Source organism: Salinisphaera sp. PC39 (assembly GCF_040361335.1).
GTDB lineage: Bacteria > Pseudomonadota > Gammaproteobacteria > Nevskiales > Salinisphaeraceae > APNM01.
In genome coordinates, this window is the sequence record NZ_APNM01000012.1 from 1 (window position 1) to 111,472 (window position 111,472).

The window sequence follows — 111,472 nt, forward strand, 5'->3', positions numbered from 1 at the left end:
TCAAGGAACGCGGCCCGGATGAACAATCTACTGAGAGGTCACATCTAGCTGATCAAGTTTTTCCATCCTAGCTGTGAGAGTGTCAGCGATTTTCCTTTGTTCCTCACGTGGTGGCGCCGGGAATTTAAAATTGACTGCATCAGATATGTTGAACTGTTTCTGTGCTGCACCGTATTGCACAGCCTCTACCTGACAGATTCCGATAGAACTATTTAATACGAAGCAAAGCCATTGAGAACAAAACTTTCCGGAACGAATCACCATCATTGACGCGCAGTTTGCCCCCTCTAATGTTTCTGGCACGACCGCTGTAACGCCGGGATAACCAACGCGCACACAAACTAAATCTCCAGACCGAAGTAGTGACTGACTGAGGAGCCTGCTATTTTCAGCACTGATCCGTCGAACTTTCGATAGCTCGAATCCGAATGGCTTAACGTTTCCACCAAACAAGAAAGGAAGCCCGTTGTCAGTCACGTAGCTTGAGGGATTAACTACTACGCCAACTCCAATATGCGGCGATAAATGTTTTAATCGAACTATAGTCCAATGCGCGGGTATATTCCCTAACCACTGAATGCCACTGTCCTTCATCGGCGCATCGGGATTGAGCCCCTTCGTCACGGTATGGGAAATAACCGCCTGCCGCTTTTCCTGCAGCAGCTCGATGAGCCGCTGCTGCTTTTTGATCAGCCGGTCGATGCGGGCGGTTTCGTGGTCGAGGAAAGAGGCGATAGTACGTTGTTCCCAGATAGGAGGTATAGGAACAATAGTGTTCATGACTGCCTCGTGGTCAAGGCTTTCAACAGTTGCGCCCTGCTTGCGCCATAACGTCAATAGTTGCGGTTGATGACCCTCAATCAAAAATCTTAAATAGGAAGGAACGCAACTATGCTGTGGCAAAAAGGCCCATAAATCTTGGTTTAGTGTTACCGGAATCTCATTTAATGCCACCGGGATCTTGTGCTTAAGTATCCCGGATCTGGCTACGATCAACAAAGCGCCGGTCGAGATAGTCTGAATGCCCTGTTCATCGAGAGCTAAAGATGTAATTCGATGATGGGTGTCTCGAATTACCCTTGTGCCCATATCCCGTGGAGAGGCCCAGGCAAAATCGCCATCCCAATAACTAAGATTGTCCTTAGATGGGGTGGAGCCACTGACGGAGCGCACTAAATACTTGAGGCGCGCTTCTTTCCATTCCGGCGGTAGCTGTTCCAACCATCCAGATTTCGATTCAGTAAGTTGGCGTAGAGAGGGCCTCATCACACTACGACTTCTTGCAGTAGTTGTTGTATTTCGTGGCTGAGTTGCTTCAGGTTTAGGTCAATCTCTTCTAAGGGCCGCGGCGGCACGTACTTGTAGAAGTGCCGATTGAACGGGATCTCGTAGCCCACGATGCCGACTTCCTTGTCCCTGTGGTCCCGCTTGGACTCGTCGATCCAGGCATCCGGCACATGCGGCTTCACTTCCCGCTCGAAATAGTCGTGGATCGACTCGTTCAACGGCACGTTCTCGTAATCGCGAAGATCCGGATCGGGCTCCGGGTTGCCCTTCTTGTCCCGGCAAATGTCGGCTTCTTCGTCGTGCTCCGACAGGGCGTTGAGCACTGCCTTGCGCTGGGTGGCCGTGAGCTTGATGCCGCTCGTCTTGAGCGCCTTGTTCAGTTCCTTCGTGAACGCCTCGCGATTGCGGTGGAGAACGTCGGCGTCGAGATTGCCCAAGGCGGCCAGTAGCCGATTCCGCTCGTCCTCGCCGAGCTTCTGGAACTGCTTTTCCTCGCGCAGCCGTTCGATACGTTCCGGGCTGGCCTGGAAATTGAGTTGCAGCGGGCGCTCGACGGTGATGCGGCGATAGCCGAAGTCGGTGGTATTGAAAGTCTTGCAGGTGTCGGAGTCATCGAAGGCGCCGTACAGCCGCACGATGTCGTCCGCGGTGGCGTCCGGTATCCAGTTGCGCTTGCTGCCCAGCGAGCGGCGCATCTTCTCGTAGCGGTCCGTGGCGTTGATGAGCTGGACCTTGCCCTTGCGCTCGGCTGGCTTGTGGTTGTTCAGCAGCCAGATGTAGGTGGCGATGCCGGTGTTGTGGAACATGTCCGTGGGCAGGGCCACGATGGCTTCCAGCAGGTCGTGCTCCAGTATGTGCCGGCGGATCTCGGACTCGCCGCTGCCGGCTCCGCCCGTGAACAGCGGCGAGCCGTTGAGAATGATGCCGAGCCGGGAGCCGCCGGCCTTGGCGTCCTTCATCTTGCTCATCAGGTGCATCAGGAACAGCAGCGCGCCGTCGGAGACGCGCGGCAGACCGGGGCCGAAGCGGCCGTTGAAGCCCTTGTGCTTGTGCTCGTCGGTGACTTGGCGTTGGACCTTCTTCCAGTCCACGCCGAAGGGCGGGTTGGAGACCAGGAAGTCGAAGCGTTCGCCAGGCAACTGGTCGTCGGACAGGGTGTTGCCGAGCTTGATGTTGTCGATTTTCTGGCCCTTGACGAGCATGTCGCCCTGGCAGATGGCGTAGGACTCGGGGTTCAGTTCCTGGCCGTAGAGCGTGACGGTGGCGCCGGAGTTGATCTTCTGGACGTACTCGTCGCCTTCCGACAGGAAACCGCCCGTGCCGGCGGCGGGATCGTAAATCGTGACGATCTTGCCGGGCTTGAGTTTGTCTTCCTGGCCGGTGAACAGCAGCGAGGTCACCAAGTGGACTACGTCGCGGGGCGTGAAGTGCTCGCCGGCGGTCTCGTTGGAGGACTCGGCGAACTTGCGGATCAGTTCCTCGAAGACCAGCCCCATCTCGTAGTTGCTGTAAGTCTTCGGGTTCAGGTCCATGGCGGCGAACTTCTGGACCACCTGGTAGAGCAGGTTTGCGTTGTTGAGTTGGTCGACGAAGTCGTCGAAGTTGAAGTGGTCGAAGATCTCGCGGGCCTTGGGGCTGAAGGCCTGCACGTAGTTCTGCAGGTCGTCCATGGCCTGGGTGTCGGAGAGGGTGCCCAGGGTCAGCGGCGATGTGTTGTAGAACTGCAGACCGGAAGCCTTCAGCAACAGGGCGTCGCGAACGCCTTCCGGCTTATTCCGGTTTTCTTCCGCGATATTCAGAACGACCGGCTTGGTCGGCTCCAGGACGCATTCCAAACGCCGGAGCAGCGTGAACGGCAGGATCACCCGGCCGAACTGTGAGCGCTTGAAATCGCCCCGCAGCAGATCGGCTACGCCCCAGATGAAATCCGCGAGCGTGCGAAAGTTGTCGACCATCGATCTCCCTCGGTCCGGGACCCGACCCGGGTCGTTTCGTGGTTATACGTTGAAATTGGGCTGGGGATGAGCGTCCCGATGCCCGTGGTCAGCAATGTAACACTTGGCGATGATCGGACCACGTGTCCATGGGATGGGCAGAGGCCCTGACTGGTTCTACTGGACTCGCGGAGGCGCGCGCCGGCTTCAGTAAATCACCGATATCACGTTCGTTGCAGGATGCACGGCGCGGGCTTATGGCCTACCTTGGCTGCCTGAATCCACCTTGGATGTAGCGCACCCATGCTCAAGCTGTATCACCTGGAACAGTCCCGTTCCCTGCGCATTCTCTGGTTGCTGGAGGAGCTTGGTCTCGACTACGAGCTGGAGACCTACAGCCGCGATCCCGAGACGCTGCGTGCGCCGGCGAGTCTCGGGGAGAGGGCGCCGATGCCGAAGTCGCCCATCATCGAGGACGATGGCCGGGCCCTCGTCGAGTCCGGCGCCATCATCGATTATCTCACGGAGGTGAAGGCGAACGGCGAGTTGGCTTACGGCCCGGAGTCGTCCCATTACCCGGAATACCGGCAGTGGCTGCATTTCACTGAGGGCTCGCTGATGTGCCCGCTGGTGTATCACCTGATCGCCTCGGCCATGGGCTGCGAGCATGAGGGGTTGCAGTCGTTCACCGACGGTGAGATCGCCACCTATCTCGGCTTTCTGACGCGGCAGCTCGAGCGCCACGACTATCTCGTGGCCGATGCGTTCAGCGCCGCCGATGTGCAGATGTCGTTCCCGCTGGAGTTCGCCGAGGCGCGGGGAGTCCTGAAGGACTATCCCGTGCTGCAGCGTTATCTGCAGCGTTTGCAGGCCCGGCCGGCCTATCGTCGGGCGCGGGAGAAGGGCGGCAACTACGACTTGTCCGTGTTCTCGCTGGGCGTGGCCTGACGCAGCCGCCGGGAGAGCGCCGCGGCGTACCACGCCCGCCATCCGCGTGACGGGGGCTGACGCAGGAACCGGGACCGGCGTATGTCCCAGGCGCGGGTGATGCGGCTGTCCGGGTCGGGCCCGACATGGCTGATCTCGCCGGCCTGGTTGTAGACGGTGAGCTCGCCGAACCACAGGTGTTTGCCGTCGGTGTAGAGGTCGACGCGCAGGTGGTCGAACTCGCGGCCCAGGCGGCGTGCGTGTTCCAGGGCGCGTTCGATCGATTCGGGCAGTGGATGCCGGCAGGTGCGTTTCGCGACGGCGGCGGGTTTGTCGCTGTGTGCGAGGTTGCCGTCGGCGTCCGGTTCCCAGATCGCCGCTTCCATGTTGCCGAAACGGGCGCGGATGTAGACCACGCGCTCGATGCGGTCGCCGAAGGTATAGATCTTCAGTTCGTCCAGCACGCCGTTGTCGGGGCGTATCTCGGACTCGACCAGCAGCAGGTCGGGCGCGTCGCGGTAGCCCCACTCGCCGTACCTGCGGTCATAGCGTTCCGCGAGCCAGTCGCGGGCGGTGTGTTCGAGTTCGTGCCGGTCGTATTCGCCGTCCCGGATGAAGCGGTAGCGGCCGGAGGCGGCGTTGGGCTTGATGACCACATCCCGCCGGAGGATGGCATCGGGGATGTCCGCGGCGGAGACGCCCACCCACAGGAGTTCGGCCATGGCGAGATCCGGGTCGCGCACTCGGACCCATTCGCGGCAGCTCAGTTTGCCGCATATCGCCACGAACCGCGGATCGTGATCGAACACCTTGCGCCATAGGAACTTGTCGTTGGCGGAGCGGGGCACGGCGAGGCGCGGCCGGGTACCCGTGCCGCGCGCCAGTTTGCGGTATTTCCGGAACCGCTTGCGGTAGCGGTATCGGCCCCAGAGTTCCACCGCCCCCAACACGACCGTGTCGGCGAAACGAATCCATCGCGACGCCGGCTTCCGGCGCTTCATGCGGCGGTGATCGTGCGCAGGGCCCAGCGCATGCCTACCCGGCCGCCGTCCAGGTCGTCGATGCCCAGTTGGTTCTTGATCGCCTCGATGATGTCTCCGGCGGCGACATCCCGCAGGCCGAACAGGTCCCGGCAGAAGGCGGCCAACTCGTCGCGGTCGCCGAAGACCCAGTGGAATCGAACGAGTTCGCTGGAGATGGGCTGCCAACCGCTGTCGGCGAGTTCGCGTTCGGTCGTCTCGTCCAGGTAGAGCCCCCGGTGTCCGGTGCCGTTGTGGGCGTCCACGAAACCGTCCAGGAAATATGCCTGCGGGGATCCCGAGTCGACATCCGACAGCACGAAGCGGCCGCCCGGCCCGGTCACGCGGCGCAGTTCCGCGAACAGGGCCGGTTTATCGGTCGTGTGGTGGACGCCGGCGATACTGATCGCGGCATCCATGTCGTCGGATGGCCAGGGCAGGGGGACCAGGGTCGCTCCGGCCGACGATCGGGTATCGTCGCCGTGCAGGGAGAACCCGGCGCTCGGCTCGTGGCCGTGCCAGGTGCATCCGCGGGGCAGGAAGCCGCGCAGATAGCCGCCGCCCGCCGGCACGTCGGCGACCCGCATGCCCGGAACGAGTCCGGCGCGGCGGATCGCCTGCCGGAATTCTTCCGCCCGGGCGGCGGGAAAGCGCCGCATCGCGCGATGATAGCTCTGCCCTCGTTTGTCGAAGACTTCCGTGTATTGAAGCTGCGTCATCGGCGGCTCCAAGGCGCTTTCGCCGGTCCGTGTGATTCAGGTGTCGATGTCGTCGGGCATCCCCGTCGGTTCGGGCGGCGCGAGGGTGTCATGCACCGCGAAAGGCCGACAAGACGTTTGCCGGCTCGTGACGCGTTTCGCTTGCCTCGCCATGTGACCGGCCGGTTTTGCCTACCAGGCCGGGTCGATCGGCGTGGCCGTCGCCCGCAGTTTCTCCACCGCCTCCGCCGCCGCCAGGCACTCGTCCTCGCGGAAGCGGCGGCCGGTGAGCAGGACGCCGATGGGCAGGCCGGTGTCGCCGTCGCGGGCCGCCGGCACGCAGGCGCTGGGCAGGCCGAGCAGGTTGGCGGGCATGACCGGCCGCAGGAGTGTCAGGGTCTTTTCGACGGCTTTGTCGTCGATGGCATCCGCGCCGTGCTCGAAGGGTAGTTCGGTCCAGGTGGGGCCGAGCACGAGCGGGTATTCGGCCATGAATTCGGACCAGGCGCGGGCGAGGCCGTCGCGCTGCATGAGCAGGGCGGTCATGGCGGCGGTGTCCGCCAGGGGCGGCGTGCCCGCGAAGAAGGCCTCGAAGAAGCGGCGGCCGGCGTCGCCCATCATCGGGGCCATGTCGTCCTTGAGCGCGGCGTAGTCGCCGGCCAGCAGGCGGCGCCAGGTGTCCACGACTTCCTCGTAACGCGGCGGGACGGTCTCGACCACTTCGTAACCGGCGTCGGCGAGGGCGTCCGCGGCGCGGCGCACGGCCTGTTGCGCGGCCGCGGCGCAATCGCCGCCCGGCGGGGCCGGGACCACGGCGACCCGGGGGTGCGCGGTCGGCGGGCCGTCGAAGGGCGCGTCCGTGGCCAGCGGGTCGCGCGGGTGGGCGCCCATGATGGCCTGCAGGCCGAGGCGCACGTCGGCGACGGTGCGGGCCATCGGTCCCTGCACGGCCATCCATTGCCAGGCCAGGGGGCGGTCCTCGAACGGCGGGCCGCTGGCGTCCGGCACGCGGCCGGCGGAAGGCTTGATCGAGGCGATGCCGCAGGCGCTGGCGGGGTTGCGCAGGGAGCCGCCGATGTCGTTGCCCAGACCTAGCGGACTCATGCCGCTGGCGATGGCCGAGCCTTCGCCGCCGCTGGAGCCGCCGGCGGTGTGCTCGTACGACCAGGGGTTGCGGGTCAGGCCGTGCAGCGAGCTGTCGGTGTGCACGCGCATGGCGAAGTCCGGACAGTTGGTGCGCACGATGGGGATGGCGCCCGCGGCCCGGATTCTCTCGACCACGGGGGCGTCGGCCACGGCCGGCGCGTCCGCGAGCGCGGCCACGCCCCAGGTGCTGGCCAGGCCCTTCATGTCGATGTTGCATTTCACGCTGACCGGCACGCCGTGCAGGGGGCCGGTCGCGGTGCCCGACTCCAGGGCGCGATCGGCCGCGTCCGCGGCCGTCAGGGCCTGGTTCCGCAGAACCTCGACCGCGGCGTTCAGCTTGGGATTGACGGTGTTGATGCGGTCGAGATGGGACTGGACCACTTCGCGCGAGGAGACCTCGCGGCGGGCGATGGCCGCGGCCAGCTCACCCGCGGATGACTGCCAGTGCCGGGACACGTGTCTCTCCTGCGATCGTCGTTTCCGGAATTAGCCGGCAGGCGGCCGTCGCTGTCAAGACTCGGCCGCGATCGCGGCATCAGACGATGCCGAAGGCCAGCATGGCATCGGCGACCTTCTTGAAGCCGGCGATGTTGGCGCCCTTGGCGTAGTCGACGTAGCCGTCCGGGCCCTGGGCGTGCTCCAGGCAGCGCCCGTGGATGCCCTGCATGATGTCGCGCAGCAGGCTCTGCAGCTCGTCCTCGCGCATGGCGATGCGGGTGCTGTTCTGGGCCATCTCCAGGCCGGAGACCGCCACGCCGCCGGCGTTGGCGGCCTTGGCCGGGCCGAACAGCACGCCGGCTTCGCGCAGTACCTTCACGGCGTCGTTGGTGGCCGGCATGTTGGCACCCTCGGCCATTGCCTTGAGACCGTTCTTCGCCAGCAGTCGGGCGTCGTCGGCATGCACCTCGTTCTGCGTGGCGCAGGGACAGGCGAGATCGCAGGGCACCCGCCAGGGCCGTTCGCCCTCGTGGAAGCTGGCGCCCTTGAACTCCTCCGCGTAGGCCGAGATCCGGCCGCGCCGGTGGCCCTTGTGCCGTTTCACCCATTCCAGCTTTTCCCGGGTGAAGCCGTCCGGGTCGTGGATGAAGCCCTCCGAATCCGACAGGGTGACCACCCGGGCGCCAAGCTGGAGCGCCTTCTCGGCCGCGTGCACGGCGACGTTGCCGGAGCCGGAGACGGTCATCACCTTGCCTTCCAGGCCTTCGCCGGCGTGCCGCAGCATGTCCTCCAGGAAGTAGACCACGCCGTAGCCGGTGGCCTCCTTGCGTACCAGGCTGCCGCCCCACTCGATGCCCTTGCCGGTGAGCACGCCGACGTAGCGGTTGGTGATACGCTTGTACTGGCCGAACATGTAGCCGATCTCGCGCGCGCCCACGCCGATGTCGCCCGCCGGCACGTCGGTGTCCTCGCCGACGTGCCGGTAGAGCTCGGTCATGAAGGACTGGCAGAAGCGCATGATCTCGCTGTCGGACTTGCCCTTGGGGTTGAAGTCCGAGCCGCCCTTGGCACCGCCCATGGGTAGGCCGGTCAGGCTGTTCTTGAAGGTCTGCTCGAAGGCCAGGAACTTGAGGATGCTCTGGTTGACGCTCTTGTGGAAACGCAGGCCGCCCTTGTAGGGGCCGATGGCGTTGTTGTTCTGCACCCGGTAGCCGCGCTGGACCCGCACGTTGTGGTTGTCGTCCTCCCAGCACACGCGGAAGGAGACCACCCGGTCCGGCTCGGCGATGCGGCGCAGGATTTGCGCCTCGTGGTAGATCTCCTTGTCGGCGATGTAGTCGAAGATGTCCACGGCGACCTCGTACACCGCCTGCTGGAATTCAGTCTCGCCGGGATTGCGTCGTTTGACCCCGTCCATGAACTGGTCGAGATCGACGTGATCGGATATGGCCATGGTTGTCTCCCCCGCACCGCGCCGGCGGTGTCGTCATTCCCCGGTCCCATGGTGGCACGTCGCGGGACGGTCGTGTGGCACTACCCGCTTGTAGCCGTTCCCGGTGGCCGTGTCGTCGCCGTCGGCCTACAGTCGGGCGTCCGTTTTATGCACATGGATACAGTATTCGTCAGGAGCCATCGGCCGTGTTGGTCGGGGCCGGGGACGGGGTTTTGCAAGTTGCTGTTTTATATGGGGTATGAATTATTGATTAAAGATTCGCCGAATCGCGCAAGCGCTTGATGTCAGGCCGGACGCCGGTCTAATCCCAAATTCATGCACAGACTTATCCACCGCGATTGTGAATAGTCGGCCGGGGCATCGCCGGCGCGCCCGTCGGCGTAGAATGAAACCGTATGACTGACGCCGTCCACGAGTTCCATCCCGCCGTCGCCGACTGGTTCGCGCGCGAGGTCGGCGAACCCACGCCCGCCCAGGCCGGGGCGTGGCCGGCGATCGCCTCTGGGCGCCACACGCTGGTGGCGGCGCCGACCGGCTCGGGCAAGACCCTGGCGGCATTCCTGGCGGCGATCGACGGCTTGGTCCGCGACGGCCTGGCGGGGCGGTTGCGCGACGAGACCACGGTGCTCTATGTCTCGCCGCTGAAGGCGCTGTCGAACGATATCCAGCGCAACCTGCAGCAGCCGCTGGAGGGCGTGCGCGAGGCACTGGTCGCGCGCGGCGAGCCCGAGGTCGAACTGCGGGCCTGGGTGCGCACCGGCGACACCCCGCAATCGGAACGGGCGCGCATGCGCCGCGAGCCGCCGCACATCCTGGTGACCACGCCCGAGTCCCTCTACATCCTGCTCACCTCGGATTCCGGCCGCGAGATGCTGGGGACTGTGAAGAGCGTGATCGTGGACGAGATCCACGCCCTGGCCGGAAACAAGCGCGGCTCGCACCTCGCGCTGTCGCTGGCGCGGCTGGACGCGCTCTGCGGCACGCCGCCGCTGCGCGTCGGCCTGTCGGCCACGCAGAAGCCGGTGGCGGCGATGGCGGCCTTCCTCACCGGCGGCGAGGGCGACGATTGCCACATCGTGGACATGGGCCACGTCCGCGACCGGGAGCTCGCCATCGAGGTCCCGGAGTCGCCGCTGACGGCGGTGATGTCGGGCGAGGTCTTCCAGGAGGTCTATGACCGGCTCGCGGAGCTGGTGCGCGGACACCGGACCACCCTGATCTTCGTCAACACCCGGCGCCTGGCCGAGCGGGCGGCGCGCTTTTTGGCCGAGCGCCTGGGCGAGGAGGCGGTCACCGCGCACCACGGCAGCCTCGCCAAGGAGCACCGGCTGGACGCCGAGCGCCGGCTCAAGAACGGCGAATTGCGGGCCCTGGTGGCGACCGCCTCGCTGGAGTTGGGTATCGACATCGGCGACGTCGACCTGGTCTGCCAGCTCGGCTCGCCGCGCTGGATCGCGACCTTCCTGCAGCGCGTGGGCCGCGCCGGTCACGGCGTCGGCGGTATTTCCAAGGGTCGGCTGTTCCCGCTGAGCCGCGACGATCTGGTGGAGTGCACCGCGTTGCTGGACGCCGCGCGCCGCGGCGAGCTGGACCGTATCCGCCTGCCCGAGCAACCGCTGGACGTGCTCGCCCAGCAGGTGGTGGCCGAGGTCGCCGCGAGCGGCGAGTGCGACGAGGTCGAGCTATTCACCCGGTTCAAGCGGGCCTGGCCCTATCGCGATCTGCCGCGCGAGACCTTCACCGCCGTGGTGCGCATGCTGGCCGACGGCTTCACCACCCGGCGCGGACGCCGCGGCGCCTACCTGCACCGGGACGCGGTCAACGGCCGCCTGCGACCGCGCCGCAACGCCAGGCTCACGGCGATGACCAACGCCGGCACCATCCCCGACCAGTTCGACTACGACGTGATCCTGCAGCCGGACGGGCTCAAGATCGGCACCCTGAACGAGGACTTCGCCTTCGAGAGCCTGCCGGGCGACATTTTCCAGCTCGGCAACACCTCCTACCGCATCCTCAAGGTGGAGTCCGGACGGCTGTTCGTGGAGGACGCCAAGGGCCAGCCGCCGAACATCCCGTTCTGGTTCGGCGAGGCGCCCAGCCGCAGCGACGAGCTGTGCGCCGCGGTGTCGCGGCTGCGGGTGGCGGTGGGCGAGCGCCTGGACGAGGGTGGGGTCGAGGCCGCCCGCGACTGGCTCATCGGCTACCAACATCTGCCCGAGGCGGCGGCGCGCCAGCTCGCCGACTACCTGGGCGCGGCGCGCGCCGCCCTGGGCACCCTGCCGAGCCACGACACCATCGTCCTGGAGCGCTTCTTCGACGAGGTCGGGGACATGCACCTGGTGGTGCACTCGCCGTACGGCTCGGCGGTCAACCGCGCCTGGGGGCTGTCGCTGCGCAAGCGTTTCTGCCGCAAGTTCAACTTCGAGCTGCAGGCGGCGGCGCTGGAGGACAACATCGTGCTCTCGCTGGGCACGACGCATAGTTTCCCGCTGGAAGAGGTCGCGGGCTACCTGCATTCCAACACCGTGCGCGAGGTCCTGATCCAGGCGCTGCTCGACGCCCCCATGTTCGGCAACCGCTGGCGCTGGAACGCCACCATCGCCCTGGCGGTGCGCCGCAGCAGCGGCGGCAAGCGCACGCCGGCGCAGTTCCAGCGTTCGGACGCCGAGGACTTGATGGCGGTGGTCTTCCCCGACCAGCTCGCCTGCCTGGAGAACATCGCCGGCGAGCGCGAGGTGCCGGATCATCCGCTGGTGGCGCAGACACTGTCCGACTGCCTGACCGACACCATGGACATCGACGGTCTGGAGGCCTTGCTCAAGCGCATGGAGGCCGGGGAAGTCGAGGTGGTGTGCCGCGACCTGACCGCGCCGTCGCCGCTGGCCGAGGAGGTGATCAACGCCCGCGCCTACGCGTTCCTGGACGGTGCGCCCGCGGAGGAGCGCCGGACCCTGGCGATCCAGCAGCGCTCGCACCTGTCGGTGACCGACGCCGCCGAGCTGGGCCGGCTGGACCCGGAGGCGATCCGCGGCGTCCGCGACGAGGCCTGGCCGGACGCCCGCGACCCCGACGAACTGCACGATGCCCTGGTGCTGCTCGGCTTCGTTACCGAGGCCGAGGGCGAGCGCGGCCGTACCGACGAGGCCGGCCTCGACTGGGGCTGGGGCCACCTGTTCCGCGAGCTGGTCGCCGCCGGCCGCGCGATCCGCGTCGAGCTGCCCGGCGGCGAGCCGGTCTGGGTCGCGGCGGAGCGCCTGGCCGAGTTGCTGTGCCTGGCGCCGGCGGCCGTCCTCGATCCGGTGATTGAGCCGGTGCGCGAGACCGAGCCGCCGGCCGACGAAAGCGAGGCCCTGCGCGAGCTGCTGCGCAGCCGGCTGGAAGGGCTCGGCCCGGTGACGGCGGCGACCCTGGCGGCGCCGCTCGGGGTATCCGCGGGCGCCGCCGAGGCCGCCCTGGCGGCACTGGAGGGCGAGGGCTTCGCGCTCCAGGGGCATTTCACCCGCCCCGAAGGCGATATCGAATGGTGCGAGCGCCGCCTGTTGGCGCGCATCCACCGTTACACCCTCAAGTCCCTGCGCCGCGAGATCGAGCCGGTCTCGCCGCGCGATCTGATGCGCTTCTTGTTCGTCTGGCACGGCCTGGACGAACCGGGCGAGGGCCAGGACGCCCTGGCGGCGGCGCTGGAGCAGCTCGAAGGCTGCTCGCTGCCGGCGGCCGCCTGGGAGGCGGACGTGCTGCCGGCGCGGGTGGCCGATTACATGCCGCACATGCTCGACCAGCTCTGCGCGGTCGGCCGCGTGACCTGGCTGCGGTTGGTGCCGCCGCGGCCGAACGGCAACGGGAGGCGCAACGGCAATGGCGGCGCGCGCCGCGCCGCGCCCGTGCGCCAGACCCCGATCGTCCTGATCGAGCGCGCCCATCTGGACCATTGGCGGTCACTGGCGCCGCCGCCGGACGCCGACGGTGTCAGGCTTTCCGGCAGCGCCCGCCGGGCGCTGGAGACGCTGGATCAGCGCGGCGCGGTGTTCTTCGCCGATCTGATGCAGGCCAGCGGCCTGTTGCGGACCCAGTTGGAGGAGGCCTTGGCCGAGCTGGCGGCCTGCGGGCTGGCGACGGCGGATACCTTCGCCGGGCTGCGCGCCCTGATCGCGCCCTCCGACCGGCGACCGTCGCTGGCGCCGCGGGCCACGCGCCGGCGTCGCCGCGCGCGCTTCGAGGGCGTGGACGAAGCCGGCCGCTGGAGCCGGCTGCACGCTCCGGCGGAGGCGGTCGACGACGATGCCCGCCGGCACGAGCGCACCGACCCCGAAACGCTGGAGCACCTGGCCTGGACCCTGCTGCACCGCTACGGCGTGGTGTTCAAGCGGCTGCTGCTGCGCGAGAGCGCGCTGCCGCCGTGGCGCGAGCTGCTCTATGTCTACCGGCGGCTGGAGGCGCGCGGCGAGATCCGCGGCGGCCGTTTCGTGAACGGCTTCGGCGGCGAGCAGTACGCCCTGCCGGAGGCGGTGGATGCCCTGCGCAAGACCCGCAAGCGCCAGGCCGACGGCGAGTTGGTGACCGTGGCCGCGGCCGATCCCCTCAACCTGGTCGGCATCGTCACCCCCGGCGAGCGGCTGCCCGCCACCGCCAACAACCGGGTGCTGTTCCGCGACGGTGTGCCGGTGGCCTTCTACGAGGCCGGCGAGGTGCGCTTCGCCGAGGCGCTGGACCCGGAGACCGAGTGGGATATCCGCAACCGCCTGCTGCGCCGGGCGCGGCCGGGTAGTTATCTCGGCGGGGGCGGCCGGCTGCGTAGCTGATATCGTGCTTGTGCGCGGGAGAAGATTATCCGCGGATTGACGCAGAGGGACGCAGATACTCGTGTTACAGACTCACATCGGGAAGCCGCACATCTCCGGTCTCCAGGCGGCCGGCTTTTTCCCTTCTCCCCCTTGGGGGAGAAGGTCAGGATGAGGGGGTGGCCCGGTAATCGAAGGCGTGCGGGAGTGATGATGACAATGCGGCATCTGGTTGGTGCGATCCTGATCGGTCTCGGTGCGGCCTTCGCGGCCGGCTGCAACGGCGGGGCGGCGAATGCCCCGGAGCCGGCGGACGGCGGCGACCGGCAGCCGGGCGAGTATCTGGTGCAGCTCGCCACCGCCGAAACGGACCCGGCCGTGATCCGCGAGACCTACGGCGATCTCGGCATCGAGAAACTCGCCGCGCTCGCGACGCGCCGGCCGATTCATCTGCTGCGCGTCGCGCGCGATCCGGGTCCCGATGCCATGTCCTCGCGCGCCGCGGGGGTCGACGCGATCGTGCACGTGCAGCCGAATTTCGGTTATTCGACTCAAGACGGCGGCTCCGACGCCGATACTTCCCGGGGTATGGGCGCGCACGGCACGGCCGAATAGCCGCGTCCGGTCGAACAACCAACGAGGGGAAACACTATGTCGGAGCGGCGGGTTCGCCGCGGCTGGTGCCGTGGCGCGGGGATTCTTGCGGGCTTGATGATCCCCCTGGCGGCCTTGTCGGTGCAGCCGGAAGGGGTCGGGACGTACACCCGCGCCGCCGCCGTCGATGCCTGGGGACAGGGTCAGCCGGGTGTCGATTATGTCGCCGACGAGGTCCTGGTGGAGTTCGAGACCACGGCCTCGGCCCAGTCGAGCCTGGACACGGTCCATGCCCGCCGCGACCGGGTGCGTGCCACGTTGTCCGGGCGTCCGGCCATGGCCCGGGTGGCGCTCGAATCGGGGCACTCCGTGGCTGAGGCGGTGCGGGCCTACGCCGCCGATCCGCGCGTGAAGCATGTCCAGCCGAACTTCATCTACCGCGCCACGGCTGTGCCGAACGATCCCGAGTTTGCCGCTCACTGGGGTCTGGACAACCGCGGTCAGACGGTCGACGGCAAGGTCGGCACCGCCGGTCTGGATATCGGCGCGCCCGAGGCGTGGGACCTGATCACGGACTGCCGCGACACCGTGGTGGCCGTGATCGACACCGGCGCCAACTACACGCATGCCGATCTCGCCGACAACATGTGGGACGGTGGTGCCGATTCACCCAACCACGGCTGGGATTTCGTCGACGACGACAACGATCCCATGCCCTACGGCGGTGCCTTTCATGGCACCCACGTGGCCGGCACCATCGCCGCGGTCGGCGACAACGCGACCGCCGGCACCGGCGTCTGCTGGCGGGCCAGCATCATGACCGTCCGCGTGCTGGGCGCGAACAACAGCGGCACGACGGGCGATATCATCGAGGGCATCGACTATGCCGTGGAAAACGGCGCCCGCGTGATCAACATGAGCCTGGGTGGTCCGGGGTTGGATCCGCTTTACGAGGATTCTCTAGACAACGCCCGGGAAAACGACGTGCTCGTGGTGGTCGCCGCCGGCAACTCCAGCAAGGACGTCGATCGCGATGCGGAGCCGACCGCTCCCTGTTCCTTCGACCTGGACAACATCATCTGCGTGGCCGCGCTTGATTCGAACTACGCCCTGGCGAGCTTCTCCAATTTCGGCGACGAGGCGGTGGACGTGGGCGCGCCCGGCACCAGCATCCTGAGCGCGTTTCCGGGGCCGCAGGAGGAATTCGACTATTCGACCTGGAATCTGGATCCGTCCTGGAGCGAGGACACCTGCGTCGTGTCGCCCGGCGGCTCGCCGCAGTACGGCCTGTTCAATCCCGCCGACTGGTGCACTTCCGGCTCGTCGCCGAACAATCTCGAAGCCCGTGCCTACAACATATTCGACCTCAGTGACTCGATGGGCGGCGGCTACGGCTTTCTCGCATTCGGACGCCTCGGGAGCGCCGACGATGCGCTGGTCAGCGTCCATGTGGCCGGCCTGACGGGCGACCCGTTCGACATCGTCCAGGACGCCTCCCAGGCGGATGCAATCCGGAGCGGAGAATTCACGTCTCCGCCGCCATGGCAGGCGTCCGCGGGCGCGGCGGACTGCGCCGGACAACAATGCAGTGTCGGCCTGGGCATGATCACGGATGGCGTCGGCCCCGACAGCGGTATCGCCGTCGTGCGCGGTTATTTCCAGCACGTGGTCGACGGTGCCGCGGACGTCTCCTTCCTGCAGGGCACGTCCATGGCGAGCCCGCACGTGGCCGGCATCGCGGCGCTGGTCCGCTCGGCGGTGCCCGACAAGACCTATGCCGAGATCCGCGACGCGATCCTGACCTCGGGCGACCTCGTGGGCGCGCTCGACGGCATCACCACGACCGGCCGCGAGGCGGACGCCTTCGCCGCGATCCGCGCGGCGAACGACCCGCCCACGGCCGCGGACGCCAGTGCCGAGACCGAGGCGGGCAAGTCCGTCGATATCGCGATTTCGGCCAGCGATCCCAACGGCCACGAACTCGGTTTCGCCCTGGACGAGGCGCCCGCGCACGGCGCGGTCACCTTCGACGGCGGTACGGCGCGCTACACGCCGGTCGACGGGTTTACCGGCGCCGACGCGTTCACGGTGACCGTCGACGACGGGTTCACCGGCACCGCCACCGCCTCGGTCGAGGTGACGGTGACGGCGAAATCGGATGATGACGGCGGCAGCAGCGGCGGTTGCACGCTGGGCGGGCCGGGGCGGCCGGATCCGCTGTTGCCGGGGCTGGCGCTGCTGGCGTTGGCGGTCGCGGGCGCCCGCCGCCGTCGCTACTGAGAGTGATCAGGTCCCGCGGGCGGCCTTGATCCGCTCGTAGGCATTGGTGATCTCGCGGGTCCGCTCCTCGGCGATCTCGCGCATGTCCTCGGGCAGTCCCTTGGACGCGAGCTTGTCGGGGTGGTTCTGGCTCATCAGCCGGCGATAGGCCTTCTTGACCTCGGCGTCGCTGGCGGATTCGTCCAGGCCCAGCACGCGGTAGGCGTCGGCCAGGCTCGGCCGGTTGTCGCCGGGCCGGCCGCCGCCGCGCAGCATCGCCTCCAGGCGATCGATCTCCGCTTCCGACAGCCCCAGGCCGCGCGCCACCCGCAGCAGCATGGCGCGCTCGTCGTCATGCAGCACGCCGTCCGCCGCGACCGCGGACAATTGCACCTGCAGGAACAGTTGCTGCAGCACCCGGTTGCCCCGGGTCAGACGGGCGAGGGCCGCCACCTCGGCATCCAGGTCGAAGCCCGGTGACTTGCCGCGGTTGAAGGCGGCCTTGGCCGCCTCGCGCCGCTCTCCGGATAGACGCAGGCGGTCGAACAATTGCTCCGCGACCCGGATCTCGTCGCGGGTGACCCGGCCGTCGGCCTTGCAAAGGGCGCCCATGACGGCGAAGGTCGCGTCCAGGTACTGGGCGCGGATGGCCCCCGGTCCGAAGGTCGCGATGCGCTGCTGCAGGCGGCGGCCCAGCCAGAGGCCGAGCGCGGCGCCGATCAACATTCCCGGAATGCGGCCGATCAGGTAACCGATCAGGCCGCCGATGGCGGCGGCGGTGAACATGCGCCGGATGATAACGCATGGGCCGCGAACGTGGTCGTGGGCCGACTCGCGTCCGCGGCCATTGTCTGATGAAATGGTCTTACAAAACGAGTATTCAATATATCGGTCGGCTCCGCTGACCGGTGGTGCGAGACAACGCGAGGAGACTAGTCGTGGCGAATCGGGAAACGACGCAGGGGCTCGAGCAAGTGGATGCCGTGGTGGTCGGCACCGGGTTCTCGGGAATCTATCAACTCCACAAGTTACGCGAGCAGGGGTTCTCCGCCATCGCCTTCGAGACGGGCGAGGACGTGGGCGGCACTTGGTACTGGAATTGCTATCCCGGTGCCCGCTGCGACTCGGAGAGTCATTACTACCAGTACACCTTCTCCGACGACCTGCTCCGGAACTGGCAATGGAGCGAGCGCTTTCCGGCGGGGAGCGAGGTGCAGCGCTACCTGTCGTTCGTCACGGATCGGCTGGGATTGCGCCCCCATATCCGTTTCTCGCGCCGGGTGACCAGCGCCACCTACGACGCGTCCGACGATCACTGGCTGGTCGAGACCGACGGCGGCGACCGCGTGCGCGCGCAGTTCTGCATCATGGCCACGGGCTTCGCCTCCAAGCCCCAGGTGCCGGACATCCCCGGCCTGGAGGATTTCGCCGGCGAGTGGCATCACACCGCCCGCTGGCCGCATGAAGGCGTGGACTTCCAGGACCGGCGCGTCGGCGTGATGGGCACCGGCGCCACCGGTGTGCAGGTGATCCAGCAGGCGGCGCCGCGCGCGTCCCATCTCACCGTCTTCCAGCGCACGCCCATCATGGCCATGCCCATGCAGCAGCGGCCGATGGACGACGCCACCTGGCAGTCGTATATCGATGACATGGACAATATCCGCGCCAGCATGCGGCGGACCTTCGGCGGCTTTACCTTCGATTTCGACGAGCGCCTGGCCACCGAGGTCTCGGCCGAGGAGCGCGAGGCCCTCTACGAGGAACTCTGGCAGGCCGGCGGCCTCCGGTTCTGGGTGAACAATTTCATGGATCTGCTCATGGACGAGCGGGCCAACGCCACGGCCTACGACTTCCTGCGCCGCAAGGTGCACGCACGGGTCAAGGACCCGGACATGGCCGAGGCCCTGTGCCCGAAGACGCCGCCGCATCCGTTCGGCACCAAGCGGCCGTCGCTGGAGCAGGGCTATTTCGAAGTCTTCAACCGCGACAACGTGACCCTGGTCGATACCCGGCGGACGCCGATCGAGCGTGTCACGGAGCGCGGCATCGTCGCCGGTGGCGTCGAGCACCCCCTCGATGTGCTCGCGTTCGCCACCGGCTTCGACGCCGTCACCGGGGGGCTGGCCAAGATCGATATCCGCGGTCGCGACGGCGTCGGCCTGGCCGAGCGCTGGGCCGACGGGCCGCGTTCCTACCTGGGCATGCAGGCGGTGGATTTCCCCAACCTGTTCTGGCTCTACGGGCCGCAGAGCCCGTCCGGCTTCGCCAACGGACCGTCGGCCATCGAGCCGCAGGTGGAGTGGCTGACCGATTGCCTGGTCCACATGCGCCGCGAGGGGCTGCGCCGGATCGAGCCCACCGAGCGGGCCCAGGAAGACTGGGTGTCGATGTGCGACCAGGCGGTGGCCGAGACCCTGTTCCCCAAGGCAAACTCCTGGTACATGGGCGCCAACATCCCGGGCAAGCCGCGCCAGATCCTGTTATATCCCCTGGGCATGGGGGACTACTACCAGCGTTGCTCGCAGGTGGCCGCCAACGGCTACGAGGGCTTCGCGCTGGCCTGACGCCCCCGCACCACGGTACGCAATCGGGACGACACCATGATCGGATACACCACCCTCGGCACCAATGACCTGTCCGCGGCGGCGGCGTTCTACGACGCGCTGCTCGCCGAGCTCGGCGCCAAGCGTTTCCTGGAGACCGACCGCCTGATCGCCTGGGCGGTGGCGCCCGGCCAGCCGATGTTCGCGGTGTGCACTCCCTGGGACGGCAATTCCGCCACGCCGGGCAACGGCAACATGGTGGCGCTGGCGGCCGGCTCGGAGGAGGGCGTGCGCAAGCTGCACGCCCGCGCGCTGGAGCTGGGCGCGACCGACGAGGGGGCGCCCGGCGAGCGCATGCAGGGCTTCTATGGCGGCTATTTCCGCGATCCGGACGGCAACAAGCTGGTGGCCTTCACCATGGGCTGATCGGTGCGCCGGCGGAGGCGGGGTGCCGTCCGCCGGTTAGCCGCGTGCCCGGCTATTGCCGCGGGGCGGCGTGCCGGGCGATGAAGCGCTTGGCGTGCGGCGCCGTTTCCTCCCGGTAGCGGCGTCCCTTGAAGATGCCGTAATGGCCGACGCCCTCCTGGACGTACGCTTCCTTCATGTCGTCGGGCAGGGCGGTGGCTAGGTCCAGGGCGGCCGCGGTCTGGCCCACGCTGACCATGTCGTCCTGGGCGCCCTCCATGGTCAGGATCGGCACGTCGCGGATATCGGCGCAGGTCACCGTCTCGCCGCGATACTGCATCCGGCCCTCGGGGAGCTGCTGGTCGACGAAGACCCGCTCCAGCGTCTCCAGGTAGAACTCCGCCGGGGTGTCCATCAGGGCGAAATACTCATCGTAGAACTCGCGGTGCTTGTCGGCCTCCTCCTCACGGCCCAGGCAGACATTCTTGAAGAACTCGGCGTGCTTGCCCAGGTGCAGGCGCGGGTTCATCGACAGGAAGCCCATGATCTGCAGCGCGCCCGGATAGACCTTGCGTCCGGCGCCAGGGAAGCGGGCCGGCACGCGATGGATGGCGGCGAGCTTGAGGTGGTTCAGGTTCAGCTTCCGCGACCGCTTGAGCATGTCGTTCGGATTCACGCGGATATCCACCGGCCCGGCCATCATCGACAGGGTGCGCGGCCGGCAGGGATGGCCGCGTTTCGACATCGCGGCGGTCGCCACCAGGGCGGGCACGGCGGCCTGGCAGATCGCGAACATGTGGGTGTCGGGTCCCAGCGTCTCCAGGAACTCGATCAGGTAGGACACGTAATCCTCGAAGCCGAAGGGGCCCGCCTCGCGCGGCACCAGGCGGGCGTCGCGCCAGTCGGTGACGAACACCTCGTGGTCGGGCAGGAACGCCTCGTAGGTCTCCTTGGAGAGAGTGGCGTGGTGACCCGACACCGCCGCCACGAACAGGACCTTGGGCGCGTCCGCGGGCAGGCCCGCGCGCCGGAAGCGCAGCAGGTCGGCGAACGGCTTGCGCAGCATCGTGGTCCGGCGCACCGGGTGGTCCTCGCCGTCGATACGGACGTCCGGATAATCCCAGGACTGCTTGGGATAACTCTTGAGCAGCCGCGTGACGGATTCGAGCGTGGCGGCCTGGAAACGGCCGACGGGAGTCCGCGACAGCGGGTTCAGGCGCGAGCGCGCCAGCTCGCCGGCGGCCGACAGGCTGGCGACGGTCGGGCGCAGCGTCTCGCGTTGCAGATCGAAAAGGGTGTATCGCATGCCGTCTCCGGGAAATGGCTGTGGCGAAGGGGCTCAGGCGTAGGCCAGGTACAGCATCGTGCCGACCAGGGCGGGGCGTTCGCTGCCCTCGATCTCCATCGTGACCTCGACGCGGTGGAGCACCCCGTCGCCCTTGGACTGGGCGTCGAGCAGGCGCGCCCGCGCGCGGACCCGGCTGCCGCTGGGCACCGGCGAGGTCAGCCGCAGCTTGTCGATGCCGTAGTTCACGAGCATGCGGGCGTCGTCCAGAACCAGCATCTCTGCCAGCAGACCGGGGATCAGCGAGAGCGTCAGGTAGCCGTGCGCCACCGTGCCGCCGAAGGGACCCTGCGCCGCCCGTTCCGGATCCGTGTGGATCCATTGATGATCGTCGGTGGCGTCGGCGAAGCGGTCGATCCGTGTCTGGTCGATCGTGAACCAGTCCGAGGCGCCGAGATCGACGTCGCCGGCCTCGCGCAGTTCGTCGACGGTCATGTGCGTGGCCATCGGTGTTCCCCTTGTCATGTGCCGGTAGGGGGTCCATGTTACGGGATAGAAATCCGAATTACAGACTGCCGTGACCTGTCATGGCGACGGCGAGAAAAAACATGCAGCGAGATGACGAGATCGCGGCGCGCGCCGCGGAGGCGGTCGGCGGCGCCGAGAACCCCGGTGCGGTCGATATCAAGCAGCTCCTGTCCGCGACCCGGCCGTTGTTCGATCCCGGACGGGTCTCGCGCGAGACATTCCAGCTCGGGATCGAGCTCCTCAAGGTCCTGGCCGGGGCGTCGGACGTCGAGATCGATCCCAAGGATCGCCGCTTCCGGGATCCGACCTGGCAGGAGAATCCCTTCTACCGCCGGCTGGCCCAGGCCTATTTCGCCTATTGCCGGGCGGTCTCGCGGTCGGTGAGCGAGGACCTGGACTGGCGCAACCGGGAGCGCGCGTTGCTGCTGGTGGACGTGATCACGGCCGGCGTGGCCCCGACGAACGCGTTGCCGGGCAACCCCGAGGCCCTGAAGCGCGCCTTCGAGACCGGCGGACGCAGTCTGCTGGACGGGGCGCGCAATTTCCTCCACGACCTGCGCCACAACCGGGGCATGCCCAGCCAGATCGATCCGTCCCGGTGGCAGCTCGGCGACAACCTCGCCGCCACGCCGGGCGCCGTGGTGTTCCGCAACGAGATCCTGGAGCTGATCCAGTACCGGCCGCAGACCGCGCGGGTTCGCCGGCGGCCCCTGTTGCTGATCCCGCCGCAGATCAACAAGTTCTACTTCCTGGACCTGTCGCCGGGGCGCAGCTTCATCGAATACGCGGTGCAGCAGGGCATGCAGGTGTTCGTGGTGAGCTGGCGCAATCCCACGCCGGCGCACCGGCACTGGAACCTGGACAGCTATTGCGAGGCCCTGCTGGAGGCGACCGACGCCGTGCGGGCCATCGCCGGCACGGACGACCTCAACACCTACGGGTTCTGCGCCGGCGGGATCACCATGTCGGCGCTGCTGGCGCACCTGGCGGAGGCCGGTGACGAACGCGTCCACGCCGCCTGCTACACGGTGACCCTGCTGGATTTCTCCGAGCCCGCGCTGATCGGGTCGCTGCAGTCGGCGCCGTTGCTGCGGGCGGCCAAGTACCGCTCGCGCCGCAAGGGCATCATCGAGGGCCATGCCATGCGGAACCTGTTCAACTGGTTCCGCCCCAACGACCTGGTCTGGAGCTTCTGGGTCAACAACTACCTCATGGGCAAGTCGCCGCCGGCGTTCGACATCCTGGTCTGGAACAACGACAGCACCAATCTGCCGGCGGCGCTGCACGCGGATTTCCTGGATATCTTCGAGCGCAACGCGCTGTGCCGTCCGGGTGGCTGGACGGCGCTGGGCACGCCGGTGGACCTGGGGCGCGTCACCCTGGACAACTATGTGACCGGCGCGGTCAACGACCACCTGACGCCCTGGAAGGCCTGCTACCGGACCACGCACCTGCTCGGCGGCGAGAGTACCTTCGCGCTCAGCCACGCCGGCCACATCGCCAGCATCGTCAATCCGCCCGGGAATCCGAAGTCCAGCTACTGGATCGGCGAGGAAGCGGTCGCGGAACCGGAGGACTGGTTCGCGAATGCCGACAAACGCCAGGGCAGTTGGTGGGAGCACTGGCTCGACTGGATAAGCGCGCGTTCCGGCGAGGAGGTCGAGGCGCCGGCGCGGCTCGGCAACGAGCGTTTCCCCGCCGGCGAGCCGGCGCCCGGCACCTACGTCCACCAGCCGGAGTAAGGGCACGGATCCGCCGGCCCGGCCGCGCATGACGCCGGAAGCGGGTTCCCGATAAAGAACGGGGCCCCGGCAAGGGGCCCCGTCCGTTCCCGCCTAGCGGGGTTCGCGGGCTACAGTTCCACGCGCTGGAACAGCAGGTCCGTCATTTGGACGGTGCCCGCCGGCGTCTTGTCGAAGACAACCTCCAATGCCTGCAGGTGCTGGAAGTCCACGCCTTCGAATTCCGTCAGCGGGATGTCCACGGCATTGAGCGTGGTCTTGCGCGAGCCATCCTCGTCGTAGTGGTCGTCGCCCGGCGGGTAGAACAACGCGGCGCTGTAGTCGCTGGCCGTGAGCACGGCGCGTTCGCCGTCGACGTCCTCGAGGACGATGTCGAAGTCCTGGCCGCCGACGTTGTCGAGGTCGTCGTGCGAGATGCCGACCCGGAAGGACACCACCTGGTAGTCCGTGACGTCGAGGTCCATCAACTCGGTACGGTATGTCGACGGCACATCCCAGCTCATGTAGAGCATCTCGGCGGTGTTGTAGGTGGGCACGGCCATGTCACAGCCTTCGCCCGGCCGGCCGTCGGTCTGGCAGGTGCCATAGTCCGAGAAGCCGTAGAAAGTCACCGCGCCACCCAGGTTGTTGGTGGTCAGGCTGGCCGAGTCCAGGGTGTCGTCGATCAGCAGCCGGTAGTCGGGCGGGGCGAGGATGCTGAGCAGATAACGGTCCTCGCAGGGGGCGACGCCGTCGGGACAGATGTTGTCGGGCACCGTTGTCTGACCGTTCCAGTAGTCGGCGAACTGGGTCTCGCCGCCGATGAAGTACCGGAAGAACGAACTGATGAAGAACAGCCCCTGCGCCTGCTGCAACTCGATCGAATCGCGTCCGTTATCGGGGGCGTTGGTACCGCACCAGGCGTCGTTCAGGTCGTTGTCCCAATAGACCCAGTCGTCCGGATTGGAATCGGTGGCCCATACCGAATTGTAGTAGTTGTGATTGGCGCCCATGGGGATGAGCTGGAACTTCGGATAGGGATCGCCCGGATCGGCGTAACGGGACGTGTCGAAAGCGAAGTTGCCCATCAGGTCCTCGACGTCGCCGTCGCAGTAGCCGGCCAGCGAGAGGAAGGCCACATTGGAAACGGTCTGGACGTTGTAGTCCGTCGGCGCCAGCGAGAATACCGCGGTGATGTTGTGCGGGTTCATTTGCCGGCGGTTGTAGATGACCGTCTTGTTGACGCCCTCGCCTCCGCGGGAGTGGCCCATGATGCCGATGGCACTCATGTCGAGCTTGCCCAGCAGCATGTCCAGGCCCTGCCCGCCCATATCGTTGATGTCGCGGAATTCGTCCAGGGTCCGAACGACCAGCGCGGCCCGTGCCTGCGCACCGGTATCGCCGCTGCTCGGGCCGCTGTCGTTGTCGTTGATGTCGTTGGCGTCGACCGAGATCACGGCGTAGCCGTGACTGACGAGATTTTCGCTGATGTACTCGTAGCCACGGTAACTCGGGATCGGGTTATCGCAATCGTCGTCGTCGATGCCCCATCCGTCATAGCAGGTGCCGTGCCGGCCGTGCAGGAACAGGACCAGCGGGAACGGTCCGGCCTCGCCTTCCGGATACTGGATATAGCCGTGTATGTCGGTCTCGTAGATGTCCCCGTTCTTCGGATCGGTCACCTCCATGCGACCGAAGTCGTACTCCTCCTCGGCCACGGTATAGGCACCCATGGGCGAGGGATCGGCTGCGATGCCGGTGTAGACGCTGTCGGGCGCCGCCGAGCCGGTATCACCGTCATCGCCGCCGGACGAGCTGTCGTTACAGCCGGCCAGCCCCAGGGCGGCGGCGAGCCATAGCGCGCTCATGACCTTGAAACGGATTGGTGAGCGTAAAGTCCCCATGTCGGATGTCCCCTTCTGTTGACCGGAATCGGAGGCCGGTTCGGGGCCTTTCGGTACGTCCCCGGTGGCGGCCTTTTTGGTTGTGCCGGACGTTCCTGGACGGATCGAGGCGTTGCCCCGCGAGGTTCGTCTCGGCGGTCGACGCGACACCGGGTCACGGCGGCGGGAATGCGAGGAAGGACGATTCCCGTCGGCCGCGGTGACGATGGCGCGTCGGCAGTGATTCAGCACGTAACGTGCCAGGCCTTCGAGGGAAGGGGAAAAGTTAATTATTTCATGAGCATTTATGGCGATGTAAGCTATTTCTTACACGGGAAGACTTCCGTAATTGCCCTGTATTGAAGCGAAATGTAAGCGATTGGGCCCTTGCGTTGTGCATCGCACAATTTCAGTTCATTGGTTTTATATGCACCAAAAAGGGGCTAAATAATTATTTTTCATTTTTATTACATAAAAATAACATTGAAAACGTCACGGAAGGCGCTGTTTACATCTTTTTATGTAATTGGTGTCACGCTGCTCCGCCCTGCCTTCGGCCGTCGGTCTGCCAGAACGTCCGTATCTGGCATTCTTCTTGTATCGATTCTGGAATGGCTCGAATCCGGAAGATCGGTATGGCGCCCGGGGCGATGATGCGGCTCGCGGTTTTACCCCGGTGGCGGTTGTGGTGCGGCGTGCCGATGTTGGTTCTCGCCGTCGGCTGCGGCGGTGGCGGCGGCGGGCAGGAAGATGACGGCGCCGCCCCGGATGGCCTGGACGCCGCATTGCTGCGTCTGGCCGGTGAACGGCACGGCATGGACGGCGATCCCGCGAGCGAACGGGGCCTGGTCCAGGTGCCGCCCGACAGCGATCCCATGGTCAAGTTGGGACAGATCCTGTTCTTTTCGCAGACGCTCTCGGGTGGCTTCGACAGTGCCTGCGGCACTTGTCACCATCCGGACTTCGCCGGTTCCGACGGGCTTTCGATCGCGGTCGGCGTCGTGCCGGAAAGGCGCTCCATCGTCGGCCCGGAGCGGCGGGTGGATCATCGGCGGGATCCGGATCCACGAGCCGACGGCGGTCCCAACATGCATCGGAACAGCCTCACCACCTTCAATGCCTCGTTGTTTGACCGGGCCATGATGTACGACGGTCGCGTCTTCGTGCTCGACGACCGGATAGTGCCCGGCGGGCACGGCCAGGATATACGCACGCCGGAGTCGGGGAATACCGCGGACACCACGCCCCTGGACGGGCTCATGGAGTTCAATACGAAGAACCCCCTGGTCAACGACAACGAGATGCGGGGGTTTCTCTACACCGATCTGACGACGCCGGTCGCCTACCGCGAACGTCTGGTCGCGCGTCTGCGCGGGCAGGCGGATACCCGCTACCTGGATGATCCGGTTGCCGCGGCCGGAAACTGGCTGGCGCTGTTTCGCGACGCCCTCGGCGAACCTCGCGGCACCGCGGAGGAATTGATCACGATCGGCGTCGTGCAGCGCGCGCTGGCGGCCTACATCGATGCCGCTATCTTCGTGGATACGCCATGGCGCTCGTACCTGGAAGGCGATCGTTCGGCCCTGTCCCGGGACGCCAAGCGCGGGGCGTGGCTGTTCCTGGCGCCGCCGGACGAGGGCGGTCTCGGCTGCGCGGTCTGTCATGCCGGGGACCGGTTCACTGACGAGGGCTATTACAATGTCGGCTTCCCGCAGATCGGTCGCGGCTTCGGGCGGGCAGACCGCAAGGATTTCGGACGTTGGTCGCAGAGCCGCCGTGCCGAGGACATCCATGCCTTCCGCGTGCCCAGCCTGCTCAACGTCGCGCGTACCGCTCCCTATGGTCATGCGGGCACGTTTGCCTCGCTCGCGCGGACCATCGCCTACCACGCCGATCCGAAAGGGCAGGTCGATCTGTTCGATTTCAGCCTGCAGCACCTGGAACAGTTCCGGGGGCGCGGGTCCCTCTACGGTTATGCCGAGTCGCACACGCGCGAGGCGATGGCCGCCGGCAGCTTTACCGCGGTCGAGCGGCTTTTACCGCGGCGAGCCCTTGGCGCCGACGAGTTGCGGCAATTGACGGCGTTCCTCGAGAGCCTGACCGACCGGTGTGTCGCGGACCCGTCTTGCGTGGGCCGCTGGACGCCGGCCCCCGGCGAGGATCCGGACGGGCATCTGCTTGTGCGCGGCGACGGTACCGCCGCGCCGGTCGATATCGATGCCGAAAGGCCCGCGCACTACCCCGACGAGGTCGCGCTCGCGTTTCCGGGGCTCGCGCCGCGCGCGACTTTCGCCGACGTCGAGGATTGCGCGCCGGCGCCCGCTCTGGGGGATAACACGGGCGAAGCCCGCTTTACATTGCGTTCCGCTGACCCCGGTTTCGGTCTCGCCGACCCGCACGGTTTCAGCGCGGAAACATGGTTCGTCGAGGATCGTTCGCAGCTAGAGGCGGTAATGATCGCCGGCGGTGTCACCGCAACCTACCTCAACGACGATTGCTGGCCGGATCTCGCCTTCGCCGGCGGCGACATTGCCGGTATGCGTTTCTACGAGAACCTGGCCGGTACCGCCTTCCGGCCATTATCGGGCTTGCTGGACGGCGATCCGGGCAGCGCCTTCACCGGCGTGGCCGTGGCGGACCTGGACGGGGACTACCGCCGCGAGTTGCTGTTGACCAATCTTTTCGAAGGCGAGATACCGATCTACTCGCCGACGGCCGGCGGGCGTTATGCACGGATCGCCGGATTGCCCATGGCCCGCCATACCTTTGCGATCTCGTTCTCGCCGCTCGACGAGACCGGCTACCCCTATTTCTATACCTCGCACTGGTCGGCCGGAAGCGGCAACGCCGGCACATCGCCCGCCCTGTGGCGCAATGACGGCCGCCTGTTGCGGCCGTGGGACGAGGAGGCGGGGACAACCTCCGCGCACGTGGATCAGCGTTTCAACTTTACTTCGAAATTCGTCGATCTCACCGGGGACGGCCATGCCGACCTGTTGATCGCATCCGATTTCGGGACCTCCCAGACCCTGGTCAACGATGGCGACGGCGGTTTCGTCAACGTCACGGACGAAGAGGTCGTCACCGACGAGAACGGCATGGGTGCCACCCTGCTCGACGCCGACAACGACGGCGGACTGGAATGGTTCGTGACCTCCGTCATGCACCCGGGCCGGGACAAACCCGCCGGCAATTGGGGCGTGACCGGCAACCGCCTGTACCGGAACGTCGGCGCCGGCGGGCACCTCCGGCTGGAGGATGTCACGGACGCCGCCGGCGTGCGCGACGGCGCCTGGGGCTGGGGTGCCTGTGCCGCCGATTTCGACAACGATGGTTTTGTCGATCTGTTCCACGTCAACGGTTTCGGGCATATCCCCGCGTCGGTGGACGACGGCCGGACCAAGGAGAAATATGATCGGAGCACGGCGGCGTATTTCCAGGACAAGCCCGCGCGGCTGTTCATGAACGATGGTGACGGCACCTTCACGGAACGTGCTTCGGCCTGGGAGATAGACACGCCTTCCGAGGGACGCGGGGTGGTGTGTTTCGACTATGACCGGGATGGCGACGTCGACGTGGTCGTGCTGGATCACTCCCGCGGGTTCCAGTTCTTCGAGAACCGGATCGGACACGGCGAGGGGCGGCGTTTCCTGGCCGTGAGACTGGTGGGGGCGGCGCCCAACACGGACGCCATAGGCGCCCGTGTCCGGGTCACGGCCGACCCCGGCAACGGCCACGGTAGCCAGACAATGCAGCGGCTGGCCCAGGCCGCCAGCAACTACAGCAGTCAGAATCCGCCGGACCTGCACTTCGGTCTCGGCACGGCAGCGAAGGTCACGCGGCTAAGCGTGACGTGGCCCGACGGGACCGAGCTGGTCTGCGACGAAATTCCGGCCAACCGTTTCCTGGTGCTGGACCGGCGTGATGGTTCGGCCGCCTGTGCCGCGCCTTGAACCGCCGCCGAAAGTAAAATTTTTTATATAATAAAATCAACAAGTTATGATTCAATCGCGTAGTCTCTCCGTTTCGACCGTGCGGTTTTTCCTCATTGTTGCGTTTTAGTTACTGAGGCGCCCCACACGGGCCGTGCCCGCGGGCGCCGGAATTGGGTTCGACGGTTTCCGGTCGACCGCCTCGGCGATCGGCGCGGATGCCGGGACAGCGCGAGAGGTCCGCGGGCCGCTCGGCGCGCTATTCCTGTTGGCAGGCAGATATTCCGCCAGATGAGGGACACGATGAGACATCAGACGACGAAGCGACGCGCCGGTCCGCCGCTGGCGGCGGGTGCGGCCCTGGCCGCCGTAGTGGCGGCCGCGGGCATGCCGGCGGCCGCGGAGAAGCTGGATTCGGCCCTGGAGAACAGCGAGCGCGCGGTCGAGGACACGCAGGGTTCGCAGCAGCGGATCGATCAGCTCGACGCGCAGGCCCAGAAGCTGCTCAACGACTATCGCGCGAACCTCAAGCAGTTGGAGCAGTTGCGCCGCTACAACCAATCCCAGCGGCGCCAGATCGACGCGCAGGAGCGCGAGTTGACCTCGCTGCGCCAGGACATCGACAACATCTCCAGTCTGCAGCGTTCGGTGCAGCCGCTGATGGAGGACATGCTCGACGCGCTGGAGAAGCTGGTGGCCGCGGACATCCCGTTCCTGCCCGCCGAGCGCCGCGACCGCATCGAGCGCCTGAACGCGATCATGGACGATCCCGAGCAGTCGCCCGCGCAGCGCTATCGTCTGATCGTCGAGGCCTACCAGATCGAGAACGAGTACGGCCGCACCATCGAGGCCTATCGCGGCGACGTCACGGTGGACGGCACCGAGTACGAGAACGCGGAGTTCCTGCGCATCGGCCGCCTCGGTCTGGTCTTCAAGACCGACGACGACAAGGTGCTGAAGATCTACGACGCCGACGCCGATGCCTGGCGCGATCTCGACCATGCCTTCATGGACGAGGTGAAGACCGGCCTGCGCATGGCGCGGGAGCAGATTCCCCCGAAACTCCTGACGGTGCCGCTCCCCGCGCCGGAACAAGCGAACGAGCAGGAAGGATAGGCAGATCATGAACACGGCGATCACCAACCGAGCCCTCCGTCCCCGTCTTCGCCTGCTGGGCGCGGCCCTGCTCGCGGCCGCGACCGCGCTTCCGGCGGCCCCGGCCGCGCTCGCGCAATCCGGCGGGCAGGAGGCGGACAAGTCCCCGCTGACCCTCGACGAGGCGGTGCGCGCCATCCGCGAGGAGCGACGCGCCGTCAGCCGCGAGAACGAGGCCCGCGAGCGCCGCTTCCTGGAGAAGCGCAACGAGCGGCAGGCCGAGCTCCGGCGTATCCGCCGGCAGGTCGAGGAGGCCGAGCAGCAGGCCGCGCAACTGGAGCGCGTGCGCAACGAGAACGAGCGCAAGCTCGACGAACTGCGTCAGCAGCTCGCGGAGCGCCAGGGCGAGTTCGGCGAGCTGTTCGGCGCCGCCCGCGCCGCGGCCGCCGACCTGCGCGACCAGCTCAAGGATTCGCTGGTCTCGGCGCAGTTGCCGAACCGTGGCGACAAGCTGGACGAGATCGCCCAGGCGGGCTCCCTGCCGACCGTCGAGCAGCTCGAATACCTCTGGTTCACCCTCTTGGAGGAGGCGCGCCAGCAGGCCAAGGTGGTGCAGTTCGACGCCGGCGTCGTGGGCACCGACAACCAGCCGGTGCAGCGCGAGGTCACCCGCGCGGGGCCCTTCGTGGCCTTTTCGGACGGCCGTTTCCTACAGATGGTCAACGGCCGGCTCAAGTATCTGGCGCGCCAGCCCGGCGGCGGCGCCAACGCGGCCGCCGAGCGGGTCGAGACATACGAGGGCGACGGTTTCGTCGCCGGCGTGATCGACCCGTCCCTCGGCTCGCTGCTCAGCCTGGTGGTGGAATCGCCGACGCTGCTCGAGCGCATCCAGCAGGGCGGCGGCATCGGCTACGCCATCATCGTGGTGGCCCTGGCCGGCGTGCTGCTGGCCCTGTACAAGTGGCTGTCGCTGACGCTGGTGGCCCGCAAGGTGCAGGCCCAGGCGCGCAGCATGGAGCCCTCCCGCGACAATCCGCTGGGCCGGGTGATGCTGGCCTACGAGGAGAACCGCGGCACCGATATCGAGACCCTGCAGCTCAAGCTGGACGACGCGGTGCTCAAGGAGTTGCCGCGCCTGGACAGCGGCCTGAACATCGTCAAGGTGCTGGCCGCGGTCGCGCCGCTGATGGGCCTGCTGGGTACCGTGATCGGCATGATCGTGACCTTCCAGGCGATCACCCTGTTCGGCACCGGCGATCCCAAGTTGATGGCCGGCGGCATCTCGCAGGCCCTGGTGACCACCGTGCAGGGTCTGATCGCGGCGATCCCGCTGCTGTTGCTCCACACCTTCGCGTCCGGCGCTTCGCGCCGCGTCGGCGAGGTGCTCGAGGAGCAATCGGCGGGCATGGTCGCCGAGTACGCCGAGAAGCGCGGCTGATCGGGGCGCTGGCGCGATGGACCTGCTCAACCCGGCCAACGCGTTCGCGGCGATCGCCGAATACCTCCGGGCCGGCGGCCCGGTGGTGGTGGCGATCCTGGTGTCCACCTTCCTGATGTGGGTGCTGATCGTGGAGCGCCTGATCTACTTCGCCACCACCGAGCGTGCCCTGGCGCGGGAGAAACGCGAGACCTGGGCCGCGCGGGAGGACCACGCTTCCTGGTTCGCGCATGCCATCCGCGAGCGTCTGATATCCGAGCAACGGTTGGCCAACCAGCAATACCTGGGCGTGATCAAGGTGCTGATCCTGGTCACCCCGCTGCTGGGCCTGCTGGGCACGGTCACCGGCATGATCGAGGTGTTCCAGGTGATCACCTCGACCGGCGCCTCCAACGCCCGGCTGATGGCCTCGGGCATCTCCAAGGCGACGATCCCGACCATGACCGGCCTGGCGGTGTCGCTGTCCGGCATCTTCTTCATCAATGTCCTGGAGCGACGCGGCACGCGGACGGTGGCCGGGCTGGCCGACAGCCTGGACATCCATGTCGCGCCCGACACGGCGGCAAGCGGGGATACGGCATGACGCGCAGACTGACCCGCAAGCAGGAGGAACAGGCGGAGGTGAACATCACGCCGCTGCTGGATATCGTGTTCATCCTGCTGATCTTCTTCATCGTCACGTCGACCTTCCTGCAGGAGCAGGGCTTCGGCCTGAACTCGCCCAGTGACGAGCCACCGGAGGACGACACCCGGCCACCGCCGACCCTGATGCTGTCGGTGCAGGCCGACGGTTTCGTCCGGGTCAACAACGTGCGCCTGATCGACCCGCGCTCGGTGAAGCCGGTGGTCGAGGAGTTCACCGCGCGCGAGCCCCGCGGCGTGGTGCTGGTCAACGCCGCGCCCAAGGCCAAGGCCGAAACCACGGTCACGGTGCTGGACCAGGCGCGGCTGGCCGGGGTCGAACCCGCGGTCGGACTGCAGGAATCGCGGCGCTGACGGCCGCCCAAGCAAGCGGGAAACGGAACGTTAAGCCATGCTGAAACGACGGTCACCGAAGGTCGCGCGCAACGGCGAGGACGAGGAAGACGTCAACGTCACGCCGTTGCTGGATATCGTGTTCATCATGCTGATCTTCTTCATCGTCACGGCGACCTTCATCAAGGAGCCGGGCGTCGAGGTCGACCGGCCGGAGGCCGAGAGCGCGAAGGAGCAGAAACTCGTTTCCATCCTGGTGGCGATCACCGCGGACAACGAGATCTGGATCAACCGCGAAAAGGTGCCGCTGGAGGGCGTCAAGGCCGCGATCGAGCGGCTTCGGCGGGAGAACCCGCGCGGCAGCGCGGTCATCCAGACCGACGCCGAGGCCCACACCCGCTACATGATCGAGGTCCTGCAGCGTATCCGCGAGGCGGGTGTGTCCGAGGTCGTCGCCGTCTCGACCAAGCGAAGCTGAGGGAACCGGATGCGATCGATCGCGCGACTCTTTACCGGCTTGCCCGCCGCCTTCCTGGTCACGGCGCTGCTGTTCCTGATCCTGGCCGCGCTGATCCACCAGGACGAGGAGGTCCGGCTCTCCGAGGACCGCTCGGTGGAAATCAACGTCACCCGGCAGCTCCAGGACTCCACCACGCGCGAGCAGGCGGAGTTCCAGCGGCCCGTGCTCGACCAGCCGCCGCCCCCGCCGCCGGCGGTCAACGATCCCAGTTTCCGGCCCAAGGTCTCGGGACAGATCGGCGAGCTGCCGGACTTCTCCCAGGCCGATCTGGATATCGGTACCGGTTTCAATCCGGACCGCGACGCCCAGCCCATGGTCCGCATCCCGCCGCAGTATCCGGGCCGCTGCCAGTCGCGTGCCGCGCCGGTCGAGCGCGTGGTGGTGGAATTCGATGTCTCGCCCGAGGGCCAGGTCGTGAACGCCCGGGCCATCGATTCCACCAATAGTTGTTTCGACCGGGCGGCCATCCGCGCCGTCGAGCGCTGGAAGTACGAGCCCAAGTTCGAGAACAACCGGCCGCAGCCGCGCTACGGCGTGCGCACCAGCTTCAAGTTCAAGAAGGCGGAATGACGCGGATGCGATACGTGAAGGCCTTACTCATCGGTTTTTCGCTGGCGCTGGGCGCGGTCGCCGCGGTGCCGGCGCTCGCCCAGCAGGACGGACAGGAGGAAGGGCGGGAGTCGCAGCGCGCGAAATCGCTCGATCCCCGGGTCGCCAAGCAACTGATGGGGGCCTACGAGGACCTGCAGAACGATCGTTACGCCGACGGGGTGGCCAAGCTGGACGACCTGCTGGCAAGCCGCGGCGATGCCATGAAGCCCTTCGACCTGGCCTCGGTGCTGCAGATCCGCGGCTCCGCGCTGGCCAACCTTGAGCGCTACGACGCCGCCCTGGACGATTTCCAGCGCGCCCTGGAACTGGGCGCGCTGCCCGATGAGCAAAATGTCCAGTTGCGTTTCAACGTGGCGCAACTCCATTTCCGGGCCGAGAACTACAGCGAGGCCATCCGCCACCTCAGGCTCTGGATCGAGCAGGCGGAGAAACCCGATCACAAGGCCTACTACATGCTCGCCGCGGCCCACTATTATCGCGAGGAGTACCGCGAGGCGGTGTCCCCCGTGCAGCGCGCGATCGAACTCTCGCCCAAGGCCAGCAGGCGCTACTACGAGCTGGCCAACATCATCTACGCCCAGGCCGGCCTCGACCGTCGGCGCGTGCCGCTGCTCAAGCGCATGGTCGAGTACTGGCCGGACGAAAAGACTTACTGGAAGCAGCTCGCGGCCGTCTACAACCAGACCGGCCAGCAGCGCAAGTCCTTCTCGACCCTGGAAGTGGCCTACCGCAACGGGCTGATCGACGAGGCGGACGACATCCTGTCGCTGGCGCAGTTCTACTCCGTCTACAACAACCCGCACCGCGGCGCCGAGCTGCTGGTGAAGGAGATGGAGCGCGGCCGGGTCGAGCGCAGCGTCGACAACCTGGAATTGCTGTCGCAATTGTGGAGTCAGGCCCGCGAGCACAAGAAGGCGATTCCGGTGCTGCGGGAGGCCGCGCGCAAATCGGACACCGGCGAGCTTTCCTACCGCCTGGGCCAGGTGTTGCTGGCCGACGAGCAGAACGAGGCCGCGGCGCGTGCCCTGGAGGCCGCGGTCGAGAAGGGCGGCTTGCCCGAGGACAAGCGCGCGGACGCATGGATGCTGCTGGGCACCGCCCGGTTCAACCAGGCCGGGCCCGGCGACCGCGAGCAGCGCGCCGAGGCGGACGCGGCCTTCGCCAGGGCGCAACGTTTCGACCAGACACGCCAGCGTGCCAAGGAGTGGCGCGGCTATATCGCCGCCATCAACCGCACCGAAAGCCGGCAGGCATCGCTCGAGGCCAAGCAGGAGGCGCGGCTCGCCGAAGCGGCACGCCAGCGCCAGCTCACCTCCTGCCGCGCGCAGCGCCTGTCCGGCGCCGAGCTCAGCGAGGAGTGCGAGGCCCTGTTCCGCGAATTGGCCGAGGACGGCGGCGATGGCACACCGGCGCCGGAAGACGGGGGCGACGACTGACGCCGACCCGGTTTAGACTGCCGCGGATGGCGCCCAGGAAGGGCGGCCATGACCATCATCACACAGGGAGGTGAACCGCATGCACCGGGAAACGATCCCGCGGGGGCGTCCGTTCCCGCTTGTCCCGATCCTGGTCATCATCTGGGCGTGCGCGGCCGCCGCCGGCGACCGCATCCGTCACGAGCGTGCCGAGCCGCCGGTGTCCTGGGAGACGCGGGACGGCCGCATCGACCACGGCAGCGTCTGCCGGGACTATCGCCGGGGTTCCATCGAGTACCGCGATTGCCGTGTCCACGCCGTCGAGCTCTTCGAGACACGCTGCCGCGAGCACACGGCGCGGCTCCGCGACGCGGGGCGGCAGGCCGGGCCGGCGTTGCGCCGGCGTCGCGAGATGTATTGCAGCGCGGCCGCCGGCTATCGGCCGCTGGATTGAGGCGGCCGGCTCAAGAGGACTCGACGTCCGCGTGACGCACCTCGCCGGGCAGGGTCGCGCCACCGACGGCGGTGTTGTTGCGCGGACGGGCCAGCTTGGCGCGGTAGAGTCGCGTGTCGGCGTATTCCAGCACCAGATCGGCGGTGTTGCGGTTGATGGATCCGCGGCCGTCGAACCGGTCCGGCGTGATGAGCACGCTGCCCACGCTGACCGTCAGGGGCAGGCCGGCGTCGGCCAGCGTTTGCTGGATGCGCCGGGCCAGGATGTCGGCGCCGTTGTCGGTGACGTCGTACCAGACCACGCAGAATTCGTCGCCGGCATAGCGCGCGGCGCAGTCCAGCGGCCGGTTGACGAGCTGGCGCAGCACGGCGGCCAGGCGCCGCAGGTTGCGGTCCCCGCCCAGATGTCCGTACTTGTCGTTGAACGACTTGAAGTCGTCGACGTCGATCATGGCCACCGCCACCGCGCGGCGGTCGCGGCGACCCATGTCCAGTGCCAGTTTGAGCGAGCGGTAGAGCGTGCGCCGGTTGGCCAGGCCGGTGAGGAAATCGCGCTCCATGTGGCGATGCAGCCGCCGCCGGAAGAGGAATTCGTAACGCTCGGCCCGCTCCAGCAGGTACTCGCCGATCAGCGCCAGCAGGGTGACCGCGCCCAGGAAATAGAGCGCGTACAGCAGGGGGCGCGCCTCGCTGGCGGCCCAGAGCTGGCTGGCGAGATAGAGCACGAACACCGCGGCGCAGAGCGCGAGCACGTGAAAGAAGCGCAACCCCGTGAACAGGCAGGCGAAGATCACCAGCGTGATGGTGGCCTCCCAGGCGAACGGCGGGCGGCCGCCGCTCGCCGGCAGCGTCGCCAGCAGGGCCGAGAAGGCGAGCGCGGTCCAGGCGACCAGCGCCAGCACCGCCCATTGCAAGTGGGCCGGCTGCAGTCGTCGCGGCAGGGTGGCGGCGAAAACCATCTGCGGCGCCGCCACCGCCAGGAGCAGCACGGCCGACTGGCCGGGGGTCAGGTGATGCCCCAGCCACAGGTAATCGAACACCACGAACACCACCTGCAGAAGGGCCGCGGCCACCAGACCGGCCGCCAGCAGGGGCCGGCGCCGTTCCAGCTTGGTGTCGCGGAAAAAGCGTTCGAGCTCGGCCTTGAAGCGGATATCGAGCCAATGGCCGCGGCGGCGCCAGACGGCGGCCAGCGCCGGCAGCGGGCCGGACTGCGGTGACGACATAACCGTGTGCTCCTTACTCCGGCGGTGCCGAGCCCTGACGGATTCGGGATCCCGGCCGCCGGGTCCATGCGTCCATGCTTGCCTTCGGCCGGCGATTTCCGCGGAGATCGGCGAACGGATACGCGCGGGTTGTGGGCGTATTGGAAAGTGCTTCAATCGGATCGATGTCCGGCCCGTCCGGTTGCCGCGGCCGAGGTACACGGCCCGAAGCAGAACATTACTGGAATCCGGGCGGATCGTCCTCCGCGTGAATTCGATGAACGGTGTAGGGCCGGACCGATAATTGCTGTGGGATTGCATGTTAGCGCCGGGCGCATAAGCCGCGGCCGACGGGCCGTAGGTATTCGCTTACGGCATCCGCCGTGTTTCGCCGCTACAGGCGGCACCCGCCGCCATGCAAAAAGAGGGCTGGCCAAAAGTCGGGCATGTGCACGGCGCGGGAAACGTTTCCCGGGCACGCTCGACTGTGTGGCGGATGGCGCCGCCGGCGGCCGAGCGGGGCGCCGGGAGCGCGCACGCGAATCGGACACACGGCGACGGGATATGGCGGCCGCTCCGCCGGACGTGGTGATAGCCGCCGTCGCCCAGCCAGGGGGGAAGGTATGCCAGAGGTGCCGGCCGGCGGTGCCGGATCGAACCGCATGCGCCCGGATCGCGGGAGGATCGTACCGGCCCAGGCCGCCGCGGCCGTGCTGGGCGGCCTGCTGGTGGCGGGCCTGGCCATCGGTATCATCGCCCGCGGCCTGCAGGGTTATGCGCCCGACGCGGCCAATTTTCTCTTGTTCTTCCTGATCTGGGCCCTGGCCGGTTTCGCCGCGGTGCAGGCGCCGGGGCCGGGCAAGGCGTGGCGGCGGATGCTGATCGCCGCCGGTTGCCTGTGCCTGCTCTGGCCGTTGGCCTCGTATTACCCGTTCGTCGGCTCGGAGATGCCCGGCGAGGACCGGGAGGGCGTGACCGCCCGGATGCCCGCCGGGATGCTGGCGGTATCGTCGTGGTTGGCACTGGGCCTGGTGCTGCTCGCCGCCGGCTGGCACTGCGGCCGCCGCGACGGCGGCCGCGTGGATCAGCGGACGCTGGCCGAGCGCGTGCGCAAGGGCTCCTGAGCCGCCGTTTCAGTCGTCGTCTTCGCCGCGGGTCATAGGAGTCACCGCCCCGATCATGGTGCGCACGTGGATGTCGCGCTGCGGGAACGGGATCTCGATGCCGTGTTCGCGGAACGCACGCGCGATCTCGGAGCGGATTTCGTGCGACAGCGGCATGATGTCGAGCATCCGGCGCACGAAGATGCGCACCTCGAAGTCGATGCTGCTGTCGCCGAAGTTGACGCAGAATACCGCCGGCGGCGGATCGCCGGCGATCTTGGTGTTGCGTTCGACCACGTCGGTGAGCACACGGTGGACCTGGTCGATGTCGGAGGCGTAGGCGACGCCCACCCGGATGATCACGCGGGTGATGGCGTCGGACAGGGTCCAGTTGGTCAGCTCCTGGGTGACGAAGGTCTTGTTGGGGACGATCTGCTCCTTGCGGTCCCAGTCCGTCAGGGTCGTGGCGCGGATGCGGATGCGGGTGACCGTGCCGGTCTTGTCGCCCACCGTGACCGTGTCGCCGACCCGGATCGGCCGTTCGAACAGGAGGATGATGCCGGAGACGAAGTTGGCCACGATCTCCTGGAGGCCGAAGCCCAGTCCCACGCCGAGGGCCGCGACCAGCCACTGTAGCTTGGACCACTGCGCCCCGATCAGCCCCAGGGCGACGATGGTGCCGACGATCACGATGGCGTAGGTGCCCAGGGTGGTCGCCGCGTAGCTGCCGCCGGGCCCCAGCCGCAGGCGGCTCAGGAGCGCGACCTCGAGCATGCCCGGCAGGTTGCGCGCGGCCAGTACCGTGAGCGCGCCCACCGCCAGCGCGAGCAGCAGGTCCTGCAGGGACACCGCCACTGGTTCCGCCCCCTCGATCGCCGGCGCCACCCGCCACAGGGTGACCCCGTCCAGGATGCCCAGGGCCGGAATCACGTCCGACCAGAGCGCGAGCAGGCCGGCCACGGCGACCACGCCCACCAGCAGCCGCAGCAGGGTCTGGGTCTGGGTGTTGATCGCCTGCAGGTCCATGCCGGGCTCGTCCACGGTCGCGGGCATGCCCTCGCCGGCGGATTCGGCCGCCTCGCGGGAAGCGCTCATGGTTCGCTCGGTCTCGCGTTGCTCGCGCCGCCGCGCCAGGGCGAGGCGGCGTTCGCGTATCGCCAGGGCCCGCAGCGCCAGGTGGTGCAGGATGATCACGGCCACCAGCCAGCAGGCGGTCAGAAACAGCGTGGATTCGAGCTGCACCGCCGTGTAGTGGTAGCCGTACAGCGCGAAGGCCGTCAGCGCCACCGGCAGCGCGACCGCGACGACTCGCAGGCCGCGCAGCCACGCGGCGATCCGGTCGCCGGCCTCGCGCTCCACCGCACGCAGGATGGCATGGGCGAACCAGGCGAGGGCGATCGAGGCCACGGCGAAGGTGGCGCGCCCCAGGCTGTCCCGGTACTGCTCGCCGACCGGCGCCTCGGTCAACGCCGTGAGCACCGTGGCCGGTGCCAGGATCAGCAACAGGCTCGGCGCGTCCAGGCGGATCGCGCGCAGCACGCGCTCGCCCCAGCGGAAATGACGTGCCGCCAGGCCGTCCCGGCGCGCGAGATTGAACAGGAACGACAGCAGCAGGAACACGAAGGCCGCGTCTCCCAGCCCCGCGCCCAGCGCGCGTCCGAAGCCGTCGGTTCCGGCAAGGGTCCGATCCGCCAGGATCAGGGCCACGGGCCAGGGCAGGGACAGCACGACCGTGCAGCCCAGGGCGGCGAGTGTCGCGGTGAAGCGGTCGCGCTCGACCCGCCCGATATCCGCGGCGCTGTCCGTGAGCCGGCGCCGGAACCAGCCCCGGCTCGCAAGCAGGCCCGCGAGCAGCAGGCTCAACAACAGCAACGACCCGGCGTTGGCGCGCATGGAGCCGGGCAGTGCGGCCGCGGTCGTTCGCCATTGGCCGGGGTTCGCCAGCCAGCCCCAGGAGCGCAACACGTCCATCGCCGTGTCGCGGTCCGCGGTCGGCGCGCTGGGCAGCCAGAACAGCCGCTCGCGGAGCAGGGCCTGGTAGTCGCCGATGCGTTCGCGCATGGCCCGGCTGACCCGGAAGTAGTCGTTCAGCAGGCCGATGTACTCGTCCACCGCGTCCCCGAGCTCGGCGATCAACTCGGCGCGGCGGTCGGCGCCGTCCTCGGCCTGGGACAGGCCCGCGGCCAACTCTTCCAGCCGGAACTGCTCGATGCGGGCGGCCTCGATCTGAGACTGCACCGACGCGAGCAGATCGGCGTCGAAATGCTGGCTCTGGAGGCGGTCGAGCCGGCGGCGCAGCAGCGACGCGAACTCGCCCGAGAGGTCCAGGCCGGCGGTGCCCAGGCGTTGCCGCAGCCCCTCGTATTCGGACGTCAGGCGTGTCAGCCGCTTGTTGAGCTCATCCAGGCGCCGGCGCAGCTCGGCCACGGCGCGTCGCCGTTCCGCCAGCGCCGTTTCCAAGGCGGCCGTTTCCGCGCGGATGCCGGCACCGGATTGGGCCGGCTCGACGAGCTCGATCTCGGCGGGCGCCGGCGGCGGCTCGTCGAGGACGGCGACCGGTTCCCGGGCGGCGCCCGTCGCCGTCCAGACGACCAGCGCGGCCAGCAGCAGGCCGGTCCGGCACCGGCGCGGGACGCGGGAATCGGACAGCGGTCGTGAGCCCAGGGTCGTCGGGTTCATGCGGCGATCGGTTCCTTGGTTCGGGTAGCCGGATAGTGCCGGTATCGTCGGCAGCGGTGGCCCCCTGTCGACGCCGGCGGCCACCGGACCAGTATACTCGTGGGGACCCATCCGCCACCGGATCGACGATGCAGGCCAGCGAACGGACAAGCGGCGGCGCCGCAGGGCCGTCGCCGACGACCGCGGCGGGACGCGGGCGGTTGGCGGTGTGCCCCGCCTGCGACTGGGTCATGCGTCTGCCCGATCTCGCGCCGGGGGAGTCGGCGCACTGTCCCCGCTGCGAACGCCGCGTGGCGACCGCGCGGCGCGGCGGTCACCAGGCCGAGATCGCGCTGAGCGTGGCCTGCCTGATACTGCTGGCGATGGCCCTGCCGTTCGATTTCCTCGGTTTCGAGACGCGCGGCGCCGACCGCGACATCGTCCTGCTCGACACCGCGGCGGCGTTGTTCGACTACCGCTACGTGTTCCTCGGGGCGCTGGTCGCCGCCACCACCGTGGTGCTGCCCGCGCTGTATCTTTCGATCGCGCTCTACCTGAGTGCGGGGTTGGCCCTGGACCGGCCGCTGCCGGGGGCGCGCCTGCTGGGGCACGCCCTGCAGCCGATCCGGCCCTGGCTGATGAGCGACGTGTTCCTGGTCGGGGTCCTGGTGAGCCTGGTCAAGATCGTGTCGCTGGCCGAGATCCGCCTGGGGCCGTCCTTTCTCGCGTTCGGGATTTATGCCGTGCTGTTCCTGCAGACCCTGACGCTGTTCGAGCATCGCCGTTTCTGGGAGCGCTTCGGCGAGGGCGGCGGCCTGCCGCGCACGCTGACGGCGGGCCGCCCGGCCGCGGCCCAGGGGCTGCGCGCCTGTGCCTCCTGCGAGCACCCGGCGCCCGCGGACGGGCGTTGTCCGCAATGCGGCCGGCGCCACGCCGGCGTCGGGTTCGACCGAATCGAGGCCACCTGGGCCCTGCTCCTGGCGGCCGCCATCCTGTACGTGCCGGCCAACGTCTATCCCATCATGCGTACCGACTGGCTCGGCGACAGCCGGCCCTCGACCATCGTCGGCGGTGTCCTGCAATTGGTGGACAGCGGTTCCTGGCCGATCGCGGCGGTGATCTTCACCGCCAGTATCGTGGTGCCCATCGGCAAGATCGCCGCCCTGGCGTGGCTGTGCCTGTGCGCGCGGTCGCACCGGCCGCGCGGCCGGCGCACCAACATGCGGCTGTACCGGCTCACCGAGGTCATCGGCCGCTGGTCCATGATCGATGTGTTCGTGGTCGCGGTGTTGGCCGCCCTGGTGCGGTCCGGCCATATCGTGTCCGTGCATCCCGGGCCGGCCGCGGCGGCCTTCGCCGCGGTGGTGATCCTGACCATGATCGCGGCCATGACCTTCGACGCCCGTTTGATCTGGGAGCCGGACGACGGCCGGCGACGGAGGGTGCCGGCATGAGCGCGGATCTGGAGAACGCCCGCCGCCGGCCGCCGCGGCGGCTGCGGATCTCGCCGGTCTGGCTGATCCCGCTGGGGGCGGCCCTGGTCGGGGCGTGGCTGGTCTACCAAAGCCTGTTGTCCCGCGGGCCGGAGATCGTCCTGCAACTCGAGGACGCCGAGGGTCTGGAGGCCGGCCAGACAGCGGTGAAGGTGCGCAACGTGCCGGTGGGCACGGTGCAGGCGCTGCGCCTGTCCGACGACTACGCCGGTGCCATCGCCGAGGTTCAGATGGACCCGGATACCGAGCCGCTGCTGGTCGCGGACAGCAAGTTCTGGGTGGTCAAGCCGCGCGTCGGTCGCCGCGGCGTGAGCGGCCTGGATACCATCCTCTCCGGCGCCTACATCCAGATGCGGCCGGGGGATGCCTCCGAGCCCGCCCGGCGTTTCCAGGTGCTGGCGCAGCCGCCGGTGACCCAGCCCGGCGTGCCCGGCATCACCATCGACCTGCTCAGCCAGGGGGACAATTCCCTGAACGTCGGCGATCCCGTGGTCTACCAGGGGCAGACCGTCGGCAAGATCGAGGCCGCCAGCTTCGAGCCGGCGGCCATGCGCATGCGTTACCGGGTGTTCATCGAGTCGCCCTACGACGAGTTGATCACCGAGAACACCCAGTTCTGGGGGCGTTCCGGCATCGAGTTCCGGGTCAGCTCCGAGGGGGTGCGCGTGCGTGCCGGCTCGCTGGAGGCGATCCTGGCCGGCGGCGTCAGCTTCGGGGTGCTGGAGGGCATCGTGCCCGGCGAGCGGGTCGAGTCCGGCGCCGACTTCCGGCTGCACGTCTCGCGCGATGCGGCCCAGCAGGACCGTTTCGACGAGCGCATCGACTATGTCGTGCTGTTCGAGGAATCGGTGCGCGACCTGTATCCCGGCGCCTCGGTCGAATACCGCGGCATGCGGGTGGGCACCGTGGCGGATGTGCCGTTCTTCAGCGAGGATTTCGAGTCCACGCTGAACGAGGACTTCCGGATACCGGTACGGATCACCTTCGAGCCGCAGCGGCTGGCGCCCATGTGGTCCGAGCGCACGGTCGCGGACTGGCGCCGGCGCCTGGACGACCTGTTCGATCGCGGGCTGCGCGCCAACATCAAGCTCGCCAACCTGCTCACCGGGGCCATGTTCGTGGACCTGAAGTTCACCGACGCGGGACCGTCCGAGGGGCCGGAGCGCATCGGCGACTACCCGGTGTTCCCGAGCCGCAGCGGTGGTTTCGTCGGTATCGAACAGAAGGTGTCGCGGCTGGTGGACAAGCTCAACGACCTGGAGATACAGCCGCTGGTCACCGACCTGCGCGGCACGCTCGACGAGACCCGGGGCCTGATGGCGAACCTCAACACCCTGTTGGAGGACGACGAGACCCGCCGGCTGCCGGGCCAGTTGCGCGCCGCGCTCGAGGAGATGCGCCGTACCCTGGACGCCTACCAGCGCGGCGAGCCCGTCTACGAGAGCCTGGAGCGTTCCCTGCAGCGCCTCAATCGCGTGCTGGAGGACCTGCAGCCGCTGGCTGAGACCCTGCGGGAACGGCCTGACGCCCTGATCTTCGGCCGCGACGCCGAGGACGACCCGACCCCGAGGGCCGCGCCATGATCCGACGCCTCGCCGCCGTCGTCGCGGGCCTCGGTCCGTGCCTGCTGCTCGCCGCCTGCGCCGCGTCGGTGCCGCCGCCCGAGCGTTATCTGCTGATGCTGCCCGAGCCCGAGCCGGGCCCGTTGCCGGCGCCGGAGACGCGCGTGGCGGTGCATGTGCAGGGTATCCGCCTGGCGGACTATCTCGCGGGTTCCGGCATCGTCTATCAGGTGGGGCCGGGCCGCGTGCACGCGGCCGCGCAACACCGCTGGGCGAATCCGCTGGCCGCGCAACTGCGGCGCGGGCTGCGTGATGCGCTTGCGGCGGATCCGGCCGGCGTGGTGCCGGTGTCCGGGCCGGGTCCCGGCGTGCACCGTCTCGCCGTCGTGGTGGACAGTTTCCAGGGCCGGTTCGACGGTGTCGCCCGCGTGGCCGGCGAGTGGCGCCTGCACGGGCCGGACGGCGCGCTGCTGGTCGGGCGCCGTTTCCGGGTGGATGTCCCCCTGCGCGAGGATGGCTACCCGGCCCTGGTGCGGGCCCTGTCCGAGGCCTGGGGAGACGTGGCCGCCGGGATCGCGGCCGGGATTGCCGATGTGGGCCGTGATGGCTGACCGGTCGCGGGATCGCCGCGGGCGACGGCGGCGGTCCGATGACCGCGCCCACGGGCGTCGTGGCGCGCACGGGCAGCGGCATCGAGCCTTCGGTGCCGAGACAATGATGGATATCCCCACTCGCATGGTGTCAGTATTCGCCTGCCGGGGGCGTGACGGTGCCCCGGTCCGCCCCGGCCGGGAGGTCGACCAGGAAGTGCCCGATATGTCGCCGAGCGCCCGCACGCCATGGATACACGGCCCGCGACCGGCATCATCGCCGCCTATCGTGGCCGGAGGCACGGCCTGACCGTGGACGACACCACCCGCACCTCGAGCGTGCGCCGGGTCCATCGCCGGACATCGGGCCTGTTGCGCTTCCAGCGGCGCGTGGAGCGGGAGTTCGTCGCCGATTACCGCCGGCGCGGTATCGCGCTGGCGCGCTTCACCATCGTGGCCGCCTTCGTACTCCACTGGGCGGCGATATTCGCGGACCGGAGTCTGCTCGGAAACCACCTGATCGAGCCATGGCCGGCCCTGGGCATGTACGGACTCGGTCTGCCCATGGTGACGCTGTACGCCGTGCTGGCGTTCAGTGCCCGCAGCGGCCGGCTCCTGTTCGCGTTGGCGCCCTATATCGTCGCCGTCAACGGCGCGGGCGTGTCGATGGCGCTGTTGACGGCCGGTGAACACGAGGGCGCGCCGGGGCTGCCGCACACCTTGATCCTCCTGAATCCGGTGTTCACGCTCCTGCTGAGCGGCATGCTGCTGCGCCAGGCATTGCCGGCCGCCTTGTTCGTGCTCGCCTGGCACGCGAGCCTCACCCTGTCGCTGGATTACCCGCCGCCGGTGATGGTGTCTGACGGGTTGGTGATCGTGGGCAGCGTGGCGATGTCGCTCGTGGGCGGCTGGCAGATCGAGAGCTGGCAGCGCGCGGCCTGGCTGCGCGAGCGCGAGTTCCGGAGGTTGGCCGACCGTGATCAGCTCACCGGGCTGGCCAGCCGGCATCTGTTGTTCCTGCGCGGCGAGGCGTTGCTGCGCGCCGCGCGCGAGACCCGGAGCTCATTGAGCGCGTTGATGATCGACGTGGATCATTTCAAGGAGTACAACGACCGCTATGGGCACGCCGCCGGCGACGAGTGCCTGCGACGCATCGCCGACGTGATCCGGGGCCTGGTCGGCGATGCCGGGGACATCGCCGCCCGCTTCGGCGGCGAGGAATTCCTGGTGCTGCTACCGGGCCGGGGGCCGCGCGAGGCGATGCGGGCGGCCGAGAATCTGCGCGCCCGGGTGGCGGCGCTGCCGATGGGCGACGGTGATTCGCCGCGTTTGTCGGCGAGCATCGGTGCGGCCACCGCGCCCCGCGGGGACGTGCCCGACCTGGACAGCCTGATCGCGCTTGCCGACGATGCCATGTACCGCGCCAAGCGCGGCGGCCGCAACCGGGTGGTCGCCGCGGCCTGACTTCCCCGCCGCCCTGTTCCGCCGGGTCGCGGCGGGCCTGCTGGCCCTGTGCGCCGCCGGCTGCGCGCCTTCGCCGCCGGCGGGCGCCGCCCGCGACTGTCCCGGCGCGCGGTCCGTGACCGTGATCGACCACGGCCGGCATGTCGGGCTGATCCTGCCACGATCCGACCTGGTGGCGACCGTGTCCGGTCTCGCCGAATACCTGCCGCCGGCGGAGAACGTCGAGATCGGGTGGGGCGATGCCGCCTATTACCGTGCCGACGACCCGGGTGCCGGTCTCGCGCTGCGGGCGGCATTGTGGCCGACGCCCGCGGTGCTGCACCTGGTGACCGTTCCGGCGGATGTCGCGTCGTTCTTCCCCGCCGGCGGGATCGCGACGGTACCCGTGACGCGCGAGGGCTACCGCGAGCTGCTGGCGTTCGTCGCGGGGGCGTTCGCCCGCGATGCCGGCGGCGGGCCCCGGCGGCTCGGCCCGCCGCTCTACGGTGACGGCGGCTTCTTCGCGGCCGAGGGACGCTTCCATCTCCTGCATACCTGCAATACCTGGGTGGCCCGGGCGCTGGCGCGCGCCGGTGCCCCCGTCACGGCGCGCTGGACGCTGACCGCCGATGGCCTGATGGCGCAGCTCCGCGGGCTCGGTTGTCCGGACGGGGGTGGCGCCTGAGCGGCGGGCGGCGGACACTGTCGAAGCCGCCGGCGGACGGCGGGATGACACGAACTACAACGCCACGGGGGTGGGAATCATGGCGAGAATGGATATATCCGGACGCACGGCGCTCGTGACGGGGGCGTCCAGCGGCCTGGGCGTGGATTTCGCGCGCGAGCTCGCGCACCGCGGCGCCCACGTGGTGCTGGTGGCGCGCCGCGAGGAACGCCTGGAGATGGTCGCCGACGAGATCCGGCGCGACCACGGCGTGGTCGCCACGCCCCTCGCCCTGGACCTGGGCGAGGCGGACGCGCCCGCGCGGCTGCACGCGATGCTGGCGGAGCGGGGCACCGGGGTGGACCTGTTGATCAACAACGCCGGCTTCGGGGTGTTCGGCGACGCGCTCGATATCGACTGGGAGCGCGAGAACGCCATGCTGCAGCTCGATATCGTGAACCTGGTGCGGATGTCGAAGCTGTTCGCCCGCGACATGACGGCGCGCGGCTTCGGGGCCGTGCTCCAGGTGGCCTCCACCGGCGCGTACCAGCCGTCGCCGGGCTACGCCAGCTATGCCGCGGCCAAGTCGTTCGTGCTCTCCTACGGCTATGCCCTGGACCACGAACTGCGCGGCACCGGCGTATCCTGCACCGTGGTCTCGCCGGGTGTGACCGCCACCGAGTTCCTGGCGGTGTCGGGCCAGGAGAAAACTTGGTTCCACAAGCTGACGATGATGGAAAGCGCCGATGTCGCCCGCATCGGCATCGACGCCCTGCTGGCGCGGCGCGGCAGCGTGGTGCCCGGCTGGCTGAACAAGCTGGCCTGCCAGTCGCATCGCCTCAACCCGCGGGTGCTGTCCACGGCGATCGCGCACTGGGCGATGCGGAATTAGGTGGAAGGCCGTAATCCACAGATTACGCGGATTTTTTTATTTTTCTATCCGCAGATGACGCAGATGGACGCAGATCAAACCGCGTGAGAGCCGAGGCGCGACGAGGGGTGTGCGTAATACAGGGTTGTTCGTGGACCGGGCTGCTCGTATCTGCCTCGATCTTGCCGGGCGCCAACGTCATCTTCGGATAACGGTAGCCGCCTTGTCGTCGGTTCGTGGGTATCCCGACTCGCGTTTCCACGAATCTGCGTCAATCTGCGTTCATCAGCGGATTTTTTACAGGTTTTCCTATAAACCGGCCAATGCCCGCACGTGGGCGGCGGCGCCGTGGGCCAGGGCTTGGAGATCGTAGCCGCCTTCCAGGACCGAGACCACGGGCACGCCGGCGGGCAGGGCGTCGAGCACCGTGGAGGTGACCCAGCCGAAATCGGTCTCGTCCAGGGCGAGCTGGGCGAGGGGGTCGGCGCGGTGGGCGTCGAAGCCCGCCGAGAACACCACCGCCTCGGGCCGGAAGCTGGCCAGGGCGGGCAACCAGTCGCGCTCGACGGCCTCGCGGAAGCCGGTGCCGTCGGTGCCGGCGGACAGCGGCGTCTTCACGATGTGGTCGGGCCGGCCGGCGAGGTCCGGGAAGGGGAACAACGGGTACTGGAAGGTGGAGGCGTACAGGATGCGCCGGTCGCCGGCGACGATGGCCTCGGTACCGTTGCCGTGGTGGACATCGAAGTCCAGGATCGCGACCCGCGCCGCGCCGTGGGCCTCGATCGCGCGGTAGGCCGCCAGGGCGGCGTTGCCGAACAGGCAGAAGCCCATGGCGCGGTCGGGCTCGGCATGGTGGCCGGGCGGACGCATGTTGCAGAAGGCCCGCTTGACGCCGCCGTCGCCGCAGACGGCATCCATTGCCTGCACGGCGGCGCCGGCGGCCAGTAGGGCCGTGTCCAGGCTGTGCGGGCCGACAACGGTATCGGGGTCGAGCGTGGCGAGCCCCTCGGCGGGGATGCTGCGAGCCAGCTTGCTGACGTAATCCGGCCGATGCACGCGGCACACGTCTTCCAGGGTCAGCGGGACCGGCGCGCGCTGGTCCAGCCAGTCGAGCAGGCCGTCCGCCGTGAACCGGTCATGGATGGCGCGGGTGCGCTCGGGGCGCTCCGGGTGTCGGGGGCCGGTGTCGTGGCGGGCGCAGTCGGGATGGCTGTAGTACGCACAGGTCATGTTGTCACGATAGCATTGCGGCATGGCCGAGCATTACCTGCATCGCCTGTTCAACCCGCGCTCGATCGCGGTGTACGGGGCCAGTGACCGGCCCGGCTCCGCGGGACGCGAGTTGTACGCCAACCTCAAGGCGGGCGGCTTCGAGGGCCGCCTGTATCCGATCAATCCCAATAGCGCCACGGTCGGCGGCGACCGCGCCCTCGGGTCGGCGGCGGAGGCCGACGGGCCGATCGATCTCGCCATCGTGGTCACCGGCGCCGGCAGCCTGCCGGCCATCGTCGCCGACGGCGCCGAGAACGGTATCCGGCACGCCGTGATCCTGTCCTGGGCCTACCGGCGGGCCGGCGAGCCGGGCGGCCGCGCCGTGGGCGAGGCGCTCGCCGCTGCCCGCGCCGCCGGGACCCGGTTCCTGGGGCCGCGCTGCCTCGGCCTCCAGCGGCCGGCCCTGCATCTCAACGCCTCGCTGGCGCCGGCCGCGGCACCGGGCCGCATGGCCCTGATCACGCAGTCCCGCGCCCTGGCCACGGGGATACTCGACTGGGCGGCGGAGAACGACGTCGGTTTCTCCGCGGTGATCTCGGCGGGGCCGGACGACGATATCGATCCGGGCGAGATTCTGGATTTCCTGATCACGGACGGCCGCACCGACAGCATCCTCCTGTACCTGGAGAATGTCCGCGACGCCCGCCGCTTCATGAGCAGCCTGCGCGCGGCGGCGCGGATCAAGCCGGTGATCGTGATGAAGGCCGGCCGCTCGCTGGACACGGCCGCGCCGCCGGCGCCGCCGGGCGGGCAACCGGTAGCGGCGGACGATGTCTTCGACGCCGCCGTGGCCCGGACCGGCGCGGTCCGGGTGCGCAGCTTCCCGCAACTGTTCGCGTCCGCGATGGCGCTGTCGTCGCGGCTGCGGCCGAAGGGCGACCGCTTGGGCGTACTGGCCAACGGCCGCGGCCCCGGGCTGATGGCGACCGATACCCTGTCCGACCGCGGTTACCCGCTCGCCGACTGGGACGAGGCGACCCGGGCCGACCTGCGCGGGTTCCTGCCGGCGATGGCCGATGTGGGCAACCCGCTGGACCTGCTCGGCGATGCCGATGCCGCGCGCTTCGACCGGGCCCTGGAGGTCACGCTCGCCGACACCGGGACCGATGCCGTGCTCGCCCTGCTGACGCCGCAGTACCTGACCGACCCGGACGCCACCGCGGATGCCGCGATCACGCGCGCCCGCGCCGCCCGCAAGCCCCTGCTCACCTGCTGGATGGGCGGGGCGCGGGTGGCGGCGGCGCGCGAGCGGCTGCGGGACGCCGGTCTCCCGACCTACAAGACGCCCGAGGCCGCGGTCGCCGGTTTCAGCTTCATGGCCGCGCACCACCGCAACCGGCAACTGTCGCTGCAGACCCCGGAGCCGCTGACCGACCAGCCGCAGCCGGACATCGATGCCGCCACCGAGCTGGTCCGCGGTTGTCTCGCCCAGACGCGCACGGTGCTCGACGCCATCGCCTCGAAGCGATTGCTGCAGGCCTTCCACGTCCCGGTCTCGGAGAGCGTGCTGGCCACCGACACCGACGCCGCCCTGGCGGCCGCGCAGCGGCTGGGCTATCCGGTGGCGGTCAAGATCAGTTCGCCGGATATCGGCAGCAAGACCGGCGTCGGCGGCGTCCAGCTCAATGTCACCGGCCCGGAGGCACTGCGCGCGGCCGTGCGCGATATCCGTAACGCGGTGGCGGCGGCCGCTCCGGACGCCCGGGTGGACGGCGTGATCGTGGAGGAGATGTGGTCGCGCCGCTTCGGCCGCGAACTGCTGCTGGAGGTGGTGCCCGATCCGGCGTTCGGGCCCGTCATCGCCTTCGGCCTGGGCGGGCTCATGGCGGACGCGCTCGGCGACCGCGCCCTGGCCCTGCCGCCGCTCAACGCCTTCCTGGCGCGCCGGCTGATCCGCTCCACCCGCGTCGCGCGCATGCTGGAGGCCTTCCACAACCTGCCGCCCGCCAACCTGGCGGCCCTGGAGTCGGTGTTGCTGCGGGTCTCGGAGCTGGTCTGCGAGCTGCCCTGGGTGCGCTCGCTAGTGATCAATCCGCTGATGCTGGACGAGCAGGGGGCCCTGGCGGTGGACGCGCGCGTGCGTCTGCGCCCCGATCCGCCGCGACCGGCGCGCTACGGCCACATGGCGATCCATCCCTACCCCGCGCGCCTCGCCGACGATTGGATCGCGCGCGACGGCAGCCGCGTGCATATCCGGCCCATCCGCCCCGAGGACGCCAGGCTGGAACGCGAGTTCACGCAGCGGCTGTCGGAGCGTTCCCGGCTGATGCGTTTCATGTCGGTGATCCGGGACCTGACGCCGGAGATGATGGCCCGTTTCACCCAGATCGACTACGACCGCGAACTGGCGCTGGTGGCGGTGCTCGGGGATATCGAGGTCGGCGTGGCGCGCTATGCCGCCAACCCGGATGAACGTTCCTGCGAGTTCGCCGTCGTGGTGGCCGACGAGTGGCAGGGCCGGGGGCTGGGCGGCGAGCTGATGCGCCGGATCATCCGGTTGGCCGCGGAACGCGGTTTCGAGCGCATGGAGGGGGTCACCCTGCGCGAGAACGCCGCCATGCAGCGCCTGGCCAGGCAACTCGGCTTCGAGGTCCGGCCGGACCCCAGGGATCCGGAGGTGTACCTGCTGGAGAAGACGCTAGACCAACCCGCGTCCGTCACGGGGTCGTCCGCGACGGACTCGGGTTAGTGTCCCGCCGGCCAGCCCCGGGCTTTGCTTGACGGGACATGAAACCACAGAGGCGCACGGAGGCGCGCAGAGGTTCTTGCTGGCCGTTTGCCGGAAGAAGGAATCCACAGATTACGCCGATGTACGCAGATTAAAGAACAGCCCTAACCAATCTGCGTTAATCGGCGTCCATCTGCGGATAAAACAAATGCCTTCACTCGGCACGGCGTCGACCGCGCAGCGCCCCGGCGATCGAACTGCCGGGTTGGTAGCGGACCTTGGCGGGCGGTTCCCGAAAGAAATAATCCGCAGATGACGCAGATATACGCGGATTAAAGAACAGCCCTAACCAATCTGCGTTAATCGGCGTCCATCTGCGGATAAAACAAATGCCTTCACTCGGCACGGCGTCGACCGCGCAGCGCCCCGGCGACCGAATTGCCGGGTTGGCAACGGACCTTGGCGGGCGGTTCCCGAAAGAAATAATCCGCAGATGACGCAGATATACGCGGATTAAAGAACAGCCCTAACCAATCTGCGTTAATCGGCGTCCATCTGCGGATAAAACAAATGCCTTCACTCGGCACGGCGTCGACCGCGCAGCGCCCCGGCGACCGAATTGCCGGGTTGGCAACGGACCTTGGCGGGCGGTTCCCGGAAGAAATAATCCACAGATGACGCCGATGTACGCAGATTAAAGAGCAGTCCCGGCCAATCTGTGTTAATCGGCGTAATCTGTGGATAAACAAATACCCTGGCCCGGCACGGCACCGACCGCGAAGCGCCCCGGCGCTCGAGCTGCCGGGTTGGCAACGAACCTTAACGGGCTATCCGTCTTTTTCGCTTGAAAACCGTGATCGTGTCCGGGGCAGGCTTCTTTGCGGCTGCCGGGATGACAGTCATTTTCCTCTGTGCCCCTCTGTGGTTAATGTTCTGGCTGGCCGTATACCAAGGCGCTGTCCGCCGTCGTGCTCTGCGACGGGATTGGGTTGGAACAAGGGCCGTCGGGCCCGTTTGCGGCGAATGCCGGGGATGCCGGGAACGCTTCGCTTATCCCGGCCTACGGCCTGGATACTGGGTGCAGCGGCGCCGCAAACCTTTCTAAAGCGCCCGGAAATGCCGGGCGCCGCACTCACCGGGTCCCAACAGCGAGATGCCCGGCGGCGCGCACGGCGGGTCCGGCGGCGCCGCCGCCAGCAGCCCCAGCAGCGCGACCAGGGCGAGCACCACGAGCCAGGCGGCCCAGGCCGGGAGCACGCCCGGGCTTTTGTCGTCGTCCTGTCGTCGCATGGCATCGGCCTCCTCGTGAGACCGATCAATCTAACGACGGCGCGACAGCAATAACAGATTTAGATATCCTGTTTTTCGACCATAACAGTTGAGGACGCCATGACCCTGGCCGAGCGCGACGCGCAGACCTTCCTGTACGAGAGCCTGGCCGACAACCTGCGCGGCCTGATCGATGACGGCACCTTCGCCTGCGGCCACCGTCTGCCGTCGGTACGGCGCCTGTCGCGCCAGGAGCGGTTGAGTCCGGCCACCGTACTCAAGGCCTACGAGACCCTGGAGGCGGCGGGTCTGGTCGAGGCCCGCCCCAAGTCGGGGTACTACGTGCGGCGGCGTTCGGACGACCTGCCCGAGCCGCCGTCCCGCAGCCGGCCGCCGGCCGCCGCCACGGCCGTGGATGTCGGCGAGCTGGTGGTCGAACTGGTGGCCACCGCCAGCCGGCCGGATCTGGTGCCCTTCGGCGGCGCCCTGCCCGGCCCCGAGTTGCTGCCGATCACCCGTTTCAAGCGGATCACGGCGTCGGTGCTGCGCCGCGCCGATGCCTACAGCGAGCTCGATATCCCGCCGCAGGGGGCGGCGCCGCTGCGAACGGCGGTGGCACGCCGGATGCTGCGCACCGGCTGCCGCGTCGCGCCCGACGACGTGGTGATCACCGCCGGTTGCCTGGAGGCCCTCAATCTGGCGCTGCGGGCCGTGGCGCGGCCGGGCGATGCCATCGGCGTGGAGTCGCCGACCTATTTCGGCACCCTGCAGGCGATCGAGAACCTGGACATGCGCGCGGTCGAGCTGCCCACCGACCCGGATCGCGGGGTCTGTCCCGACGCGCTCTGCGAGGCCGCCCGCTCGGGTCGGATCCGGGCGGCGCTGCTGATGCCCGATGTCCACAACCCGTTGGGCGGCATCATGCCCGAGGCGCACAAGCGGCGCATCGCCGCGACCCTCGGACGACTGGGGGTGCCGGTGATCGAGGACGACGTCTACGGCGAGACCCATTTCGGCGAGGGCGCACGGCCGCGCGCCCTGAAGGCGTTCGACGAGCACGACAACGTGATCTACTGCAGCTCGTTCTCCAAGCAGATCTCGCCGACCATGCGCCTGGGCTGGATGCTGCCGGGCCGCTGGGCGCGGCGGGTGCATGTGCTCAAGGCGTCCAGCACCATCGCCGCCAACGGCCTGGCCCAGGCCGCCACGGCCGCCTTCCTGGAGCAGGGCGGCTTCGACCGCCACCTGCGGCGCCAGCGGCGGGCCTTCGCCGCCAACATCGATCGCGCCCTGGACGGTATCTGCCGCCATTTCCCGGCCACGACCCGTGTCACGCGGCCGCGCGGCGGCTATCTGCTCTGGGTCCAGGTGCCCGGCGTCGATGCGCGCGCGCTGTATCACCGGGCCCTGGCGGAAGGCATCAGCATCGCGCCGGGGCGCTTGTTCACCGCCCACGACGGCTTCCGCGACTTCTTCCGGTTGAACTGCGGCCATCCCTGGTCGCCGCGCCTGGAGGCCGGCCTCGCGCGCCTGGGCGAGCTCGCCGCCGGGGATTAGCGGTCCGCGCGGCCTGTATCGATCTCGGTGGCCAGTCCCGGCAGCCAGGGCAGGTCGGTGACGCCGTAGTCGACACCGAGCTGACTGAGCAGGGTGGTGAGCTGGCCGCGGTGGTGGGTCTGGTGGTTGAACAGGTGCGCCACCAGAACCCAGGTCGGCAGCACCCGGGTCACGCCGTCGACATTGCTGGTGTAGCGGAAGTCCGCGGCCAGCCGGTGTTCGTCGAGCGTGTCCGCCCAGGCCTCGATATCGGCGTCGGTGCGGTCGCGCTCGGCGCGCAGGGTCGGGAAATCCTCGTAAAGCGACTGGCCCAGCCGGCCGCAGCCGAGGTCGCGGCCCGTGAAGCGCCCCAGCCAGGCGCGGTCGCCGTGCAGCAAGTGATTGAGCGTGCCGTGCACGGACCCGAAGAAGGCGCCGCGGTCGCGTTTGCGCGCGGCATCGTCCAGGGTCGCGCAGGCCGCGTACAACCGCTCGTTCATCCAGCGGTTGTAGGCCGCCATGGTGCGGGCATAGTCGGATGTGATCATGTCGCTGCCTCCTGGTCGTCCGTGTCCGGATGCAATGGCCCCGCGTAAGTCTCGCGCATGGCCAGGGCGGCCGTCAGGCCCACCGCGGCGACCGCCGCCAGCAGCCACAGCCCGGTCTCGTAGTCGGCGGCGCGATAGACCGGTACGCCGTCGCGGGTGGTGCCGTCCCAGGCCAGTTCCAGCAGGGCGCCGAACGCCGGCTGCAACAGCGCCGCGCCCAGGAACAGGCCGGTGTTGACGAAGGCGATCGCCATGCCCGCGGTGTGCGGGGCCACGCTCTCCTTGGCGGCGGCATAGCACACGACCATGGCCGACGGCGCCAGCCCGTTCAGGCCGAACAGCAGGGCCGCGCCGGGGCCGGGCCGCCAGGGCAGCAGGATGGTGGCCAGCCACACCGCCAGGGTCGCGGCGGCCGCGGCGACGGCCACCGGCTTGCGCCGGCCGATGCGGTCCGATAGCCAGCCGCCGGCGAACCCGCTGACGGCGAACAGCAGCAGCGCCAGGCTGACGTAGTTCGAGGCCGCCTGGCGGCCGAGGCCGAAGACATCGCCCAGGTAGGGCACGGCCCAGAGGCCGGTGAAGGTGAAGAAACCGCCGATGATCGTGAACAGGCAGACCGCGTGCGGCCAGACGTGGCGGTTGCAGGCGACGTCGCGCAGCTCGATCCACCAGGCGCCGCGCGGTCCCCGGCGCGGCGGGTGCGTGTCCGCGAAGCCGGCGGCCGCCGGGCGGTCGCGCACGAAGACCCAGATCAGGACGGCCAGGACCAGCGACACCAGGCCGATACCGGCCAGCGCCTGGCGCCAGCTCAGCCAGTGCAGCACCTGCGCCAGCGGACCGGCGCCGAACACCGAGCCGACGTTGCCGAGCAGGACCACCATGCCGCTGAGCAGGCCGTAGTAGCGGGCCTCGAACCACTCGGCGTTGTACTTCATCAGGCCGACGAAAGCGGTGGCCACGCCCAGGCCCACCAGGAAACGCCCGGCGTTGGCCAGGAGCAGCCCCGGCGCCGCCGCGAACAGCAGCGTGCCGGCGGCGGCCACCAGCGAGCCGCCGGCCACGCCGATCCGCGGACCGGCGCGGTCGGCGAGGATGCCCGCCGGGATCTGCATGGCGGTGTAGACGTAGTAGTACATCGCCGACAGGGTGCCCAGGGCGACCGCGCCGGCGCCGAGGTCGCGCAGCAGGTCCTCGGCCAGGGCGGCGGGCGCGACCCGGTGGAAGAACGCCACCATGAAGGCGGCCGCCAGCAGGATGAACCCCGCGGCGCGTCGGCGTCGGAAGGCGTGTGCGGCGGTCATGTGGGGCCCGCGTCCGTCTCGGCTTTGGGATGGCACGGGCAGGATACGCGCCGGCGGCGGGGCATAACAGTGTCAGCCGTCGGCAGGTGCGACCGTAACAGTTTCCGGTCAGGCGCCGGGCACGACGCTCTTGGTCACGGTGGCGGCGGCCGCGGTCCGGCCCGCGGCGTCCCGGGCCTCGATCCGGATGAAGATCACCCCGCGCCCCCGGCGCAGGATGTGCGCGTGCAGGTCCACGTGGTCGTCGGCGACCGGCCGCAGGACGCTGACGTGGACATCGTGGGACACCGCGTTCTCGCCCTCCCCGAGGGTCGGCAGCACGGCGAGATAGGCGGTGACGTCCATCATCGCGTACAGGATGCCGCCGTGCAGCATGCCGGCGGGGTTCACCGTGTAATCGTTGACCGTGAACCGACAGACCGTGCCCTCCCCATCCCGCGCGAGCAGTGTCAGGCCACAGTCGCGGTGGAAACGGTGGCGCAGGACCCGGTCGGTGATCGTGTCGGCGTGGTCAGAGGCCATGGCGTCCGCTCCAGTCGCGTGCGAATTGCCGGGCCGCGCGGCCGCTGCGGGCGCCGCGGGCCAGGGCCCATTGCAGGGCGGCGCGCTCCATCTCCGCCTCGTCCTCGATGTCCGCATCAAGCTCGCGCAACTGCGCGCGCACGATGGCCAGGTAGGTCTCCTGGTCGAACGGATGGAAGGACAGCCAGAGACCGAAGCGCTCCGACAGGGAGATCTTCTCCTCCACGGCGTCGCCGTGGTGGATCTCGCCGTCGACGTTGCGGGCCTCGCGGTTCTCGTCGAGGTATTCGGGCAGCAGGTGGCGGCGGTTCGAGGTGGCGTACACCAGGACGTTGTCCGGCGGTGCCGCCACCGAGCCCTCCAGGATCGCCTTGAGGGCCTTGTAGCTGGCGTCGCCGCTCTCGAAGGAGAGGTCGTCGGCGAACAGCACGAAACGCTCCGGGCGGTCGTATAGCGGCGCGACGATGTCGGGCAGGTCCACCAGATGGTGGGCCTCGACCTCGATCAGGCGCAGGCCGTCGCCGGCATAGGCGGTGCGCAGGGCCTTGATCAACGACGACTTGCCGGTGCCGCGCGCGCCCCAGAGCAGGGCGTTGTTGGCCGGCAATCCCGCCAGGAACTGCCGGGTGTTGCGCACCAGCGCCTGTTTCTGGCGCTCGATGCCGTGCAGGGCGTCGAGATCGACGGCGTGCGGGTGGGCGACCGCCTCCAGCCGTCCCGGCGGGCGCCAGCGGAAGGCGGAGGCCGACCAGTCGGGCTCGCTTGCCGGCGCGTCAGGGTCGAGCCGTGCCAGGGCCCGCTCGGCGCGGGCCAGCAGCGTCTCCAGCCGGTCCAGCAGTCGGTCCGTGTCGGTCGGTGTCATGGCGCGGCATCATGCCAGAATGCCGCGCTCGGGCAAGCCCCGCCGGTCAGAGTCCGGGCAGGCCCGCCTGCTCCGGCAACAGCCCGGCGAGGGCGTCCGGCGACAGGCCGTCGCCAAGGTCGCCGGACGGCAGGCCGCCACCGAGCTGGTCGAGCGGACCGCCCTCGGCCTGCAGGGTGGCCGCCAGCGCCTCGACACCGGCTTGGACCGCGCCGGGATCCTGTTCGGCGAGACCGACCAGGCTGTGGTTGAGCGATTCCGCGGCGCTGCCCTGGATCAGGCCGTCGGCACCGACGAGGCTGCCGGCGGCGGCGCCGAGATCGCCGGCGGCGAGGGATTCGCCGCCGGTGGTCAGGGCCGTCTGGAGCTGGGCGACGAAGGTGGCCGGCTGGGCCTGGGCGGCGCCGGCGACGGCCAGGCAGGCCCCGGCGAGCAGGTAGGTGGCTTTCATGGCTTCCCCTGTACGAAATTATCCATGTTGTTCGTAAGCCAGACTAATGCCTGTGGCGTTTGGCGACAATACGGCCGGCATAAACCGGCATAAAAAGGGCCCGCGGCGGTTTGCCCGCCACGGGCCCAGTCATCCTCCCCTTGGACCCGAGCCTGTTAAACGTCCCTTTATGTTGGCAGTGTCGGGAAGTACACAGGCTCTAGCGTTCCGTGGGCTCGTGGCCCCGGAACGTCAACGAGATAGCAGGCTGGTCACCTGTTCGAGTTGTGCGTTCGAGAAAGCCGAGGAGCCGCCCGGCAGGCCCGGCAGACCGCCGCCGGCCAGGTCCGGCAGCCCGCCCAGCAGGCCGGCGAGATCGCCGAGCAGGGGCAGGCCGTCGAGGCCCGGCACGGAGCCGGCGCCACCGGGCAGGCCGCCCAGGAGCTGCTCCAGCACGCCGCTCTCGCCGGCCACACCGATCATCAGAACGGTTTCCAGGCCGAGCTGGATCCGGGCCGGATCCTGGTCCGACAGGAGGCCGCCCAGTACGTCGTTCAGGCCGGCGCCGGCGGTGCCTTGCAGCAGACCGGAGTTCGCGCCCGCCAGACTGTCGACCAGCGGTGCGGCATCGGCGGTGGTAAGCGTGGCCACCAGGCCGGAGACGACGCCCTCCGGGCCTACCAGGGCATTGAGGACCTCGCCCTGGGCCGAGGCCGTGCCGCTGAACAGCAGCCCGGCCAGACTCGCAGCGATAAGTTTCTTCACGTGGATTTCCTCCCTAAAAATATCGTGGAACGAATCCTTGCCTTCTCCGCCGCGGCTACTCGCTGCGGTCCACCACCCGCAGCTCGACGCGGCGGTTGGTGGCGCGGCCCTCCGGATTGTCGGTGCCGTCCGGGTTGGTGTTGTCCGCGATCGGCTCCGACTCGCCGTAGCCCTCGGCCACGAGGCGGTCGCCGTCGACGCCCTGCTGGATCAGGTACTGGCGTACCGCCTCGGCGCGCTCCTGCGAGAGCTGCCGGTTGTAGCTGGCCGAGCCGAGCGAGTCGGTATGCCCGGCGATCTCGACCCGGAACTCCGGCGAATCCTTCAGCGCCGTGGCGACGCGGTCGAGGATGCGCTGGGCGCTGGCGGTCAGCCGCGTGCGGTTGAATTCGAAGTTGACGCCCTGGAGGATCGCGCTCTGGCCCACGGCGCAGCCGTTGGCGAGCACCGCCACGCCCTCCGGCGTGTCCGGGCATTGATCACGGTCGTCCGGGACGCCGTCGCCGTCGGCGTCCTGCACCAGCGGACAGCCCTTATCGTCGACCTGGGTGCCGGCCGGGGTATTAGGGCACTCGTCCTTGTAGTCCGGGACACCGTCGCCGTCGGAGTCGAGCGGGCAGCCCTCGGGGCCGACCTGCACGCCCTTGGGCGTGTTGGGGCACTTGTCCTTGTAATCCGGCACGCCGTCGCCGTCGGAATCCAGCGGGCAACCCTTGGAATCGACCGCCGCGCCCTTGGGGGTGTTGGGACACTCGTCGTGGATGTCAGGCACGCCGTCGCCGTCGCTGTCGGGACGCTCGGCGGGCGCGAAGGTGTAGCGCAGCGACAGCAGCGCGGCGTGCTGCTGGTACTCGGAGTCCAGATCCTGGAAGTCCGAGCTGCCGGTGGAGAAGCTGGGATCGTCGGTGCCGAAGTAGCGGTAGCCCAGCGATACCGAGGTGTAGTCGGTCAGGTCGTAGCTGATGCCGGCGCCCACCTGGTAGGCGAAGACCATGTCGTCCTCGTTGAAATCCAGGGCCTCGTAATCCAGGCGCGCGGCACCGACGCCGCCGCCCAGGTAGGGATGCCAGTCGCCGTCGGCATTGAATTCGTACCAGGCGTTGGCCATCAGCGAGGTGCTGGTGTATTCGCCGTCCGCGCCGCGGGTCTCGCCGTTCTGGTTGCCGAAGCCCTCCCGGAGCGTGACCCGGTCCAGGTCATTGAGGGCGTAACGGGCCTCGATCTCGGTGCGCCAGCCGTTGTTGTGGGCGTAGCCCAACGCCAGGCTGCCGAGATAACCGGTGTCGTACTCGGTCTCGAAACTCACCGGGTCGCCCGGCTGGGTGGTGGTGCCGCCCGGAGTCGGAAAGAGGGTGCCCAGCCCCGGGATCACCAGGAACCCGCCGCCCGGCGTGGACGTGAAGCTGGGCTCGGTGCGGGTCTCGTTGTCGGCGTCCTTGAGTTCGGTCGCGCCCAGGCCGCCCTCGACATACCAGCCCGGCTCGGTGGCGTGGGCCGCGCTACCCGCCAGCAGTATCCCGGCGGCGCCGAGCAGGCTCGGCACGGATCGCTTGATCGTCATCGTCGTCACTCCCCGAACGGTTTGAATCCTTGTGCGGCGACCGGCCCGCGACGCGGCGACCGGCGCTGGTTTGCGACGATTTTACGTCGGTCCCGTGCCTTTGTATACGGTCAAACGTCAGAAAATTGACGCCACTTCACAATAAAGCGGCATATTCTTACTTATAGTGTTGACTATTGCTTACAGCGGTGTTTCGCGGCGGGGGTGCGACAAGCCGGGATTACGCGCGCCGCAAGGTAACGGCGATCGATGGCGCCGGGCCGGGGGATGCCTGAAAGCGGGCGTGTATCCGCACGAGCCGTCCACGCGCGGCGCGAATGGAAATCGTCGCGGACGCGCGACGATCGGGATAGACCGGGGGCCGGCCCGGCGGGATGCCGGGCCGGCGGCGAGGCTCAGGCCAGCTTGCGGTGCCGCGCCTTGCCGGGGCTGTCGGCGGCGTCGCCCAGGCGCCGCCGCCGGTCGGCCTCGAAGTCGCTGTAGTTGCCCTCGAGCCACACGACCTCGTCATCCTCGAAGGAAAGGATGTGCGTGGCGATACGGTCCAGGAACCAGCGGTCGTGGGAGATCACCAGGACGCAGCCGGGGAAGTCCAGCAGGGCTTCCTCCAGGGCGCGCAGGGTCTCGACATCCAGGTCGTTGGTGGGCTCGTCCAGCAGCAGGACGTTGCCGCCGGCCTGCAGCAGCTTGGCCAGGTGCACCCGGTTGCGCTCGCCGCCGGACAATTCGCCGATACGCTTCTGCTGATCGGAACCCTTGAAGTTGAAACGGCCGACGTAGGCCCGCGAGGGGATCTCGTAGTTGCCGATCCGCAGGATGTCCGCGCCGCCGCTGATCTCTTCCCAGACGGTCTTGCCGTCGTCCAGGGCGTCGCGGCTCTGGCTGACGTACGCCGGGTCGACGGTGTCGCCCACGCGTACCTCGCCGGCGTCGGGTTGCTCCTCGCCGGTGAGCAGCCGGAACAGGGTGGTCTTGCCGGCGCCGTTGGGGCCGATGATGCCCACGATGGCGCCGCGCGGCACCTTGAGGTTCAGGTCTTCGTAGAGGGTGCGGTCGCCGTAGCGCTTGGTCACGCCGTTCAGCTCGAACACCAGGTCGCCGAGGCGCGGGCCCGGCGGGATGTAGATCTCGTTGGTCTCCGAGCGCTTCTGGTGCTCCTTGGAGGCCAGTTCCTCGAAGGCCTTCAGGCGGGCCTTGTTCTTGGCCTGCCGGCCCTTGGGGTTGGCGCGCACCCATTCCAGCTCGGACTTGATCGCCTTCTGGTGGGCGTCCTCGGCCTTCTGCTCCTGCTCCAGCCGCTTCTCCTTGGTCTCCAGCCAGGCCGAGTAGTTGCCCTGGAAGGGGATGCCGTGACCGCGGTCCAGCTCCAGGATCCAGCCGGCCACGTTGTCGAGGAAATAGCGGTCGTGGGTGACCGCCACCACGGTGCCCGGGAAATCGCCCAGGAAGCGTTCCAGCCAGGCCACCGACTCGGCGTCCAGGTGGTTGGTGGGCTCGTCCAGCAAGAGCATGTCGGGCTTCGACAGCAGCAGGCGACACAGGGCCACGCGCCGGCGCTCGCCGCCGGAGAGCTTGTCGACCTCGGCATCCCAGGGCGGCAGATTGAGCGCCTCGGCCGCCCGTTCCAGGGTGCTCTCCATTTCCCAGCCGCCGGCGGCGTCGATAGCGTCCTGCAGCTCCGCCTGCTCGGCGAGCAGGGCGTCGAAGTCGGCGTCCGGCTCGGCGAAGGCGTTGCTGATCTCGTTGAAGCGGTCGAGCTTGGCGCGCAGGTCGCCCAGCCCTTCCTCGACGTTGCCGCGCACGTCCTTGTCGCCATTGAGCTGCGGTTCCTGCGGCAGGTAGCCGATGCGGATGCCCGGCATCGGGCGTGCCTCGCCCTCGAAGTTGGTGTCCTCGCCGGCCATGATGCGCAGCAGGGTCGACTTGCCCGCGCCGTTGTAGCCCAGGACGCCGATCTTGGCGCCGGGGAAGAAGGACAGCGAGATGTCGCGCAGGATCTGCTTCTTGGGGGGGACGGTCTTGCCCACCCGGTTCATGGTGTAGATGTACTGGCTCATAAGGACTCGGCTGTTGGCCGCAGGGGGTCGGTTCGAAGCGGGCGCGTATTATCCGGCAGGGGTCGCGCCGGTGTCACGTCCGGGGCGGGACTAAGATCAATTTAGTCTAAAAAAATTTATGCATATAACCGTGAATGTCTTCTAATCGCGGCCGGCGATACGGATACTGCACGCACTCACGGGCCGCCGGGGCGCGGCGCCCACCCTGCACCAGGGCTCCCGCACCGTGCCGACGCGGCCGCTGACGGACCCGAACACCATCCAGGAGCATCGCAGTGAACATCGACGTCGACAAGGCGAACGCGGAACTCGAGGACAAGCACCCGCTGGACATCGTCCGCTGGGCCACGGCCCTCGGCGGCAAGTGCATCGTGACCACCAACTTCGGTCCCTACGAGGCGGTGATCCTGCACCTGGTGCATCGCGTGCAGCCGGACATGCCCGTGGTCTGGGCGGACTCCGGTTACGGCACCCGCTATACCTACCAGTTCGCGGAGAAGCTGATCGCCGACCTGGGCCTGAACATGCACGTCTATAACCCGCTGCAGTCGGCGGCCCGGCGCGACGCGATCATGGGCATCCCGGACGTCGACGACCCGCGCCACGAGGAATTCACCAACCAGGTGAAGCTGGAGCCCTTCCAGCGCGCCATGCGCGAAATGCAGCCGGATGTCTGGCTGACCGCGATCCGCCGCGACCAGACCGAGTTCCGGAAGAACCTGAACGTGGTCACCCAGGACAAGCCCGGCGGCGTGGTCAAGGTCGCGCCCGTGTTCCATTGGACGGAGGCCGACATGCAGGCCTACCTGGACGAGCATGGCCTGCCCAACGAGACCCGCTACTACGATCCCACCAAGGTCCTGGGCAACCGGGAGTGCGGCCTGCACAACCGCTTCACCGCCTGACCGGTTTCGCCGGTCACCTGCCTTGCAGGGAAGGCCCGCCTCGCGACGAGGCGGGCCTTTTTCTTTTTTGCCTACGAGATCGAGCAGGCTTTCTCCTACAAATGAAGCGGCATTTCTCCGCTATGACGGTTTTTTGACGCTGCGAATAATCCCCCTAAACGCGCCGAGGGCGCCAAAAGGACATCCAACAATCCAATCCCTGAACGGGAAGGGGGGTATTTACCATGTGGACTCGAGCCACTCATTTCGTGACGTGTGCCTTTCTGGCGGCGTCACTCGCCTTCGTCGCCGGCTGCGGCGGCTCCTCCGGCGGTGACAGCAATGCCGTCGACCAGCCGGTATCGGTCGGCGGCAACAACGCCACCGGGCCGGCCGATCCGGTCCAGGACGCGCTCCTGGGCGTCGGCGGCCAGCTCGGCGCCGCCCCGGTCGTCGGCGAGACCGCCGAAGCCCTGATCGCGGCCCTCGTCGCCCTGCTGGACGTGCCCGACGGTCTCGCCGGCGGCTTCGAGGAATTCCTGATGACCCAGGATCCGGAGGCGCTCCTGGACGGCGGCGAGATCTCCGGCGACGCGCTCCTGAGTTTCTCCGCCGGTCTCGTCGAGACGATCGAGCAGCTCACCGAGGAGGGCAAGGCCCTGCCCGGCGGCGAGATGCTCACATCGCTGCTGCTGGACCTGGAGCGCCAGGTCCAGGAGGGCATCACCGGCGAGACCGAGGGCGGCAACCTCACCGCCGTGACCGATCTGCTGGTGCAGATCGCCAATCTCCTGCAGGGGATGTCCCAGCAGGTGCCCGATCAAGTCGAGAGCGCGCCGCTGGTCGGCGACCTGTTCTCGGCGCTGGGTGGTGCGCTGCTGGATATCTCGGGCCTGTTCGATGCGATCGGTCGCCTCGAGGGTGACGAGGCCAGCGCCGCGCTCGTGGGCACGCTCGAGGGTGTCGTCTCCGAACTGGCGGGCTCCCTGCCGGGCGGTGCCGGTGGCGATCTGGCGAGCGCGGGCGAGGAGGCGACGGCCCTGTTCGCCGGTGGCCTGGGCCTGCTCCTGGATCCGCTGTTCCAGGCGCTGCGCGGCGTGCTGGCGCCGCTGACCGGCGACGAGTCGCCCTTCGGCAATATCCTGACCGCGCTGCTGAGCGTCGATCTGGATGCCCTGGGCGGCCTGTCCGGCTTCGCCGACACCATCGAGGGCGGCGGCACGGCGCCGGGCGGCGGCCAGATCCCGCTGCTGTCGGACCTGCTGGCCGGCTTGCCGTTGCTGGGCGATCTCCTGGCCGGGCTGCTCGGCGGCGACGCCGCCGGCGGGTTGACCACGTTCGACAATGTCGTCGCCAACGGCGGCAGCGGCGGCGTGCCGCTGCTGGGCGATCTCTTGCAGGGCCTGCCGGGCCTGAGCCAGCCGGGCAGCAGCGAGGACCTTTCGCTGCCGCTGCTGGGCGACCTGCTGACCACGCTGCTGGCGCTGGACGGCGACGGCGTGCCCGTCATCGGCAGCATCCTGGATGCCGGCGGCGATGGCAGCGGCGGCGGCCTGGACCTGCCGCTGATCGGCGATCTGCTGGATGGGCTCTTGGGCAACCTGTTGGGTCAGGCCGGCGGCATCGACAGCGGCGGCGGCTTCCTGGACGGCCTGGGCGGCATTCCGGTGCTGGGATCGTTGCTGGATAGCCTGCTGGGCAACCTACTGGGCGGCCTGCTCGGCGGCGGCTGACGGCCGCGGATCACGGAAAACGGAAAACGGAAGACGGAAAACGGAAGACGACGGTACCGAAAACGGGGTGTGACGACGCGCCCCGGCCTGGGCGGGCACGCTTGGCGTGACCCGCCTCTTTTTTGCCCGGCGTACCCGTTACAGCACGGGCGTGTCGATCTCCAGGGCCCGCTCGCCCGGGGGCGGGGCGGCGCCCTGCCCGCCGGTCAGGGCCTCCGGCATCTCCATCTCGGTGTCGCTGGTCATCCACAGCAGGATGTCGTAATACGCCCGGATGTTGCCGACATAGCCCACCGCCTCGTAGCCGCGGGCATAGCCGTATCGGGTACGCCGGTAGTAGCGCTCCTGGGTCAGCCAGGGCAGGGCGGCGCGGATGTTCACCCAGGTGTCCGGGTCCTTGCCCGCGGCGTCCAGCAACCGGCGCACGTCCATGACGTGGCCCATGCCGATGTTATAGGCGGCCAGCGCGATCCAGGTGCGGTCCGGCTCGCGGATGCGTTCGGGCAGCCGCGAACGGATGTCGGTGAAGTAGGCCGCGCCGCCGCGGATGCTCTGCAGCGGGTCGCGCCGGTTGTCGACGCCCACCTCGCGCGCGGTGTCCCGGGTGAGCATCATCAGGCCGCGTACCTTGGTCGGGCTGACCGCGTCCGGATTCCAGTGCGATTCCTGGTAGCCGATGGCCGCCAGCAGGCGCCAGTCGACGCCGGTTTCCTCCGCCGCGCGCTGGAAGGCGTCGCGCCAGCGCGGCAGCCGCTCCTCCACCTGGCGGGCGAAGGTCTTGCCGCCGACGAATCCCAGGCGCTCGACGTGGCCGTAGTAGCGGTCGCGGATGATGTTGAGCTGCGGTGTCCCGCGGATGCCCTCGATGAACGCCACCGCCTTGTTGTACAACGCCGTGCCGTTGTCCGCGGGAAAGGCCCAGGCCAGGGACTGCGTCTCGCCCAGGTCGAACGCCACCCGCAGGTCGGTGTAATAGCGCTGATTGAGTTTCACCAGGTTGGCGTCGGCGACGGTCGCGTGAAGGTCGCCTGAGGCCACGCGGTGCAGCAGCTCCTCGCTGTTGGCGCGCGGGTCGCGGTGAAACTCGATCTCCGGATGGCGCCGCCGCAGCCAGTCCGCGACCGCGACATGGGCGGGTACGGTCAGGCGGCCGGCGACGTCGGCCAGCGATGCCGGGCGGTCGTCGCCCGCGCGGTAGACCAGTTGCGGCTGCACCTCCATGTAGGGCGGCGTGAAGCGCACGCGCCGCTCGCGCGCCGGCGTGATCGCCAGACCGGCGGCGAAATGCGCGCGCCCGTCGCGCACCGCGGTGATCGCCGCCGCGCGGTCGGGCACGACCACCACGTCGAGCTCGGCGCCGAGGCGCTGCGCGAACCGGCTGGCCAGGTCGTACTCGAAGCCGGTGGCGCCCGCCGCGCCCAGGTAGTAGGTGGTCGCCGAGTTCACGGTCGCCATGCGGAGGACGCCGGCGCGCTTCACCTCCTGCAATGGGGAGTCGGTCGGCGAACAGGTCGCCACGGCGCCGAGCGCCACCAGGGCCAGCGCGATGCGCCGCATCGGGCGCGGATGGGGCAGGATTGTCGCCAGGAGTCTGCGCCGTAGGAATAAATGGAGCGAGACGTTCCCGATTTGAGGCATATTTTTCGCTCGTTTGAGGAGCATAGTGGTGACTATGTGACGAAAAGGAGCGGGAAATAGGACCAAAGTGGGGGCGTCGCAGCCCGTTTGGTTTCTACGGCGCAGGCTCCTGGGCTTCGCAGCAAGAGGGTGTTCCGGTGTGCCGGCCGCTGAGATTACCGGTGTATCGGCGGTGTCGGCCAGTGCCCGCCGTCGCGGTTCCGGCACGCAGTGGGTAGGCTCGCGGGCCGTGATCCTTTAGAATCGCCCTGACGCAGGCGAGCGCCGGGCGCCGCCGCGTCGACACGGAGAGGTACCGAAGCGGTCATAACGGCACCGACTCGAAATCGGTTGGGGGCTTACGCCCCACGTGGGTTCGAATCCCACCCTCTCCGCCACTCCATTAGCGCAAAGATGAAAGGGGAAAGAGGAAAGCCGGGTTCGTCATGACGATCGCAGCCGTTCCCTTTCGTCCCTAGCCATGTCCGAAAAGCCATCCCGTCTCTATCGCGTCAGCTTCTACAACCAGGGGCAGGTGTACGAGGTGTACGCGCGCTCGGTTTCCCAGGGGGGTCTTTACGGCTTCGTCGAGATCGAGTCCCTGGTGTTCGGTGAAAAGAGCCAGGTCGTGGTCGATCCCTCGGAAGAGAAACTGGCCTCGGAGTTCGCGGACGTGGTGCGCTCGTACGTGCCCATGCACGCCGTGATCCGTATCGACGAGGTGAGCAAGCGCGGCAGCGCCAAGGTCACGCCGGCCGGCGACGGCGGCAAGGTGATGCCGTTCCCGGTCTACGGCGGCGGCGACAAGCCCTGAGGTGGCGGCGCCGGCACGGTTGCGGGAAGGACACCGGGGAGGGCGCGCCTGATGCGTTTCGCCAGCCTGGGTAGCGGCAGCCGCGGCAACGCCGCGGTGATCGAGAGCGGCGGCACCCGGATCCTGGTCGATTGCGGCTTCTCCCTGGCGGACGCCGAGCAGCGCCTGGCGCGGCTCGGGCTCGCCGGCGACGACCTGGACGCGGTGCTGGTCACCCATGAGCATATCGACCACGTGCGCGGCGTGGCCCAGTTGGCGCGCCGCCACCGGCTGCCGGTCTGGCTCACGCCCGGGAGCCACGCGGCCTGGTCGCCCGGGGAGCTGCCGATGCTGGAATTGTTCTCGCCGCACGAGCCGTTCGCCCTGGGCGATCTCGAGGTCTGGCCCTATCCGGTGCCCCACGACGCGCGCGAACCCTGCCAGTTCGTGCTGTCGGACGGCGACCGCCGCCTGGGCCTGTTGAGCGACATCGGCCGCGTGACGCCGCACGTGCGGGCCATGGTGGACGGTTGCGACGCGTTGCTGCTGGAGTGCAATCATGATGTCGAGATGCTCGCCGCGGGGCCCTATCCCGCCTTCCTCAAGCGCCGCGTCGGCGGTGGCCTGGGACATCTCAGCAACGACCAGGCGGCGGCCTTGCTGGGAGCGTTGGACACCGGCCGGCTCCAGCACATCGTGGCGGCCCACCTGAGCGAACGGAACAATACGCCCGACGCGGCGCGCGCCGCCGTGGCGACGGTCCTGAATTGCACGCCGGACTGGGTTTCGGCGACGGTGCAGAACGAGGTACTCGGATGGCGAGCGATCGCGACACGCTGATATTGGCCGGCGGCCCCGCGCTGTCGGACTTCCGCGCCGAGCGGCTGCGCGAGAACCTGGGCGGCGCCGGCGTGGCCGCCGACCGTATCGAGGCCCGCCATTTCTACGTGGCGCGTTTCGCGGCCACGCCGCACGAATCGGTCCTGGCGCGTCTCCGGGCCCTGCTCGGCTTGGGCGGCGACGAGCCGCCGGCCGACACGGGCATCGCCGTGGTGCCGCGTTTGGGCACGTTATCGCCCTGGTCCAGCAAGGCCGAGGACATCGCCCGCGCCTGCGGCCTGGAGGGCCTGTTGCGGCTGGAGCGCGGCGTGCTCTATCGCATCGAGGGAGTCGCGCCGGGCTCCGAGGACGCCCGCCTGGCGGCGCCCGCGCTCCACGATCCGATGACCGAGAGCGTGCTGGACGCCCCCGGCGAGGCCGTGCACCTGTTCGACGCGCCGGCGCCGCGCCCCCTGCGCCGGGTGCCGCTGGCCCGCGGCGGCCGCGAGGCCCTGGCGGCGGCCAACCGCGACTGGGGCCTGGCCCTGTCGGACGAGGAGATCGACTACCTCGGCGAGAACTATGCCCGCCTCGGGCGCGATCCCACCGACGCCGAGCTGATGATGTTCGCGCAGATCAACTCCGAGCACTGCCGGCACAAGATATTCAACGCGGACTGGACCGTGGACGGCGAGGCGCAGCCGCACAGCCTGTTCGAGATGATCAAGGCCAGCCACGCCGCCAGCCCGGACGGCGTGCTATCGGCCTACAGCGACAATGCCGCGGTGGTGGCGGGGCCGCGCGCGGCGCGGTTCTTCACCGGTCCCGATCGCGTCTACCGCGCGGTGGAGGAGCCGGTGCACCTGTTGATGAAGGTGGAGACCCACAACCATCCGACCGCCATCGCGCCGGACCCCGGCGCCGCCACCGGCGCCGGCGGCGAGATCCGCGACGAGGCCGCGACCGGTCGCGGCGGGCGGCCGAAGGCCGGATTGTGCGGTTTCTCCGTCTCCAATCTGCGCATTCCCGGCTTCGTCCAGCCCTGGGAGGTCGATCACGGCCGCCCGGCGCGCCAGGCCACGCCGCTGCAGATCATGCTGGAGGGGCCGATCGGGGCCGCCGCCTACAACAACGAATTCGGCCGCCCGAACCTGGCCGGCTATTTCCGCAGCTTCGAGCTGGACTCGGCGCACGCCGGGCTGCGCGGCTATCACAAGCCGATCATGATCGCCGGCGGCATGGGCAACATCCGCGACGGCCACGTGACCAAGGACGCGGTGGCGGTGGACGCGCGCCTGATCGTGCTCGGCGGTCCGGCGATGCTGATCGGCCTCGGCGGCGGCGCCGCCTCGTCCATGGCCAGCGGCGCCGCCAGCGAGGCGCTGGATTTCGCCTCGGTGCAGCGCGCCAATCCCGAGATCGAGCGCCGCTGTCAGGAGGTGATCGACGCTTGCTGGGCCCTGGGAGAGGACAATCCCATCGCCTCGATCCACGACGTCGGTGCCGGCGGCCTGTCCAATGCGTTGCCCGAGATCATCGACGCCGACGACCGCGGCGCCCAGGTGCGCCTGCGCGATATCCATAGCGCCGATCCCGGCCTGTCGCCGATGGAGATCTGGTGCAACGAGTCCCAGGAACGCTATGTCCTCGCGGTGCCGGCGGTGCATGTCGAGGCGTTTGCCGCGATCTGCGCACGCGAACGCTGTCCGTACGCCGAGGTCGGCTTCGCCACCGCCGAACCGCGCCTGTGTCTGAGCGATGCCGACAGCGGCGAGGACGCCGTGGACATGCCCATGCCGGTGCTGCTGGGCAAGACCCCGCGCATGCACCGCGAGGGACGGCGCGATACCCGGCCGCCGCCGGTCTGGGAACGCGCCGGCGTGACGGTCGAGGAGGCCGCCCGGCGCGTGCTGCGGCTGCCGGCGGTGGCCGGCAAGGGCTTCCTGATCACCATCGGCGACCGCAGCGTGGGCGGCCTGGTGGTGCGGGACCAGATGGTCGGTCCCTGGCAGGTGCCGGTGGCCGATGTCGCCGTGACCGCGACCGGCTTCACCGCCACCACCGGCGAGGCGATGGCGATGGGTGAGCGTACCCCGGTGGCGCTGCTGGACGCGCCGGCCTCCGGGCGCCTGGCCGTGGGCGAGACGCTCACCAACATCGCCGCCGCGCGCGTGGCCGACCTGTCGGACGTGCGCTTGTCCGCGAACTGGATGGCCGCCTGCGGCGACGAGGCCGAGGACGCGCGGCTCTACGACACGGTGCGGGCGGTCGGCGCCGAGCTCTGCGTCGAGCTGGGGATCGCCATCCCGGTGGGCAAGGACTCGCTGTCCATGCGGTCACGCTGGACCGGCAGCGACGGGGACGAGCGCGAGATGCGGGCGCCGCTGTCGCTGATCGTCTCCGCTTTCGCGCCGGTCGCGGATGCCGCGGCCACGCTGACGCCGCAGCTCCGTACCGACCGCGGCGAGACCGAATTGCTGTTGATCGACCTGGGGTGCGGCCGCAACCGCCTGGGCGGCTCCGCCCTGGCCCAGGTCCACGGGGAACTGGGGGGCGCGCCGCCCGATGTCGACGACCCCGCCGCGCTCAAGGCGTTCTTCGGCGCGATCCAGTCGCTGGCCGGCGCCGGTCGGCTGCTGGCTTACCACGACCGCAGCGACGGCGGCCTGTTCGCCACCGTCTGCGAGATGGCGTTCGCCGGTCGCGCGGGTGTCGAACTCGAATTGTCGGCGCTGGGCGAGGACGTCGCGGCCGCGCTGTTCAGCGAAGAGCTGGGGGCCGTGGTTCAGGTGACGGCGGCCGACGCGGCGGCGCTGCAGGACGAGCTGCGCGCCGCCGGTCTGCACGCCCACCGCCTGGGACCGGTCACGGCCGGCCGCGAGCTGTGTTTCACGCATCGCGGCGCGACCGTCTTCGCGGCCCCGCGCACCGATCTGCACCGCGCCTGGGCCGAGACCAGCTATCACCTGCAGGCCCTGCGCGACGAGCCCGGTTGCGCCGCGCAGGAATACGACAACCTCCGCGACGCCGACGATCCCGGTCTGCCCGCGGCGCCGAGCTTCGATTTCCGCGAGGACGTGGCCGCGCCGTATCTCAACCTGGCGCGGCCGCGGGTCGCGATCCTGCGCGAGCAGGGGGTCAACGGGCACGTGGAGATGGCCTGGGCCTTCACCGCCGCCGGCTTCGAGGCGGTGGACGTGCACATGAGCGAGCTGCTGTCCGGCGAGGTCGCGTTGTCCGGCTTCCAGGGCCTGGCCGCCTGCGGCGGGTTCTCCTACGGCGACGTGCTCGGCGCCGGCCAGGGCTGGGCCAAGTCGATCCTGTTCCACGAGGCCGCGCGGCATGACGTCGCCGACTTCTTCGCCCGGTCCGACACCTTCGCCCTGGGCGTGTGCAATGGCTGCCAGATGCTGTCGGCGCTGCGCGAGCTGATCCCCGGCACCGACGACTGGCCGGCCTTCGTGCGCAATGTCTCCGAGCAGTTCGAGGCGCGTACCTCGGCGGTGGAGATCGGCGACAGCCGGTCGGTCCTGCTCGACGGCATGGCCGGCAGCCGGCTGCCGATCGCGGTGGCCCACGGCGAAGGCCGCGTGGCCTACCGCGAGGAGGGGGCCGCGGACCGGCTCGCCGCCGCCGGCCAGGTGGCGGTGCGCTATGTCGACCACTACGGCCGGGCCACCGAGCGCTATCCCTACAACCCCAACGGCTCGCCGGGCGGCGTCACCGGCCTGTGCAACGCCGACGGCCGCGTGCTGATCCTGATGCCGCATCCGGAGCGCGTGGTGCGCAGCATGAGCCTGTCCTGGCATCCCGATGACTGGACGGGCGCCAGCCCCTGGATGCGCCTGTTCGGCAACGCGCGACGATTCGTCGGGTAAGTAATGAACCACAGAGGCACAGAGGCACAGAGAATAATAAAGTGATCTCAGGTGTGCCGGACGGCGCGCAAGCGCGCGTCCGGCACAGACAAACCGTTCTTCCCTCTGTGCCTCTGTGTCTCTGTGTCTCTGTGTCTCTGTGGTTAGCTAGCTTTCTTGCAGCCAACGGTAGCGGTCGAGGTCGACCCGGCCGCCGAGGAAGGTCACGCCCTCGTCCTCCAGCCGCCGGCGCTGGGTGAGGGCGGCGGTGGAATCGGCGGGCAGGGCGATGCGGCCGTCCGCGCGCAGTATCCGGTGCCACGGCAGGCCCGGCGGCGAACGATGCAGGGCATAGCCGACCTGGCGCGCGCGGCCCGGAAGCCCCGCGACGGCCGCGATGTCCCCGTAGGTCGCCACCCGGCCGCGCGGCACCCGCGCCACGGCCTCGTAGATCGCCTGGTAGCTGGAACTCACCGCCATGTCGTGATCCCGGCGTGTGGCTCGGGTCGTGTGAAATAAACCACAGAGGCACAGAGACACAGAGAAGAGAAGGTAATTCCATGTTGTGCCGGACGGCGCGCAAGCGCGCGTCCGGCACACACAAACCGCTCTTCCCTCTGTGCCTCTGTGTCTCTGTGGTTAGTATTCAGGCCAGGGCCAGGATGTCTTCCAGGCCGCAGAAGTCCACGATCGCCCGCATCTGGTCGGGCGGGTTGCCGTAGCGCAGGCCCGCCGGGGCGTCCCGCTGCCAGTCGAGCAGCAGGGCGACCCCGGCGCTGTCCATGCGGGTGACGCCGCCCAGGTCGATCTCCAGCGCGCCGTCGCCGTCGGCTTCCAGCAACCCGCGCGAGGCCCGCAGCAGGCCGGGCACCGTGGCGGTATCGACCGGGCCGGTCAAGCGCAGCCGGCCGGGGCCCTCGCGGGTGATGCGCGCCTCGCTCACCGGGTGTCGTCCGCGTCCTTCTGCGCCGTGGCCGGCGTACCGCTGTAGCGCGACTCCAGCTTGCCGATCAGGGTCTCCAGGCTGGTGCGCCGGATCTCCTGGTTGAACTGGCCGCGGTAGTTGGTCACGAACGTCAGGTTGCCCACGCTGCCGTTGTAGATCTTCCACTCGCCATCGACCAGGTGCAGATCGAGGTCGACATCGACGGTCTCGCCGGATTCGGTCTTCACCTTGGCGCGGAAGGTCACGTCCTCGGCGCTTTCCTCGGCGCGCACCGGCATGAACTCGACCTGTTCGCGGTCGAACTCCAGCAGGGCGCCGCCGTAGGTCTGGATCAGCATGTCCTTGAACGCCTCCTGGAAACGTTCGCGTTGGGCATCGCTGGCCTCGCGCCAGTGCCGCCCCAGAACCAGGCGGGACATGTACTCGACATCCACCAACGGCACCAGGATCCGCTCGATGATGGCATCGAGTTCCTCGGGATTCCGGCGAAGCTCGTCGCGGCGGCCCTCCATCGCGTCGAGGACCTTCTCCACGGTCGCGCGCGCGATCTCCTCGGGCGGGACCGGGGCCTTGTCGGCGCCCTCCTCGGCGGAGGCCGCGGCCAGCAGCGGCGCGCACGCCAGCGTCAGGACCGCCAGGAAGGAACGGATTGTCCGGGTCATGTCATGCTCCTTTTTCCCGCGTGCGGACCATCCTGCACGCGCGGGCTGAATACCGCCTGAACGGCTACAACGGCTACTCCCCGCCACGGTTGCCCATCTGGTACAGGAACTGGCCGATCAGTTCCTCCAGGATAACCGCGCCCTGGGTGATCTTGATGCGGTCGCCGTCCGCCAGGCTCTCCCTGGCCGCGCCGGGACCGATGCCGACGTACTGCTCGCCGAGCAGGCCGGCGGTCAGTATCTGGGCGTCGGAGTCCTCGGGCAACTCGTAGCCCTCGCGGATGCGCATCGAGACCACCGCCTCGTAGGTGGTGTTGTCGATGCGGATGTCCGTGACCCGGCCGATGCGGACTCCGGCGAGCTGCACCGGGGCGCCGGCCTTGAGGCCGCCGACGTTGGAGAAGGCGGCGGTCACCGTGTAGCCCTCGATGCCGCCGGTGTCCGCGAGATCGCTCACCCGCATGGTCAGGATGAACACCGCGGCGATGCCGAGGCAGACGAAAAAGCCGACGACGATTTCCAATCCTCGCGATTGCATCTCACACCTCTCCGAACAGGACCGCGGTAAGCATCAGGTTGGCGCCCAGGATCGCCAGAGACGACAGCACCACCGTGCTGGTGGTGGCACGCGAGACACCCTCGGACGTGGGCGGGGCCGAGTAGCCCTGGTAGACCGCGATCCAGGTCACGATCACGCCGAATACCCCGCTCTTGACGAATACGTTGACGATATCCTTGCCGAACTCGACGTTCTCCTGGATACCGGACCAGTAGGCGCCGGCGTCGACCCCGAGCAGGGCCACGCCGACCAGGTGTCCGCCGGCGGCGCCGATCGCCATGACGCAAAAGATCGAGGTCAGCAGCGGCAACGCGATCAGGCCGGCCAGGAAGCGTGGCGCCACGATCCGGCGCAAGGGGTCCACCGCCATCATCTCCATGCCGGAGAGCTGGTCGGTGGCCTTCATCAGGCCGATCTCGGCGGCCAGGGCGGAGCCGGCGCGCCCGGCGAACAGCAGGGCGGTGACCACCGGGCCCAGCTCGCGCACCACCGTGAGCGCGACCGAGGTGCCCAGCGCTTCCTCCGCGCCGAAGTCGACCAGCAGCCGGTAGCCGGACAGGGCCAGGACCATGCCCACGAACACGCCCGAGACCACGATGATCACCAGCGACAGGACCCCGACGGAATAGAGCTGCTCGATCACCAGGCGCGGCTTGCGGACCAGCGACGGCAGGCTGGCGATCACGCGCAGCAGGAAGAAGATGCTGCGGCCGAGTTCGGCGAGGCTGTTCGCGACCGCGTCGATCCCCTGGCGCGGGGCGTTCACGGGCGATCCTCCACATGCAGGTCCTCGGCATAGGGCGGTCCCGGGTAGTGGAAGGCCACCGGCCCGTCGGCCTGGGCCTGCACGAACTGCTGGACCCACTCCGAGGCCGAGTCGCGGATTTCGTCGGAGGTGCCGTGCGCCTTCACCTCGCCGTCGGCGATGACATAGCAATGATCGGCGATCTGCAGGGTCTCCTTGACGTCGTGCGAGACCACGACCGAGGTCAGGCCGAGGGCATCGTTGAGCCGCCGGATCAGACGCAGGAGCACACCCATGGAGATGGGATCCTGACCGGCGAAGGGCTCGTCGTACATGATCATCTCGGGGTCCAGGGCGATCGCGCGCGCCAGCGCCACGCGCCGGGCCATGCCGCCGGATAGCTGCGCCGGATACAGGTCGCGCGCGCCGCGCAGGCCCACCGCCTCCAGCTTCATCAGGACCACGTCGCGGATCAGGCGCTCGGGCAGCCGGGTGTGCTCGCGTAGCGGAAAGGCCACGTTGTCGAACACCGACAGGTCGGTGAGCAGGGCGCCGGTCTGGAACAGCATGCCCATGCGCTTGCGCAACTCGAACAGCCGCTTCTGGGAGAGTGCGGCGACTTCCTGGCCGTCGAAGCGGAGGCTGCCGCCGTCCGGCCGCCACTGGCCGCCGATCAGGCGCAGCAGGGTGGTCTTGCCGGTGCCGCTGGGCCCCATGATGGCGGTGATGCCGCCCCGTCGGATATCGATATCGACGCCGTCGAATATCACCCGCGCGCCGCGGCGGAAACGCAGATCACGGGCTTCGACCAGGCTGCTGTCGTCGGGCATCGCGCTGATTCCGGCAATGGGAAACGCAGTGTAACCGCAAAGGCCGCCGATGGCCCAAAGGGCCGGCCGCCTGCCCTTGGGCCGCGTACGGCCGCTCAGGTTCCCTCGTCTGCCGGCGGAGGCGTTCCCAGGCGCGCGCACAGGTGGGGTAGGAGATCGTCGGCGACGGTGGATAGGTCGCCGGGGCCGCCCAGTTCCGAGACCTGGGTCATCGCCAGGCCGCGGAAGCCGCAGGGATCGATGCGGGCGAACGGTTCCAGGTCCATCGCCACGTTCAGGGCCAGACCGTGATAGCTGCAGCCGCGCCGGATGCGCAGACCGATGGAGCCGATCTTGGCGGTGTCGCCCTGCGGGCGGTCGACATAGACGCCGGGGGCGTCGCGGCGGGCGCGGGCGGTGATGCCGTAGCCCGCGAGCGTGGCGATCACGGCGTCCTCCAGGGCGGTGACCAGGCCGCGCACGCCCAGGCCCAGCCGGCGGATGTCGGTCATCACGTAGGCCATGAGCTGACCGGGACCGTGATAGGTCACCTGGCCGCCGCGGTCGGATTGCACCACCGGGATGTCGCCGGCCGCGAGCACGTGCTCGGCGCGGCCGTTGGTGCCCTGGGTGAACACCGGCCGGTGGGCCAGGAACAGGAAGCGGTCGGGATCGTCGGCGCCGCGGCCGTCGGTGAACGCCCGCATCTCGCGCCACACCGGCTCGTACGGCTGCGGCGCGTCGAGCCGGCGCTCGACGCGGGGCGCGGGAATCCCGGTCCGGGATGTTCCGCTCCGTGGTTCGGATACGGCCGGTGTCGTCATACCTTCAGTTTAATCCAACTCGAAACTTGAAACGCGCAACGGCGTGCCGGGATGCGCTAGAGCGCCATCAGCACCCGCTCGCTCGCGCTCAGGTCCGCATAGATGGCGTCGAGCTGGTCCTTGCTGCGGGCGACGATCTCCACCGTCACCGAGACGTAGCGGCCGCCGCTGCTGAGGCGGCGGGAGAGGTCGTCGCGCTCCAGTTCCGGCACATGCGGCTTGACCAGCTCGTACACCGTCGTCTCGAAGGCCTCGTCGCGCTCGCCGAAGGCCTTGATCGGGAAACGGCAGGGGAATTCCAGGAGGGTGTCAGTCCGGCTCATCGAGGTCAGCCTGCAGCAGGGCGCGCATGCGTGTCCATACCGGTCCCGGCCGGCCGTCGCCCACGGGGACGCCGTCCAGCGTGGTGACCGGGTAGATCTCGCGGGTCGAGCTGGTCAGCCAGATCTCGTCGGCGGCCGCGAGCTCGTCGGCGGCGATGTCGCGTTCGGCGCAGGGCACGGCGTGTGCCCGCGCGACTTCGAGCACGGCCTCGCGCGTGATGCCGGCGAGAATGGACGGCGCGAGGGGCGGTGTCGCCACGGTACCGTCGCGCACGACGAAGACATTCGAGGAGCTGCCTTCGGTGACATGCCCGTCGCGCACCAGGATCGCCTCGTTGGCCCCGGCGTCATGCGCCTCGGCGGCCAACAGCACGTTGGGCAGCAGGGCGGTGGACTTGATCTCGCAGCGGGCCCAGCGGATGTCCGGCTGTACCACGGCGGACACGCCGCTCTCGAAGGTGTCGGGATCGGCTCCGGGCCGCGACTGGCAGAAGGCGATCACGGTCGGTCGCGGGTCCGGCGGCAGGCGGTGATCGCGGCGCGGATAGGCGCCGCGCGTGACCTGCAGGTACAGCGACAGATCGCCGCCGCCGTTGCGTTCGATCAGTTCGCGGAACAGAGCCCGCCACCCGGCATCGTCGTGGGGGTTGGGGATGCGGATCGCCGCCAGGCTCCGCGCCAACCGCCGCAGGTGGGCATCCAGCCGGAAGGGGTTGCCACGGTATACGGGGATCACCTCGTAGACGGCGTCCCCGAACAGCAGGCCGCGGTCGGTAACCGGCACGCGCGCCTCTGCCAGCGGCAGAAACGTTCCGTTCACATGGGCGATTGGGGTCGAATCAGTCACTTAACTACAGAGGCGCAGAGGGCACGGAACGGCTCGAGGGCATCGAACCACAGAGGCACAGAGGGCACAGAGAATAAAGCAGGGATTCGATACCTCAAAGGAAAAAGGTGCTCTCTGTGCGCTCCGTGTCTCTGTGGTTATTTCATTGGAATAACAACAGCACTTCGTCGGTCAGCGACCGCACGATGCCGCCGGCCGGCACCGGCTCGGCGGCGAACAGGGGCAGGTCGTGGATGGTTTCGCCGTCGAACGCGACCTCGAGCCGGCCGATCTGCGCGCCGCCGGCGATCGGCGCGGTCAGGCCGGAGCGCAGCGCCGCCTGCGACGAGAGCTTGTCGCGGGCGCCGCGCGGGGCGGTCACGTACACGGGCCCGTCGGCACTCACCGGCAGCATCTTCTCGGCGCCCTTCCAGACACGCACCTCGGTGATCGTCTGGTCGGCGTCGAACAGCTTGTAGGTCTCGAAGAAGCGATAGCCGTAGTTCAGCAGCGAGGCGCTGGCGGTCTTGCGGGCGTTGTTGCTGTCGGTGCCGGTGACCACCGAGATCAGCCGCATGCCGTTGCGGTCGGCGGAGGCCACCAGGCAGTAGCCGGCGCTCTCGGTATGGCCGGTCTTCACGCCGTCGACGCTGGCGTCGGTCCACAGCAGGGAGTTGCGGTTGTACTGCTTGATCTCGTTGTAGGTGAATTCCCGTTGGCCATAGTACTTGCCGTACAGGTCCGGAAAGTCGCGGATTATCGCCCGGGTCAGGCGCGCGATGTCCCGCGCGCTCATGTAATGGTCCGGGTCGGGCCAGCCGGTGGCGTTGGTGAAGTGGCTGTCGTCCAGGCCCAGATCCTTGGCGTACTGGTTCATGTAGGCGGCGAAGCTGTCCTCGCTGCCGGCGATGTGCTCGGCCAGGGCCACGGTGGCGTCGTTGCCCGAGACCACGATGATCCCTTCGAGCAGGTCCTTGACCGGGATTTGCTTGCCGACCTCGATGAACATCTTGGAGCCGCCCATCCGCCAGGCCTTCTCGCTCACCGTGACCTTCTCGTCCAGCGCGAGGTTGCCGCTCTCGATCTCGGCGAAGGCGATGTAGGCGGTCATCAGCTTGGTGATGCTGGCCGGCTCGATGCGCTGGTCCGGGTTCTTGGCCGCCAGCGTCTGGCCGCTGTGATGGTCGACCAGGATGTAGCTTTCGGCATCGAAGCTGGGCGGATCCGGGATCGGCAGGGCCTGTGCCGCGAGCGGCGCGGCCAGTGCGAGCAGGAACAGCGGCAGGAGAAACGCGCGCGGTGTGATCGCTGGCATGCGGTTGTTCATCCTCTCAGGTGTCGATTTGCGAGCGGGGGCGGAATAGGCCGCCCGCCAAGTGTACCTAATCGCGGGTCGCCGCGACGTTCAGGCCCCGGTCCTCCAGGGTGCGGCGCGCCTCGGCGAGGGCGGCGGAGTCCGCATAGGGTCCGACCCGCACGCGGTAGAGAGGTTCCGGGTCGTCGCTGACGGAAACGAATACCCGGTCGAGACCGTAGCCGCGCAGCCGCTGCGCGAGTTGGCGGGCGTTGCGGGCCTCGCTGAAGGCGCCGGCCTGGAGATACAGGGCCGGGTTCTCGCTCTCGGCGACGGTTTCGGTGCCGGGCTCGATCAGCTCCAGGGTTACCGGTGCGGTGCCGCTGCCGATCATGTCGAGCCGCACGGCCGCGGCGTACGACAGGTCGATTACCCGGTCGGCGTGGAACGGGCCGCGGTCGTTGACCCGCACGATCACCTCGCGGCCGTTCTCCAGGTTGGTCACGCGCAGGAAACTGGGCAGGGGCAGCGTCCGGTGGGCGGCGGTCATCTTGTACATGTCGTAGGTCTCGCCGCTGGAGGTGCGCCGGCCGTGGAACTTGCGGCCGTACCAGGAGGCGTAGCCGCGCTCGCGGTAGTCGGTGGCATCCTCCATGACGTCGTAGCGCTTGCCCAGGACTTCGTAGGTATCCGGGTTGCCGTAACGGCTCAGCGGCTCGTCGCGGGGCACCGCGTCGGGTACCTCGCTGACGTCGACGGCCGCGGTCTCCGGCGGGCCGTCGCGCTGGGGCAGGCGTTTCAGCGTCGGGTCGGCGGCGCAACCGGCGAGCAGCAGCCCGGCCAGCGCCGCGGCGGGAATGAGTCGGGGCGTCATCGCCGGGCCATCTCCTCGTCCAGACCGTCCGCGATGGCGCGGCTGAGTTGGTGCACGGCCATCGCGTACATGCGGCTGTGGTTGTACGTGGTGATCACGAAGAAATTGCTCAGGCCGGCCCAGTATTCCGGGCCGTCCTCGCCTTCCAGCTCGACCAGACCGACCGCGGCGTCGGCCGCGGGCGCCTCGCCGTCCGCGCTCAGCCCGGCGCTTTCCAGCTCGTCGTAGCGATAGCGGGTATGGCGGTTGCTGCGCTCCAGGCCGGGCGCGTCGCCGCCGCTCAGGCGCAGGGCCACGCGCTCGCCGGCGCGCCAGTCGTGCTCGGCCAGGTAGTTGGCCACGCTGCCGATGACGTCGGCGGGACTGTCCCACAGGTCGCGGCGGCCGTCGCCGTCGAAGTCCACGGCGTAGGCGCGGTAGCTCGACGGGATGAACTGCGGCCAACCCATGGCGCCGGCGTAGGATCCCTTGGCGCCGGCGCAATCCACTCGTTCGCGGTGACACAGGATCAGGAAGTGTTCCAGTTCCCCGAGGAAAAAGCTCGCGCGCTCCGGATAGTCGAAACCGAGAGTGGCGAGGGCGTCGATCACGCGATCGCGGCCGACGTTGCCGCCATAGCGGGTCTCGACGCCGATGATCGCGGTGATCACGTGCGGCGGCACGCCGTAGCGCTCGTGTGCGCGGTCGAGCAGATCGCGGTGCTCGCGCACGAAGGCGATGCCGCCGTCGATGCGCGACTGTCCGAGGAAGATCCGCCGGTAGCGATGCCAGGGCAGGACCTTCTCCGCCGGCCGCCGCATGGCCTCCAGGATATGGGGGCGGTTCTCGGCGCCGGCGAGCAGATCGCGCAACTTGCTTGCGTCGAGGTCGTGCTCGCGCTCGAGGCGCTCGATCATGGCCTGCGCCTCCGGGCGCTCGGCGTAGCCGGCGTGGACGGGGCCGCTGACGGCGGCGGCGGCGCAGAGCATGATCGTCAGGATTCGTTTCACGTTGCCAGCAGCTTCCTGTGGGTATGGATGGACATCAGCATGCCGAAGGCCAGGAGGATGATCACCATCGAGGTGCCGCCGTAGCTGATCAACGGCAGCGGCACGCCGACCACCGGCAGCAGGCCCACGACCATGCCGATATTAACGAAAACATAGATGAAAAAGGTAAGGCTCAGGCCGCCGGCCACGAGGCGCTGGAACGTGTCCTGACTGCGGGCCGCGATATGCAGGCCGCGCAGGATGATGAAGGCGTAGATACCGAGCAGGGCGAGCACGCCGAGCAGGCCCGTCTCCTCCGCGAAAACCGCGAACACGAAGTCGGTGTCGGATTCCGGCAGGAAATTCAGGTGGGCCTGGCTGCCGTTGAGCCAGCCCTTGCCGAACAGGCCGCCCGAGCCGATGGCGATCTTGCTCTGGGTGATGTGGTAGCCCGCGCCCGCCGGGTCCCGGGCCGGATTGAGGAAGGTCAGCACCCGCTCCTGCTGATAGTCGTGCATATTGAACCAGAGCAGCGGCGCGGCGGCCGCGGCCAGCAGGATCAGGAGCAGGATCACGCGCCAGCGCAGGCCGGCCAGGAACAGCACGAAACCGCCGGCCGCCACGATCAGCAGGGCGGTGCCGAGGTCCGGCTGGACCGCCACGAGTACCGCCGGCAGGGCGATCAGGGTGCCCGTGGCCAGCACCGATACCAGGCCGGGCGGCAGCGGGCGCTCGTGGAAGTAGGCGGCGACCGTCAACGGTACCGCCAGCTTCATGAATTCGGACGGCTGGAAACGGATCACGCCGAGATCCAGCCAGCGCTGCGCGCCCATCGCGGCGTCGCCGAAGGTGATCACGGCCAACAGCATGACCACGCCCAGGGCGAACAACCAGGGCGAGATCATGCGCAGCCAGTCGGGCGGCACCTGGGCAATCACCAGCATCGCGGCGAAGCCGATGCCCAGGCGCACGGCCTGGCCCATGACCACCGCCATCGATTGCCCGGAGGCGCTGTAGAGCACGAACAGGCCGAGCGTGCCGGCGGCCATCAGGGCCAGCAGCAGCGGCAGGTCCACGCGCCAGTAGACCAGCCATTCGGACAGGGATGCCGGACGGTCCTCGGCGGTGCTCATGGTTGCGACTCCGCCGCCCGCGCGATGTGGGTATCCGTCAGGTAGGCGTCGAGCACCTTGCGCGCGATCGGCGCGGCCACGCCGCCACCGCTGCCGCCGTGCTCGGCGAGCACGGCCACCGCGATACGTGGTTCCTCCAGCGGCGCGAAGCCGATGAACAGGGCATGATCGCGGAACTTGTAGGCCAGTTCCTCCATGTCCGGCGCCTCCTCGTCCTGGGCCATGCCGCGCACCTGGGAGGTGCCGGTCTTGCCGGCCATGCGGTAGGGAATGTCCCGGCCCATGGTGTAGTGGGCGGTGCCGCGCGGCGCGTGCACCACCTGGCGCATGGCGTCGATGACGATGTCCCAGTGGCGCTCGTCCCGGAGCTGGATCGGCTGTACCGGCTCGGTGGTGACGCTGTCGAGGCTGCCGTCGATCGGCGCCTCGGAGGCCATGAGCACATGCGGCTTGCGGCCCTCGCCGCGGCGCGCGATCAGGGCGGTCATGTGGGCGAGCTGCAGCGGCGTGGCGGTCATGTAGCCTTGGCCGATCACGGTGTTCAGGGTCTCGCCGGGGTACCAGGTCTGGTTGCGCGCGCCCTGCTTCCACTCGCGCGAGGGCATCAGACCGTCGCGCTCGCGCGGCAGGTCGATGCCGGTGGGGCGGCCGAGACCGAACAGGGTGCCGAAGCGGTGCATGACGTCGATCCCCAGGTCCATGCCCAGCTTGTAGAAGTAGACGTCGCTGGAGCGGAAGATGGCCTCCTTGAGGTCGAGCCAGCCGTGGCCCTCGCGTTTCCAATCGCGCCAGCGGCGTTCGCTGCCGGGCAGGGTGATGTAGCCGGGGCTCCAGATCTGGCGCTGCGGGTCGATGTTGTCGGTCTCCAGCGCCGCCAGCGCCATGATCGGCTTGATCGTCGAGCCCGGCGGATACTGGCCCTGCAGCGCCCGGTTGAACAGCGGCTGGTGGGGATTGTCGATGAGGTTCCCGTAATCCTTGCTGCTGATGCCGTCCACGAACAGGTCCGGATCGAAGCCGGGCCGGCTCACCAGCGCGAGGACGCCGCCCGTGCGCGGATCGATCGCGACCACGGCGCCGTCATTGTCGCCGAGGGCCTCGTGGGCGGCGGCCTGCAACTGGGCATCGACGGTCAGGTAGAGGTTGTGGCCGGGCGTGGGGCGGTTGAATTCGATCTCCCGCAGCGCTCGCCCGGCGGCGTTCGCCTCCACGATCCGGGAGCCGGGGTAGCCGTGCAGCAATTCCTCGTAACTGTATTCCACGCCGGTCTTGCCGATGTGGTTGGCGCCGCGATAACGCTTGTCGTCGAGCGTGAGCATCTCGCGTTCGGTGATGCCGCCGACGTAGCCGATCAGGTGCGCGGCCACCTCGCCCAGCGGATAGTGCCGCGTCAGGCCGGCCCGGATTTCCATGCCCGGGAACTTACGGCGGTTGACCTCGAAGCGGGCGACTTCTTCCTGGCTCAGGTTGAGCCGGATGGGGATGCCGCGGAAATTCGGCGACTGCGCCAGCCGCTGGCGGAAACGCTTGCGGTCCGCCTCGCGGATCTCGACATACCGGCTCAGGCGATCGATGGCGGCATCCAGGTCCTCGACCTGCTCCGGCACCACCTCCAGCCGGTAGGCGGGCAGGTTGTCGGCCAGGACGACGCCGTTGCGGTCGTAGATCAGGCCGCGTACCGGCGGCACCACTTGCACGCGCATACGGTTGTCGTTGGAGCGCGTATCGTAATAATCGTGCTCCACGATCTGGAGATAGCCCAGCCGGGCCACCAGCACGCCGGCCAGCACCGCCATGCCGATGCCGGCCAGGACCGTGCGCACCACGAACAGCCGGCGTTCGGCGGCGTGGTCCTTGAGCGGTGAGTCGGCGGGCATCAATCAGCCTCCGGCATGGACTTCCCCGGTCCCTTCAAGAGACCTCCGGGCGGGCCATGCGTTCCAACACCAGCGTCCAGAGCGGCCACACGACCGCGGTGCTGAGGGCGGGCAGCCACCGCCACAGCGGATCCACGCTGCGGCCGTTGACCCCGTCGATCCAGAACAGGATGAATTCGTAGACCAGGAACAGCGGCAGCAGGACCACGCTCTGCTGGATGGCGGGAAAATCCAGCAGCAGATCCTTGAGCTTGAAAACCGCGTAGGCGCAGACGGCCAGGGCCAGGCCATGCTGGCCGAGGGGCGTGGTGTAGACCACGTCCATGAGCAGGCCGCTACCCCAGGCGGCGATGACGCCGAAACGTTGCGGCTGCACCATCGCCCAGAACAGCACGGTCGCCGGCAGGAAGGCCGGGCGCGCCATGGCCGCCCACGTCGGCAGCGGCACCAGCATCAGGATCAACGACAGCGCCAGGCTGCCGGCGATGAGCAGCGGGCCGGCCGCGATATTGGGGTTCATTGCGGGGCGCTCTCGTCCGCGGCGGGCGGTCCGTCGGCGGCCGGCGGGGTATCGGCGGGCTCCTCCGGTTGCGGGGTCCAGACCAGCAGGACCTCGCGGCCGCGGTTGAGGCTGGCGGTGGGCTCGGCGATCACGGTGAGGAACTCGTCGCCGGGCTGGTGCGTGACCTCGGAGACCCGCGCCACCGGGTAGCCCGCCGGATAGCGGCCGCCCAGCCCGGAGGAGACCAGCAGGTCGCCCTCGACGACGTCGGCGTTGGCCGGCAGGAACGGCAGCAGCAGGCGCTCGCTCTTGCCCGTGCCCTGGGCGATGGTCTGCAGGCCGGTACGGTTGAACTCCACCGGGATGCCGTGGTTCGGGTCGGTGATCATGATCGCGGTGGAGCCCATGGCGTTGACCTGCGTGACCTGGCCCATGATGCCGTTGGCGTCCACCAGGGCCTGGCCCGGGAAGACGCCGTCGGCCTCGCCCTTGTTCAGGTTGACGTAGTGGCGGTACGGGTCGGGGCTCACGGACAGGATCTCGGCGATCAGGACCTCCTCGTCGAGCGAGCGCGCCGAGGACAGGAGGGCGCGTATGCGATCGTTCTCGGCCTCCAGGGCCGCCAGCTTCTGGAGCCTGGCGCGCAGCAGCAGGACCTGCTGGGACAGCGCCTCGTTCTCGGCGATCAGTTCGTCGCGGTCGAGATAGTGCGTCACGAAATCGGCCGCGTCGGACGGCAACTCGGCCGCGATCTGCAGCGGTTGCAGCACGGTCGCCAGGCTGCTGCGCACCGGCTGCAGCGTGTCGCGGCTGTGATCCAGGAACATCAGGCCGAGCGACAGCACCAGGATCAGGACGATCTTGATGCTGGGCGACGGCCCTCTCGGAAACAGGCTGATGTTATCGTCGGAAAGTCCGCGCACTGCGTCCCCGGCGGTGCCCGCTGGCGTGGAAAAGTCGAGTGCGGCGCGATAAAGGGCGCCTTATCCGATCAAGAATAGGGCCAAGCGAGGCCCCGTCGCAACAGTGGCGACCGCCCGGCACGGGCGGTCCGGCGCCGCCGGCCGGCGCCTATTCGAGCGCGAACATCTGGCCGGTCTTGCGGTCGATCATCTCCAGCAGGATGCCGCCGCCGCGGGCCACGCAGGTCAGCGGGTCGTCGGCGATGATCACCGGCAGGCCGGTCTCCTCGCTGATCAGCTTGTCGATGTCCGACAGCAGGGCGCCGCCGCCGGTCAGGACGATACCGCGCTCGGCCACGTCCGAGCCCAGCTCGGGCGGGGTCGCCTCCAGGGCCGTCTTGACCGCGCCGATGATGCCGGACAGCGGTTCCTGCAGGGCGTCCAGCACCTCGTTGGAGTTGAGGGTGAAACTGCGGGGCACGCCGGCCGAGAGATGCCGGCCGACCACCTCGATCTCCTTGACCTCGTGGCCGGGGAAGGCGGTGCCGATCTGGTGCTTGATGGACTCGGCGGTGGATTCGCCGATCAGCATGTTGTACTGGCGCCGCACGTAATTGACGATTGCCTCGTCGAAGCGGTCGCCGCCCTGACGCACGGACTCGGCGTAGACGATGCCGTTGAGCGAGATCACCGCGACCTCGGAGGTGCCGCCGCCGATGTCCAGGACCATGGAACCGCGGGCCTCGCCGATGGGGATGCCGGCGCCGATGGCGGCCGCGACCGGCTCCTCCACGAGGTAGACCTTGCGGGCGCCGGCGTTGGATGCGGACTCGCGGATCGCGCGCCGTTCCACCTGCGTGGAGCCGTAGGGCACGCACACCAGCACCCGGGTGATCGGCCGCAGCAGCCGCCGCTTGTGCACCTTGCGGATGAAGTGCTGGAGCATCTTCTCCGTGACCGTGAAGTCGGCGATCACGCCATCCTTCAGCGGCCGGATGGTGCTGATGTGACTGGGGGTGCGGCCGAGCATGCGCTTGGCGTCGTGACCGACGGCCTCGATGCGCTTGCCGCCGCGGGCGTCCTGGCGCACGGCCACGACCGAGGGCTCGTTCAGGACGATGCCCTGGTCCCGCGCGTAGACGAGGGTGTTGGCGGTGCCCAGGTCGATCGACAGATCGTTGACGAACAGGCCCCGGAGATTGTCCATCATGTTTGCAGAGAACCTTTGTGTAGGAGGCGTTCGGGCGGATGGCGTTGCCCGTGCCACGGCCGAGGACGGCTTGCCGGGTTCCCGCGACCCCGGCCGGCTGGCCGATGCCTCGAGAGCAAAATAAGCGGCTATGCTAGCAACGGCGTGAGAAGGCGGCAAGCGAGCGTTTAGCTTCCTGCACCGGCGCACCGGCATGGCGTAGAATGCAGCACCGTTTTACAGGAGGAACGCACCCGTGAGCCTGAGCGAGGAACAGGTGCGCAAGGTCGCCGAACTGGCCCGACTGCGGGTGGACGAGGAGCAGGTGACGGGGTACGCGCGGGAGTTGTCGCGCATCCTCGATCTGGTCGAGTCCCTGGACGAGGCGGATACCGCCGACGTGGCGCCCATGGCGCACCCGCTGGATCTGAGCGCGCGTCTGCGCGAGGACGCCGTCACCGAGGACAACCGCCGCGACGCGTTCCAGGCGATCGCGCCGGCGGTCGAGGACGGTGTCTATCTGGTCCCCAAGGTCATCGAATAGGGGGCGGCCGATGCACGAGCGAAATCTCCGCGAGTTGGCCGCCGGCCTGGCCGACGGCAGCTACTCCGCCGTCGAGCTGGCGCGGCACTACCTGGACCGGATCGAGCGCCTGGACCCGCGCCTGAACAGCCTGGTCACGGTCTGCGACGAACGTGCCCTGGCGCAGGCCGAGGCAGCCGACGCGCGCCGGCGGGATGGCGATGCCGGCCCGCTTGCCGGGTTGCCATTGGTCCACAAGGACATCTTCTGCACCGAGGGCGTGCGCACGAGCTGCGGCTCGCGCATGCTGGACAACTTCGTCGCGCCCTACGACGCCACGGCCGTGGCGCGCCTGGATGCGGCCGGCACCGTGACCCTGGGCAAGTCGAACATGGACGAGTTCGCCATGGGCTCGTCCAACGAGACCAGCTACTACGGGCCGGTGCGCAACCCCTGGGACGAAAGCCGGGTCCCCGGCGGCTCCTCCGGCGGTTCCGCCGCGCTGGTGGCCGCGGGCCTGGCGCCGGCGGCCAGCGGCACCGATACCGGCGGTTCCATCCGGCAGCCGGCGGCCCTGTGCGGGGTCACCGGCCTCAAGCCCACCTACGGCCGGGTCTCGCGCTACGGCATGATCGCCTTCGCCTCCAGTCTCGACCAGGGCGGCTGCTTCGCGCGCTCGGCCGAGGACTGCGCCTTGCTGCTGGCGGCCATGGCGGGTTTCGACGAGCGCGATTCCACTTCCGTGGACCGGCCGGTGCCGGACTACGCCGGGGGATTGGGCACGGATTTGAAGGGCCTGAAGGTCGGCCTGCCCGCCGAGTACTTCGCCGAGGGCCTGGAGGCCGGCACCCGGGCGGCGGTCGAGGCCGCGGTCAGGGAACTGGAGGGGCAGGGCGCCGAGATCGTCGAGATCGCCCTGCCCAACACCCGGTTGGCGGTGCCCACCTATTACGTGCTGGCGCCGGCCGAAGCCTCCTCGAACCTGGCCCGTTACGACGGCGTGCGCTACGGCTACCGCTGCGCCGATCCCGAGAACCTGGAAGACCTGTACCTGCGCAGCCGCGGCGAGGGTTTCGGGCGCGAGGTCCAGCGCCGGATCATGGTCGGGGCCTATGTGCTGTCGGCCGGCTATTACGACGCCTATTACCTCAAGGCGCAGAAGACCCGGCGCCTGATCGCCGACGAATTCCGCCAGGCCTTCGAGAAGGTGGACGTGATCGCCGGGCCCACCACCCAGGGACCGGCCTTCGCGCTGGGCGAGAAGGCCGACGACCCGGTGGCGATGTACCTCAACGACATCTACACCATCCCGGCGAACCTGGCCGGGCTGCCGGGCATGTCGGTGCCCGCCGGCTTCGTCGACGGCCTGCCGGTCGGCATGCAGTTGCTGGCGCCCTGGTTCGAGGAGCAGCGCCTGCTCAACGTCGCCCATGCCTATCAGCAGACCACCGACTGGCATACCCGGCAACCACCCGGATTCGAATGAAGACTAACCACAGAGACACAGGGAACACAGAGAGTCCGCGAAAAGAATTTTTGAGTCTTCTTGCTCTGTGTCCTCTGTGACTCTGTGGTTGGATTTTTAAGGACTTGGACATGAACTGGGAAGCGGTCATCGGGCTGGAGGTCCACATCCAGCTCGCCACGCGCAGCAAGATATTCTCCGGGGCCTCCACGGCCTACGGCGCCGAGCCCAATACCCAGGCCAGCGCAGTCGACATCGCGCTGCCCGGCGTGTTGCCCGTGATCAACCGCGAGGTGATCCGGATGGCGGTGATGTTCGGTCTTGCGATCGAGGCCGACATCGCGCCGCGCTCGGTGTTCGCGCGCAAGCATTACTTCTATCCGGACCTGCCCAAGGGCTACCAGATCAGCCAGTACGAGCTGCCGATCGTCGCCGACGGCCGCCTGGAGATCGCCCTGGACGACGGCGAGACCAAGACCGTCGGCATCACCCGGGCCCACCTGGAGGAGGATGCCGGCAAATCCCTGCACGAAGGCTTCACCCGCTATACCGGCATCGACCTGAACCGCGCCGGCACGCCGCTGGTGGAATGCGTCTCCGAGCCGGACATGCGCTCGCCCGCGGAGGCCGTGGCCTACGCCCGCAAGTTGCATTCGCTGGTGCGTTATCTCGGCATCTGCGACGGCAACATGCAGGAGGGGTCGTTCCGGGTCGACGCCAACGTCTCCGTGCGTCCGGCCGGCCGGGCCGAGTTCGGCACCCGGACCGAAACCAAGAACCTAAACTCCTTCCGTTTCCTGGAAAAGGCCCTGACCTACGAGATCGAGCGCCAGATCGACGTGCTCGAATCCGGCGGCACGGTGGTCCAGGAGACGCGTCTGTTCGATCCCGCGAGCGGCGAGACCCGGACCATGCGCACCAAGGAGGAGGCGCACGACTACCGGTATTTCCCCGACCCGGACCTGCTGCCGGTAGCCGTCGACGAGGCCCTGGTGGCGGCGGCGCGCGAGTCGCTGCCGGAGTTGCCGGACGCCAAGGCCCGGCGTTTCGTCGAGGCATACGGCCTGTCCGCCTACGACGCCGCCCAGTTGACCGCCACGCGCGAGACCGCCGACTACTACGAGGCGGTCCTGGCGGGCTTCGCCGACGACCCCAAGCTGGCCGCGAACTGGGTGATGAGCGAGCTGTCAGGCGCCCTGAACCGGGACGGCCTGGAGATCGGCGACTCGCCGGTCGCCGCCGGCACCCTGGCGGGATTGCTGGCACGCATCCAGGACGGCACCATCTCCGGCAAGATCGCCAAGGATGTCTTCGAGGCCCTTTGGGCCGGCGAGGGCGCGAGCGCCGACGAGGTGATCGAGGCCAAGGGCCTGAAGCAGATCACCGACACCTCGGCGATCGAGGCCTACGTGGACGAGGCGATCGCCGCCAATCCCGACCAGGTCCGGCAGTACAAGGACGGCAAGACCAAGATCGTGGGCTATTTCGTGGGCCAGGTGATGAAGGCCTCGGGCGGCAAGGCCAACCCGCAGGAGGTAAACAAGCTGCTCAAGGAGAAGCTGGACCGCGCCTGAGAGGGTGTCTACAAAACTACTGCGCTCGGCATCTCGAGTGCCGGCGGTGCTCGGGATCCTCACGTATTGCGACATACGCTGCGGTCCCTGCGCTCCGACGGCACCCAACCTGCCGTCGCTCGCTACGTTTTGTAGACACCCTCTGAGAAGGTGTCTGAGAAGGTGGTTGCAAACGACGGCGCTTGTCCGCCACGTTTCGTGAACACCCTCTGAAACGGAGGAGTCCGACCATGCGCCGACCCATCATGCCGTTGGCGGCGGCCCTGCTGCTGACGGCGGCGATGACCACCGCCGGCTGTGCCTGGCTGCGCTATCGCGCCGCGGAACCCCCGAGTGTCGCCTTGGCCGGCGCCGAGCTGGTCGAGTTCTCGATGACCGGGCAGCGGCTGCGTCTGGACCTGCGGGTCCGCAATCCCAACGGCTTCGAGCTGCCCCTGGCGGGGTTGGAATACACGCTCGCCGTGAACGACAAGCCGCTGGCCAGCGGTCGCAGCACGCGCGCCGTGACCCTGCCGGCGGACGGCGAGACGACGGTGCCGGTGACCCTGGAAGCGAACCTGATCGAATCGGGGATCATCACCGGCTTCGCCCAGGTGCAGGCCTGGCGTAAGGCCGGCGGTGCCGAATTCGACTATGCCCTGTCGGGCAAGCTCAAGCTCGCCGACCTGTCGGCCGCGATGCCTTTCACCCGTACCGGCTCGGTTTACGTCGACCTGTCCGACTGGTAACGCGACCCGGCACCGCCGGGCACGGCCGCCAGCCGGCGGCGGGTGGCGTCGTTGGCGCCGGGGCCCGGCTCCGGGCGCATCTCCATCAGGCCCAGGGCGCGACCGTCGCTGTCGCGCACGGCCATTTCCGCGATCGGTTCGCCGTTGGTGCGCGCGATCAGCCGCACCGGCGGCTCGCCGTCGTGCGTCCAGCGATCGCCCCACTGCATCAGCACCACCAGTACCCGGAAGAGGTCGGCGCCCTTGCGGGTCAGGTGGTACTCGGCCCGCTTGCCCCCGGGCGTCAGGGACACGCGCTCCAGGATGCCGTGCGCCGCCAGGCGGCGCAGGCGGTCGCTGAGCACGTTGCGGGCGATCCCCAGGTTGGCCTGGAAGCTCTCGAAACGGCGCACGCCCCAGAAGGCCTCGCGCAGTATCAGCACCGTCCAGCGGTCGCCGATCGCATCGACCGCGCGTGCCACCGAACAGCTCATGGTCTCGTTGCCGGAGTGCATCGCCGCCTTAAAAGTTGCAATTTGAAATTAATAGTATTAAAAAACGTTTCTAAAGGCAACTTAAAGGATGTGTCATGCCCGATTCCCGCACGCCGGCGCGCCGTTTGCGCGACGCCGGCATCCTCGCGACCTTCCGCGGTCTGGATCGTGTCCTGCCGCCGGCTGCTGCGGCGCTCGCCTATCGCCTGTGGACGACGCCCGGCCCGACACCGGCGGATTCCGTGCGGGACTGGCCCGCCGCCACCGAGAGCGGCTGGGTGGCGACCGCGAACGGCCGCATTCGCACGCATGTGCACGGCGGCGGCGGACCGACGGTGTTGCTGGTACACGGTTGGGGCGGACACGCCGGGCATTGGCGCGAATTCGTGCCGGCATTGACGGCGGCCGGCTACCGTGTGGCGGCACTGGATCACATCGGCCATGGCGGATCGCCGCGGCGGCGCACGAACCTCGCGGAAATGATCGAGTCGGTGCGGGCGGTCGCCCGGCGGCACGGGCCGCTGGCGGGCGTGGTCGGCCATTCGGTCGGGGGCGCGGCGGCCTATCTGGCCGTGGCCGACGGGGTCGAGACCGATGCCCTGGCCGTGATCGGCAGCCCGGCCAACCTGGAGGACATGGTGCGCCTGTTCACCGGCATGCTGGGCCTGTCGGAGCGCAGCGTCGCCGCGCTGCGCCGGCGCATGGAGGATCGCTACGGCTTCGGCTGGGACGATGCCCGCGCCGAGCGCGTGCTGCCGGCCCTGGCCGCCGTGCGCGGCCTGGTCGTGCATGATCGGCGCGATCGCGAGGTGCCCTTCGCCCAGGCCGAGATCAACGCCCGGCACTGGCCCGGGGCGGCCCTGGTCGCCACCGAGGGCAAGGGGCATCGCCGGATTCTCTCCGATCGGGCGGCGGTCGCGACCGTCGTCGATTTCCTGGCCGACGCGGCGGCCGATCCCGTCGTTGTTCCGCGGCGCGCGCGCGGGTAATCTGACGCGTTTGCGCCGGCGCGGCGCGGGCCCAGGGAACGGCCGAACGCGGGGCGCCGGGGGAATCGACGGGACAAGGGATATCCATGATCGACAATCCGCTGATCGAGACGGGCCTGCCCATCGCCCTGATGATCATCATGGCCGGCATGGGCCTGACACTCACGGTCGCCGACTTCCGCCGCGTCTTCACCTTTCCGCGGGCCATGCTGGTGGGCACGGCGGCGCAGATCGCGCTGATCCCGCTGCTGGCCTTCGGTCTGGTGGAATTGCTGGGACCGTCGCCGGCGATCGCCGTCGGCTTGGTGATCATCGCCGCCTGTCCGGGGGGCACGACCTCGAACGTCTTCACCTTCCTCGCGGGCGGCAACGTGGCGCTGTCGATCGTGCTCACCGTGATCGCCAGTCTGGTGACCATCCTCACCATTCCGCTGTTCGCCAACATCGCGCTCGATCTCTACGCCAACACCGACGCCGACGCGCCGGTCCGCCTGCCGCTGGTGGATACCGTGGTCCAGCTCGCGGTGATCGTGGTGATCCCGGTGGCCCTGGGCCTGTTCGTGCGCGCGCGCTTCGAGGAAGTCGCCGCCTGGGGCGAGCGTTTCGTCAGCGTGTTCGGCCTGGTGGTGCTGGGCGCGATCATCGCCGCGATCGTGTTCCAGACGCGCGACCAGATGTGGACCCTGCTGTCGCAGGCCGGCCCCTCGGCGGTCGCCCTGAATGTCGGCGGTATCACCCTGGGGTTCCTGAGCGGCTATCTCGGCGGCATCTCGCGCCGCGACGCCCTGACCATCGCCATCGAGGTGGGCATCAAGAACGGCACCATCGGTCTGATGGTGACGCTGTCCCTGCTCAACGACGCCGAGATGGCGGTCCCCTCGGCGGTCTACGGCGTGCTGATGTTCGCCTTCGGCGGGCTGCTGGCGGTTTACGGACGCCGCACGCGCGGCCGGGATGAGGCCGGGGCGTGACCCTGCGCGGGGTCATGCTGGACCGGCTGCCCCTGGACCGGGGCGACCTGGACTTCGGCGCGCTGGCGCAGGGCCTGGATGGCCTGGATTATCACGATGCCACCCCGCGCGAGGCGGTGCCGCAACGCATCGCCGGCGCCGGGGTGGTGTTCACCAACAAGGTGGTCCTCGATCGCGACACCATCGGGGCGGCCGCGGGGCAGGGGCTGCGCCTGATCTGCCTGATGGCCACCGGCACCGATAACGTCGACGTCGCCGCCGCGCGCGAGGCCGGCGTGGCGGTCACCCACTGCCGCGGTTACGCCACCCCCGCCGTGACCCAGCACGTGTTCGCGTTGATCACGGCGCTGGCGACCCGCCTGCCGGATTACGCGGCCGCCGTGCGTCGCGGCGACTGGGGCGCGGCGGGCACCTTCTGTCTGCTGGATTACCCGATCCGGGAACTGGCCGGCGGCACGCTCGGTATCGTCGGCCACGGCGATCTCGGCCGGTCCGTGGCCGGTGTGGCGGAGGCATTGGGTATGACCGTCCTGGTGTCGCAACGGCCGGGAGGCGACGACCGCCCGGGGCGCGTGCCGTTCGACGAGGTCCTGGCGCGCGCCGACGTGCTCAGCCTGCATTGTCCGTTGACCCCGGAAACGCGCGGTTTGATCGGCGCCGGCGCCCTCGCCGCCATGAAGGAGACCGCCTTCCTGGTGAACACCGCGCGCGGCGCCCTGGTCGACGAGGGGGCGCTGGCGGAGGCCCTGCGGCGCGGCGCGATCGCGGGCGCCGGCCTGGACGTGCTGTCGGCGGAACCGCCGCCGGCGGATCACCCGCTGCTGGCCGGCGACATCCCCAACCTGATCGTCACCCCGCACAGCGCCTGGGGCACGCGCGCGGCCCGCCAGCGCCTGGTCGACCAGCTCGCGGAGAACGTCGCCGCCTTCCGCGCCGGCGAGTCCCTGCGGCGCGTCGATTGATCCATTGATGACTAACCACAGAGACACAGAGCGCACAGAGAAGCCAGTAAAAGTAAATCCCAAAAAGACTCTGTGTCCTCTGTGCCTCTGTGGTTATGAATTCTTTCGTCCCATCTCAGCCTGTCTCCGTGTCGCTGTGGTTGGTGGACTGGCTTGCATCGGGTGGGTGATGCCCCGAGATTGGGGGCTGTCTTTTCAGTGGGAGAGCCCATGGCCCATCAGCAGACTTTGACCTTCCGGCTGGACGGCCGCGGCACGACCGAGATCACGTCTGATGTGGCGGATGCGGTGCGGGCCTCGGGCGTGACCACCGGCCTCTGTCACGTGTTCACGCGCCACACCAGCGCCTCGCTGATGATCTGCGAGAACGCCGATCCCGACGTGCGCGCGGACCTGGAGCGCTGGTTCGGCGAGCACGTGCCCGACGGCGACCCGCTGTACGTACACGACATCGAGGGCCCGGACGACATGCCGGCGCATGTGCGCAGCATCCTCACCGGCATGGATCTGACGGTGCCGGTCACGGACGGGCGTCCCAACCTGGGGACGTGGCAGGGAATCTATCTATACGAGCACCGCACCGGCGCCCACCGCCGCGAGGTCGTCGTCACCGTGCTCGGCTAGGGCGAACCACAGAGGCACAGAGGACACAGAGTGTTATTGAATCTCTCTGCTTTTATACCTTCTTGAATTCTCTGTGTTCTCTGTGTCTCTGTGGTTAATCACATCAATGCCGGAAATGGCGCATCCCGGTGAACAGCATCGCCATGTCCGCCTCGTCGGCCGCGGCCACGACCTCCTCGTCGCGGATCGAGCCGCCGGGCTGGATCACGGCGCGTATGCCCGCCTTGGCGGCGGCGTCGATGCCGTCCCGGAAGGGAAAGAAGGCATCCGAGGCCATCACCGCGCCGGCCACCGCCAGGCCGGCGTCTTCGGCCTTCAGCGAGGCGATGCGGGCCGAGTCCACGCGGCTCATCTGGCCGGCGCCGACGCCCACCGTTTGCCCGTCGCGGGCGTAGACGATCGCGTTCGACTTGACGTACTTGGCCACCCGCCAGGCGAACAGCAGGTCGGCGCGTTCCTCGGCGGTCGGCTCGCGTCGGGTGACGGTACGCAGGCCGGCTTCGTCCAGCAGCGCCAGGTCGGCGTCCTGCACCAGCACACCGCCCGCGAGTTGCTTGAGTTCACGGCGCGGGGCGCTGTCCGCGGCCTCGAGAGGGCCGGTCGCCAGCACACGCAGATTCTTCTTGCGCGCCAGCGCCGCGGCCGCGTCCGTCGCGACCGACGGTGCCAGGATCACCTCAGCGAACTGGGTGGCGACGATCTCGGCCGCGGTGTCGGCGTCCAGCTCGCGGTTGAACGCGAGGATGCCGCCGAAGGCGGAGGTGGGATCGGTGGCGAAGGCGGCCCGATAGGCGGCCAGGGGTGTCTCGGCCACGGCCACGCCGCAGGGGTTGGCGTGCTTGACGATCACGCAGGCCGGGGTGTCGAAGGCGCGCACGCAGGCCAGCGCGGCATCGGCATCGGCCAGGTTGTTGTACGACAAGGCCTTGCCCTGTAGCTGACGGGCGCCGGCCAGGGTGCCCGGGCCGGCGTCGTCCTCGGCGTAGAACGCCGCCGCTTGGTGCGGGTTCTCGCCATAGCGCAGGTCCAGGCACTTGCGGTATTGCAGGTCGAGGGTATCCGCGAAGGGACGGCGCGAGCCGTCCGCCTCGAGGCTGCCCAGGTAGTCCGCCACGGCGCCGTCGTAGGCGGCGGTATGGGCGAAGCCCTTGGCCGCCAGGTGCGCCCGGGTGGTGGCGGCCACGTTGCCCTCGGCGCGTATCTCGGCGAGCACGCCGTCGTAGTCGGCGGCATCCACCAGTACCGTGACGAAGGCGTGGTTCTTGGCCGCCGCCCGCAGCATGGCCGGTCCGCCGATGTCGATGTTCTCGATCGCGTCGGCGGGGGTGCAGCCGGGCCGGGCCACGGTCTCGCGGAAGGGGTAGAGGTTCACCACCAGCAGGTCGATCGGGGCGATGCCGTGCTCGGCCATCACCGGCCCGTCGACGTCGCGCCGTCCCAGCAGACCGCCGTGGATCTTGGGGTGCAGGGTCTTGACCCGCCCGTCCATGATCTCGGGCGCGCCGGTGTGTTCGCTCACCTCGGTCACGGGCACGCCGGCCTCGCGCAGGGTGCGGGCGGTGCCGCCCGTGGACAGGATTTCGACATCCATCTGATGGAGCGCGGCGGCGAGCTCGGCCACGCCGGTCTTGTCGGACACGCTGATCAGCGCACGGCGGATACGGTCGGTGTTATCGGACACGTTGTACGTTCAGTGATTGGTGAGTGGTGATCCGTGATTGGCGCGGCGAGGGACGTGATCCTGCGAATCACGAGTCACCAATCACCAATCACACTATAGAGTCAGAAATCGAGCTGGTACTGCTTCAACTTCTTGCGAAGCGTGCCGCGGTTGATGCCGAGGAGCTCGGCGGCGCGGGACTGGTTGCCTTCGCTGTAGTCGAGCACGCGCTCCAGGAGCGGCTTCTCCACCTGTTCGAGCACCATCCGGTAGAGGCCGCAGGGAGGCTGGCAGCCGTTCAGCGACCGGAAGTAGTCGTTCAGGCTTTCCCTGACATGGTGGCTCAGAGGCTTGTCGGCGGCTTGGTCCTGGCGCGTTCGAGTCATTCTCTTGGGACGGTCGCTGCACCTCGGGGAGAGCGGCTCACTATAACCGTATTCCCCGGGCGGTTAAAGACGCCCGCGACGCGGCAGGGCCGGCGTCAAGACGGGAAGAAGTCGATCGGGTAGCGGCCCCGCCAGACGGGGACGTTCTTGGCGCCGAAATCGAACAGCTTCACGCGGTTCACGATCTTGCTCTCGAGCTCGGGATCGTTCAGCTCGCTGGATACGATCTCGGCGCCGGTGACCTCGCCCGACGGCTGGATCTCCAGGCGCAGCACGACCGTGCCCTGGAGGGCCGGGTTGCTGCGCAGCGCGCGCTGGTACATGGCGAACAGCGCCTGCTTGTTGCGGTCGAAGACCACCTGGATCGACTCCAGGCTGCGCGTGGCCTGACCGCCGCCGCCACCACCGCCGCCACCCGGCGTGCCGACGCGGCCGCCGCCGGCCGGCCCCGCGACGCGCTCGTCGCTGCGTCCGGCCAGCTCGGTGCCGTCGGCGAGTCCGGTGCGCGAGCCGCGGCGGCTCTCGATGCCGGTGCTGCCGGCGCCGGCGTTGCTGGTGATCAGGCGCCGCTGGGTCGAGCGTACCTCGCCCTGCTGCAATTCGCGCTGCTGACGGACGTTCTCGACCGCCTGGTTCTCGCGCAACGCCTCCAGGTCCTCGGAAAAGGCCAGTACGCCGCTTTGCCGGGCCCGGGTACGCGGCGACTCGGTCGGCTGGGGCTCGGGCTGTGGCTCCTGTTGCTGGCGTTCCGGTTCCGGCGTGGGTTCCGGGGGCGGCTCCGGCTGGCGCTGTTCCACGACGAGCCGCGCCAGGCGTTCGGGCACCTGCTCGTCCTCTTCTTCCTGCGGCAGTTCCAGCAGGGGCAGCAGCGGCATCAGCACGCCGAGCAGCAGGATGGGGGCGAGCACCGCGAGCAGGATCGCCGCATAGCGCCGGTCGCCGCTCTCGTCGGCCGACCAGGGCAGGGGTTGTCCCAGTGTCTCCACCGTCGTCTCAGCCGTTGCCGCCATGTCAGCCCTGCCCCTCGCGCATCACCGCCAGCGAGATCCGACCGAAGTCGGCGGCGGTGCAACTCAGCATCACTTTCTTGAGCAGCCGGTAGGGCAGCTTCTCGTCGGCCATGATCGTGACTTCGCGTTGCGGCGGGCCGGCCTCGGCGGCGTCGTCCCCGCCCTCGGCGGCGGGTTCGGGCGGCGGGGCCGCGGCCGCGGGCATTTCCGCCGCCGCGAGCGCCTGCGACAGGGCGGGAATGGTGGCTTCCTCGGAAGCCAGGGCGTCCTCGATGCTGATGATGTGATCGGCGCCCAGGTTGATGCCTTCGCGCGTGACCATGACCACCACGCTCTGCCGGCCCTCGGTCTCCGCCGTGGAGTCGGGCAGCGTCAATTCCTTGGGATTGGGCAGGGTCTGCACATCCGCCGAATTCACCAGCAGGAAGAACACCAGGATGGTGAAGATGTCCATCAGCGACACCAGGTTGAAGGTGTAGCGCTGACGGTGCCGCCGGTGGTGGCGGGCCATGCGTCGGGCGCGGCGCGACAGTTTCACGAGGCGTCTCCGTTGCCCGGTGCGTCGCCGAGCGCGATGTCCGGGAACAGCTCCGCGTTCATGTCGCGGCCGGGTTCGTCCGGATCGGGTACGCGGACCATGCGCACGGTGTCCATCACCTGCACCAGGGTGTCGTAATCGGTATCGGGCTCCAGCAGGATGCTGGCCTCGGTGATGTCGGGGTTCTCCCGCTTGATCAGTTGCAGCAGGGAGGACAGCTCCGCGTAGTCGTGCTCGCCCTCCTCGGTCCGGTCGATGACCCGCAGCACACGTTGGCCGTCGCCGACCACGAGCGTGTCGTCGCGCACGATCACTTCCAGCCGCAGGGTCTTCTCCGGCTCCGCGGTCTGCTCGGCGGCGCCCGGCAGGTTGAGCTCGAGGATCGCCATCCGCGAGAACACCGCGGTGATCAGCAGGAACGGGACCAGGATCACCATCAGGTTCATGAACGCGGTGATGTTCAGCTCCGCCGGTTCCCGACCGTGCCGGAGCCGCCGCTGCTGGAGGCGCTGTCGGATCAAGCCGCGCCCCCCTCGTCGGTCCGCCGGCCGCTATCGGGCGAGACCGTGTTCAGGAACTTGACCGAGGCCATCTCCAGGCTGTCGATGAGCGACGTGGTCTTGGTGCTGAGCAGGGCATGGATCAGCAGCAGCGGGATCGCGACCATCAGGCCGAACGCGGTGGTGTTCATGGCCACCGAGATACTCGCCGAGAGCAGGTCGGCCTTCTCCGCCGGGTCGACGTTGGCGACTGCGGTGAAGGCCTGGATCAGGCCGATGATGGTGCCGAGCAGGCCCAGGAGCGTGGCGATGTTGGCGAAGGTCGCCAGGTAATGGGTGCGCTTCTCCAGGACCGGCATGGTCTCCATGAGGCTCTCCTCCATGGCCATCTCCACGTCCTCGCGGCGGCGGGTGCTGCGCAGACGGGACAGGCCGTAGTTGAGGATGTTGCCGATCTCGGTCTCGTTTTCCTCGGTGGTGCTGCGCGCGCCCTCGTAGTCGCCGCGGGCCAGCAGCGGCTCCAGGCGTTGCCACGCCTTGCGGTTGCGTGCCTCGGTGCGGCTCAGGTACCACCAGCGCTCGATCGCGATCGCCAGGCCCAGCGCCAGGATCAGCACGATCGGATACATGAAGGGGCCGCCGTTCTGAAAGAAGCTGACGATGGTGTTGTAGACCTGCATTTAGTGTCTCCTTGGTTCCCTGCGGCGCGGCACGGGCGCTTCGGGATACTGCCTCAACGGTTCTGTTCGTAGTATTCCAGCCGGCGTTCGAACGCCTCGGGATCGATCGGCACCAGGGGCTCGTCGACCAGCCGGGTCGGTTCGGCGGTCAGCTCCCCCGGTTCGCTCTTCTTCCAGGGCACCAGGGTCAATCCCTTGGGCAGTTCCTGCGCGCCGAAGATGGTCGTACCCCCCCGGGTGGATGTCCGGGCGGATTGTCCGTCGTCGTCCTGCGCGCCGGCGGCCGGGGTCAGCGACAGCGCGAGGATCGCCGTCACAAGCGCCGCTCTAAGTCCGCGATCCATAGTGCCACCTCGTCATCCGGCTGACCGGCGAGCGTCTGATATTGCTGATAATGGGACAGCGCCTCTTGCGGTCGCTGTAGGTAAATATCATACAGAATCCCCAGGTTGAGGTGGGCCGGCGGGTAGTCCCCGTCGGCGTCCAGCGCCGCCTCGTAGGCCGCCTCGGCCCGCTCGAATTCGCCGGCGCGCCGCAACAGCACGCCAAGGCGGTTCTGCCAGGCCGCGTTGTCGGGTTCCAGCTCGACGGCCCGCGCCATGGCCTCGCGCGCGGTCTCGTCGTCGCCGGCCCGCAGGGCCGCCAGGCCCCGGTTGGCGTGTGCCTCGGCCAGTTCGGGGTGCCGCTGTGCGAGTGCCGCGAACCGGCTCTCGGCGGTTTCGTTGTCGCCCGCGCGCAGGGCCGCGACCGCCTCGTCGAAGGCCGTGCGATCCTCGGCGGGCAGCGCCACCGCCGGGGCGGCGCTCTCGGCCTGTGTCGGCTCGGGCTTATCGCCCCGGCCCAGGCCGGCGCAGCCGGCAAGCAGCGCCACCGCCGTCAGGGCGGCGGCGCCTCGGGTCATGTTGTGCGTGTCGTGTCGTTTCATGCGCCGTTCACGGCAGTTGCGCGATGTCGTCGTCCAGCCGCTCCTCGCGATCGTAACGGGCCGGCTGCAGTGTCGCGAGTTGTTCCAGGCTCTTGCGGATCCATTCGTTGTATACCCCGTCCGCGATCCGGTCCAGGTTCGCCTCGTGGATTTCGATGGCCTTCTCCTCGAAGGGGAAGGCCTGCTCCTCCAGCAGAATCTCGTACTGGGCGGCCTCGGTGCCGGAAAGGTCCGGCGGGCGGGGCGCCTCCAGCAGGTCGCGACTGAACTCGTAATAAAGCTGTCCGATGCGATAGGTGGCCGCGGTGGTCACCTCCGCGATGGCGTAGTCGGCGGCCTTGCCGTAGGCGTTGAGCGCCGCTTCCAGCCGCTCCTTCTTGGCCGGCAACGATCGCTTGATCGGCAGGGTGAGCCGGGCCTCGGCGACCGCGGCACGCTTGTCCTCGGCCAGGGCCAGCGTGGCCTCGGCGGCGAGCGTGCGGCTGCGCTCGGTACGGGCGTCGCCGGCGTCGGCGTCGGCCGCGATCAGGCGTTCCCGCCAGCGGTCGGCCGCCGCCTTGTCGCCGACCGCCGCGTTCAGGGCGATCAGGCTCCGGATGGCCTCGATGCGGTCCCCGAACGGGGGATCGTGCGCTTCCAGGAACGTTTCGTAGGCGTCGATCGCGGCGTCGGTGTCGTCGCTTTCCTCATACAGGCGGGCGGCCTGGAGGGCGGCGTCCCGGCGCTGTTCGGCATCGATGTCCTGTTGGCCGCGGACCCGGGCGAACTCGGTAGCGGCGCGGGCCTTGTCGCCGGCCTCCAGGTGCAGGGCGGCGAGCCGCCGCGTGGCCTCGGGGGCGAGCTCGTGTTCCGGGTAGCGCTCGCGGAACGCGGCGTAGAGGGCGATCGCGCGGGATGTCTGGTCGGCCCGGACGGCGGCCGCGGCGGCGTCGAAGGCGGCGGTGGTCCGGATCTCGGCGAGGGCCGGTGCGTCGCCGACGACGGTTTCGCCCAGGCGCAGGAATTCGTCCGCGGCCTCGGCGTCGCGCCCGGCCTCGGCCAGGGCCTCGCCCTGTCGGTAGATGGCGGTGGCGAGGGCCTCGCGCCAAGCCGGGGCGTCCTTGGCGTCGGGTTCGTGCTCCAGCAGCCAGGAGAACGCGGTCTCGGCGGTCTCGTAATCCTCGGCCGCCATCGCCGCGGCACTGCGGATGCGCCAGGCGTTGGCGAGCTGCGTGTCCTCGGCGGGCGGTTCGTGCGCGATCACGCGCCGCGCGATGTCGTCGGCCGCCTGCAGCTTGTCGGCCCGGTAGAGATCCTCCGCCAGCCGTGCCAGCGCCCGGGTGGCCTCGGGCTCGGCGGGATAGGCCTCGGCCAGGCGCAAGGTCGCTTCGCGGACCTTGGGGTCGCCGGCGACGTTCTCCTCGCCGGCGGCCTCGCGCCACGCGAGAACGGCGGCATAGGCGGCCTCGGTGGCGTGCGTGTTGGGCGGCATTTCGTAGGCCACGCGCTCGAAGACCCGGGCGGCTTCGGCATGGTCCCCCGCCTCGTACAGGGTCGAGGCGCGGCGGTAGGCCAGGGTCGGCGCGTCGTCGGTGTCCGGGAAGACCGTCAGGTAGTTGTCGTACCAGGCGGCGGCACGGCGGTAGTCGTCCGCTTCGCCGGTGTCCTGCGCCGCCGCGTGATAGGTGCGCGTGATCTCGTCGAGGTATTCGTTCAGCCGTTCGCGCACCTCGGGCACCGCGAGCGGGTCCTGCCCGTACCAGGTCTCGCCCTCAAGACCATAGTGCCGTACGAAACCTTGCTTGCGTTCCAGTGCCACGCTGCGGAAACCGCCGTCCTCCAACGCCGTGATCGCGGCGATCTCGAAATCCTTGGCTTCGGGGTGCTCCGGATTGCGCTCGGCGAAGGCCAGGGCGGTGTCGGAGGCGTCGGTGTAGCGCTCCTTGTCCATGTAGTGGGCGAACAGGTTGTCGTAGAGCAGGAACTCGTACGGCGCCATGTCCGCGTGGGTGTCGATGAAGGCGGCGGGGGTCAGGCCGTCGCCGAGCTGCGCGAAGTTGAGGGTGATGGCCCGCAGGGTGTCGGTCACCAGCTCGCTATCGGCGGTCTTGAGGCCGTCCAGGTCGGCGCGGCCGGCGGCGTCCAGGCGCGCCGGCGGCAGCTTGCGCCGCAGCGCCGTCGACAGCCGTTCCAGGGAGGCGCGGTGCTCGCCCAGCCGGTAGCGTGCCCAGCCGAGCTTGTAGAGGGCCTGCGTGTAGAACGGCGTGTCCGTGCCGCGTTCCGCAAGCCAGGCGTAATCCTCGGCGGCCCGGGCGTAGTTGCTCAGGATGAAGCGCATCTCCGCGCGGCGAAAGCGTGCCTCCGGCACCAGCTCGGAGCGTGGGTGCTCCTCGATCAGCCGGCCCAGGGCGGTGATCGCGCCGGCGGTGTCGCCGGCCAGCTCGGATGCGCGGGCGACGTTGTACAGGAGTTCCCCGCGGCGCTCGGTGGCACGACTGGACGCCAGGACCTCGCGGTAGAGTTCGATCGCCCGCCGGGCGCCGGGTTTCGGATCGACGGCCTCGACCGCGACTTCCAGTTCCAGGTCGGCGAGACGGCGCTTGACCTTGAGACGCACGTCCGGGCGGTCGGTCAGCTCCAGCAGGCGGCGATAGTTGTCGCGCGCCGTCTCCAGGTCCACCGGCCGCGTTTCCGCCGCGGTTCCCCGGTCCAGATCGAGTTCGCGCTCCTCCAGGGATTCCAGGGTGGCCGGCCCCTGGGCGGCGGCGCCCGCCGTCCAGGCGAGCAGCGCGACGGGGCCGAGGACGCGGGCGAGGGTCATGACGGGCGGGCGAATCACGGTTGCGATGTCCGGGCCGGTGCCGTCCCGTGGCCGCCGAGCGCGTCGATCACGCTCGCCTGGCCGAGGCGGCTGTTGGTGAGATAGGAGTCCAGGTAACGCGCCCGCTCCCGCGCCGCGGCGAGCATGCGGTCGCGCAGGACCTTGCCGTAGTCCGCGATCAGATCCCGGATGTGCGTGCGCAGTTCGCGCAGCCGCGTCTGCAGCTCGCGTACCCGGACTTCCTGCTCGCGCAGCGGCGCCGGCGCGTCGATGCCGGCCCGTGCCAGGGCGGTGCGCCGGCCCTGGAGCGTGGCCTGCAGCTCGCCGAGCCGCTCGCCGCGGTCCAGCAGGCGGTCGTCCAGGGCGATCAGGTCCTGGATCTGGTGGGCGTCGCTGTTGAAGCCGGGACGGCTGATCGCGTCGTGCAGGTACGGCATGGCCGCGTTGCGCGGCAGGCCCCAGCGGCGGGCGAACCAGTCGAGGTCCGGGGCGACGCCGGGCGGTAGTTCGGCGCCGGTCTCGACCGGGTCGCGCAGGCGCTCGATGACCGTCTCCAGGCCGGCGCGCTCGTCCTCCAGCACGTGGATGGCGCGGCTGTAGTAGTCCAGGGCGCGCTCGCGCGAGCCCAGTTCCGCGTAGGCGTGCGGCACCGTGGTCCAGGCTTCCTGGACGGGGGCGGCGGTCGCGGGGCGGTGCACCAGTTCCAGCCAGGGCACCAGGGCCCGCCGGTAGCGTTCTGCCTCGGTCTCTCCGCCCTCCTTGGTCCGGAAACGGTCGGTGTCGCGGAACATCTGCGGCGGGCCGCAGGCCTCGCGCGGCATCCGGCGCAGCACCGGCAGGGTGTCGGGCAGCAGCCGCGCCGGGTCCTCCCGGCAGGCGATCTCCTTGAGCACGGTGTGCTTCTGCGGGTCGCCGTCCGGCGCCAGCTCGGCCCAGCCCAGACCCAGCAGCGCGCGGTCCGCGGCGGGGCCGTTGAGCCGGATGCGCTGGAACAGGGCACGGGCGGTGGCGCCCTGGCCGGTCTCCAGGTAGGCATAGGCCAGCACCAGGTTGGCCTGATCCCGGAGCGCGAGGCCGACGGGGTCGTCGGTGCGCATGGTGCCGACTGCGTTGAGCTCGCCGGCGCCCTCGGCGACCCGGCCGGCGCGGACCAGCGCCACGCCCAGGTTATAGCGCGCGTACGGGGTCAGGTCGCCCTCGACGGCCCGCAGTGTTTCGACCGCGTCGGCGAACCGGCCCTGCGCGATAAGCGCCTGCGCCTCCAGCAGCGGCTTGCGGCCTTCGAGTTCGCCGGGCAGCTCGCCGTGGACGTTGTCCAGGGCCGTCTCGGCACGATCCGGCCGGCCGCGGTGGTGCCAGGCACGGGCGAGTTCGAACCAGGCCCGGTTGCGGCGTTCGGTGTCGACGCGATAGTCGAGGCCGCGGCGATAGCGCTCGGCGGCGGCGTCCAGCAGGCCGTAGGCGGCCAGGTGCTCGCCCAGGAGCGCGTCCAGCAGGAACGGGCCGGGTCCGCCGCGTTCGCCGTCGACATCGTGCGCGGCCGCCAGGAACGCCAGGGGGTCGCCGGTCGCCGCGAGGTAGCGCAATTCCGCCCGTTCCAGCGCCGCGGCGCGGCCGGGTCCCGGCGGCTCGTAGTCGGCGGCCGCGGCGCCCGGCGTCAGCAGGGCCAGGCAGACGGCAATATGCGCGCGCCGTGCCGTCACGGGCGGTCCGCGTGGGTTCGGGGTGTGAATGTCGGCTCGCCCCCGTCGGCGCCGGGATGCAGGTGCAGCTCTAGCAGGCGCGGTCCCTCCGGCTTGTCGATTCGGAACGCGGCCGTGCGGGCGTAGGGTTCGCCGCCGAGCCGCCCGGTCAGGCGCGCCGAGATGCGGTGATCGCCGCTGGCGAGGTTATCGATATGCAGGCGGTGCGCGCCGCCGTCGGCGAGCGCATCGCGCTGCGGGCCGTCGTAACGGTGGGTGGCGACGACGGTGTCGTCGACGCTCAACTCGATCGTTTCCAGCTCGAAGTCGGATAGCGCTTCCGCGGTGACGAAGACCGTCCAGCGTGTCGGGGCGGGGTAGCGGATATCGCGCGCGAGCGCGGTGAACTCGGCCTCCAGGTCGAGGACTTCGGTCTTGACCGACTGGGCCCGGTCTTCCAGGTCGTCGCCGGCCGGTGACGCGGCGAATGTCGCGATCGGCGCCAGACAGGCGAGCAGGCAGGTGAGATGCTTGAGACTTGGCATGGCGTGCGAGTTCGTCAGGTCGCCGCGAAGCTTCTCCGCCGGCGCTGCATGAAGCTGTGTCCTCCGCGCTTCGTTACCTTGTCCGTGGCCGGCTTGCAGGATACTGTCGCCGGGTGGGTATGCCCCGGCCTGACCGGTCTTGTCCCGATGGGGCGGCGACGGGCCGCGTTCCATGCCGAGTATAGACATCTGGCCCGACCTCGTCATGCCCGCGCGGGACACCTATTCCATCAGGGAGACCAGCCCGAGCTGGGCCGCCTCCAGATACTGGTCGAGCCGCTTCAGGCGTTGCCGCCGGCGGTCGCTGTCGAGCGAGGCGCGTGCCGCCACGGTCGCCGCGAGCGCTTCGTCGAGCCGCTCGCGCACGTCGGGGACGCCGCGTCTGAGGGCCTCGGCGCGCGCGTTGCGGTCGCCGGGGGTCGCCCGCGAGGCCTCCAGGGAGCGCAGCAGGGCCTGCAGGCGCGCGCGCTGGGCGCCGTTGGGGGTCGCCATCCCGCGATCGCCGGGCGCCGTGGCGCGCAGTCGGTCGAGAACCGCGCCGAGCTCGGCCACCGTGTCGGGGTCGGCGCCGCCCTTGCCGGCGGCCGCGAGCCAGCGTTCGATCCGGGCCAGCCGGGTGTCGGCGGCGCGCAGTGAATCCGCGAGCGCGTCCAGGCGGTCGGCTTCCGTGGTGTACAGCGTGGATGCATCCGCCGTCGCTTCGCCGTTCGCGATCGCCTCGCGGGCGGTCCGCAGGCGTTCCACCGCCGTCCGGTATGCGTCTCGGGCCGCCTCGCGCTCGCCCGAGCGGGCGAGCGCGTAGGGCAGCGCCACGAGGGCTTCCTGGGCCACGGTGCGGGTCGCGGGGGCCGCGACCGTTTCGCGCCAGGCCACCGCCGCGCGCCGGTAGGCGGCGCGGTTGCTCTCCCGGGCGGCGGCGCCGCCGAGCGCGTCCGTTTCCTCGTCGATATCGCGGCAGTCGACGCGCGGCACCTCGTGGATCTCGGACGTTCCCTCCCAGAGGTCCGGCTCGCTTTCGCGGCACCGTTCCGCCTGCTCGGTGGTCAAGGTCTGGCTGTCGCCGGGATGGGCCAGTTCCGCCCAGCCGAGGGCGAGCGTGGCCTCGCCGCTGAAGGGCCCGTCCAGACGGATGCGTTCGAGTACGCTGCGCGCGAGTCCGCCGCGCCAGTCGCGCAGGAACCAGTAGCCCAACCGGAGGTTGGCGCGGTCCGCGAGCAGCCGGCGCGCCGGGTCTTCGCCCCGGTAGCGGCCGAGGGCGTCGAGCTCCGCCGCGCCGCGTTCCGTCGCCCCGGCGCCGAGCCAGGCCACGCCGAGGTTGTAACGGTCGATCGGGGTTAGTTCCCCGCGTCGGCGCTGACCGGCGAGTGCCAGCGCCGCTTCGTCGAAGCGTTTCTGCCGCAGCAGCGCCCGTGCCAGTAGCGACGCACGCTCGTGCGCGGCGGCGGCATCGAGGTTGCGGGTCATCTGCAGCAATACCCGCTCGGTGCGCCGCGGTTCGCCGGCGCGGTAATGGGCCCGGGCCAGCGCCAGCCAGGCGTCGCTGGCGGCCGGGTCGCGCTGGTGTCCGGCGAGCTCGCGCCGGGCCGCCGCGATCAGGTCGCGCTCGGCATAGATGGTGGCCAACAGCGGACCGCCGTGCACGCCGCGTGCGCGCAGGGCCGCGAGCGCGGCGGCCTCCTCGCCGGTGGCGGCCAGGAAGCGGGCATGCGCTCGGTACAGGTCGTCGGCGTTCCCGTCGGCGGCGGCCGGGCCCGAGATCAGGACCGCGGCGAGCAGGAGCAGGCACCTACGCATGCGTGTCCCCGCCTCGGCGGACGGCGTCCAGGCGACACCAGCCCTCGCGCGTGGCGCCCGGACCGAATTCAAACCAAGGGGTGTACGCCGCGCGCACGGTATCCGCCTGATCTTCCAGGATGCCGGAGAGCACGAGATGGCCGCCCGGAGTGACGCGCCCCGCCAGCAGAGCGGCCAGTTCGACCAGGGGGCCGGCCAGTATGTTTGCGATCAGGATGTCCACGGCGGTATCAGTCCGTTCGCTCGGAATCCCCGTCTCGATTCGCGCGCCGACCGCGTTGGCCTCGGCGTTCTCCCGCGTCGCCGTCAGCGCTTGTGGATCGATGTCCACCGCGACGACCGACCGCGCCCCCAGCAGGGCCGCCGCGACAGCCAGAATGCCGGAGCCGCAGCCGTAGTCAAGCACACGTTTGTGACGGGGCGGGTGGGCGTCGAGCCATTCCAGGCACAGGGCGGTGGTGGGATGGGTGCCGGTGCCGAAGGCCAGGCCGGGGTCCAGGCGCATGACCACGGCCTCTCCCGCGGGCGCGGCCGCCTCGTGGGGACAGACCCAGAGGTGCTCGCCGAAGCGCATCGGCCGGTAATCGTCGAGCCAGGCCCGGACCCAGTCGCGGTCCTCGAGCAGGCGCACGCGCGCGGCCGGCGGTCGGTCGGGGAAGGCGGCCGCGAGCGCCGCCTCGACCTCGCGGGAATCGGTGTCGCCCGGAAACAGGCCGGTGACTTCCGTGTCCCGCCACAACGGTGTTTCGCCGACCCCGGGTTCGTACAGGGGTTCGTCCCGGGCGTCCCGCAGGGTCACGGCCACGGCGCCCGCGCTCTCGAGGGCGGCCTCGGCCAGGGCCGGATTCGCCGCGGCGATCGCGACCTCCAGCCAGGCGGTGCCCATCAGCCCTCCGCGTCGGTACGGAGCAGCCGCTCCAGGTAATGGATATCGACACCGCCCTCGCGATAGGCCGGCTGCTCCAGGATATGGCGGTGGAGGGTGATGTTGCTATGGATACCCTCGACCACGATCTCGGACAGCGCGGTGCGCAGGCGCGCCCGGGAGGAGTCGCGGTTGTCGCCGTGCGCGATCAGCTTGCCGATCAGGGAGTCGTAGTGCGGCGGTACGGTGTAGCCGCCGTAGGCGTGCGAATCCAGGCGGATGCCGGGCCCGCCGGGCGCGTGGAACTTCTCGATTTTGCCGGGCGCGGGCACGAAGGTCCGCGGGTGCTCGGCGTTGATGCGGCACTCGATGGCGTGGCCGCGCATCACGATGTCCTCCTGGCGCCAGCGCAGCTCGTGGCCGGCGGCGACCCGGAGTTGCTCGGCCACCAGGTCCACGCCCGTGACCATCTCGGTGACCGGATGCTCCACCTGGATGCGGGTGTTCATCTCGATGAAGTGGAACTCGCCGTTCTCGTACAGGAACTCGAAGGTTCCCGCGCCGCGGTAGCCGATACGCTTGCAGGCGGTCACGCAGATCTCGCCGATCTCGGCGCGCTGCGCCTCGGTGATACCGGGCGCCGGGCATTCCTCGATCACTTTCTGGTTGCGGCGCTGGATGGAGCAGTCGCGCTCGCCCAGGTGGATCACGTTGCCGTGGGAATCGGCCATCACCTGGACCTCGATGTGGCGCGGGGTCTCCAGGTACTTCTCCATGTATACGGCGGGGTTGCCGAAGGCGCTGGCGGCCTCGCGCCGCGCCATGTCGATCGCGGAGATCAGGCTGGATTCCTCGTACACCACGTGCATGCCCCGGCCGCCGCCGCCGGCGACGGCCTTGACCAGCACCGGGTAGCCGACCTTGCGCGCGATGCGCTTGTTCTCGGTCTCGTCCTCCGGCAGGGGACCGCCGGAACCCGGCACGCAGGGCACGCCCGCGGCCTGCATCTCCTGGATGGCGGAGGTCTTGTCCCCCATCAGGCGGATGGTCTCGGCGGTCGGGCCGATGAACGTGAAGCCGGAGCGCTCGACGCTCTCGGCGAAGTCCGCGTTCTCGGACAGGAAGCCGTAGCCGGGATGGATGGCGCTGGCCCCGGTGAGCTCGGCCGTGCTCATGAGCGCCGCCATATTGAGATAGCTCTGGGTGGCGGGTGGCGGGCCGATGCAGACCGCCTCCTCGGCGAGCAGCACGTGCTTTTGCTCGCGGTCGGCGGTGGAATAGGCGGCGACCACGTCGATGCCCAGCTCACGGCAGGCGCGCAGTATCCGCAGGGCGATCTCGCCGCGGTTGGCGATGAGGACCTTCTCGAGCATGAGTGTCTGCTACCCGATCACGAACAGGGGTTGATCGAACTCGACCGGCTGGCCGTTCTCCACCAGGATCGCCTTGACCTCGCCGCTGACCTCGGCCTCGATCTGGTTGAGCATCTTCATGGCCTCGATGATGCACAGCGTCTGGTCGGTGCTGACCCGGTCGCCGACGTCGACGAACGGCTTGGCGTCGGGCGAGGGCGCGCGATAGAAGGTGCCCACCATGGGCGCCCGTACCACGTGGCCCTCGGGCAGGCCGTCGCCCTCTGCGGATGCCTCCTCGGCCGCGGATTCACCCGACGGTGCGGCCGGCGCCTGGGCCGGAGGCGGCGGCGGGGGTGCCGCGTAGTTGGGCGGTGCCTGGCCGGCGGGCGGATAGCGCCCGATACGCACCGATTCCTCGCCTTCGGTGATCTCCAGCTCGGCGATGCCGGATTCCTCCACCAGTTCGATCAGCTTCTTCAGCTTGCGGATATCCATGAGCCGGTCGGTTCTCCCAGATTCAGTTGCCTTCGGGGGGTGATTCCAGATGCGCGAGCGCCGCGTCCAGCGCCAGGTCGTAGCCGAGCGCGCCGAAGCCGCTGATCACGCCCAGGGCGATGTCCGAGAAGTACGAGTGCCGTCGGAACGGCTCGCGCGCGTGGATGTTCGACAGATGCACCTCGACGAACCGCAGGTCGGCCGCGAGCAGGGCGTCGCGCAGGGCGACGCTGGTATGGGTAAAGGCCGCCGGGTTGAACAGCGCCGCGTCGACGCCTTCCTCGGCGGCGGCGTGGATGCGTTCGATCAGGGCGGATTCGCTGTGGCTCTGGAACGCCACCAGCTCGGCCCCGCGCGCGCCGGCGCGCTCGCGCAGGCGGGTCTCGATATCGCTCAGGGTGGTGCGCCCGTAGTGGGTCGGCTCGCGAGCCCCCAGGCGGTTCAGGTTGGGACCGTTCAGTAGAAGTAGTTTATGCACCCGTGGCCCTGCGTCGCGGTAGCCTGGATTATCGTCGAGTGTGCCGCGTTTGCGCACCGTTGTACAGAAGACGGCAATTGTCCGCAAGTTCGCGCAAGATGACCGCAGTTTGGCAACGCGAAAAGGATTCTTTTTCGCGCCACGAAGCCGGCTCCGGGCACGTTTCCCGGTCGCCGGAGGCTCAGTCCAGGTAGGGTGCCAGGAGGGCGTCCAGTTCCGTGCGGGTCAGCTCGCCCGCGACACGTTCCCGGATCCGTCCCCGGCGGTCGACCAGGATGGTCATGGGCAGTCCCGTGCCGCCATCGAACGCGTCCTGCACCCGGGCCACGCCGGCGGCGTCCACCAGCACCGGGTAGTTGATTCCGTACTCGGCGGCGAAGCGCTCGACCGGTTCGCGCCGGTCCAGGGCCAGGCCGATGATGCGTACGCCGCGATCGCGGTAGGCGCGCTGCGCCGCCACGAGCATCGGGATCTCCTCGCGGCAGGGGGCGCACCAGGTGGCCCAGAAGTTGATCAGCAGCAGGTGGCCGTCCCATTCGCTCACGTGCCGGGTCTCGCCCTGCAGGTCGGGTAGGGCGAAGTCGGGACGGGGTTCCGCGCCGCTTTGCAGCCACCAGGCGAGACCCGCGCCGGCGGCGAGGGCGAGGGCGCAGGCGGCGATGCCCAGCCAGCGGGTCATCGTGCCAGTGCCCGATCCAGATGGGCGATGAAGCCTTCGGCGTCGACCTCGCCGATCAGGCGGTGGTCGCGGCGCTCCTCGCCGCCGGCGCCGAAGAACAGGATGGTGGGCGGCCCGATCACGCCGAACTCGCGCATCAGGGCGCGGTCGGCGGTGCCGTACTCGGTGACGTCGACCTGCAGGGCGGCCACGTCCGACAGGGCGTCGGCCACCCGCTGGCGCGAGAACACGGTGCGCTCCATGCGCACGCATTCGACGCACCAGTCGGCATAGAAGTCGACCACCGCGGGCCGGCCTGCGCGGGCCGCCGCGGCCAGGGCCGCTTCCAGCTCCTCGAGACCGTCCACGCGCCGGAAGACCGTGTGTTCCGCGCCGCTCTCGGCCGCGGCCGCGGTCCCGCCGGTCAGCGGCCCGAGGGGACGCAACGGATCCTTCGCCCCGCTGGCCGCGCCCACCAGCAGGATGCCGGCGTAGATCAGGGCGAGCATGCCGCCGGCCTGGGCCAGGCGCAACGCACCGGAGGCGCGCCGGCGTCGCTCCAGGGCGCCGAGGTGCACGCCGTAGCCGGCCAGCAGGGCGGCCCACATCGCCAGCATGACGGGACCGGGCAGGATCCGCGCCAGCAGCCACCACGCCACGCCGATCAGGATCACGCCGAAGAGCACGCGCACCTCGTCCATCCAGGGGCCGGGCCGCGGCAGGATGCCCCCGCCGACGGTGCCCAGCAGGATCAGCGGCAGGCCCATGCCGAGCCCTAGCGCGAACAGGGCGAGACCCCCGAGCAGCGGATCGCCGCTGCTGCCGATGTAGAGCAATGCGCCGGCCAGCGGCGGCGCCAGGCAGGGGCCCACGATCAATGCCGACAAGAAGCCGAGCAGCGCGGCCCCCCAGATCCGGGGCGGGGCGCCGCCCCCGCC

General features: G+C 69.1%; 97 protein-coding genes, 1 tRNA gene and 1 other RNA gene. 40 read left to right on the top strand and 59 right to left on the bottom strand.

Going from position 1 to position 111,472, the window contains the following annotated elements:
- Positions 1–27: 27 nt before the first annotated feature.
- Together PC39_RS12030 and PC39_RS12035 are read right to left on the bottom strand one after the other, a co-directional pair.
- Positions 28–1,221 (bottom strand): restriction endonuclease subunit S, encoded by a 1,194-nt coding sequence (locus PC39_RS12030; protein WP_353253639.1) that lies wholly within the window; start codon positions 1,219–1,221, stop codon positions 28–30.
- Positions 1,222–1,265: 44 nt separating this feature from the next.
- Positions 1,266–3,242, bottom strand: a complete 1,977-nt coding sequence (locus PC39_RS12035) for a type I restriction-modification system subunit M (RefSeq protein ID WP_353253640.1) — start codon at positions 3,240–3,242, stop codon at positions 1,266–1,268.
- Between the two features lie 282 nt (positions 3,243–3,524).
- On the opposite strand from PC39_RS12035, the gene PC39_RS12040 reads away from it, so the two are divergent.
- Complete coding sequence (locus PC39_RS12040) at positions 3,525–4,169, top strand: glutathione S-transferase family protein (protein WP_353253641.1); 645 nt, start codon at positions 3,525–3,527, stop codon at positions 4,167–4,169.
- Here the strand turns inward: PC39_RS12040 and PC39_RS12045 are convergent.
- The 4 genes from PC39_RS12045 to gdhA all read right to left on the bottom strand — a co-directional run bounded on the left by PC39_RS12045 (position 4,133) and on the right by gdhA (position 8,902).
- Positions 4,133–5,149: an ATP-grasp fold amidoligase family protein gene (locus PC39_RS12045; RefSeq protein ID WP_353253642.1), complete on the bottom strand. Its 1,017-nt coding sequence runs from the start codon at positions 5,147–5,149 to the stop codon at positions 4,133–4,135. The two genes, PC39_RS12040 and PC39_RS12045, sit on opposite strands and share 37 nt — an antisense overlap.
- Positions 5,146–5,886, bottom strand: coding sequence for a class I SAM-dependent methyltransferase (locus tag PC39_RS12050; protein WP_353253643.1), 741 nt, complete (start codon positions 5,884–5,886; stop codon positions 5,146–5,148). The genes PC39_RS12045 and PC39_RS12050 overlap by 4 nt, the downstream gene beginning before the upstream one ends.
- A 171-nt stretch (positions 5,887–6,057) precedes the next feature.
- A complete protein-coding gene (locus tag PC39_RS12055; RefSeq protein ID WP_353253644.1) occupies positions 6,058–7,467 on the bottom strand; it encodes an amidase in 1,410 nt (469 codons plus the stop codon).
- Between the two features lie 79 nt (positions 7,468–7,546).
- Positions 7,547–8,902 carry an NADP-specific glutamate dehydrogenase gene (gene gdhA, locus PC39_RS12060; RefSeq protein WP_353253645.1) on the bottom strand — a complete coding sequence of 452 codons (1,356 nt, stop codon included), beginning with the start codon at positions 8,900–8,902 and terminating at the stop codon, positions 7,547–7,549.
- A gap of 395 nt (positions 8,903–9,297) precedes the next feature.
- On the opposite strand from gdhA, the gene PC39_RS12065 reads away from it, so the two are divergent.
- The 3 genes from PC39_RS12065 to PC39_RS12075 all read left to right on the top strand — a co-directional run bounded on the left by PC39_RS12065 (position 9,298) and on the right by PC39_RS12075 (position 16,554).
- Entirely contained in the window at positions 9,298–13,701 is a 4,404-nt protein-coding gene (locus PC39_RS12065) for a DEAD/DEAH box helicase (protein ID WP_353253646.1), read from the top strand.
- Positions 13,702–13,899: 198 nt separating this feature from the next.
- Positions 13,900–14,295, top strand: coding sequence for a hypothetical protein (locus tag PC39_RS12070; protein WP_353253647.1), 396 nt, complete (start codon positions 13,900–13,902; stop codon positions 14,293–14,295).
- Between the two features lie 96 nt (positions 14,296–14,391).
- Entirely contained in the window at positions 14,392–16,554 is a 2,163-nt protein-coding gene (locus PC39_RS12075) for a S8 family serine peptidase (RefSeq protein ID WP_353253734.1), read from the top strand.
- A gap of 6 nt (positions 16,555–16,560) precedes the next feature.
- Here the strand turns inward: PC39_RS12075 and djlA are convergent, their stop codons facing one another.
- Entirely contained in the window at positions 16,561–17,319 is a 759-nt protein-coding gene (gene djlA, locus PC39_RS12080) for a co-chaperone DjlA (RefSeq protein ID WP_353253648.1), read from the bottom strand.
- Positions 17,320–17,471: 152 nt separating this feature from the next.
- Between djlA and PC39_RS12085 the strand changes: the two genes are divergently transcribed.
- Positions 17,472–19,097: a flavin-containing monooxygenase gene (locus PC39_RS12085; protein WP_353253649.1), complete on the top strand. Its 1,626-nt coding sequence runs from the start codon at positions 17,472–17,474 to the stop codon at positions 19,095–19,097.
- Positions 19,098–19,133: 36 nt separating this feature from the next.
- Entirely contained in the window at positions 19,134–19,502 is a 369-nt protein-coding gene (locus PC39_RS12090) for a VOC family protein (protein ID WP_353253650.1), read from the top strand.
- A 52-nt stretch (positions 19,503–19,554) separates the two neighbouring features.
- Here PC39_RS12090 and phaZ read toward each other — a convergent pair whose 3' ends face one another.
- Both phaZ and PC39_RS12100 read right to left on the bottom strand, forming a co-directional pair.
- Positions 19,555–20,787: a polyhydroxyalkanoate depolymerase gene (gene phaZ, locus PC39_RS12095; protein WP_353253651.1), complete on the bottom strand. Its 1,233-nt coding sequence runs from the start codon at positions 20,785–20,787 to the stop codon at positions 19,555–19,557.
- A 33-nt stretch (positions 20,788–20,820) separates the two neighbouring features.
- Positions 20,821–21,273 carry a MaoC family dehydratase gene (locus PC39_RS12100; RefSeq protein WP_353253652.1) on the bottom strand — a complete coding sequence of 151 codons (453 nt, stop codon included), beginning with the start codon at positions 21,271–21,273 and terminating at the stop codon, positions 20,821–20,823.
- Positions 21,274–21,374: 101 nt separating this feature from the next.
- Here PC39_RS12100 and PC39_RS12105 point away from each other — a divergent pair, with 101 nt between their 5' ends.
- Positions 21,375–23,036, top strand: a complete 1,662-nt coding sequence (locus PC39_RS12105; protein ID WP_353253653.1) for a PHA/PHB synthase family protein — start codon at positions 21,375–21,377, stop codon at positions 23,034–23,036.
- A gap of 110 nt (positions 23,037–23,146) precedes the next feature.
- On the opposite strand, the gene PC39_RS12110 is transcribed toward PC39_RS12105, so the two are convergent.
- Complete coding sequence (locus PC39_RS12110) at positions 23,147–24,883, bottom strand: alpha/beta hydrolase (protein WP_353253654.1); 1,737 nt, start codon at positions 24,881–24,883, stop codon at positions 23,147–23,149.
- Between the two features lie 716 nt (positions 24,884–25,599).
- Here PC39_RS12110 and PC39_RS12115 point away from each other — a divergent pair.
- From PC39_RS12115 to PC39_RS12155, 9 genes are all read left to right on the top strand, one after another.
- On the top strand, positions 25,600–28,851 hold the full coding sequence (locus tag PC39_RS12115; protein ID WP_353253655.1) for an FG-GAP-like repeat-containing protein: 3,252 nt from the start codon (positions 25,600–25,602) through the stop codon (positions 28,849–28,851).
- Between the two features lie 282 nt (positions 28,852–29,133).
- Positions 29,134–29,946 (top strand): DUF3450 domain-containing protein, encoded by an 813-nt coding sequence (locus tag PC39_RS12120; RefSeq protein WP_353253656.1) that lies wholly within the window; start codon positions 29,134–29,136, stop codon positions 29,944–29,946.
- A gap of 7 nt (positions 29,947–29,953) precedes the next feature.
- Positions 29,954–31,363, top strand: a complete 1,410-nt coding sequence (locus PC39_RS12125) for a MotA/TolQ/ExbB proton channel family protein (RefSeq protein ID WP_353253657.1) — start codon at positions 29,954–29,956, stop codon at positions 31,361–31,363.
- Positions 31,364–31,379: 16 nt separating this feature from the next.
- The gene (locus PC39_RS12130; RefSeq protein ID WP_353253658.1) at positions 31,380–31,946 is read left to right on the top strand and encodes a MotA/TolQ/ExbB proton channel family protein; all 567 of its coding nucleotides are present in this window, start codon (positions 31,380–31,382) and stop codon (positions 31,944–31,946) included.
- Complete coding sequence (locus PC39_RS12135) at positions 31,943–32,359, top strand: ExbD/TolR family protein (RefSeq protein WP_353253659.1); 417 nt, start codon at positions 31,943–31,945, stop codon at positions 32,357–32,359. The genes PC39_RS12130 and PC39_RS12135 overlap by 4 nt, the downstream gene beginning before the upstream one ends.
- A 37-nt stretch (positions 32,360–32,396) precedes the next feature.
- Positions 32,397–32,816 (top strand): ExbD/TolR family protein, encoded by a 420-nt coding sequence (locus PC39_RS12140; RefSeq protein WP_353253660.1) that lies wholly within the window; start codon positions 32,397–32,399, stop codon positions 32,814–32,816.
- Positions 32,817–32,825: 9 nt separating this feature from the next.
- Positions 32,826–33,428 (top strand): energy transducer TonB, encoded by a 603-nt coding sequence (locus PC39_RS12145; RefSeq protein WP_353253661.1) that lies wholly within the window; start codon positions 32,826–32,828, stop codon positions 33,426–33,428.
- 5 nt (positions 33,429–33,433) lie between these two features.
- Positions 33,434–34,906, top strand: a complete 1,473-nt coding sequence (locus tag PC39_RS12150) for a tetratricopeptide repeat protein (protein ID WP_353253662.1) — start codon at positions 33,434–33,436, stop codon at positions 34,904–34,906.
- 79 nt (positions 34,907–34,985) lie between these two features.
- Positions 34,986–35,339 carry a hypothetical protein gene (locus tag PC39_RS12155; RefSeq protein ID WP_353253663.1) on the top strand — a complete coding sequence of 118 codons (354 nt, stop codon included), beginning with the start codon at positions 34,986–34,988 and terminating at the stop codon, positions 35,337–35,339.
- Positions 35,340–35,349: 10 nt separating this feature from the next.
- Here PC39_RS12155 and PC39_RS12160 read toward each other — a convergent pair whose 3' ends face one another.
- Positions 35,350–36,564 carry a GGDEF domain-containing protein gene (locus PC39_RS12160; RefSeq protein WP_353253664.1) on the bottom strand — a complete coding sequence of 405 codons (1,215 nt, stop codon included), beginning with the start codon at positions 36,562–36,564 and terminating at the stop codon, positions 35,350–35,352.
- A 641-nt stretch (positions 36,565–37,205) separates the two neighbouring features.
- Between PC39_RS12160 and PC39_RS12165 the strand changes: the two genes are divergently transcribed.
- Positions 37,206–37,667 (top strand): hypothetical protein, encoded by a 462-nt coding sequence (locus PC39_RS12165; RefSeq protein WP_353253665.1) that lies wholly within the window; start codon positions 37,206–37,208, stop codon positions 37,665–37,667.
- A 9-nt stretch (positions 37,668–37,676) separates the two neighbouring features.
- Here the strand turns inward: PC39_RS12165 and PC39_RS12170 are convergent, their stop codons facing one another.
- Positions 37,677–40,325, bottom strand: coding sequence for a mechanosensitive ion channel domain-containing protein (locus PC39_RS12170; RefSeq protein WP_353253666.1), 2,649 nt, complete (start codon positions 40,323–40,325; stop codon positions 37,677–37,679).
- Positions 40,326–40,453: 128 nt separating this feature from the next.
- Between PC39_RS12170 and PC39_RS12175 the strand changes: the two genes are divergently transcribed.
- From PC39_RS12175 to PC39_RS12200, 6 genes are all read left to right on the top strand, one after another.
- Complete coding sequence (locus PC39_RS12175; RefSeq protein ID WP_353253667.1) at positions 40,454–41,758, top strand: PqiA/YebS family transporter subunit; 1,305 nt, start codon at positions 40,454–40,456, stop codon at positions 41,756–41,758.
- Entirely contained in the window at positions 41,755–43,380 is a 1,626-nt protein-coding gene (pqiB, locus tag PC39_RS12180; RefSeq protein WP_353253668.1) for an intermembrane transport protein PqiB, read from the top strand. Before PC39_RS12175 ends, pqiB begins: the two co-directional genes overlap by 4 nt.
- On the top strand, positions 43,377–43,970 hold the full coding sequence (locus tag PC39_RS12185; RefSeq protein WP_353253669.1) for a PqiC family protein: 594 nt from the start codon (positions 43,377–43,379) through the stop codon (positions 43,968–43,970). Before pqiB ends, PC39_RS12185 begins: the two co-directional genes overlap by 4 nt.
- A gap of 228 nt (positions 43,971–44,198) precedes the next feature.
- Positions 44,199–45,413, top strand: a complete 1,215-nt coding sequence (locus PC39_RS12190; RefSeq protein ID WP_353253670.1) for a GGDEF domain-containing protein — start codon at positions 44,199–44,201, stop codon at positions 45,411–45,413.
- A gap of 115 nt (positions 45,414–45,528) precedes the next feature.
- Positions 45,529–46,077, top strand: coding sequence for a DUF2459 domain-containing protein (locus PC39_RS12195; protein WP_353253671.1), 549 nt, complete (start codon positions 45,529–45,531; stop codon positions 46,075–46,077).
- Positions 46,078–46,165: 88 nt separating this feature from the next.
- Positions 46,166–46,948 carry an SDR family NAD(P)-dependent oxidoreductase gene (locus tag PC39_RS12200; protein ID WP_353253672.1) on the top strand — a complete coding sequence of 261 codons (783 nt, stop codon included), beginning with the start codon at positions 46,166–46,168 and terminating at the stop codon, positions 46,946–46,948.
- A gap of 288 nt (positions 46,949–47,236) precedes the next feature.
- On the opposite strand, the gene PC39_RS12205 is transcribed toward PC39_RS12200, so the two are convergent.
- Positions 47,237–48,157, bottom strand: coding sequence for a histone deacetylase family protein (locus tag PC39_RS12205; RefSeq protein ID WP_353253735.1), 921 nt, complete (start codon positions 48,155–48,157; stop codon positions 47,237–47,239).
- A 22-nt stretch (positions 48,158–48,179) separates the two neighbouring features.
- Here PC39_RS12205 and PC39_RS12210 point away from each other — a divergent pair, with 22 nt between their 5' ends.
- Positions 48,180–50,888 carry a bifunctional acetate--CoA ligase family protein/GNAT family N-acetyltransferase gene (locus PC39_RS12210; RefSeq protein WP_353253673.1) on the top strand — a complete coding sequence of 903 codons (2,709 nt, stop codon included), beginning with the start codon at positions 48,180–48,182 and terminating at the stop codon, positions 50,886–50,888.
- Between the two features lie 1,080 nt (positions 50,889–51,968).
- On the opposite strand, the gene PC39_RS12215 is transcribed toward PC39_RS12210, so the two are convergent.
- A complete protein-coding gene (locus tag PC39_RS12215; RefSeq protein ID WP_353253674.1) occupies positions 51,969–52,157 on the bottom strand; it encodes a hypothetical protein in 189 nt (62 codons plus the stop codon).
- Between the two features lie 99 nt (positions 52,158–52,256).
- On the opposite strand from PC39_RS12215, the gene PC39_RS12220 reads away from it, so the two are divergent.
- On the top strand, positions 52,257–53,693 hold the full coding sequence (locus tag PC39_RS12220) for an aminotransferase-like domain-containing protein (RefSeq protein WP_353253675.1): 1,437 nt from the start codon (positions 52,257–52,259) through the stop codon (positions 53,691–53,693).
- Here the strand turns inward: PC39_RS12220 and PC39_RS12225 are convergent.
- The 8 genes from PC39_RS12225 to ettA all read right to left on the bottom strand — a co-directional run bounded on the left by PC39_RS12225 (position 53,690) and on the right by ettA (position 61,718).
- On the bottom strand, positions 53,690–54,220 hold the full coding sequence (locus PC39_RS12225; RefSeq protein ID WP_353253676.1) for a DinB family protein: 531 nt from the start codon (positions 54,218–54,220) through the stop codon (positions 53,690–53,692). The genes PC39_RS12220 and PC39_RS12225 overlap by 4 nt on opposite strands.
- Positions 54,217–55,521 carry an MFS transporter gene (locus PC39_RS12230; protein WP_353253677.1) on the bottom strand — a complete coding sequence of 435 codons (1,305 nt, stop codon included), beginning with the start codon at positions 55,519–55,521 and terminating at the stop codon, positions 54,217–54,219. Before PC39_RS12230 ends, PC39_RS12225 begins: the two co-directional genes overlap by 4 nt.
- 108 nt (positions 55,522–55,629) lie before the next feature.
- Positions 55,630–56,043 carry a PaaI family thioesterase gene (locus PC39_RS12235; RefSeq protein WP_353253678.1) on the bottom strand — a complete coding sequence of 138 codons (414 nt, stop codon included), beginning with the start codon at positions 56,041–56,043 and terminating at the stop codon, positions 55,630–55,632.
- On the bottom strand, positions 56,033–56,905 hold the full coding sequence (locus PC39_RS12240) for an ATP-binding protein (protein ID WP_353253679.1): 873 nt from the start codon (positions 56,903–56,905) through the stop codon (positions 56,033–56,035). The genes PC39_RS12235 and PC39_RS12240 overlap by 11 nt, the downstream gene beginning before the upstream one ends.
- 46 nt (positions 56,906–56,951) lie before the next feature.
- The gene (locus PC39_RS12245) at positions 56,952–57,356 is read right to left on the bottom strand and encodes a hypothetical protein (protein ID WP_353253680.1); all 405 of its coding nucleotides are present in this window, start codon (positions 57,354–57,356) and stop codon (positions 56,952–56,954) included.
- A gap of 231 nt (positions 57,357–57,587) precedes the next feature.
- Positions 57,588–58,100, bottom strand: coding sequence for a hypothetical protein (locus tag PC39_RS12250; protein WP_353253681.1), 513 nt, complete (start codon positions 58,098–58,100; stop codon positions 57,588–57,590).
- A 55-nt stretch (positions 58,101–58,155) separates the two neighbouring features.
- Positions 58,156–59,661, bottom strand: a complete 1,506-nt coding sequence (locus PC39_RS12255) for an OmpA family protein (protein WP_353253682.1) — start codon at positions 59,659–59,661, stop codon at positions 58,156–58,158.
- Between the two features lie 395 nt (positions 59,662–60,056).
- A complete protein-coding gene (gene ettA / locus PC39_RS12260; RefSeq protein WP_353253683.1) occupies positions 60,057–61,718 on the bottom strand; it encodes an energy-dependent translational throttle protein EttA in 1,662 nt (553 codons plus the stop codon).
- A gap of 275 nt (positions 61,719–61,993) precedes the next feature.
- On the opposite strand from ettA, the gene PC39_RS12265 reads away from it, so the two are divergent.
- The gene (locus PC39_RS12265) at positions 61,994–62,623 is read left to right on the top strand and encodes a phosphoadenosine phosphosulfate reductase domain-containing protein (RefSeq protein WP_353253684.1); all 630 of its coding nucleotides are present in this window, start codon (positions 61,994–61,996) and stop codon (positions 62,621–62,623) included.
- Between the two features lie 248 nt (positions 62,624–62,871).
- Complete coding sequence (locus PC39_RS12270; protein WP_353253685.1) at positions 62,872–64,335, top strand: hypothetical protein; 1,464 nt, start codon at positions 62,872–62,874, stop codon at positions 64,333–64,335.
- Between the two features lie 138 nt (positions 64,336–64,473).
- Here the strand turns inward: PC39_RS12270 and mltF are convergent, their stop codons facing one another.
- Positions 64,474–65,892, bottom strand: coding sequence for a membrane-bound lytic murein transglycosylase MltF (gene mltF / locus PC39_RS12275; RefSeq protein ID WP_353253686.1), 1,419 nt, complete (start codon positions 65,890–65,892; stop codon positions 64,474–64,476).
- 367 nt (positions 65,893–66,259) lie between these two features.
- Between mltF and PC39_RS12280 the strand changes: the two genes are divergently transcribed.
- The 4 genes from PC39_RS12280 (at position 66,260) to purL (ending at position 71,442) form a co-directional block, all read left to right on the top strand.
- A tRNA-Ser gene (locus PC39_RS12280) sits at positions 66,260–66,350 on the top strand.
- Between the two features lie 83 nt (positions 66,351–66,433).
- Entirely contained in the window at positions 66,434–66,766 is a 333-nt protein-coding gene (locus PC39_RS12285; RefSeq protein WP_353253687.1) for a DUF1820 family protein, read from the top strand.
- Positions 66,767–66,817: 51 nt separating this feature from the next.
- A complete protein-coding gene (locus PC39_RS12290; RefSeq protein WP_353253688.1) occupies positions 66,818–67,585 on the top strand; it encodes an MBL fold metallo-hydrolase in 768 nt (255 codons plus the stop codon).
- Entirely contained in the window at positions 67,561–71,442 is a 3,882-nt protein-coding gene (gene purL / locus PC39_RS12295; protein WP_353253689.1) for a phosphoribosylformylglycinamidine synthase, read from the top strand. Before PC39_RS12290 ends, purL begins: the two co-directional genes overlap by 25 nt.
- Before the next feature lie 147 nt (positions 71,443–71,589).
- On the opposite strand, the gene PC39_RS12300 is transcribed toward purL, so the two are convergent.
- The 17 genes from PC39_RS12300 to PC39_RS12380 all read right to left on the bottom strand — a co-directional run bounded on the left by PC39_RS12300 (position 71,590) and on the right by PC39_RS12380 (position 85,875).
- Complete coding sequence (locus PC39_RS12300; protein WP_353253690.1) at positions 71,590–71,901, bottom strand: MGMT family protein; 312 nt, start codon at positions 71,899–71,901, stop codon at positions 71,590–71,592.
- Positions 71,902–72,067: 166 nt separating this feature from the next.
- A complete protein-coding gene (locus PC39_RS12305; protein ID WP_353253691.1) occupies positions 72,068–72,364 on the bottom strand; it encodes an STAS domain-containing protein in 297 nt (98 codons plus the stop codon).
- The gene (locus tag PC39_RS12310) at positions 72,361–73,029 is read right to left on the bottom strand and encodes an MlaC/ttg2D family ABC transporter substrate-binding protein (protein ID WP_353253692.1); all 669 of its coding nucleotides are present in this window, start codon (positions 73,027–73,029) and stop codon (positions 72,361–72,363) included. Before PC39_RS12310 ends, PC39_RS12305 begins: the two co-directional genes overlap by 4 nt.
- Before the next feature lie 73 nt (positions 73,030–73,102).
- Entirely contained in the window at positions 73,103–73,567 is a 465-nt protein-coding gene (gene mlaD / locus PC39_RS12315) for an outer membrane lipid asymmetry maintenance protein MlaD (RefSeq protein ID WP_353253693.1), read from the bottom strand.
- Position 73,568: 1 nt separating this feature from the next.
- Positions 73,569–74,354 (bottom strand): lipid asymmetry maintenance ABC transporter permease subunit MlaE, encoded by a 786-nt coding sequence (gene mlaE / locus PC39_RS12320; RefSeq protein ID WP_353253694.1) that lies wholly within the window; start codon positions 74,352–74,354, stop codon positions 73,569–73,571.
- Positions 74,351–75,163: an ABC transporter ATP-binding protein gene (locus tag PC39_RS12325; RefSeq protein WP_353253695.1), complete on the bottom strand. Its 813-nt coding sequence runs from the start codon at positions 75,161–75,163 to the stop codon at positions 74,351–74,353. Before PC39_RS12325 ends, mlaE begins: the two co-directional genes overlap by 4 nt.
- A gap of 95 nt (positions 75,164–75,258) precedes the next feature.
- Complete coding sequence (gene lipB, locus PC39_RS12330; RefSeq protein ID WP_353253696.1) at positions 75,259–75,966, bottom strand: lipoyl(octanoyl) transferase LipB; 708 nt, start codon at positions 75,964–75,966, stop codon at positions 75,259–75,261.
- Positions 75,967–76,022: 56 nt separating this feature from the next.
- Positions 76,023–76,289 carry an HP0495 family protein gene (locus PC39_RS12335; protein ID WP_353253697.1) on the bottom strand — a complete coding sequence of 89 codons (267 nt, stop codon included), beginning with the start codon at positions 76,287–76,289 and terminating at the stop codon, positions 76,023–76,025.
- Entirely contained in the window at positions 76,276–77,118 is an 843-nt protein-coding gene (locus PC39_RS12340) for a D-amino acid aminotransferase (protein WP_502950882.1), read from the bottom strand. The genes PC39_RS12335 and PC39_RS12340 overlap by 14 nt, the downstream gene beginning before the upstream one ends.
- 160 nt (positions 77,119–77,278) lie before the next feature.
- Positions 77,279–78,430, bottom strand: a complete 1,152-nt coding sequence (locus PC39_RS12345) for a D-alanyl-D-alanine carboxypeptidase family protein (RefSeq protein ID WP_353253699.1) — start codon at positions 78,428–78,430, stop codon at positions 77,279–77,281.
- Positions 78,431–78,497: 67 nt separating this feature from the next.
- Entirely contained in the window at positions 78,498–79,283 is a 786-nt protein-coding gene (locus PC39_RS12350; RefSeq protein WP_353253700.1) for a septal ring lytic transglycosylase RlpA family protein, read from the bottom strand.
- Positions 79,280–80,272, bottom strand: a complete 993-nt coding sequence (mltB, locus tag PC39_RS12355) for a lytic murein transglycosylase B (RefSeq protein WP_353253701.1) — start codon at positions 80,270–80,272, stop codon at positions 79,280–79,282. The genes PC39_RS12350 and mltB overlap by 4 nt, the downstream gene beginning before the upstream one ends.
- Positions 80,269–81,384 (bottom strand): rod shape-determining protein RodA, encoded by a 1,116-nt coding sequence (gene rodA, locus PC39_RS12360; RefSeq protein ID WP_353253702.1) that lies wholly within the window; start codon positions 81,382–81,384, stop codon positions 80,269–80,271. Before rodA ends, mltB begins: the two co-directional genes overlap by 4 nt.
- Positions 81,381–83,261 (bottom strand): penicillin-binding protein 2, encoded by a 1,881-nt coding sequence (mrdA, locus tag PC39_RS12365; protein WP_353253703.1) that lies wholly within the window; start codon positions 83,259–83,261, stop codon positions 81,381–81,383. The genes rodA and mrdA overlap by 4 nt, the downstream gene beginning before the upstream one ends.
- 34 nt (positions 83,262–83,295) lie before the next feature.
- Positions 83,296–83,781 carry a rod shape-determining protein MreD gene (gene mreD, locus PC39_RS12370; RefSeq protein ID WP_353253704.1) on the bottom strand — a complete coding sequence of 162 codons (486 nt, stop codon included), beginning with the start codon at positions 83,779–83,781 and terminating at the stop codon, positions 83,296–83,298.
- Positions 83,778–84,686 carry a rod shape-determining protein MreC gene (gene mreC / locus PC39_RS12375; protein WP_353253705.1) on the bottom strand — a complete coding sequence of 303 codons (909 nt, stop codon included), beginning with the start codon at positions 84,684–84,686 and terminating at the stop codon, positions 83,778–83,780. The genes mreD and mreC overlap by 4 nt, the downstream gene beginning before the upstream one ends.
- Before the next feature lie 148 nt (positions 84,687–84,834).
- Positions 84,835–85,875: a rod shape-determining protein gene (locus PC39_RS12380; protein ID WP_353253706.1), complete on the bottom strand. Its 1,041-nt coding sequence runs from the start codon at positions 85,873–85,875 to the stop codon at positions 84,835–84,837.
- Between the two features lie 235 nt (positions 85,876–86,110).
- On the opposite strand from PC39_RS12380, the gene gatC reads away from it, so the two are divergent.
- From gatC to PC39_RS12405, 5 genes are all read left to right on the top strand, one after another.
- Entirely contained in the window at positions 86,111–86,398 is a 288-nt protein-coding gene (gene gatC, locus PC39_RS12385) for an Asp-tRNA(Asn)/Glu-tRNA(Gln) amidotransferase subunit GatC (RefSeq protein ID WP_353253707.1), read from the top strand.
- Positions 86,399–86,408: 10 nt separating this feature from the next.
- Positions 86,409–87,863: an Asp-tRNA(Asn)/Glu-tRNA(Gln) amidotransferase subunit GatA gene (gatA, locus tag PC39_RS12390; RefSeq protein ID WP_353253708.1), complete on the top strand. Its 1,455-nt coding sequence runs from the start codon at positions 86,409–86,411 to the stop codon at positions 87,861–87,863.
- A gap of 110 nt (positions 87,864–87,973) precedes the next feature.
- Positions 87,974–89,416, top strand: coding sequence for an Asp-tRNA(Asn)/Glu-tRNA(Gln) amidotransferase subunit GatB (gene gatB, locus PC39_RS12395; protein ID WP_353253709.1), 1,443 nt, complete (start codon positions 87,974–87,976; stop codon positions 89,414–89,416).
- Between the two features lie 61 nt (positions 89,417–89,477).
- Positions 89,478–89,554: non-coding RNA, sX9 sRNA (locus PC39_RS12400), on the top strand.
- Positions 89,555–89,646: 92 nt separating this feature from the next.
- Complete coding sequence (locus PC39_RS12405; RefSeq protein WP_353253710.1) at positions 89,647–90,144, top strand: LEA/WHy family protein; 498 nt, start codon at positions 89,647–89,649, stop codon at positions 90,142–90,144.
- Here the strand turns inward: PC39_RS12405 and PC39_RS12410 are convergent.
- Complete coding sequence (locus tag PC39_RS12410; RefSeq protein WP_353253711.1) at positions 90,120–90,617, bottom strand: winged helix-turn-helix transcriptional regulator; 498 nt, start codon at positions 90,615–90,617, stop codon at positions 90,120–90,122. The two genes, PC39_RS12405 and PC39_RS12410, sit on opposite strands and share 25 nt — an antisense overlap.
- A gap of 95 nt (positions 90,618–90,712) precedes the next feature.
- On the opposite strand from PC39_RS12410, the gene PC39_RS12415 reads away from it, so the two are divergent.
- The 4 genes from PC39_RS12415 to PC39_RS12430 all read left to right on the top strand — a co-directional run bounded on the left by PC39_RS12415 (position 90,713) and on the right by PC39_RS12430 (position 94,163).
- Positions 90,713–91,606: an alpha/beta fold hydrolase gene (locus tag PC39_RS12415; protein ID WP_353253712.1), complete on the top strand. Its 894-nt coding sequence runs from the start codon at positions 90,713–90,715 to the stop codon at positions 91,604–91,606.
- 86 nt (positions 91,607–91,692) lie between these two features.
- Positions 91,693–92,577: a bile acid:sodium symporter family protein gene (locus PC39_RS12420; protein ID WP_353253713.1), complete on the top strand. Its 885-nt coding sequence runs from the start codon at positions 91,693–91,695 to the stop codon at positions 92,575–92,577.
- Positions 92,574–93,539 carry an NAD(P)-dependent oxidoreductase gene (locus PC39_RS12425; RefSeq protein ID WP_353253714.1) on the top strand — a complete coding sequence of 322 codons (966 nt, stop codon included), beginning with the start codon at positions 92,574–92,576 and terminating at the stop codon, positions 93,537–93,539. The genes PC39_RS12420 and PC39_RS12425 overlap by 4 nt, the downstream gene beginning before the upstream one ends.
- Positions 93,540–93,749: 210 nt before the next feature.
- Positions 93,750–94,163 (top strand): secondary thiamine-phosphate synthase enzyme YjbQ, encoded by a 414-nt coding sequence (locus PC39_RS12430; RefSeq protein ID WP_353253715.1) that lies wholly within the window; start codon positions 93,750–93,752, stop codon positions 94,161–94,163.
- Positions 94,164–94,266: 103 nt separating this feature from the next.
- On the opposite strand, the gene purH is transcribed toward PC39_RS12430, so the two are convergent.
- The 18 genes from purH to PC39_RS12520 all read right to left on the bottom strand — a co-directional run.
- Entirely contained in the window at positions 94,267–95,844 is a 1,578-nt protein-coding gene (purH, locus tag PC39_RS12435; RefSeq protein ID WP_353253716.1) for a bifunctional phosphoribosylaminoimidazolecarboxamide formyltransferase/IMP cyclohydrolase, read from the bottom strand.
- Between the two features lie 101 nt (positions 95,845–95,945).
- A complete protein-coding gene (gene fis / locus PC39_RS12440; protein ID WP_353253717.1) occupies positions 95,946–96,209 on the bottom strand; it encodes a DNA-binding transcriptional regulator Fis in 264 nt (87 codons plus the stop codon).
- Positions 96,210–96,304: 95 nt separating this feature from the next.
- Positions 96,305–97,219 (bottom strand): TonB family protein, encoded by a 915-nt coding sequence (locus PC39_RS12445; protein ID WP_353253718.1) that lies wholly within the window; start codon positions 97,217–97,219, stop codon positions 96,305–96,307.
- A 1-nt stretch (position 97,220) separates the two neighbouring features.
- The gene (locus PC39_RS12450) at positions 97,221–97,757 is read right to left on the bottom strand and encodes an ExbD/TolR family protein (RefSeq protein WP_353253719.1); all 537 of its coding nucleotides are present in this window, start codon (positions 97,755–97,757) and stop codon (positions 97,221–97,223) included.
- The gene (locus PC39_RS12455) at positions 97,754–98,278 is read right to left on the bottom strand and encodes an ExbD/TolR family protein (RefSeq protein ID WP_353253720.1); all 525 of its coding nucleotides are present in this window, start codon (positions 98,276–98,278) and stop codon (positions 97,754–97,756) included. The genes PC39_RS12450 and PC39_RS12455 overlap by 4 nt, the downstream gene beginning before the upstream one ends.
- Positions 98,275–98,937 carry a MotA/TolQ/ExbB proton channel family protein gene (locus tag PC39_RS12460; RefSeq protein ID WP_353253721.1) on the bottom strand — a complete coding sequence of 221 codons (663 nt, stop codon included), beginning with the start codon at positions 98,935–98,937 and terminating at the stop codon, positions 98,275–98,277. Before PC39_RS12460 ends, PC39_RS12455 begins: the two co-directional genes overlap by 4 nt.
- A 53-nt stretch (positions 98,938–98,990) precedes the next feature.
- The gene (locus PC39_RS12465; protein WP_353253722.1) at positions 98,991–99,254 is read right to left on the bottom strand and encodes a hypothetical protein; all 264 of its coding nucleotides are present in this window, start codon (positions 99,252–99,254) and stop codon (positions 98,991–98,993) included.
- Entirely contained in the window at positions 99,251–99,862 is a 612-nt protein-coding gene (locus tag PC39_RS12470; protein WP_353253723.1) for a tetratricopeptide repeat protein, read from the bottom strand. Before PC39_RS12470 ends, PC39_RS12465 begins: the two co-directional genes overlap by 4 nt.
- A 7-nt stretch (positions 99,863–99,869) precedes the next feature.
- The gene (locus PC39_RS12475) at positions 99,870–102,680 is read right to left on the bottom strand and encodes a tetratricopeptide repeat protein (RefSeq protein ID WP_353253724.1); all 2,811 of its coding nucleotides are present in this window, start codon (positions 102,678–102,680) and stop codon (positions 99,870–99,872) included.
- A complete protein-coding gene (locus tag PC39_RS12480; RefSeq protein ID WP_353253725.1) occupies positions 102,677–104,365 on the bottom strand; it encodes a tetratricopeptide repeat protein in 1,689 nt (562 codons plus the stop codon). The genes PC39_RS12475 and PC39_RS12480 overlap by 4 nt, the downstream gene beginning before the upstream one ends.
- Positions 104,362–104,889, bottom strand: a complete 528-nt coding sequence (locus PC39_RS12485; RefSeq protein WP_353253726.1) for a hypothetical protein — start codon at positions 104,887–104,889, stop codon at positions 104,362–104,364. Before PC39_RS12485 ends, PC39_RS12480 begins: the two co-directional genes overlap by 4 nt.
- Before the next feature lie 222 nt (positions 104,890–105,111).
- Positions 105,112–106,683 (bottom strand): hypothetical protein, encoded by a 1,572-nt coding sequence (locus PC39_RS12490; protein WP_353253727.1) that lies wholly within the window; start codon positions 106,681–106,683, stop codon positions 105,112–105,114.
- Positions 106,676–107,569 (bottom strand): 50S ribosomal protein L11 methyltransferase, encoded by an 894-nt coding sequence (gene prmA, locus PC39_RS12495; RefSeq protein ID WP_353253728.1) that lies wholly within the window; start codon positions 107,567–107,569, stop codon positions 106,676–106,678. The genes PC39_RS12490 and prmA overlap by 8 nt, the downstream gene beginning before the upstream one ends.
- On the bottom strand, positions 107,569–108,921 hold the full coding sequence (gene accC / locus PC39_RS12500; RefSeq protein ID WP_353253729.1) for an acetyl-CoA carboxylase biotin carboxylase subunit: 1,353 nt from the start codon (positions 108,919–108,921) through the stop codon (positions 107,569–107,571). Before accC ends, prmA begins: the two co-directional genes overlap by 1 nt.
- Before the next feature lie 9 nt (positions 108,922–108,930).
- Complete coding sequence (gene accB / locus PC39_RS12505; protein WP_353253730.1) at positions 108,931–109,398, bottom strand: acetyl-CoA carboxylase biotin carboxyl carrier protein; 468 nt, start codon at positions 109,396–109,398, stop codon at positions 108,931–108,933.
- A 22-nt stretch (positions 109,399–109,420) separates the two neighbouring features.
- Positions 109,421–109,876: a type II 3-dehydroquinate dehydratase gene (gene aroQ / locus PC39_RS12510; RefSeq protein WP_353253731.1), complete on the bottom strand. Its 456-nt coding sequence runs from the start codon at positions 109,874–109,876 to the stop codon at positions 109,421–109,423.
- Positions 109,877–110,057: 181 nt separating this feature from the next.
- The gene (locus PC39_RS12515) at positions 110,058–110,555 is read right to left on the bottom strand and encodes a TlpA family protein disulfide reductase (RefSeq protein WP_353253732.1); all 498 of its coding nucleotides are present in this window, start codon (positions 110,553–110,555) and stop codon (positions 110,058–110,060) included.
- Positions 110,552–111,472 (bottom strand): cytochrome c biogenesis protein CcdA (locus PC39_RS12520; RefSeq protein WP_353253733.1); only part of this gene is annotated, 921 nt, incomplete at its 5' end. The genes PC39_RS12520 and PC39_RS12515, both read right to left, overlap by 4 nt.

What these genes read in the sequence shown, in the direction of transcription:
- PC39_RS12035 (WP_353253640.1), bottom strand. Translation starts at nt 3,242, where the DNA reads ATGGTCGACAACTTTCGCACGCTCGCGGATTTCATCTGGGGCGTAGCC.
- PC39_RS12040 (WP_353253641.1), top strand. Translation starts at nt 3,525, where the DNA reads ATGCTCAAGCTGTATCACCTGGAACAGTCCCGTTCCCTGCGCATTCTC.
- PC39_RS12045 (WP_353253642.1), bottom strand. Translation starts at nt 5,149, where the DNA reads ATGAAGCGCCGGAAGCCGGCGTCGCGATGGATTCGTTTCGCCGACACG.
- PC39_RS12050 (WP_353253643.1), bottom strand. Translation starts at nt 5,886, where the DNA reads ATGACGCAGCTTCAATACACGGAAGTCTTCGACAAACGAGGGCAGAGC.
- gdhA (WP_353253645.1), bottom strand. Translation starts at nt 8,902, where the DNA reads ATGGCCATATCCGATCACGTCGATCTCGACCAGTTCATGGACGGGGTC.
- PC39_RS12065 (WP_353253646.1), top strand. Translation starts at nt 9,298, where the DNA reads ATGACTGACGCCGTCCACGAGTTCCATCCCGCCGTCGCCGACTGGTTC.
- PC39_RS12070 (WP_353253647.1), top strand. Translation starts at nt 13,900, where the DNA reads ATGCGGCATCTGGTTGGTGCGATCCTGATCGGTCTCGGTGCGGCCTTC.
- PC39_RS12075 (WP_353253734.1), top strand. Translation starts at nt 14,392, where the DNA reads ATGATCCCCCTGGCGGCCTTGTCGGTGCAGCCGGAAGGGGTCGGGACG.
- djlA (WP_353253648.1), bottom strand. Translation starts at nt 17,319, where the DNA reads ATGTTCACCGCCGCCGCCATCGGCGGCCTGATCGGTTACCTGATCGGC.
- PC39_RS12090 (WP_353253650.1), top strand. Translation starts at nt 19,134, where the DNA reads ATGATCGGATACACCACCCTCGGCACCAATGACCTGTCCGCGGCGGCG.
- phaZ (WP_353253651.1), bottom strand. Translation starts at nt 20,787, where the DNA reads ATGCGATACACCCTTTTCGATCTGCAACGCGAGACGCTGCGCCCGACC.
- PC39_RS12100 (WP_353253652.1), bottom strand. Translation starts at nt 21,273, where the DNA reads ATGGCCACGCACATGACCGTCGACGAACTGCGCGAGGCCGGCGACGTC.
- PC39_RS12105 (WP_353253653.1), top strand. Translation starts at nt 21,375, where the DNA reads ATGCAGCGAGATGACGAGATCGCGGCGCGCGCCGCGGAGGCGGTCGGC.
- PC39_RS12110 (WP_353253654.1), bottom strand. Translation starts at nt 24,883, where the DNA reads ATGAGCGCGCTATGGCTCGCCGCCGCCCTGGGGCTGGCCGGCTGTAAC.
- PC39_RS12115 (WP_353253655.1), top strand. Translation starts at nt 25,600, where the DNA reads ATGTTGGTTCTCGCCGTCGGCTGCGGCGGTGGCGGCGGCGGGCAGGAA.
- PC39_RS12120 (WP_353253656.1), top strand. Translation starts at nt 29,134, where the DNA reads ATGAGACATCAGACGACGAAGCGACGCGCCGGTCCGCCGCTGGCGGCG.
- PC39_RS12125 (WP_353253657.1), top strand. Translation starts at nt 29,954, where the DNA reads ATGAACACGGCGATCACCAACCGAGCCCTCCGTCCCCGTCTTCGCCTG.
- PC39_RS12130 (WP_353253658.1), top strand. Translation starts at nt 31,380, where the DNA reads ATGGACCTGCTCAACCCGGCCAACGCGTTCGCGGCGATCGCCGAATAC.
- PC39_RS12135 (WP_353253659.1), top strand. Translation starts at nt 31,943, where the DNA reads ATGACGCGCAGACTGACCCGCAAGCAGGAGGAACAGGCGGAGGTGAAC.
- PC39_RS12140 (WP_353253660.1), top strand. Translation starts at nt 32,397, where the DNA reads ATGCTGAAACGACGGTCACCGAAGGTCGCGCGCAACGGCGAGGACGAG.
- PC39_RS12145 (WP_353253661.1), top strand. Translation starts at nt 32,826, where the DNA reads ATGCGATCGATCGCGCGACTCTTTACCGGCTTGCCCGCCGCCTTCCTG.
- PC39_RS12150 (WP_353253662.1), top strand. Translation starts at nt 33,434, where the DNA reads ATGCGATACGTGAAGGCCTTACTCATCGGTTTTTCGCTGGCGCTGGGC.
- PC39_RS12155 (WP_353253663.1), top strand. Translation starts at nt 34,986, where the DNA reads ATGCACCGGGAAACGATCCCGCGGGGGCGTCCGTTCCCGCTTGTCCCG.
- PC39_RS12160 (WP_353253664.1), bottom strand. Translation starts at nt 36,564, where the DNA reads ATGTCGTCACCGCAGTCCGGCCCGCTGCCGGCGCTGGCCGCCGTCTGG.
- PC39_RS12165 (WP_353253665.1), top strand. Translation starts at nt 37,206, where the DNA reads ATGCGCCCGGATCGCGGGAGGATCGTACCGGCCCAGGCCGCCGCGGCC.
- PC39_RS12170 (WP_353253666.1), bottom strand. Translation starts at nt 40,325, where the DNA reads ATGAACCCGACGACCCTGGGCTCACGACCGCTGTCCGATTCCCGCGTC.
- PC39_RS12175 (WP_353253667.1), top strand. Translation starts at nt 40,454, where the DNA reads ATGCAGGCCAGCGAACGGACAAGCGGCGGCGCCGCAGGGCCGTCGCCG.
- pqiB (WP_353253668.1), top strand. Translation starts at nt 41,755, where the DNA reads ATGAGCGCGGATCTGGAGAACGCCCGCCGCCGGCCGCCGCGGCGGCTG.
- PC39_RS12185 (WP_353253669.1), top strand. Translation starts at nt 43,377, where the DNA reads ATGATCCGACGCCTCGCCGCCGTCGTCGCGGGCCTCGGTCCGTGCCTG.
- PC39_RS12190 (WP_353253670.1), top strand. Translation starts at nt 44,199, where the DNA reads ATGGATACACGGCCCGCGACCGGCATCATCGCCGCCTATCGTGGCCGG.
- PC39_RS12200 (WP_353253672.1), top strand. Translation starts at nt 46,166, where the DNA reads ATGGATATATCCGGACGCACGGCGCTCGTGACGGGGGCGTCCAGCGGC.
- PC39_RS12205 (WP_353253735.1), bottom strand. Translation starts at nt 48,157, where the DNA reads ATGACCTGTGCGTACTACAGCCATCCCGACTGCGCCCGCCACGACACC.
- PC39_RS12210 (WP_353253673.1), top strand. Translation starts at nt 48,180, where the DNA reads ATGGCCGAGCATTACCTGCATCGCCTGTTCAACCCGCGCTCGATCGCG.
- PC39_RS12215 (WP_353253674.1), bottom strand. Translation starts at nt 52,157, where the DNA reads ATGCGACGACAGGACGACGACAAAAGCCCGGGCGTGCTCCCGGCCTGG.
- PC39_RS12220 (WP_353253675.1), top strand. Translation starts at nt 52,257, where the DNA reads ATGACCCTGGCCGAGCGCGACGCGCAGACCTTCCTGTACGAGAGCCTG.
- PC39_RS12225 (WP_353253676.1), bottom strand. Translation starts at nt 54,220, where the DNA reads ATGATCACATCCGACTATGCCCGCACCATGGCGGCCTACAACCGCTGG.
- PC39_RS12230 (WP_353253677.1), bottom strand. Translation starts at nt 55,521, where the DNA reads ATGACCGCCGCACACGCCTTCCGACGCCGACGCGCCGCGGGGTTCATC.
- PC39_RS12235 (WP_353253678.1), bottom strand. Translation starts at nt 56,043, where the DNA reads ATGGCCTCTGACCACGCCGACACGATCACCGACCGGGTCCTGCGCCAC.
- PC39_RS12240 (WP_353253679.1), bottom strand. Translation starts at nt 56,905, where the DNA reads ATGACACCGACCGACACGGACCGACTGCTGGACCGGCTGGAGACGCTG.
- PC39_RS12245 (WP_353253680.1), bottom strand. Translation starts at nt 57,356, where the DNA reads ATGAAAGCCACCTACCTGCTCGCCGGGGCCTGCCTGGCCGTCGCCGGC.
- PC39_RS12255 (WP_353253682.1), bottom strand. Translation starts at nt 59,661, where the DNA reads ATGACGATCAAGCGATCCGTGCCGAGCCTGCTCGGCGCCGCCGGGATA.
- ettA (WP_353253683.1), bottom strand. Translation starts at nt 61,718, where the DNA reads ATGAGCCAGTACATCTACACCATGAACCGGGTGGGCAAGACCGTCCCC.
- mltF (WP_353253686.1), bottom strand. Translation starts at nt 65,892, where the DNA reads ATGCGGCGCATCGCGCTGGCCCTGGTGGCGCTCGGCGCCGTGGCGACC.
- PC39_RS12285 (WP_353253687.1), top strand. Translation starts at nt 66,434, where the DNA reads ATGTCCGAAAAGCCATCCCGTCTCTATCGCGTCAGCTTCTACAACCAG.
- PC39_RS12290 (WP_353253688.1), top strand. Translation starts at nt 66,818, where the DNA reads ATGCGTTTCGCCAGCCTGGGTAGCGGCAGCCGCGGCAACGCCGCGGTG.
- purL (WP_353253689.1), top strand. Translation starts at nt 67,561, where the DNA reads ATGGCGAGCGATCGCGACACGCTGATATTGGCCGGCGGCCCCGCGCTG.
- PC39_RS12300 (WP_353253690.1), bottom strand. Translation starts at nt 71,901, where the DNA reads ATGGCGGTGAGTTCCAGCTACCAGGCGATCTACGAGGCCGTGGCGCGG.
- PC39_RS12310 (WP_353253692.1), bottom strand. Translation starts at nt 73,029, where the DNA reads ATGACCCGGACAATCCGTTCCTTCCTGGCGGTCCTGACGCTGGCGTGC.
- mlaD (WP_353253693.1), bottom strand. Translation starts at nt 73,567, where the DNA reads ATGCAATCGCGAGGATTGGAAATCGTCGTCGGCTTTTTCGTCTGCCTC.
- PC39_RS12325 (WP_353253695.1), bottom strand. Translation starts at nt 75,163, where the DNA reads ATGCCCGACGACAGCAGCCTGGTCGAAGCCCGTGATCTGCGTTTCCGC.
- lipB (WP_353253696.1), bottom strand. Translation starts at nt 75,966, where the DNA reads ATGACGACACCGGCCGTATCCGAACCACGGAGCGGAACATCCCGGACC.
- PC39_RS12335 (WP_353253697.1), bottom strand. Translation starts at nt 76,289, where the DNA reads ATGAGCCGGACTGACACCCTCCTGGAATTCCCCTGCCGTTTCCCGATC.
- PC39_RS12345 (WP_353253699.1), bottom strand. Translation starts at nt 78,430, where the DNA reads ATGCCAGCGATCACACCGCGCGCGTTTCTCCTGCCGCTGTTCCTGCTC.
- PC39_RS12350 (WP_353253700.1), bottom strand. Translation starts at nt 79,283, where the DNA reads ATGACGCCCCGACTCATTCCCGCCGCGGCGCTGGCCGGGCTGCTGCTC.
- rodA (WP_353253702.1), bottom strand. Translation starts at nt 81,384, where the DNA reads ATGAGCACCGCCGAGGACCGTCCGGCATCCCTGTCCGAATGGCTGGTC.
- mrdA (WP_353253703.1), bottom strand. Translation starts at nt 83,261, where the DNA reads ATGCCCGCCGACTCACCGCTCAAGGACCACGCCGCCGAACGCCGGCTG.
- mreD (WP_353253704.1), bottom strand. Translation starts at nt 83,781, where the DNA reads ATGAACCCCAATATCGCGGCCGGCCCGCTGCTCATCGCCGGCAGCCTG.
- PC39_RS12380 (WP_353253706.1), bottom strand. Translation starts at nt 85,875, where the DNA reads ATGATGGACAATCTCCGGGGCCTGTTCGTCAACGATCTGTCGATCGAC.
- gatA (WP_353253708.1), top strand. Translation starts at nt 86,409, where the DNA reads ATGCACGAGCGAAATCTCCGCGAGTTGGCCGCCGGCCTGGCCGACGGC.
- gatB (WP_353253709.1), top strand. Translation starts at nt 87,974, where the DNA reads ATGAACTGGGAAGCGGTCATCGGGCTGGAGGTCCACATCCAGCTCGCC.
- PC39_RS12405 (WP_353253710.1), top strand. Translation starts at nt 89,647, where the DNA reads ATGCGCCGACCCATCATGCCGTTGGCGGCGGCCCTGCTGCTGACGGCG.
- PC39_RS12410 (WP_353253711.1), bottom strand. Translation starts at nt 90,617, where the DNA reads ATGAGCTGTTCGGTGGCACGCGCGGTCGATGCGATCGGCGACCGCTGG.
- PC39_RS12415 (WP_353253712.1), top strand. Translation starts at nt 90,713, where the DNA reads ATGCCCGATTCCCGCACGCCGGCGCGCCGTTTGCGCGACGCCGGCATC.
- PC39_RS12420 (WP_353253713.1), top strand. Translation starts at nt 91,693, where the DNA reads ATGATCGACAATCCGCTGATCGAGACGGGCCTGCCCATCGCCCTGATG.
- PC39_RS12430 (WP_353253715.1), top strand. Translation starts at nt 93,750, where the DNA reads ATGGCCCATCAGCAGACTTTGACCTTCCGGCTGGACGGCCGCGGCACG.
- fis (WP_353253717.1), bottom strand. Translation starts at nt 96,209, where the DNA reads ATGACTCGAACGCGCCAGGACCAAGCCGCCGACAAGCCTCTGAGCCAC.
- PC39_RS12445 (WP_353253718.1), bottom strand. Translation starts at nt 97,219, where the DNA reads ATGGCGGCAACGGCTGAGACGACGGTGGAGACACTGGGACAACCCCTG.
- PC39_RS12460 (WP_353253721.1), bottom strand. Translation starts at nt 98,937, where the DNA reads ATGCAGGTCTACAACACCATCGTCAGCTTCTTTCAGAACGGCGGCCCC.
- PC39_RS12470 (WP_353253723.1), bottom strand. Translation starts at nt 99,862, where the DNA reads ATGAAACGACACGACACGCACAACATGACCCGAGGCGCCGCCGCCCTG.
- PC39_RS12485 (WP_353253726.1), bottom strand. Translation starts at nt 104,889, where the DNA reads ATGCCAAGTCTCAAGCATCTCACCTGCCTGCTCGCCTGTCTGGCGCCG.
- PC39_RS12490 (WP_353253727.1), bottom strand. Translation starts at nt 106,683, where the DNA reads ATGCGTAGGTGCCTGCTCCTGCTCGCCGCGGTCCTGATCTCGGGCCCG.
- prmA (WP_353253728.1), bottom strand. Translation starts at nt 107,569, where the DNA reads ATGGGCACCGCCTGGCTGGAGGTCGCGATCGCCGCGGCGAATCCGGCC.
- accC (WP_353253729.1), bottom strand. Translation starts at nt 108,921, where the DNA reads ATGCTCGAGAAGGTCCTCATCGCCAACCGCGGCGAGATCGCCCTGCGG.
- accB (WP_353253730.1), bottom strand. Translation starts at nt 109,398, where the DNA reads ATGGATATCCGCAAGCTGAAGAAGCTGATCGAACTGGTGGAGGAATCC.
- PC39_RS12515 (WP_353253732.1), bottom strand. Translation starts at nt 110,555, where the DNA reads ATGACCCGCTGGCTGGGCATCGCCGCCTGCGCCCTCGCCCTCGCCGCC.